Raw genomic sequence first — 115,343 nt, 5'->3', positions numbered from 1 at the left:
GTCGATCGTGATTGCGGACGAACAGACATCCGGCAGAGGAAGGCTTGGAAGAGCCTGGCATTCTCCGAAAGGCAGCGGGGTATGGATGAGTGTGATCCTGCGGCCGAACATTCCTCCGCAAAAAGCACCACAGCTCACGTTACTGGCTGCGGTCAGCCTCGTGCAAGGGATTGAAGAAGTCACTGGTGTCGATGCACAAATCAAGTGGCCGAATGATATTTTGATTGATGGCAAAAAGGTAGTCGGAATCCTTACAGAGCTTCAAGCAGAAGCAGACCGGGTCAATTCAGTCATCATCGGTATCGGGATCAACGTCAATACACCTCTAGAAGCTTTTCCAGATGATATTTCTACTATCGCTACATCTCTGAAGATCGCAAGTGGAAAAGAAGTTGAAAGGGCATATTTGGTCCGTGCAATATTAGAAAAGATGGAGAGGCTGTATCACTTGTATTTGGACCATGGTTTTGCCCCTATCAAACTGTTATGGGAAGGTTCGGCAGCAAGCCTTGGGAAGCGAGTACGTGTACGGACGATCACAGGTGAATTATACGGAAACGCCAAGGGAATTACGGAGGAGGGGGTCCTTTTAGTCGAAGATGACGAGGGAACGATCCATCATGTGTACTCTGCAGATATTGATATCCCCCGAGAATCCTGAGAAGTTTCGATTCTTTTTACTGTGATTGGCACCGGGATGCTTGTATTTAGTGGACATCTGTTCAGGTGTCCTCTTTTTTTGTGAAAGCATTAGTTCACTTTAATCCATCGATTGTGTGGGTGCACCTCACCTGACTATAAGAAGTATTCTTTTAACACAGGAGTGAATTATCTGCTATAATGATCATGTAGGCGGTATCGTATCAACGAACTGCACTTATCCACATGTGTATACGTTTTGATTTCGTGATTGTTATGGTTCTGCCTTGATCCGAACATAGGACATGGACAGAGGGATGAAAGTTTGTAAGCGTTTTAATTCCCTTCTTTCTCATTGTCTGAAAGAAGGTTTTTTTAATGCATTGGCTTCGTTGGTGTCTACGGTTTATACCGAATTCACTCCCCTGGAGTGTCGCAACTTCCGTTGGAATCAACAAGGGAAATGCATATTGATTGAGTATCGCTTTCATCTGCCTCTGATTTTTAAAAAGGAGGAAAAGTATGAAACTGATTGGTGAATTTAAGAAAATGAAAGAAGAGAATGAAAAAATCGTGATGCTGACAAGCTATGATTTTCCTTCTGCAAAAATTGCTGAAGAAGCAGCAGTCGACATGATTTTGGTAGGCGATTCTCTGGGTATGGTCGTACTTGGTTATGATTCGACCTTACCAGTAACAATGGAGGATATGGTCCATCATACGAAAGCGGTGAAGAGAGGGGCATCAAAAACGTTCGTGGTGACGGATATGCCTTTCATGAGTTATCATACATCTACATCTGATGCTTTGAAAAATGCTGCCCGCCTCATACAAGAAGCAAATGCTGATGCAGTAAAGGTTGAAGGGGCTGGAGACGTAGTCCATGTCATTAACCGGCTGACGGATGCAGGAGTTCCCGTTGTAGGTCATTTGGGGTTGACGCCGCAATCTGTTGCCGTTTTAGGTGGTTACAAAGTGCAGGGAAAAGATGCTGCTGCAGCGGAAAAATTGCTCAAGGACGCACAGGCTATTGAAGATGCAGGTGCATTTGCATTAGTGCTGGAATGCGTACCCCGCCAGCTTGCAGAAGTAGTGAGCAAACGTCTGTCAATACCGACGATCGGTATCGGGGCAGGAATAGGAACAGATGGTCAGGTGTTGGTTTTTCATGATCTTATCGGTTACGGGGCACATCGCGTACCGAAATTTGTAAAGCAATATACGAATGTATCCGAACAAATCGGATTATCGATAAATGATTACGTCGAGGATGTAAAAGAAAGACGCTTTCCTGAAGAGAAACATACTTTCACTATGAAAGAAGAACAATTGGCATCTCTTTACGGAGGAAAAGTATGATCATCATTGAAACAAAGGAAAGAATGCAGGAATACATGAGGGAGAATAAACAAAATGGATTGACGGTAGGGTTTGTACCGACGATGGGATTTTTACATGAGGGGCACGTTTCATTGATGCGTCGCGCCTCTCAGGAATGTGATATCGTCGTCACAAGTATCTTCGTCAATCCGCTTCAATTTGGTCCAAGTGAAGACCTGGACCGTTACCCCCGTGATTTTGAAAGGGATCAGAGGATAGCATGCGAGAATGGGACTGATGTTCTCTTCTATCCTTCCAATGAAGAAATGTATCCAAACGATGTTGGGACTAAACTCATTGTAACAAAAAGGACGGAAGTACTCTGCGGAGAAAAGAGGCCAGGTCATTTTGATGGTGTCGTGACTGTCTTGACGAAATTGTTCCATATCATCCAGCCTGACCGGACTTATTTTGGCCAGAAAGATGCCCAGCAGGTTGCAGTGGTGGATGATCTGATTCGTTCGTATTTTTTTCCGATTGACTTGATAACATGTCCGACGGTCCGAGATGAAGATGGTCTGGCAATGAGCTCAAGAAATGTCAACTTGAACGAAAAGGAGAGGGCAATCGCTCCAAAACTTTATGAAGCCCTGACAATTGCAAGTGATAAAGCAAAACAAGGGGCAGCGGTTTCTGAAGTCCGCCAAGACATGATGGATCAATTAAATGGACTGGAATATGGAAAGATCGACTATGTTGAATTATTATCTTATCCAGAATTAGAGACTGTCGACTCGTTCAGGCAAAAGACCATCATCGCAGTCGCATACCGTTTTGAAAACGCACGATTAATCGACAATATCATCGTAGATGCTGTTCGATAGCAAATGAAAGGGGAAGACAGGAAATGTTCCGTACAATGTTGAAAGGTAAAATCCATAGAGCCAGAGTGACAGAAGCCAATCTCAATTATGTTGGTAGTATAACAATCGATGAAGATATTTTGGATGCTGTCGATATGCTCCCGAACGAAAAGGTACAAATCGTAAATAATAATAATGGCGCTCGTTTCGAAACGTACATCATAGCCGGTGGAAGGGGAAGCGGCACGATTTGTTTGAATGGAGCCGCAGCACGTCTTGTCCAAACCGGAGATGTCATCATCATTTTGAATTACGTGATGGTTACCGAGGAAGAAGCACGCAGCCATAAACCGGCTGTTGCGATCATGGATGAGAACAATAAGATCATCGAACAGATTTCATATGAACCAGAAGCAACGATCCTCTAGGAGCTCTCCGCGTGAGAGCTTTTTTATTAGGTTGTTTTCGAAAATTTGGTGTTCTTGCACTTAAAGAAAGTATAAAATACTTTCTTCAGTATAAGGGCAACTAAGGCTCGACCTACAAAAGGCTTGGTCTCGCCAAGTTTTCTTTAAAAGGCGTTGATTTCCGCTCAAGGATGCTCGTTTTCCGTTAGGAGTCTCGCACCTTGCTCTCCAATCAACTTGCACAAGGTGTTTTTTTAATGACCCCAAAGCAACAATCTTTTAGAAAAGAGCTTTTAATTATGTATAGTTGTTCTTCTTTCATTGCGCGAACAAAGGTTAAAGCGTAAAATATAACAAGAGATAAGGTGAATGAAGCGGAGTGCGATCTTTGCATGTGCACCCGCTTTTAAATTGCAATTTACGAAGTTGACACACTAGAAATTTAGTTTTTCAGGAGATGAATGGACCAACTTTAAAAAGCGAAAAATCCGCGACACTTCTGCGGAATAAGCGCGCAAAACCAAAGGCTTGGCTTTGCCAAGTTTTCCTTTATATCCTTGAGGTGAAACCATGAACAATAAATACGTTGTCCTTGATCTTGAAACGACGGGACATTCTCCAAAAAATAAAGATAAAATCATCCAAATCGGCTTGGTGGTCGTCCAAAACGGTGCCATCATCAATCGATTTTCGACTTATATAAACCCTGAGGTGACGATTCCTTCGTTCATTACTTCTTTGACTGGAATCGATCAAGCTACAGTTGACGAAGCGCCGACTTTCGATGAAGTGGCACCTGAGCTGTTAAAGCTTTTGGATGGTGCTTGGCTCGTTGCTCATAACATCAAGTTTGATTTGACCTTTTTGAATGCAGAGCTGGATCATGCAGGTTATTTGGAATGGACAGGGATGTTGATCGATACGGTAGAGTTATCACGTATTCTCATGCCTAATTTGGATTCGTATAAACTCAGCCAGTTGTCAGAATCCCTTGCATTGGATCATTCGCAACCTCATCAAGCCGATTCTGATGCAGAGGCGACAGGACTGTTGTTTGTACAATTATTGACGCTCCTGGATCAGCTGCCGTTATTGACACTACAGCGTCTACATCCATTACTTAAAGGATTGCATAGTGATGTAGCGGATCTCGTCCAAGAATGTGTCAATCGTAAATTAGGGCAATTGGAGGAAGAAGTACCAGACATCGATGTGTACCGACAGCTAGTGTTGAGGCAGATGAAAGAGATGGAGCTTGATGAGGAAAATATGGATGACTCACTGACTCATCAGGATGTTCAAGAACGTTTTGCTGAAACATTGCCGAATTACGAAAAAAGGTACGGTCAACTTGAAATGATGGACGTCGTCGGCGAATCCCTTAGTGACGGACGGCACGCAATGATAGAAGCGGGAACGGGAATCGGAAAGTCGCTGGGCTACTTGATACCAGGGTTGCTTCATGCGAAAAAGGCAGGTCGTCCGCTTGTCATAAGCACTCATACAGTTCAGCTCCAAGAACAATTGCTTGACCGGGACATTCCCTTGTTGCAGCAAATGATTCCATTCAATTTCAATGCAAGTGTATTGAAAGGTCGTAACCATTACCTTTGTCTACGTAAATTTGAGCAACAACTTGATCAAATTTATGATAATAATTATGATGTTCTGCTTGCGAAAGCACAGTTACTGGTTTGGCTGACAACGACTGAAGAGGGAGATATTGAAGAGTTGAATCTTCCTTCCGGGGGTCAGTTGTTCTGGCATCAGGTGAAAAGCGATGCGAATTCGTGTTTAAATCATAGGTGCCCCTGGTTTTCGAGGTGTTTCTATCATCGTTCGAAAAGGGAAGCCTACGATGCGGATATCATCATAACCAATCATGCATTGCTTTTTACTGATCTTGTGAATGACCATTCGTTGATTCCTTCTTATAAAGAAGTCGTGATAGATGAGGCGCATCACCTGGATGAAGTTGCAAGTGATCACTTCGGTATGCAGACTGATTATTTTGCATTTCATCGGACACTTGAAAGGTTAGGGACTTCAGAAGAAACAACGGTCAACCTTTTATTGAAACTTACAGAAATATTGGATACTGTTGACATTGCCTATGATAAGAGTAAGATTACGGATGCCCTTAAAGATTTGAAGATGGAAATCGATCAGCTTTTCAGTATGATCAAAACCTATGTCCTTTCAAAAGGACGAAAAAAATCGGATGTTGGAAAGATCAATTTCCGTTTCACCAATTTGGATATTGACCAGGAGTGGTATGGCGAAATGAAGGAAGTATTCGCAAGGGTACAGCTCCAAATCAATGACTTCATCCGTGAATGCCGTAAAATCCTCAAAAAAGCACAGGATCATGAAGAACATTTTAATGTCTATCAAAAAGGAATCCTTGTTGATTACAGCGGTCTTCTCAATAAAATAGATGAGGAGCGAAACATGCTTGCACACATGCTTCTTGGTAGTGATGAAGATGAAGTCTGCTGGATTGAGACGGATCCTGCCGGGGCAAGGAATGCAGTATCGATTTATAATCAACCGATCGATATTTCCTCCAGGCTGTCGAAAGAGTTCTTCGAAAAGAAAAGAAGCGTTATTTTGACATCTGCGACATTGACGATACGAAACTGTTTTGATTTTGTTCGGAAAAGACTTGGAATGGATGATGAAACTGTATCTGTTCAGCTTCATTCTCCTTTCAATTATCGAGATCAGGCGAAAATCATGATTCCAACTGACCTGCCGATGATCAAGGATGTTTCAACGGAAAACTATGCAGCGACGATTGCGGCATCAATTTATCGGATCGCACATGTGACAGACGGCAGAATGCTTGTCTTATTCACAAGCTATGATATGTTGAAAAAGACATATCATCGATTTAAAGAGCTTGCAGAACCTGAAGATTTTTCACTGATCGGACAGGGGATCGATAGCGGAAGCCGTGCAAGGTTGACGAAGCATTTCAAGCAATTGGATCGTGCCATACTTTTCGGCACCAGCAGTTTTTGGGAGGGTGTTGATATTCCAGGTAACGATCTGTCCTGCCTTGTTATCGTACGCCTGCCATTCAACCCACCTGATAACCCAGTGATTGAAGCTCGTAGCGAACAGCTTCGCAAAAAAGGAAAGAGCCCTTTCATGGAGCTTTCCCTTCCACAGGCAATCATAAGGTTTAAGCAAGGGTTCGGACGATTGGTACGGTCCTCATCCGATCAAGGCGCGGTGTTTGTGTTCGATCGACGAATCGTTACAACAAAATATGGAAAGATATTTCTCAGTTCCCTCCCTGATGTACCGGTACAGGAAGGGACGTTGGATGAACTGTTGGATGACCTCGAACACTTTTTAGGTTAAGTTCTAAAGGTCAGCATACACTATAAATAAACACTACCGTTTTTGCGGAGGGATTTATTGTGTATAAAAGGCCAATGATGATTTTCAGCTTATTCTTGGTCATGCTCCTGATCACCAACATTCCGGTTAAAGATGAGCCGGTCTTTTTTATGGATGAGGATTTGCCAGGAAATGCGATTAGAGAACTGGATCTCCATCTGAGCCAGGAGGATCTAGCCATATCTTTTTTAGAGCTTGAAAGTGGGGAGGCAACCCTCATTCAAGACAGTCAAGGGGAAAATGTCCTGATCAATACAGGAAGTGAACTTTCTGCGGCACAATTCAAACGCCAGATGAAAATTTTCCAGGTAGATCGTATCGATACGCTGATTCAGACGAACATTGGAAAACAATTCACCGGAAACCTGCCCTGGCTATTAGAAAATATAGAAATTGGCAGGATAATGGTGGCTGGAATCGTGGCAGAGGATTTCATTGAGCGTTACCGTATACCAGAAGGCGTCGTCAAACCCCTCGAAGCTGGGGAAGGGGATGAGTTGCTTAATAAGATTTCCCTTAGTGTCAAATATATTGAGGAACGACAAGGGAAAGGAAAAGGTGATATGGCATTGAACCTTCAGTATGGTGTGCATCATTTCCTTTATATGGGGGTAGCCAATGGTGCTGCAGATAAGGCAATCATCGTTGATGGTTCATTAGATACAGAACTGATCAAAGTCGCTGGCTTCGGTCATTACTTTGGAACAAGTGACGCTCTGTTGGATCATGTGAAACCTGAAGTAGCGGTCATTTTCAAGAAAGAGGGCTACCGTGCCAGCGAAGAAGTGCTCTCTAGACTAGAGGAAAGATGGACGGAAATATTAAAGCCGAATGAACAGGGAATCGTAATGGTGAAAACAAACAAGAATCAATATGAAATCACCCAGATCCCTTTGATCAAGCCGAAAGTCGTTTACAAATGATACTAACAAGGAGCAATGTATATTTTCGTAATAACCCATCATTGATGAACAAACGAAATGGCCTTTTAAAAAATACATTGAGCAATGTAATAAAACGTATAAAAATGTTTCTGAAAAGTATTGAAAAAGGCGATGGAATCGTTGAAAATAAACAAGTAGGTAAGAAAAAGGGCTGACTTCAAGAAGTCAGCCTAAAAGGTGTAGGGAAGGAAATATATAATGCAGTTTTTTAAGAACTGCTTGGTTGATACTTTTATTTTGTCCCTAAACAAATGAGTTATTGAAGGATAAAACAGGAAAACAAAATACCGAATAGCATCGATCGACTTATAAGGCAACAGGGTGAGGTGGGATGACAAATGGAGAGTAAGATCGAAATACTTTCTACTGTGAAGGTCCAATCTTCCAGTGATCTTTACAAAATAGTGGATGCGTTGAACAGGACGCTTAAACATCAGGATTTGATGTTCGGGTTAGCACTGGATAAAGACGATGAAGAGAAGATGGTCTTCACCATCTATCGAACATAGGGGTACAGATGAAGAAAACGTTATATATTTTGGCAGCATTTCTATTTGTGACGTCAGTGATCGGTGTATCGTATTATTACTATGTTTGGAATGGTTATGGCAAGGGACAACAGGAAAGTGTTGCAATAGCAAAGGCTGAATATGATGTCACTCAAGTTGAAGGCATCGAACATTATAATGGTTCACATGGCGCTTTCGATGTAATCCGTGCTATGGTAGACGATGAAGAGAGCTATGTTTTCGTTCCACTATCTGATGAAAATGACTTTCATGTACTGCAAACTGAAGAGGGTTGGAATATCGAGAAGGTGAAACAATATATACAACAAGAATTGAATGCCGATAAAGTGGTTTCGATACGGCTGGGGTTGGAAAAATACCGTGAAACTTCTGCATTCACACCTGTATGGGAAATCGTATATAAACAAGGCGGAAGCAGATATACATTCCATTACATACGATTCAAAGACGGAACTTTTTTCAAAGCTTACACAATGAACCAACAGTTATAGTTTAACCGAGTAATTTAATGGAGGGTCTGTAATGAAATTAGCAAAGCGTGTAAAAGCATTGACACCATCAAGTACATTAGCGATTACAGCAAAAGCAAATGCGTTGAAAGCGGAAGGGCACGATGTCATCGGTCTTGGTGCAGGTGAACCGGATTTCAACACACCTGATCATATCCTTGAAAGTGCGCAAAATGCAATGAATGAAGGGTATACAAGATATACACCCGCTGGAGGACTGCCAAAACTGAAAGAAAGCATCATCCAAAAGCTTGAACAAGATCAGGAGCTATCTTATGTACCAGGTGAAGTAATCGTAACGACGGGTGCAAAGCATGCTTTATATACGTTATTCCAGGTTTTGTTGGATGAAGGAGACGAAGTGATTGTACCGACACCATATTGGGTTAGTTATCCTGAACAAGTGAAACTTGCTGGCGGGACTCCGGTACACGTAGAAGGTAAAGAAGAGAATGGATTTAAACTTGCTCCTGAACAATTGCAAGATGTCATCAGCGATAAAACGAAAATCCTGATCTTGAATTCTCCATCAAATCCTACTGGAGCGATCTATTCATCTGACGAATTGAAAGCGATTGGTGACGTGTGTCTCAAACACGACATTATGATCGTTTCGGATGAAATTTATGAAAAACTGACTTATTTTGGAGAGCGTCATATTTCGATTGCACAGTTATCTCCTGAATTAAAAGAGAAGACGATCATCATCAATGGTGTCTCGAAATCACATGCTATGACAGGATGGCGAATCGGGTATGCTGTTGGTAACCGTGATGTGATCCAGGCAATGACGAATCTTGCAAGTCACAGTACGTCAAACCCTACTTCGATTGCACAACATGCAGCGATTGCGGCATATGACGGTACTCAGGAACCAGTTGAAGAAATGAAGAAGGCCTTTGAAGATCGCCTCAACAAAGTCTATGAGCAATTGATCCAGATTCCAGGATTCAAATGCGTCAAGCCAAAGGGTGCATTCTATTTGTTCCCTAACGTTACAGAAGCGATTGAGCTCACAGGATTCGAAACTGTTGATGAGTGGGTGGAAGCAGTACTTGAATATGAAAAGGTTGCCCTGGTACCAGGAAGCGGTTTCGGTGCTCCAGATAATGTGCGATTATCGTATGCAACATCACTTCCAGTTTTGGAAGAAGCGCTGGAACGTATTAAGAATTTCATGGAAATTCACCAAAAGTAAGGGCCGGTTGTTTATCGGCTCTTGTTTATGTAAAATAAGAAAAGCAAATCAAAAAGTAAATTGTAGAGTTAACATGGGTGGAGGGAATATTGTGAAAACCACAATTCAGTTATTACGTGATCATATTGGTGAAAGAGTGACAATCGGTGCTTGGCTCGCCAATAAACGTTCAAGTGGAAAAATTGCATTTTTACAATTGCGTGATGGCACTGGATTTGTCCAAGGTGTCGTCGTAAAAAAAGAAGTCGAGGAAGATGTATGGACGACAGCAAAATCAATCACTCAAGAGTCCAGCCTGTATGTGACAGGAACCGTCCAAAAAGATGACCGTTCTCCAACAGGTGTTGAGCTTGTCGTTTCTGGAGTGGAAGTGATCAATGAATCTGTCGACTATCCGATCACACCGAAAGAACACGGTACCGAATTCTTGATGGACAACCGTCATTTATGGTTACGTTCAAGAAAGCAACATTCGATCATGCGTATCAGAAACGAAATTATTCGCGCTACATATGAGTTTTTCAATAAGGAAGGCTTCGTGAAAATCGATCCTCCCATTTTGACTGGAAGCTCTGCAGAAGGGACAACAACGTTATTCCATACGAAATACTTTGATGAGGATGCTTATCTTTCACAAAGTGGACAGCTTTACATGGAAGCTGCAGCAATGGCTTTTGGTCGTGTTTTCTCTTTCGGCCCGACTTTCCGGGCTGAAAAATCAAAGACACGCCGCCATCTAATCGAATTTTGGATGATCGAGCCGGAAATGGCATTCGTGGAACATGAAGAGAGCCTTCAAATCCAGGAACAATACGTCGCTTTCTTAGCAAAATCTGTACTTGAAAATTGTCGGATAGAGCTCGAAACCTTAGGACGTAATATTGAGAACCTTGAAAAAATCAAAGCTCCTTTCCCCCGAATCTCGTATGATGATGCAATCGAACTACTTAAAGAAAAAGGCTTTGATGATATCGAGTGGGGAGAAGATTTTGGAGCCCCTCATGAAACGGCGATTGCAGAAAGCTTTGATCAACCAGTGTTCATTACGAATTATCCAAAGGACATCAAAGCATTTTATATGAAGCCGCATCCTGAACGCGATGATATTGTATTATGTGCAGACTTGATCGCACCTGAAGGTTATGGTGAAATCATCGGTGGGAGCCAGAGAATTGATGACCTCGAGCTGATGAGTAAACGTTATGAAGAACATGACTTGTCAGATGATGCATATAAATGGTATTTAGAATTACGGAAGTATGGCAGTGTACCTCATTCTGGTTTTGGACTTGGTCTAGAGCGTACAGTTGCCTGGTTGTCGGGCATCGAACATATCCGTGAGTCCATTCCGTTCCCGCGTCTGCTCAATCGTTTATATCCTTAATAAAATCATCGAATAAGCGCTTTATTTTGAAAAGCACTAGTGTAGAGATCGTCATGCTTGCATGTAAGACTCGATTACACCAAGTGCTTTCTTTTTTGGGGACGGTTCTCATGCTTCCTGAGCATGAGAACTGTTTTTCTTGGATCTTTTATAAATAAAAACTGATTTTGAGGAAAACAATCATCGATTCGGGTTGATTTGTTATAATGAAAAGGAGGTGGGTATGATGAGAAAAGAGAGCTTTTTTAGTTGGATCGGGATGGGGACGATATCCATACCCAATGTCCTTTTGGTGAATTATTGCCGACTTGGACTTGATGAAGAAGAATTGATGGTTCTGATACATATGCATTCGTTCCTTGAAGGAGGAAACCATTTTCCTACACCAGAACAATTATCAGCAAGAATGACGATTACTCCTCATAAATGTATGCAAATTTTACGGACTTGCATTCAAAAAGGGATGTTGAAAATAGAAGAACAAGAAGACTCTGTACAAAAAATTTATTCTGAAACATATACACTCGAGCCACTATGGGAGAAGCTGATCAGAGTCTTAGAAGAGGATCAGATTGATCATGATCGTGATAAACATCAGGAACAAGAGCAGCAGATCTACACAATCATGGAAAAAGAGTTCGGCAGACCTTTATCACCGATCGAATGTGAAACCCTATCGATGTGGCTTGATCAGGATCAACACGATTCTTCGATCATCATTGCTGCTTTGAAGGAAGCTGTACTATCTGGAAAACTTAACTTTCGGTACATCGATCGAATTTTATTCGAGTGGAAGAAGAACGGAATACGTACCGTCGAGGAAGCAAAGCAATACGGTGAAAAGTTTCGACAACAGCGCTATAAGAAATCAAGCTCACAACAGAGCACATCAAACGGAAAAACTGATTTTCCGTACTATAACTGGCTCGAACAATCGTAATAAAGGACGCGATCATCCATGTTGACAAAGAAACAAATCCATGAAGTATTAGATGAAATAGGAAATATGTTCCCTGATGCCCATTGTGAATTGCACCATACCAACCCTTTTGAACTGACGATTGCTGTTCTATTGTCCGCCCAATGTACAGATGCACTTGTCAATAAAGTGACACCAGGTTTATTCGACAAATATAAAAGTCCGGAAGACTACTTAGCTGTTCCATTGGAAGAATTACAAGAAGATATCCGTTCAATCGGACTGTTCCGAAACAAAGCTAAGAACATACGAAAACTTTCGGAAATCCTTATTCATGAACATGGCGGTGTGGTTCCGCAAAATCGGGATGAACTGGTGAAGCTGCCTGGTGTGGGACGGAAGACAGCAAATGTCATTGTTTCTGTGGCATTCGGTGAACCTGCAATTGCAGTTGATACACATGTAGAGCGGGTATCCAAACGACTCGGAATCTGTAAATGGAAAGATAGTGTGCTGGAAGTCGAGAAAACATTGATGCGTAAGATTCCTAATGAAAAGTGGTCAGAGACGCATCATCGTCTTATTTTTTTCGGGCGGTATCACTGTAAGTCACAAAATCCCCAGTGTACGACGTGCCCGCTTCTTCACTTATGTCGTGAAGGACAAAAAAGGATGAAGAAAGTGAAAGAGAATGTCTAAGAGGACAATTCAGCTTCCGGAGGAATTCGAACATCCACTATTCGATGACAGGGTCACTTATGATGAGAGGGTGAATACGGAAGAATTGGTACAAGTCCCTTTTATAATGGATATACTTGATGAAACGATCGATCGTTCAACATTGTGTACCTATTTGTTTGGATGTTGGAGAGAAGGAAAAGACGAAATTTCTAATCTGTTTTCCCAGCGTAACCGACAGGCAGCACGTCCAAAAATGATTGCTGGAATCGGGTGGTTCATTACTTTGATCTATTGGACCAATAAGAAGAAAGTGAAACGTTTGACTCATTTGAAGGAAGAATTATCTTTAATGAAAATACAACCTTCAAATCTTTATGAACGGCTTTCCTTCCTTATGGGAAACCCTGATCATTACCAGTCTTTCATCCAATTGTGTCAGCTCTATGATGAGATGGAGAAGAAGTGGATGATGGAAGAACGAAAAAAACAGCATATGGACAACAATTGACAACATAGGATAATAGCATGATTATGTCGGGCAGGAGGGACTATATCCATGCAAATCCATGTTGTAAGAAGAGGACAATCCCTTTGGGGAATCTCTCAACAGTATGGTATACCTTGGCAGCAAATTGTCGATCTGAATGGTTTGGAAGCTCCGGATCAGCTTGCAATCGGTCAGACACTGCTGATTCCAACGCAAAATAGGTATACTGTACAGCCGGGAGATTCTTTTTTCAGTATAGCGAATAAAACGGGTGTCTCGAGTGAACTGCTTAAGAATGCGAATCCACAAATTCAGGGAAATATTTTATATCCAGGTCAAGTGCTCCGTGTGCCTCAGAGGCCGAAAACGACCACACTGGTGAACGCATATGCCGAACCATATGAAAAATCGGTGGAGAATGCAAAGACTGCAGGTAATGCATTAAGCTGGTTGTCCGTATTCAGTTACCACATTGATGAACAAGGCAACATCAGGCCTTTGGATAACGATGATGCATTGATTGAAGTAGCAAAGGCGAACAATGTGAAACCGATCATGACCGTGACGAATATTAAAGAGGGAGTAGAGTTCGATACTGAATTAGCAACAGCCGTTCTTAAGAATGACCAGATCCAGAATACACTGATCACCAATATTGAAACAGTGATGAAAAATAAAGGTTTCCAGGGTGTCAACATCGACTTCGAGTTTTTAGGAAGTCAGAATAAAGAACCCTATAACGAATTCTTGCGCAAGCTTGTAGCAAAAATGCGGCCTCAAGGTTATGTTGTATCTACTGCTCTCGCACCGAAGATAAGTGCTGATCAAAAAGGGGTCCTTTATGAAGGGCACGATTTTAAAGCACATGGAGAAATCGTTGATTATGTCATCATCATGACATATGAGTGGGGATGGAGCGGAGGACCGCCGCTACCCGTAAGTCCACTTCCAGAGGTGGAAAAGGTCCTGAGATATGCATTGACGGAAATTCCAAAAGAAAAACTGGTAATGGGTATCAACTTATATGGGTATGACTGGACGTTACCGTATGTGGAGGGAGGCCCTTTCGCAAAAGCTTTAAGTGTACCTCAGGCGACACGATTAGCATATACAAGAAAAACTGAGATTCAGTATGATGAGGAAGACCAGGCTCCTTACTACACCTATTATGATGAAAACGGTAAGGAACATATCGTTTGGTTTGAGGACTTGAGAAGTATGTCAGCCAAATTTGATTTGATCAAAAAGCTGGATATAGCAGGCATGTCATTCTGGAATCTTGCTTTCCCATACACACCTCTTTGGACACTGATCAAAGATCGGTTCAATATCAAGAGATGATAAAACCCTGAGCGGAATATTCCGCTCAGGGTTTTTAAAATCTATTATGAAGCTTGTTCATTATAATGAGATGGAGGGACGAATCCACCTATGCCGAATGGCAAGCCAGAATCGCCGCCGTCTTCATTCGGATTTCCGCCACCCTCATCAGGATTACCATTTCCATCTCCACCGTTTCCATCTTCATCCTCTGGTGGAGGTGGTGGGCCTTCTCCTTGATCAGGTCCTCCACCGTTACCGTTACCATTTCCATCTCCCTCACCATCATCACCGAAAGGAGGGAAGCCGGAGTCGTCTTCTTTCTTTTCTTCTTGCGTTGTTACTTGTACAGTTGCAGGTTCACTTTCTTTTTTGTTTTCCTCATCGACCGCTACGACTGCAAAAGTATAATTCGCACCTGGAGACATGTTCTGAACGACCAGCTCCATTTCTTTTTGAGTCGTGAGCTCCTGGAATCCGCCATCATCAATCGAATAAAGAATCTTGAATGTGATCCCTTTTTCCATGAACTTCTTAGGATATTTCCACTTTAATTTCGCTTCTTTTTTCTTCTCATCATAATCAGCTTTCAAACCTTGCGGTACTTCAAGCTTATTATACTCTTCTGAGACATCCGGAAGGTCGGTACCTTTGACAGCAAGTTCCTTGATGATTTCATCCTTCGGAGTGAATTCACTTGCTCGCTTTTCAGTACCTTTTTCAATAGGCACCTCGATGACAGAGTCTGGACGTTTCCAATCCGTATTATCTAGATCGGCACTTGCTTTTGCCATGATGTCATTGAAAAGCAGTTTAGAATAATCGTCCGTTTCTTTCGTCAAATATTGCGGATTTCCATCATCATCTTTACTGTGGTTGTAACCGGTCCAGACTGCTGCAGATAGGTTTGAAGAATAACCTGCGAACCATGCGTCTCTTGTTTTACCTTTGAATTCTTCTCCATATTCTGCAGGATAGTTTGTCGTACCTGTTTTACCGGCAACAGGGAAATCCAGGTTTACATAGCCTTTTGCAGTTCCTTTCGTGATGACGTCTTTCAACATGTCTGTCACCATGTAGGCTGTATACTCTTCCATTGCGGCTTTCGGTTCGGCTTTATGCTCGATGACACGGCCGTCAGGGAATTTGATTTTCGTAACAGTGAACGGCTTATTATAAACCCCTTTGTTTCCGAAAGCAGCATATGCAGCAGCCATTTCCATTGGTGAAGGACTCTTATTGAATCCACCGATTGCATAAGCTGGGCTGTAATGTTTATCGTCGACTTCTATTCCGAGTTTAGAGGCGAAATCTTTCGCTTTATCAGGACCGACTTCCTGCCATGTACGAATCGCTGGAAGGTTATAAGAATCATACAATGCTCTGCGCATTGTCACATCACCATGATGCTTCCTGTCCCAGTTGTGAAATTCGTGTCCATTTACAACAAGTTTTTCATCACTCAACTTTTTATAAGTCGGCCATTTCAGATGTTCAATCGCAGGACCGTAATCAAGTATCGGCTTGATTGATGAACCTGGTTGACGTGAATCCATCTGTGTTGCATAGAAGGAACTTGCCGTGTTTTTCCGGCCGCTTCCGATTGCTCTCACCGCACCGGTTTTCGTATCAGTGAGGACAATACCACCCTGGATATTTTCGTCCTTGATGATCTTGTCACTGTAAAGAGCTTCTTCAACGGCGTTCTGTGCATTAGGATCAAGGGTGGTATGAATTTCAAGACCAGCCGTGTAAACTTCTCCTGGATCCTCGAATCCAGCCATTTTGGCAGCTTCTTTAATCACTTGCGCCTTGAAGGTTGCATACGATTTCTGTTTTTCTTCAGATTCATTTTCTTTTACGTAATCTGTGACCGGAATCGAAGCAGCTTCATTCTTTTGCTTTTCTGTTATGAAGCCGTATTTTGCCATCTGTGAAAGTACTACGTTACGACGCTTCTCTGCAGCTTCAGGGTTTTTTAAAGGATTATAATAAGATGGTGCTTTAGGTAAACCAGCTAACAATGCTGCTTCATGAAGTTCTAAATCTTTTATGTCTTTATCGAAATAAACTTTAGCAGCTGTTGCTACACCATATGCTTCTTGACCATAAAAAATTTTATTTAAATACATTTCAAAAATTTGGTCTTTGGAATAACGTTGTTCAAGCTTAACTGCTAGGTATGCTTCTTTAATCTTTCTTGTCAAGTTTTTATCTCTTGTCAGTAATGCGTTCTTAATGACCTGTTGGGTGATCGTACTTCCCCCCTGAGAGCCGAAACCTCCTGTTATGTTAGCGATTGCCGCACCCCCGATTCGGCGTACATCGATACCGAAATGATCATAGAAACGGACATCCTCTGTGGCGATGACGGCATCCTTTAAGACTTGAGGGATATCATCAATAGGAGCTTTAATACGCTTTTCATGGTTGTTCATCATACCGAATTCGTTACCATCTTTATCGAAAAGTTTGGATGATGCTGGTGTATCGAGAGCTTTGGGGTCAAGCTCAGGCGATTGGCTAATGACCGCAAATACGGCGATAGCACCTGCTGTCACACCTATTAGACCGAATATAAGAAGAAGAGCAGTGATCTTTTTCATCATACTTTTCTTCTTAGTATTGGATGGTTTCTTTTTCTCTGTAGACGCGCCCTGGCGTCGTTGTTGTCGTGAGTTATATCTATTGTCACTCATCATTGTTCCTACCTTTCTAAACGTAACCTGACGTAATAATCATTCGAATCGAACCTAATGTTTCTTACCCCTTACGGCTTAGAAAAAAACAATTCATCAATAATTCTCAAATAATCAATACGCGGGTTGTAACCTAATTGAATCAAATGAGCCTTTTCTTCAAAATAGGTTTTTGGAATGGATTTTCTGCCTCCCGTGTCTTGTTGATTCCAAAAATTAAATAAGTGCTGAACTTCCAACAAAAAATCTTCTTGGGGATTTTTGAACCTTACCAGAATGAAACAGATTCCATCCTGTTCAATGACTAGTTTCATATGATCGATTTGATGTTGATGGAAATTCGTTAATGGAAATGATGTTTTATTGCGTGTTTCTTTCGCTTCGAAATCAATATATCTTCCTCGATAGACCCCATTGTAATCAGTTGTAGAAGGTTGCTTGAAATAGGCTTCTTTGATAACTGCAGCGCTCCGTTTTGGGTAATCTACTGAAACGATCTGGACGGGGGTCGGTTTTTTGTGGATTACCGCCTTGCCGATTTTCAGGTAGTAGTCATTCGTATGGTTGATATCCTCTTCGAATGTCATTCCGCGATTAGCATACGATCTATTCACATCAACCTTATTGAAGGTTTGTGTTCGTTGCTGTACGGGTCCACTTTTACGATTCGGATAGCGAAAGTTCAATCCGGTTCACCTTCCTTTTTGATCCCTGAAGAGTCATCAACATCCTAGACGAATGAAACTCGATTTAGTTTCAAAAATAACATCATCAGGTGCAGGGCATCATTAAGAATATACCATATTATTGGAGATTGTCGAGTGTAATTATGGCATATTGAGAACAAACGTTTGTAGATCGGGTGGTTGTATGGAACTTCTATTTAATAAGGAAGCGTTTACATCAAAAGTGTCTGAATTTCTACTCATTGAAGAGATCAAGCAGAAAACTGCAAAGATGAATGCAGATAATATATCCAGGACCAAGGCTTACCAAAATTATCATATTCGTAATAAAGAATATTTTTGGCCATTTCTTGCTAGTATGGTTTCACGGAACGCTGGATGGAATATGGATGATCTTCAATTGACAGAATACCGGATGCTTATGCCCTGCAGTAGCCGCCGTTGGATTTTCTATACCTATGAAAGAGCCAATTGGTTGATCTTTGCAGACGCGTATCCACAGCTACTATTGTATGAGAAATCGAAACAAGTAGGATCGCCTTTATTTCACTTGTTGAAGGAATTTGGGGTGTCAAGCTTCATGGCCGAGGAATGGGAGCGGTTTTGGCAAACTCGAAATCGGAAAAGACTAGATACCGCATTGATCATTAATGAGCAGCATGTGATCCAAGAACCCGTATTGGATCAGGAAGAGTACAAAAGGAAAGTGTTTTCAACCTTCCCTTACTGGCTTCAAGATCATTTGCACTTCAGTACCGTGTTATTTCCAACGCTTGAAGGTGATCTTTTTGGAATATCCGTACATGGATTCCACAAAGTATCAAACCGGATAAAACTTGGAAAAGGGCTTCTGGAAATTTTAACGAAGCCAGGGTTATATGAACGATTTATTCAATTTGCGCGAATGACAGAGCACACTGGAAGCAGAGCAGACTTTGAACGCTATTTGTTCCAAAAATCGAGAAAAGGGCATCATCTACCACTTCGCTTGCTTTATCCGATCATCGAACATCAACGTATAGAATACAAGGATTGGTCAAAAAATACACGAAACGTAGAAAAGCACTTTAAAAAAGCTGAATTGCCCGGACAGGTCAAATTGAATGATTGGTATGAACATAAACGAATTGAGCTTCATGTTTTGGCAAGATGGAAATCAATCTTTAAAACAAAGCTGAACAAGTAGAAAGTGTCAGCCTCTATCCATCCGAAAAAATGGGTTAAAACGATAGCTGACACTTCGACTTTCAGTTTTATGTTGATGGACGGTTCGGGCCTTCTAGTTTTTTATCACCATAACCTGTTCTTTTGTTCGACTGTCCTGCGACTTTTTCCTCTTTTGTTGTTTCTTTTCGTTTACTCACCCAAGTCACCTCCTAGGATTAGTATGGTTCAAGGAATGTCAACTATACAGCGCATCAACTGCTGTCGAATTCTTGATGTTAAGAGGAAAATCCATTTTCTTTGCCGAAAGGAAACTAGTTTTGTCAAGAGTGGAGGGGAAGGAGAATTGCCCGACGAATAGTACAGGTACCATTATTCCCGGGAGGTCCGTAAAAATGGAAAGCTTGGTGAAAACGAAAACTGTATCCAGGAAACTCAATGTCAATCCGACTACCATTCAACGATGGGTAAAGTACTTCGACATTCCATGTCCTAAGAATGATCACGGTCACTACTTGTTCCGTTCAAAAGACATCGAACAATTGGAAGAAATCCAGAAACAATTGAAACAGGGGTTGCAAATGAGTGACATCAAACTGCAGAACAGAAGTTCCAGTGAAACAAAGGCAGTAAAAAGCGGGGACGGACTAAAAGAACTTGATGTTTATTTTAAACAGCTCCAAGATCAATTGAACGTTTTGGAATCGAAAGTTTCACAAAAAGCTGATGAAGTCTTATCATATCAGGTCATGCAGCATAGAAAAGATATGGATCAGATGGCCACGAAATTGACAGAACTCGAGGAAAAAATGCTCGATCTCGAAGAACAATTACTGTTGCAGGTGACGGCTACAAATGAGATAAGGACGGAGTACAGCCCAGTTAAACCCAAGAAACGAAACTGGCTTGTAAGTCTCTTTTAAGGTTTTTTAAAATGGCATTTCTGACCTTCCTTTGATAGGATAAGTTCAGAAGAGGTGAAGCAATGAGTACGGACAATCAGCAGTTGATGGAGTTGACGCAAAAGCTGCGCTCACTAAATGCCAGGGCATACAGACAATTTGATGAAAATACAATGAGGGAAGGATATGAGGTGGACTTTTATGGTGAAGTCAAACCATTCGTCGATGAAGTACAGCAACTTGCCGATGAATGGAAGCCTCTGGCCGTGAAATGGGCGATTGAAGAAAAGCCGAAGTATGTCTATCCGATCCAGATCAATGACACCTATGAAAACATGACGATTTCGGCGGTTCAAGCGTTTCATAAGGATACAAAACGCAAACGGTTTACGTCTATGACTAAATCCATTGAATACATTCTCGAATCCATAGAAGATCAACTATAAGATGGAGCTAACCAAAAAGGGTCTGACGTTTTTCAAGTCAGTCCCTCTTTTTGTTCACTTAATTGTAAACGCCAGGATTCCAAGATAAAGTGAGCATCTGTTATAATAGGATTGAGAAGGAAGGGATGTTTTGCTTATGATGGAATTCTTGTATTTTCCAGAAGATAAAACTGAATACATACCATCCGTTATCATGTTGATTATCTTTATGACTGGAGCGATCGTAGCGACGATTTTCATCCGAAGGCATTCTGCCAAAGAGCTTAATAAATGGGAGAATGAAGAGCCGAACTTGAGAAGAACGGAAGAAAAAGTGAATGATTCAGGTAGTGATAATAATTAGAGGGGAGTCCGACACATCAATTGTGATGTAAAGGCCCCCTCTTTTATATTGAATCTGTTATATTTGATGATTCGAATTCACGCCTTTCCTCAGTGAGACCATTCAATGTCTCAAGGCGACGAGTGGACTTACCGCCAGTGGGAAGCGAGCATCCTGGAGCAGAAATCAACAACTTTTAAAGAAAACTTGGCGAGACCAAGCCTTTTGTAGGTCGAGCCTTAGCTGCCCTTATACTTTCTTTAAATGCAAGAGCAACAAAAGTAAAATTTCATGTACCGTACTGATAATAAAGGAATTTTTCAATCCAAAAAAGAACTTCATATAATAGGGAGGGAGAAGGGAGGCTACAAATTGGAAGAGTTCTTATACAAATTAATACCCGATCAAAACGGTTACAAAGGTAGAAGAGGAAATCCTTTAACGAGCATTTTACATATTTAAAAGAGTTATTGGAAAATGGAGGGCTGATTGTAGCAGGACTATGTCTTGATGGAAGCGACATTGCATCCTTATCGGGTCTCCCTGATGGAGAGCAAATAATAGGAGAGGATCAATTTGAAAAAAGAATTTGTAAGTTTCGAGGAGTTTTGGCCGTCTTATCTTCAACAGCATTCGAAACCTGCTACTAGAGCCTGGCATTTTGTAGGTACCAGTTTTGTCTTTGTATGTATTTGTGTATCACTTCTATTCATGAATTTCTGGTATCTGTTAGCTGCTCCTGTCATTGCATATTCATTTGCTTGGATCAGTCATTTCTTCATAGAAGGGAACAAACCAGCCACATTCGAGCATCCGTTCTGGTCTTTAAGGGCTGATTTCAAGATGTTCGGTTACACCTTGACAGGAAGTCTTGATAAAGAGTTGGAAAAGCATCAGATCAAAAGAACCGCGTAACGATTCATTTTGAAAGTAATAAATCAATATTCCATGATATCACTTTTGACAAGCTGATGAATTTCTTCTACCAATTGGGATGCAGGGATATTCAAATGTTCAGCTAATACAAACATGGTCTTGAGTGTCGGCATGCGACGTCCTCTTTCAAGTAAACTGATAAAAGAACGATCATAGCCAGTCAGTTCAGCAAGTTTGAACTGAGATATTTTCTCGACTGTCCGGTGTTTACGGATCACGAGTCCAACAGCTTGTTCAAGTTTCATATAAAAATCCCCCAATAACCCCATAAAATGACAGCGGACTATAGTCAACGTATCTCTATTTTAGTATAGGTCTGTCGTATGGACAATAAGATTGTTAGAAATAACAAAACCAAATTTTCAACTTTGCGCGTATCAACACTTTTTGGGGCTGGATAGGAGGTGCGGCTAAGGCTTGAACCATCTGGGTTTTGTAAAAAGGGGCAACATCTCTCGCTGCGATTTCGACGATTTTCAATGGTACTGGACTCAACTGGACCCTCATCATATGAGCAAGTGCCATGGCTTTCCGTACGGCATCTTCATAGGCTTTTGCCAACCCATTGAGATAATAGCGGGAAGGATTTGTGACTTCAAATGAAAGATCTCTCGTGATATTCGCTCCATTCTTGATAGCAGTATCATATACAATTCCTGCAAGTTTTACATCGTTAAGTTTCACCTTATATAAATGTTCTACTCGAAATCCTCTGAAGACAGACTGTCCGTTTTGAAAATCATAGACAGGTTGGACATTATATACGATTGTCTCTATTTGAGTTGAGGGAATGCCGGCATTCATCAAAGCAGTCAGGACTTGATTCGATCTTCTAGCATTGTCTTCGGATGCACTTACAACATCCAGGTCTTCTGTGACGACACCGATTATAAGTGAAATCTCGTCTGCATCGACAATCATTTCTCCATCACCTTCAACCACCAAAACATTCGTTTCACCTTTGACATTTCCCCGGTCAGAAGGATACATGTCGATCATACCTTCACCTCCGAATCCTGATTTATTCACTATATTCATTTTATTGGTTTGAAATGAGTAATTGATCTGTTTATAAATCGAACATATTTTCGAGCGTTGTATTGACATTATGTTATATATGGATTATGATATGAATAACGCCGACAAAGTTAGTTATATAAATGGTGGATAGATTGAAGTCGTAGCTGCAATTGTGTAGACGAATTTAATTGTCACACAGTCATGCGGGTACGGTTTTTTTATACAGTCAGAATGATAAATATAACGGTAAACTTTTGGTGAATTTTGTAAGATGTTCAGGAGGTACAGTATATGAATACTGGTACAGTAAAATGGTTTAACGCAGAAAAAGGTTTTGGTTTCATCGAAATTTCAGAAGGTAACGATGTATTCGTTCACTTTTCTGCAATCGAAGGTGAAGGATTCAAAACACTAGAAGAAGGTCAAAACGTTTCTTTCGAAATCGTCGAAGGTAACCGTGGACCACAAGCTTCTAACGTACAAAAAGTCTAAGTATAAATACTTGAGTCTTAATGGGTGACGTACGTTAGTACGTCGCCCTTTTTACATTTAAAGGAAGTATGAAATGCTTTCTTCAATACAAGTGTAACTAAGTCTCGACTTTATTTGGTCCTCAATTGGCAATTGACCTTTCATAGAAAAATGGATTTAAGCTTCCTTTATGATCAGCTTGTAAAGGGTCTCATGTGCTCCTTGCCAAAGTGCGCACTGTAAAAACGTTTAATCCACATTTTCAACCCCACTTTTAAATCTCCAATTTATCTATTATTTCAGAAACGGAAACAATTCGTGTAGAAGGGAGTTAAGAGTAAGTACGGTAACTGATTCACACTGGCACGACCGAGGAGTCGTAAGGACGGAAGAGAGGCAGGGCTTTCGTTGTTTGAGTTATTTTCAACAATCATAAGGGTTGTATAGTGGATGCACAATATGCATAGATACATCGCTATCCACCAGTTTAAGGAGCATGGATCATCGCTGTTGTGAGTTGTTTGATCTCACGGAATGACTTTTTCAGCGTTACATAACTCATAGTATGGCAAGTGATTAATTCATACTATACCTATAGGGATTTATGGCTAAATTTCAATTTATGATTGACAGTCACTTTTATCATGCTGTAAAATTCAAAAAAATAAGTTGATCCACTTATCACGAGTGGCTGAGGGACTGGCCCTGAGAAGCCCGGCAACCTGCTATTGCAAGGTGCTAATTCCAGCAAAATGGATACCCATTTTGAGAGATAAGGTACATACACATTCGATGTACTTTAAATCAGGTCTCTCATTCTGAGGGGCTTTTTTACATTATTTATGGCTGTTTCCGCAAAACTTTGTTGCTTACAAAAGAGAGGAGAATGAGTGTGGCAAATGAATTGGAATCTATAACACCAAAATTGAATGAAATGCTTAAAAATATGAAATTCGGGTCTGTCACTTTGGTTATTCAGGATGGAAAGGTCATTCAAATTGAAAAGAATGAAAAAGTGAGAGTGAAGTAGCAAGAATTTCACTGAAATATTTTCCGAATCACATATGACCATTTGCTAATTCTGCTAAAGGTTTACTGGTTTAAATTTGTCCTCAAGGTTCTAATAATTTAAACTAGGGAGAGAAGTTAAAATAACGCCCATTTAAATGAATTGCGGAGGTCATTATAACGTGCAGAGAAATAAGGAATTACATGATTTTCTTCTCAATAAAGCACCACAACTTACAGATGATTGGTATAACTCACTGAGTAAAAGCGACCCGACAGGTGTTTATTCATCTACAGATCCTGAAGTCATTCAAAAGTTGAAACAGCAAAATTATGAGTTTCATCTGAATCTGATTGGAATTTTTATAAAAGAAGAATCAGAATTCTTCAAGGATTTCGAGGAATGGGTGATTGCTACTGCGAGGGATAAGGAACATATTGAAACACCGACTCATTTTGTCATGAGGGAATTCATACGTGTCCGGAAACAGTATTTGAACCTGATCAACGAATTTGTAAAAGCTTCACCAGGTAAATATACGAATGAACAAATTGATTTATGGAAAGAGTCGATCATAAAAGAATTTGATATTGCGATGGTGCGATTTACAGAAGAAAAGAACAACTATCTGAATGATCAATTGATAGCTCAAAAAGCGATGATCAATGAGCTTAGTTCTCCTGTAATTGATTTATCACATAATGTAGGTCTGCTCCCGATCGTCGGTGACATCGATACGCATAGGGCTAAGACTATTCTTGAAAGTACCTTGAAGCAATGTGAAGAACGGAATATTGAACGGTTGTACATTGATTTATCAGGTGTTTTCATGGTGGATACGATGGTCGCTCACGAAATATTCCAATTGATTTATTCTTTACGGTTGTTGGGTGTTTCTACCACATTATCGGGAATACGCCCTGAAATCGCACAAACAGCAGTGCAATTGGGCATCGATTTTGAGGATGTGGAAATGACCTCTAAATTGTCGATTGCATTAACAGAAGATGACTGATTTACAACTTATTTCAATAAAAGGCGCTCACTAAGCGTCTTTTTATTTTGCATTTAAAGAACGTTTAAAATACTTTCTTAAATATAATAGCACAAGCTGCTGGCTTGGGAAGCAATACACTGCAAGAAGGAAAAGCAGTTGCTTTTTCTAGGAACTGAGGCCCGGTCTGCGTCAAAGGCTTGTCTTTGCCAATTTTTCTTTAATTTCTCTTAACTCATAAAAAGTCAATCAATGAGACCGTTGCAGGAAGATTGAAGTGATCCAAGTGACTCTGAGCTAGGCATCAACTATCCTGCATCTAAATAACCCTCATTAAAAGGAAGTAACTGGAAGGGTGTTTACCTTCAATTGTGAATGGGAAAGGTTCAAAAAAGGAGGAGGAATCATGGCTTTAACTGATAAACAAATACAAGTCTTCAAATCACAATTGCAAGGAATGAAAGAGGAAGTTTTTCGACGAAATCAAAATAGAGAAGAAAACGTTGATTCTGAACAATTGAAGGGTAATGATAACCATATGGGTAATGCTGGTACTGCAGAGTACGAACATGCAAGAGAAATGGCACTGAACCAAAATGATGAACAATTGATAAATGAAATCGATGAAGCCTTACAACGGATTGAAGAAGGCACTTACGGTGTATGTATCGACACCGGTGAGGAGATCTCCATTGAGCGCTTGGAAGCAGTACCTTATGCGAAGAGGACAATTGAAGCGCAAAAAGTATATGATGAACAGAAAAATCCAGGTGATGAAAGACTCAATACGAAACATGAAGACACCTCAGAAATGATCAGTCAAATTGAAAATGAACATGAATAATGATGACGAAAAAACGGGAGGGTTCAACGACTCTCCCGAATAAGTTAGTTTCTTCAATTTTCAACATCATATTTCTTCAATTTGTTCCTTCCACCTTTTTTAGCGATCTGTTCTGCCTGATTTACATTTTGACCCCTTTCAGCCTCCTTGGTCAGCATTTTAATATATGCTAGATTGATAGATTTTGGATGTGATTTTGACTACGCCCTGTTGAATTCTTACCATCGACTCTTTTTCCGGTCCAGAAGAAGTCCTTCTGAAAGTTGATTTTCTCCAATTACAAAGTCCTTCATATAATGTTTTAAATAGTTTCCATAATGAGAATTTGTTTGAAGCAGCAACTCGTCAACAAAATAGATCCCCTTATCAAGATGGTCTAACAATAAAGTGCAAGTACCTGAATAAATACCACACGCAACTTGAAAATAAGTAGCGTTAGTCCGAAATTGATCATAAATCTTCACGTTGTCCATCACATTATACATATAAACTTCTTTTGTCTCATATACCAAAAGGACTCCGACCAGATTTTCTCCATCAAGTGGTGATTTGGAGTGATCAAGTACTTCCATTTCAAAATCCCAAATTCGATCAACGTCTGAAAGATTATTCTTGATCAAGGTTGTCGTATGATCATTCACTTTATAAATGAATCCTGTTTCGATATTGAAGTGTTTACCTAAAGAATACACTTCTTCATGAGGCATCAAGCAGCCTTCAAATTGTTTTTCACCTAATGTTATATTGAAGCCGAGCTCATAAGGCTGGTGGTATAAGTAAAGGGGAGTCTTGTCTTTCATGAACATAGGATAGCTCATGATCGCTTCATCAAGAAAGCATTCAGGGGACCAAGACGTATAGATAACATCTTTCTTCACCTCAGCTTGTCCGGTATAAAATGAAGTGTCCTCTTCCACGATATAACAGCCAAGAAGTTTTTCCCCGAGACGGGTGGATTTCATCAACTCAAGTGCCATCCATTGAACAACTCCAGGATTCATTCCTGACCCGATGATTGCAGTCGTACTTTTGAAGTGATCTTTTACAGCTTCAAAATGGATCAGCCGTTCTGCTAATGGAAATCCCCTGTAAAGTTCTTCATTATCATCTATCATCGTATTTTCCAATGCAGAATTGAGGTAATAGACACCCTGCCGATTACAGCATGTAAGCATTTCGTTCGTATCAGCTCATGAGAGATCGACAACAGCGCATAATACATTGCCGGTAGATCTGCAGCATTTATTCACTTTTACGGAAGAAGTATTAAAGAAACAACAAGGCGCACTAAGCAATTCAATGAAGTCACTGACTTTGCATGACCTGTACAAAAAATCGTTAAGTGATTATGAGCGTGCGAATTAGTAGTGAAAAGTTCCTGTTTGGGAGCTTTTTTACATTGTTAAGATCAATTGATAAGTAGACAAAAAATATGATGATTAAGAGTGATAAGAGAATTCTTTAAGTAAGAAGGACTTGAATCTTTTACTTTTCGGTTATGCGAAAACAGAACGGACCCCTTTTCTTGCGAACGTTTATTCGCTAAAATAGAAGTACTAGAATGGAGTGAACGGAATGAAAATTCGTAAGAGCTTACCTGAAATCCTAAAAGTCATGAATAAAGATGAAACGATTGCTTCGAATATCGCCCATTGGAAAACGATTCCTGAAAAAGAAGGACGATCTGTCGATTTTCCTGAACAGATCCATCCGAAGATTCGTAATGCATTAGAAAACAGAGGGATTTCTTCATTATATACGCACCAATATTCTGCATTTGAAGCAGCACGTTCGCATAAAAGCTTCGTTGCTGTTACCCCGACCGCTTCTGGTAAAACGCTCTGCTATAACCTTCCTGTCCTTCAGGAGGTTGTGGAGAATGATAACAGCCGCGCTTTATATTTGTTTCCGACAAAGGCTTTGGCCCAGGATCAAAAGAGTGAAATCAACGAATTGATTGAAGAAATCGGTATGGACATCAATAGTTATACATACGACGGAGATACACCTTCGAATATCCGTCAGGTGATTCGTAAAGCCGGACATGTCGTGATGACGAATCCGGATATGCTGCATTCAGCGATTCTACCGCATCATACGAAGTGGGTATCCTTGTTTGAAAACCTGAAATATATTGTCATTGATGAACTTCATACATATAGAGGTGTGTTCGGGAGCCATTTTGCCAATGTATTGAGACGTCTGAAAAGAATATGTGCTTACTACGGAAGTAATCCGACCTTCATCTGCACGTCAGCCACGATTGCGAATCCGCAAGAGCTTGCTGAAAAATTGACAGGGGATGAAGTGCAGTTGATTGACAACAACGGCGCCCCGGTTGGGAAGAAGCATTTCGTTTTCTACAACCCGCCTATTGTCAATAAACCGTTGAACATAAGAAGGAGTGCAACGCTTGAATCGAAAAGGATTGCTTCTTTGTTTTTGGAAAATGAAATCCAGACGATCGTTTTTGCGAGAAGCCGGGTCAGAGTTGAAATTTTGCTAACCTATCTGCAAGAATTGATTCAACGAAAGATAGGAAACAAGACGATTCGTGGCTATCGCGGTGGATATCTTCCGAAGCAGCGCCGTGAAATCGAACAAGGACTTCGGAGTGGGGAGATCATGGGTGTTGTGAGTACGAACGCTCTCGAATTAGGTGTGGATATCGGACAACTTCAAGTCTGTGTCATGAATGGCTACCCTGGAACGATTGCAAGTACGTGGCAGCAGGGAGGACGAGCTGGCCGGAGACAGGATGAATCGGTCGTCGTTCTCGTCGCTAGTTCTACACCACTTGATCAATATATTATCCAGAATCCCGACTACTTTTTCAATCGCAATCCAGAAACCGCTCGGATCAACCCCGACAACTTGATCATCTTAGTGGATCATTTGAAATGTGCAGCGTATGAACTACCATTTAAAAATGGTGAGAGTTTTGAAGGAGTAGAAATCGATGACATCATGCATTTCTTGACTGAAGAAGGCGTCCTGCATGAACAAGGGGAACGTTGGTATTGGATGAACGATTCGTTTCCTGCACATAACATCAGCTTACGTTCCGCTTCACAGGAAAACGTCGTCATCGTCGATCAGACGAATGTAGCGAATGTAAGAGTAATCGGTGAAATGGACCGGTTCAGTTCGATGACATTGCTTCACGAAGAAGCGATCTACTTGCATCAAGGTATTCAATATCAAGTTGAGAAACTTGATTACGAAGAGAAAAAGGCATACGTCCGTGAAGTCGATGTTGATTACTACACGGATGCAAATTTAGCGGTTTCGTTGAAAGTGCTTGAAGAAGATAAACAGAAGACCTTTATTGATTCTCAGGTCGCGTTTGGAGATGTAACTGTAAATGCGATGGCGACGATTTTCAAAAAAATCAAGTTCGGGACCCATGAAAACATCGGTTCCGGGCCGATCTCGCTGCCTGAAGAAGAGCTCCATACTTCCGCTTCATGGATCAGTTTCTCTGAGGAAATGGTTGAGGGACTTTCTGAACAAGAACTTGAAGAAGGTCTTGTAGGAATTTCGAATGTCATGCGTCATGTCGCTCCATTATTCGTCATGTGTGATGTGAGCGATCTTCATGTCGTTCCCCAAGTGAAAGCTTCTCATTCACAGTTGCCGACGATTTTCTTCTACGATCGCTATCCGGGTGGCATCGGTCTCAGTGAATATGTTTATGACCATATATCTGAAATCATCAGCGAGGCGGAACAAGTGATAGAACGCTGCCCATGTGGTAAAGGTTGTCCATCGTGTGTAGGGAATGAAGTGCAGTATACAGATGCCAAAAGCCTAGCGTTGAAATTTTTGAAAGAGGGAAGGAACGATTCGAACTATGTCACTTCAAAATAAATTGAATCGTTTTAAAAAACAACTGACACATGTCGGTACAGAATCAACTCCGGAAAAGAAACAAAAACGAGTGGAAGAGAAGACTGAGGAATATGGTTCAGGCTGGGCTCCTTACGAAGCAAAAGCAGTAGCATTTGAAGATCAGCATTGCATCATCCGGGAAAAAAACTATTCAAAAGACTATAAAATCGGACATTACACCGTACAAGATCTTCATGATGCCATCAAGCGCTGGAACAAAAGGGAGAAGAGCCATCCACTTTCAGCTGACGGCCGAGCTGCTTCAGACCTCCTCTTTTTTGATACAGAAACGACTGGGCTAGGTAGCGGAGCAGGGAATACGATCTTTTTGCTTGGAGTCGCAAGAATACTTGAAGGTTGCATTCAGGTCCGACAGTATTTCCTGCCAGGACCAGGAAACGAAGTGGCCCTATATCACCATTTTTTAACAGATATGCAGGACATGTCCAATTTAGTGACGTATAACGGAAAAGCATTTGATTGGCCGCAGGTGAAAACCCGTCACACATTCGTCCGTGATATGGTTCCGAAGCTGCCGCCTTTCGGTCATTTCGATTTACTTCATGGTTCGCGAAGGGTTTGGAAGAAGTCATTCGAGTCACTGCGCCTCTCAATTGTGGAAAAAGAACTTCTTAGTATCGAAAGGACAGAGGATACACCAGGATATCTTGCGCCGATGTTATACTTTGAATATTTGCGGGAAAAGAACCCTTCGATCTTAGAAGGGGTATTCAAACATAATGAGCTTGATGTCCTTACCCTCATATCGTTGTATACCCATCTCTCCAATGTTTTGTTAGATAAGAACCATACTTCGCTTTCCAACATAGAGCGGTTCGAGATTGCAAAATGGTATGAGGCGCTGGGAGATAGGCTGGAAGCGAAACATCGTTATGAAGAACTAATTGATACGACAAATGATTTAAAGGCAAAAAAAGCGTTGGCGAGCCTCTATAAGAAAGAAAAAGATCTCGATCAAGCAGCTTGTTATTTGAAGTCTGTCATTGAGTCGCAAGATGATGTAGAAGCCTATGTTGAGCTTTCGAAAATCCATGAACATCACTACAAGGACTTTGAGAAAGCGTTGTTTTATGCTCGGAAAGGATATCAATCATGGAAGTCGGCAAAGCGGATTATAAGACGCGATGAAGATAAAGAACGAATTCAATTCAAAAAGCGGATCGACCGTCTCGAAAGAAAATTCGGGTAGGGCAATAGTAGGGAATTGAAAACGTGAGAAATGGTCGATATTCCCCGGGCAAGCGCAAAAAACGATGTTTTTCGTGCTTGCCCGGGGGTTTTTAAAATTATTTAGTCTTTTGTAATAGAAATATTGAAAAAAATGTCGAATCACCATAAAATAGGGGATGGAGCATTTACATATTTAGGGGGATTCCGACAGTGCGCAACATTATTGTAGTTTTATTTTTTCTTATGATCGGCTTGACTGTGTATATCATGAACTTAGGTGCTTGACCATTTTCATCGGATATCGGTGAAAGAAGGCGAATGTCTTAGACAAGTCTCATAGATCTCTCATACATTATTACAAAGAATCAAACTAAACCATAAAGGAGAATCTATGGGATGCATTGTAAAAAACCTCAAATGATGTGTCCGGTGGTCCATCCACCGAAGAAGTGTGTCAAGCATTTTTGCCATTACAAAGTCGTGCCTCATATCCATCCAGTGATCGAGGAGCACGTACACCACAACATCATACAGCATAAGCATATGCAGAAGCATTGTACAAAATCGTGCTGTACGACTCAACACAAACATTGCATGGTCCCACCAAAGCCGAAATGCGGCTGCCACCACGGCGGCTACGGTGGAGGATATGGCGACAGCTACGGTGGAGGACACCACCACGACGGAGGCCCTTGGGGCTGGTAAGATCAGTATAAGCGAACCGAGCTCATTCGGTTCGCTTTTTCTTTCGATTTCCCAGGGTACCCCTATACCAAACCATTTATCAAACAGGTACAAAGATCCTTGAAAACCGGACAGAATTCCATATGAAAAAACATATATTTTTCGATAAATCGATGCTTTTTCAACAAAATATGTATGTATAATATGGTACACTTAAAGGGAGTCCAAATATTGGCATAGACACGGATTTTCACTTTTAGTAGGATTTAAAGACATCCTGGAATCAGCATGGATTTTCAAAAGGAGTCATTGGATGATCAAGGTTTTAGCAGTGACAGGTTACAAAGGACATGAACTTGGTATTTTTTCGAACAAACATGAAGCTATACCATACATAAAAGGTGTACTTAAAAATCGTATTACACAGCTCGTGGAAGAAGGCCTGGAATGGGTCGTCATCAGTGGACAGCTCGGAGTTGAGTTGTGGGCAGGCGAGACAGTCATCGAATTGAAGGAAACTTATCCTGATCTGCAGCTTGCTGTTTTGACTCCATTTCAAGAACAGGAGCAGAGATGGAAAGAGAACACCCAGCAATATTACCATCAGGTTGTATCGCAAGCAGATTTCGTGGACAGCATTTCGAAAAGACCATATGAAAATCCAGGCCAATTGCAAGCAGGAAATCAATTCATCATCGAAAAGACAGATGCGTTATTAGTGCTCTATGACGCTGATCAGCCAGGGTCGCCGGAATTTTATTTAAGAACGGCGCACAAATATGTAGAACTTGGTAACGAATATCCTATATTGTCAATTTCCTTTTTTGACGTAAATGATTATATTGAGGAATCACAGAAATCAAATGGTGAGGATTGGGTAACCTAATAACAGATGAATATTATGTGAAACTTGGTATAATGTTGGATAAAGACCAACTATAAATGAAATGAATGATAGAAATCATAAACGGGGTGACGCATTTATTATGGATAATAAACGAGTACAACTGACATCGAAAGAGATACTGGAGAAGGATTTCAAATCAGGTTTCAGAGGCTATGATCAAGATGAAGTCGATCAGTTTTTGGACATTGTGATCAAAGACTATGAACAGTTTCACAAAGAAATTGACCGTTTGAATGAAGAAAATGTGAAATTGAGAAAAGAACTGCAGCGTTCAGGGGAACAGACCAAAACGCAAAGCAATGGTGCTGGAATCACGAACTACGATATCTTGAAACGCCTATCCAACCTTGAAAAGCATGTTTTCGGAAGTAAACTTTACGATTGATTTGGGTATAATTGACATTGAAAAGCGATCAAACGTACGATATAATATAATTCGACTCTAAAAAGGTCATATCGTTTGGGTAATCGCTGTACTTCACTTTTGAAGTATAGAGGAAAGTCCATGCTCGCACAGTCTGCGATGGCTGTAGTGTTCGTGCCTGATCAATAAATAAGTCAGGGTAGTCTGGTTCCGACTGGACTAACGGCAGGGAAAACACCTACGTCTTCGGATATGGTGTGACTACCTTGAAAGTGCCACAGTGACGAAGTCCTGCAGGAAACTGCAGGAGTGGAACGAGGTAAACCCCACGAGCGAGAAACCCAAATTATGGTAGGGGAGTCTTCTCGGAGGAAATGAACGAAGAGAAGGGCAGATGTTGGAGAACATCTGGAGATAGATGATTACCGCCTGCGTACGAGGAGCTTAAGCTCTGCTTGAGTACGAGGAACAGAACATGGCTTACAAAACGAGATGACCAAAAGCCCGCATTTAAGAGGGCTTTTTTATTTTGCCTTGACAATGTTAAAGGGCTTTATTGATTTTTATGATTGAAGGCAGGCGAATACCCGGCACAAAGGGAGCAGTTTTTTTCGAAAATTAGAAATGTCCGATTCCATTCAGTATAATGAGGGAAGCATACATAAAGATTGGAGTATTCAAAAATGAGACCGATTACGTTGATCGCTACTGCAGCGATGGGATTAGAATCGATTGTCGCCAATGAAGTACGACAATTGGGTTATGAAAAAGTACAGGTTGAAAACGGAAGGATCATTGTCGAAGCCGATGAACGTGCGATTCCACGTTTAAACCTATGGCTTCGTACAGCCGATCGCATCAAGCTAAAGATCGGATCCTTCAAGACGTTATCCTTTGAAGAATTGTTTGAACAGACCAAAGCTTTACCATGGGGAGATTTTCTGCCGGAGGACGCTGAATTTCCGGTCATTGGCCGTTCTGTAAAATCAAAGTTATTCAGCGTTTCGGATTGTCAGGCGATCGTCAAGAAAGCGATCGTTGAAAAGATGAAGGAAACGTATGGTGTCGAAGGGTGGTTGCCTGAAAATGGCGCATTTTACAGGGTAGAGGTTGCCTTGCATAAAGACATAGCGACATTGACGATCGACACGAGCGGGGAAGGATTGCACAAACGAGGATACCGTTATTTACACAACGAAGCACCTTTGAAAGAAACGTTGGCGGCTGCTTTGATTCAATTGACAAACTGGAGGCCGGAAAGACCGTTTCTCGATCCATTCTGCGGTTCTGGAACGATTCCGATCGAAGCGGCGATGATCGCGAAAAATATCGCTCCAGGATTGAACAGGGAGTTTGCGTCTGAAAACTGGTCATGGCTTGATAAGAAACTATGGTACCAGGCTGTGGAAGAAGCACACGACGTTGCAAACTTCGAACTGCCAATCGATATAATGGGCTCGGATATCGACCACAAAATGATAGAACTCTCGGAGAACAATGCCAATGAAGCTGGTTTTGAAGGTGATATCCGGTTCAAACAAATGCAGGTGAAGGATTTCTATACAAAAGCTGAGTATGGTTATGTAGTCGGAAACCCTCCATATGGAGAGCGGTTGAATGAAAGAGACTACGTAGAGGCGTTATATGCCGATTTAGGAGAGGTTTTCAGGAAGCTCGATACCTGGTCGCTCTATATTCTTACATCACATGATGGCTTTGAGCTGTTATACGGAGAAAAGGCGTCTAAAAAGCGCAAGCTCTATAACGGTGATTTGAAATGCCATTACTATCAATTTTTCGGTAAAAAGCCGCCACGTAGACATGTCGACGTTTAACAACTGAGAAATCCACCCATACTAGGAGTAATCAAATTAGGTGGGTGGATTTCTTATGTATGATCGGTATAGCGACATCGAACGGGTGACGCAGGCAATGAAGGCTTTAAAAAGCTTGGATGAACCATGTTATGAGGATGCATGTAAGAACATAAGTGATGAACTTCATGACGCCATCGCTTTTGAAACTGGAAACCATCGGGATATGAGCAGATACTCGTCAACATTATGGATACAGGAAAACTGAACGAACTGCTAAGTTCAGTTTTTTTATGTGCTTGTACAAGTCATTTGATGTTCGCTTAATCATTACAAAATTTCACGTACCGTACTTGGAAGCAAAATTTTAATACAGGATTATTTTATAAACATTAAAGGATTTTCTTAATATGATGTCAAATTAGTAGGATGGGCTTGAAACATTTTACATAATAGGGGGATGAAATAGATGACAAGCATAACGGCAAATAAAATGGAGCAAAAGTTCCAGGAGCTTACCCAACGGATCACAAGCTATAATGAAGCGATCGGTTTAATGATCTGGGATTTAAGAACTGGTGCACCGAAACGAGGTGTGGAGCAGCGTTCTGAAGTGATCGGTATGTTATCTTCTGAAGTATTCAAATTATCCACTTCCAAAGAGATGAAAGAATGCTTGGATTCGTTAAACGATTCCTCACTTCATCCAAATTTGAGTGTTATTACGAAAAGAGCTGTACAAGAAGCAAAAGAGGAATATGAAAGGAACGAGAAAATTCCAGAAGCAGAATATAAAGAATATGTCATCACCCAATCAAAAGCTGAAAATGTTTGGGAAGATGCAAAAGCTGCATCAGACTTTTCAATCTTACAGCCGTACTTGGAGAAACTTGTCCAATTTAAAAAGAACTTCGTAAGTTATTGGGGACATGATGGACATCCATATAACACCTTGCTCGATTTATATGAGCCTGGAGTCAATGTCGAAACGATCGACCGTGTATTCAATCAACTGAGAGAAGCGATCGTACCGCTTGTGCAGGATGTGGTCAGCTCAAAGCATCAGCCTGAAACTTCATTTTTGTTCGAGCATTTTCCAGCGGATAAACAAAGAGACTATAGCATGCATGTACTGAAACAGATGGGTTATGATTTCCAGGCTGGACGTCTTGATCAGACGAATCATCCATTCGCCATTGGACTGAATCCGGGAGATGTCCGTGTCACGACGAAATATGATGAAGCGGATTTCAGAACAGCCGTTTTCGGTACGATCCACGAAGGTGGTCATGCGTTGTATGAACAGAATATAAGTGACGATCTTATTGGTACCCTCTTATGTACTGGTACTTCAATGGGAATCCATGAGTCCCAATCCTTGTTCTGGGAAAACTTTGTAGGACGTAATCAAGCATTTTGGGAAAACAACTATGAAACATTCAAGACGTATACGAATGGGCAATTCGATAAGGTATCCATGGATGATTTTTATCGTGCGATCAATGTCGCTGGGCCATCCTTGATCCGTATTGAAGCAGATGAAATGACTTATCCACTTCATATCATTATTCGATATGAAATCGAAAAAGGCTTGTTCAGCGATCAGATTCAAGTCAAGGATCTTCCTGGTATCTGGAACGAAAAAATGCAAGAATACCTCGGAATTCAACCAAATCATGATGGAGAAGGCGTTTTACAAGATATCCACTGGTCCGGTGGAGACTTTGGTTACTTCCCTTCGTATGCACTCGGTTATATCTATGCAGCACAACTGAAGCAAGCGATGCTGAATGATCTTCCTGATTTCGATCAGAGGCTTAAAGATGGGGACCTTTTACCAATCAAAGAATGGTTGACGAAGAATGTCCATCAATATGGGAAAATGAAAAAGCCGATCGAAATCATCAAGGATGTAACTGGGGAAGGATTGAATGCGCAACATCTGATCAACTATTTGACAGATAAATATCGTAACGTCTATAAAATCAAATAATCAAAAAAAACCCCGCTTCCGATCATGTTTAGGAGTGGGGATTTCTTTGCATAAGCTTTTGTAGAATTTCATCTCGTTCCTGATCATCGATTAGAGAAAAGAAGTTCAAGATCATCGTATAACAGGAAATCTTCTTTTTAATATTCGTAGGCATTAGTCGTCCTCCTTTTTCTTCAAGGCAACTTTTTTTCTCATTAACAATATATGTTGTTGAATGAAATGTGAGACAATGAAAAGAAGGTTTTGAAGAATTTTAAGCGAAGTTTATAAAGTGGAAGGTTTGAAATGACGAGTTTCGTGAAAGGTTATTAAATAACACTGAAGGATAAAGGAGAGGATCTGAAATGGGTTTCCAAAATCCAGATCAAGATGCCATCAATGAAATTTTACAAACGAAAAAACGTATAGCTATTGTAGGTCTTTCCAATAAACCTCACAGAACGTCTTACCAGGTTTCGAAATACATGCAAGATAACGGCTATGAGATCATCCCGGTGAATCCAACAATCGAGGAGGCTATGGGGCTTAAAGCTTATCCTTCACTTAAAGATGTAGAAGGTCCGATTGATATCGTCAATGTTTTCAGACGTAGTGAAGAACTCCCAGCGGTTGCAGAGGAAGTGAAAGGAATTGATGCTGATGTGTTTTGGGCCCAACTCGGACTACTTAATGAAGAGGTTGTCGATATTCTTGAAGGTACAGGTATGACAATCATCATGGATCGTTGTATTAAAGTGGAACACGCAACAATGTGAAGGGAATGAACCACTCAGCCAGGGTGGTTCATTTTATTCACATTTAAAGAATAGTATGATTACTTTCTTCAATATAAGTGATAAGTGTACAAGCTGGTGTCTTTTGGAAGCAATACACCGCACGAAGAAAAGCAATCGCCTTTTCGGGAAACAAGGCTTAGCCTGCGCTAAGGCATGGCTTGGCCAAGTTTTCTTTATCTCATAGACTTCTGAATGAAAAAGATGAATTTCGGGAAAAACGAATGATAAGTTGTGAAATGGGACAAGTTGAACGGTATGATATAATGATTCATTGGGAGAAGAAAACTTCATAAACGTACAGTTCATACCGATATTTTTCATGAATATAAACATAAATAGAGATTGTATGTGAACAAATGTTCTGATAACATTACTATAAAAAATGATTGTCTGAGTATTGAAAGGGGCACGAGGGTTTTGGCTACGAGAGAACAGCTTTCATATAATGATGATGCAATCCAGGTATTGGAGGGTCTAGAGGCTGTCCGAAAACGACCTGGTATGTATATCGGCAGTACTGACAGTCGTGGTTTGCACCATCTTGTATATGAAATCGTAGATAACGCAGTTGATGAAGCATTAGCAGGGTATGGGAATGCCATCACTGTAACCATACATAAAGATAACAGCATCAGCGTAAAGGATGAAGGGCGAGGTATGCCTACAGGTATGCATAAGACGGGGAAGCCGACTCCCGAAGTCATCTTGACGGTTCTTCATGCCGGAGGTAAATTCGGTCAAGGCGGATACAAAACGAGTGGAGGGCTGCATGGTGTAGGGGCCTCTGTCGTCAATGCGCTCTCCGAATGGCTAGAGGTAACCATCCATCGTGACGGTGTCATCTATAATCAACGTTTCATCAAAGGTGGAAAGCCAGCAACCACACTTGAAAAAATAGGATCAACGAGAAAATCAGGGACGATCATCCATTTCAAGCCGGATCCGTCCATGTTTTCAACGACGATATTTAACTATGAAACCTTGAGTGAACGTCTGAGAGAAGCGGCATTCCTTTTAAAAGGAATGAAAATCGAATTGGTCGATCAGCGTGATAACGAAAATGAAAATGTCGTGTTCCAGTTCGATACAGGAATCCAGGCATTCGTCGATTATCTGAATGAGGAAAAGGACACCCTGCATCCTGTCGTATCTTTTCAGGGATTTCAGAATGCGATCGATGTTGAATTCGCGTTCCAATTCAATGACGGCTATTCAGAAAACATGCTATCCTTCGTCAATAACGTCCGGACGAAAGACGGGGGCACACATGAATCGGGTTCAAAAACGGCAATGACACGTGTATTCAATGAATATGCACGTAAGACCGGTCTGTTAAAAGAAAAGGATAAGAACTTAGATGGTTCGGATATTCGTGAAGGACTGACAGCCATCGTTTCTGTCAGAATCCCCGAAGAGAAGCTTCAGTTCGAAGGCCAGACGAAAAGTAAGCTCGGTACGAGTGACGCTCGTTCTTCTGTGGATGCGGTCGTATCCGAACAGTTGAATTATTTCTTAGAAGAGAATCCGAAAATCAGCGAAATGCTCATCCGTAAATCTGTGAAAGCAGCTCAAGCACGTGAAGCAGCCCGAAAAGCCCGTGAGGACGCACGGAACGGGAAGAAGAATAAACGAAAAGACTCGATGCTCAGCGGTAAGTTGACACCTGCTTCATCACGTAATGCAAATAAAAATGAATTGTATCTTGTAGAAGGTGATTCTGCGGGAGGTTCCGCTAAACAAGGGCGTGACCGCAGATTCCAGGCGATCCTTCCGCTTAGAGGAAAAGTCATCAACACTGAAAAAGCGAAATTACAGGATATTTTCAAAAACGAAGAAATCAACACGATCATCAACGCAATTGGTGCTGGAGTCGGGGCAGACTTCACGATCAAGGACTCCAACTATGACAAAGTCGTCATCATGACAGATGCGGATACAGACGGTTCTCATATCCAGGTGCTGTTGCTGACATTCTTCTACCGATATATGAAACCGATGATCGAAGCAGGAAAAGTCTATATTGCACTACCTCCTCTTTACAAAGTGAGTAAGGGTAAAGGCAAGAAAGAAATCATCGAATATGCCTGGGACGAAGATGGCTTGAAACAGGCGATCAAGAAAGTCGGTAAGGGCTATACGATCCAACGCTACAAAGGTCTTGGTGAAATGAACGCGGATCAATTATGGGAGACGACAATGAATCCGGAAACGCGTACATTGATCCGAGTGAAAATCGAAGACATCGCACGTGCAGAACGACGTGTATCTGTCTTGATGGGTGACAAGGTCGAACCTAGACGGAAATGGATCGAATCGAACGTGGCCTTTGGATTGGATGAAGAGACGAACATCTTAGAAAATGAGAACCTTGAAGTTGTTGAGGGGGAGTAAGTTTTGACGAATGCAGAGAAATATTTAGATTTACCATTGGAAGACATCATCGGCGATCGTTTCGGTCGATATAGTAAATACATCATCCAAGAACGTGCTTTACCTGATGCCCGCGATGGTTTGAAGCCTGTACAAAGGCGTATCCTGTATGCGATGTATCAGGATGGGAACGTGTCCGACAAACCGTTTCGTAAATCAGCGAAAACAGTCGGTAATGTGATCGGTAATTACCATCCGCATGGTGACACCTCCGTTTATGACGCAATGGTGCGTCTAAGTCAAGATTGGAAAGTGCGGAATGTACTTGTAGAAATGCACGGTAACAACGGAAGCATCGATGGGGATCCTCCAGCTGCAATGCGGTATACAGAGGCAAGGCTTTCCCCGATCGCTTCAGAATTGCTCCGTGATATTGATAAAAAAACCGTCGACTTTACACCGAACTTCGATGATACGCAGGAAGAACCAGTAGTTCTTCCAGCATTGTTCCCGAGTTTGCTTGTCAACGGTTCGACCGGGATCTCCTCAGGGTATGCCACGGAAATCCCGCCGCATCATTTAGGAGAAGTGATCGATGCCGTTACAATGCAAATCGATAAACCGGAAAGTACAGTCGATGAGCTGATGACCGTCATCAAAGGACCGGACTTCCCGACTGGTGGTATCATCCAGGGTGTCGAGGGCATCAAGCAGGCATATGAAAACGGTAAAGGGAAAATCGTCATCCGTGCGAAGACTGAAATCGAAGATCAACGCGGCGGTCGTCAACAAATCGTCATCACAGAGATTCCTTATGAAGTGAATAAAGCGAATCTCGTGAAACGGATGGATGAACTTCGCATCGATAAGAAAGTCGATGGCATTTCAGAAGTACGAGATGAAACGGACCGGACTGGGCTGCGAATCGTAATCGAATTGAAAAAAGAAGCAGATTCACATGGTGTTTTGAATTACCTGTTCAAAAACACCGACCTGCAGATTTCCTATAACTTCAATATGGTCGCAATCCATAACCGTACACCGCAGTTGTTGGGCCTCAAAAAGCTGATCGATGCCTATATCCAACATCAGCGTGAGGTGGTGACGAACCGCTCTAAATATGAATTGAAAAAAGCGCAGGATCGTCAACATGTGGTTGAAGGTTTGATCAAGGCAATATCGATTTTAGATGAAGTGATTGCGACAATCCGAGCATCTAAAGATAAAAAAGACGCAAAGAAGAATTTGATTGAGCAATACGCATTTACGGAAGCTCAAGCTGAAGCGATCGTCACCTTACAGCTTTACCGATTGACAAATACAGATATCCAGACACTGGAAAAAGAAGCGGGAGAACTTGAGAAGCAAATCAAAGAACTGCTTGCAATTCTGAACAGCGAACGGAAATTGCTATCTGTCATCAAAAAAGAATTGGCGCGGGTGAAGAAGATCTACCCAGATAACCGTCGTTCAGTCATTGAAGCAGAGATTCAGGAAATCAAAATCAATCTGGAAGTGATGATTCCTTCTGAAGATGTTGTCATCTCAGTGACGAAGGAAGGCTATGTGAAGCGTACAAGCCCTCGTTCCTATTCCGCATCGAATGGGGAACCACCTGGTATGAAGGATACGGATCGCGTCTTGAAAATTTTCAATGGAAATACAACCAATACGATGCTCGTTTTCACGAATAAAGGAAACTATCTTCACATACCTGTCCATGAATTGCCGGATATCCGCTGGAAGGATGCTGGTCAACACGTCACGAACATCGTCTCGATCGATCGTGATGAAACGGTGGTGGACGCGATGGTTGTGGAGGAATTCAAGGCTGAGGAGTATCTGTTGTTCTTTACGAAAAATGGAATGGTCAAGCGGACAGAACTTTCGAATTATAAGGCACAACGTTATTCGAAACCACTGATGGCCTTGAAATTGAAAAAAGAAGATGAACTTGTTGATGTTTTTGTCACGGATGGTAAAAAAGAAATTTTCATTGCGACACACAAAGGATATGGCCTCTGGTATGAGGAAGAAGAAGTGAGTGTGGTCGGCCAGCGTGCTGCCGGTGTCAAAGCGATCAATCTGAAGGATGATGATCATGTTGTCAGCGGATTCGTTAAAGATAAAGATGAACGCACAGAAGTCGTAGTCGTCACGAATCGCGGTGCTGTGAAGAAAATGCGTTTGGAAAATGAATTTGAACGGACATCCAGAGCGAAACGTGGCGTTGTCATGCTACGTGAACTTAAGTCGAATCCGCATCGAATCGTGAAAGCAATACCTGTAAATGAAGAGTACTTCGTCTGGATAGAGGCCGAAAAAGGAAAAGAAGAAGTCATCGATCCAATGCGACTCCGCCCAGCAGACCGATATAATAATGGGTCCTTCATCATAGACGTAACAACAGAAGGGCAAATTGTAGACGCCTGGAAAAGGAAAAAAGCAGAAGAATGATCCAAAACAAAGGGACTGTCCCAAAAGTTTATGATACTTTACTTTTAGGACAGTCTCTTTTTTTATCATGCAGGCGAGAAGACCTCATCCTCAAGGAATGGAAAGGACATAGCCCATTGAGTAGGGTGGGGATGAATCGCCTGCGGACAAGGGATGGATCTTACCATCTCAATTGTCCGACTCATGATTTGTCTCATTTTTTTGGAATCGTTCCTTTGCCACCATCAGACGAAATCCAAGTGGCAACTATTATGTGTCCATTTTGGTGGAAACAGAAGTATACGATTGGTCTAAAACCAACTCATCAGTGGGGATTGATGTCGGACTAAAGGACTTTGCCATATTGTCAGACGGAACGGTGTATGGGAATCCTATGTTTTTTCGAACTTTGGAAATGAAACTGGTGAAAGCCCAACGAGTCCTATCCAGACGTCAAAAAGGCTCTTCGAATTGGCATAAGCAACGGATTAAAGTGGCCCGAATGCACAAGAAAATTGCAAATGCACGAAACGATTACTTGCATAAAATCTCTACCCATATTGTCAAAAACCACGACCTTATTGGTATGGAAGATTTGCAGGTATCCCATATGCTTAAGAACCACAACCTCTCCAAAGCCATCAGCGAAGTAAGTTGGTCAACATTCCGTTTCATGCTTGAATACAAAGCAAAGTGGTATGGCAAACAGATCGTGGTGGTATCCAGGACGTTTCCTTCCAGTCAACTTTGTTCCCATTGTGACTACCGTCATAAAGACGTTAAGAATCTGGCATTACGTGAGTGGGACTGCCCAAAATGCACGATGCATCATGATCGGGATCTTAACGCAAGTAGGAATCTTCGTAAGGAAGCCTTACGATTAACCGCAGGAACTGCGGGGATCGCCTAATCCATAACCGGCGGTTACGCTGGTGTTCTTAGGAATCCCCCACTTCAAGCCACTCGCAAGAGTGATAAGTGGAGGGTAGTTCAAGGGCTGTTAAATGGTGCGTTATAATGGAAGTAAGTGAAGGTAAAGATTGGAAGGGAGAAAGCTATGAGTATTCATTTCAATAAACTGATTGAACCTACCTTGTCCCTTGTGGATACGCTAAACCGATGGGAAAACGATTCTGCTTTGATCCCATTGACTCGACCAAACAAAAACGAGGCAGAGTTGGCGTATAGAAGGAATATGACAATGAAAGATATGACAGATCGATTGGAACACCATCATATCTATCTGATTTATTATGATGATAAGCTGATTGGTGAAATGAACTACATGATCGATCCTGGCCATCTCTTCAAAAGAGTACCGGGAACTGCCTGGATCGGGATAACGATTGGTGATCCAAAAGGCCGTGGCAAGGGAGTCGGGTCTCAAGCGATAACGTATTTAGAAGAAAGAATCAGGCAGCAAGACCTTGAACGTATTGAATTAGGCGTGTTCGAATTTAATAAACAGGCTCAAAAACTGTATCAAAAGTTAGGTTATAAAGAAATCGGCCGGATCCAAGATTTTACCTACTGGAAGGATAGAATGTGGGCAGATATCCGTATGGAGAAGATATTAAGGTGATATTGTTAGTGTCTACGGCTAAATTTAAATGTCTTAGCATCACATAATGGATAGTGCTGAAAAATAGAATAGCAGCAGGAGGTTAAGATGCTTAAATTGGTATGTTTTGGAGATAGCATTAGTGCTAGAAATGAAGGATATGTTAATCCAATTCTCACTACGAAGCTTTCTTCAAAATTGAAAGATTTTGAAATCATTAATTCTGGTGTTGCAGGTGATAACACTTTTGATGCTTTAAAAAGAATTGAGAAAGATGTTGTTAATCATAACCCTGATATAGTAACTATTCTTTTTGGAGCTAACGATGCCGCATTTCATAAAATGATTGATTTGAAGAGCTATGAAAATAACTTGATTAAAATAATACATAGTACTAGTCCTAAAAAAACTATTCTGATTTCTCCTTCTCCAGTAGATGAAGAGAAGCAATTTGCACGGAATAATAGAATTTTAAGTAAATATGCATTAATTGTAAGAAAAGTTGATGAAACGAATGGTAGTTATTTTATCGATTTTTTCACTGAAATGCTTGTCCAGGATCATTTTCAAGAAATACTGGAAGGGTTAGAAAATGATGGATTGCATTTTGGCGATAAAGGTTATGATATTTTGGCTGATTTAATAATCAATAAGATTGAAGAAATAAAGTTAGAGGAGGGATAATCTTTGAAAAAAGGTCTGATTTCATTATTAGGTGGAATAATCCTTGGTGTACTGGTTTCTTTCTTAGCCCTTGATTATAAGGGTTCAACACTTAATGTTATGGGAAAAGATAATGTATCTGGTGAACCTTTGCAGAAGGTTCAAGAAATAGATATAGACGTATTAATGAATGGACTTTTGATAGTAGCAGGAATCTCTATTTTCATCTACCTGATTTGGGCCTATTTAGAAAAACGTACTTAAATAAAGGCTGTATTCGCAAACTTTATTACTCTTGCACTTAAAAAGAGTATAAAATACTTTCTTCAGTATAAGGGCAACTAAGGCTCGACCTACAAAAGGCTTAGTCTCGCCAAGTTTTCTTTAAAAGTCGTTGATTAACGCTCCAGGATACCCGCTTTCCGCGGGGCGTACGGTGAGCCCACTCGTCACCTTGTGACCTCAGGAGTCTCCTTTACAAGGAAGCATTTATGCTCCTGCGTCTTCAAGAAAGTCCTGTCGAAGCGGGCTTCCTCGTCGCATGCCTTGCGAGGAGATTATTCATGTAGTAGGCACGTTGATTCCGCAGGACAAGGATAGTTTCGGCTGCGTTACATCGTACGAAGAAAATGAGATTTTCATTTTCAAGGAGTCTCGCACGTCAAGGTGAGTTTTAAAAAAACTCAAAGGCAACAATCTTTTAGAAAAGAGCCTAAATAAATGAAGATACAACTCCAGCGTACACTGTTTCCAGGGCACGCCTTATTTATATCTGGCTACTTAAAAACGATCTATGTGTTTGTTACTTCGCAAAACCGTAATGAAACCGTCCAAAATGTCATGGCTGATGGAAAATCCTTTGCGTTTATAGAATTCAAGGGCGTCAGCATTGCCATTAGAGACAAATATGAAATAATCCTGGACATCCTCGAATTGTTTCAACCAGTCTATAGACATATTGAATAGAGTGGACCCGACCCCAGACTTCCTGTACTCTTGCTTAATATAAAATTGGGATAAACACCCGACATTAGGTGTGCCGACTGAAGAAAGGTCAAAAAATGTTGCAAAATCATTTGCATAGGCTTCTTTCGGAGAAATGTTAGAATAGACATACCCTACGATTTTATCCTCATCTTTGACGATTACCGTATAATTGTGTATCGCGTTTTTTACAGACGGGATCAACCTGGTTTCAAAACTCATGTTATCAAACAATTCTGGTGTTATGTATGCTTTCGATTTTTGAAAGGACATGAGTTCATTACAAATATCACGGCAGTATTCTATTTTTTCATCGGGTAAGGTTTCATATTTTAATTCCATTTTCTCACTCCTTTACTTGTTCAATCTACGATATAATTTTAATACATTGTAAAATTAAAACAAGTATGCAGTATTTCTAACTAAGCCGGAAATCAACACTTTTACTTAACAAAGCCTGATAAAAAGGAGAGATGGCAACGAGACCATCCCTCTATTTTTCATTTAAAGAAGTATGAATTTTTCTTCAATCATGGACAACTAAGGTTCAGCATACGCTAAGGCGTGGCTTTGCCTAGTTTTCTTTATCAATTCATTATTATTGAGACAATTCCATTTTACCTGATCGGGAAGTTCTCTTTTGAACTTTTGTTCTATGATTCACCACGTTTATTTCTGCTCCTACCATCAAAATCAATCCTGTTAAAAAGAACCAGATCATCATTACGATGATTCCACCTAAACTTCCATATGTCGCTGAATAGGATCCAAAATTACTGACATAAAATGAAAATGCGAGTGAAATCAACAACCACAGAATGGATGCGAGACAAGCACCAGGTATAATTTCTTTTAAAGGTAATTTCTTAGCTGGTGCGAATCGATAAAGGACCATCAGGATTCCTGTGATGACAACGATACTGATGACCCATCGTAAAATGTTCAATAACAACTTGATGTGTCCGGGCATTGAGACGAAGGAATTCACCGTTTTTATAATGACCTGTCCGAATACAGGGAGGACTAAAGCGACTACGAATGCAATGATCATTCCGAAAGTCAGTGCGATCGAGAGCAACCTTACCTTGATGAAAGATCTGCTTTCCTCTACATCATACGCTTTGTTCGAAGCTTTTATAAATGCATTGATACCGTTGGAGGCAGACCAGATTGTACCTAAGATACCAATAGTAAGCAATCCTCCGTTCGGGGTTTCGACGACACTGACGATATTCTCTTTAAAAATGGAAGTTGTTTCATCTGGTAGTATTTCACTCATGTAATTCATTACTTCTTCTCCACTTATATTTAAATACGGTACGATTGATAGGAGCAAAATAAGCATCGGCACAATCGATAACAAGTAATGATAAGCCTGGGCTGCTGCTAATAGTGGTACATCATCTTTTTGAAACTCTCCACTAATCTCTTTTGCATAGTATTTGATATTCATAATACACCTCTCTTGATTTGAGATTTTCCCGTTTCTATCTCCTTCCCCCCAGAAGAGGGAGTTAATCTTGTTATTAACAACGTTTTTCTAATATAAGAATCGGGTAAAGAGGTTCAAGGAGGTGTGGTGATAGGTGTTTGTTTATATCGGGATTTTGTTGATCGCTGTGTCATTTGCTGTGATTGTATTTTATTTGGTACGAATACTTAACAGTGTCACCAGTGCTGTTAATAGCTTAGAGCATTCAGTAGATCAATTGGAAGGACAAATGGAAAAAATAACAGGAGGTTCAAAACATCTTGTTAAGGAAACAGGTCATATCGTCGAGGACATTCATCACAAGCTTCATTCAACATCTGGATTAATACAAACATTACAGCATGTAGGTGGACTCCTTGATTATACGAACCGAACGATAAATCGCTCTGCTGACCATTTTTCTTCTCATGCGAATGGACAATCCAAACAAATTGTCAAACTTGTCAAATGGGGTAATGCAGCGTTTCGAATTTATAAAGAAAAAAATAAAAGAAAAGAGGGATGATATGGATTTAGTAGGAATTGGCGTTTTGATCATTGGCCTGGCATTTGTAGTATTGACCATTTTTCTTGCACGTGTACTAAATAATCTAGCGGCTGTTATAAAAGGTGTAGATCAAACTGTCGAACAATTACCTTCTCATTTGAACATGATCACGAAACAAACAGGAGATCTTATCTATAAAAGCAATGACACGCTAGCGGATGTAAATGAAAAACTGAAAGCATTAAGTCCTTTGTTTTATATAGTCGGCGATATTGGAGAAACATCTAGAAAGTTATCATCATCACTTGTGGATGCCACCAGTACAGTAAAGAAAAACACCTCCGAAGGAAAGGATATTGTCCATAAACGTGACTTGGGCGGAATATATGGTGCGCTTGCACTGGGATATTATTGGAATCAGAAACGTAAGGCGAAAAAATCTTTAAAAGAGGAGCAAATCTAATGGAAAATATTAAAAACAAGTCAGGTAACAAAAAGTTATTGGGAATCATCGGTTCTTGTTTCGTTACAGGTTTTGTCGGTGGAATCAGTTACGCCATAAATAAAGAGAGCAAGCGTAAAGGAATTTCCATACCAACACTTTCTAAAGAAAAGTATGATCATAAGAAAGAGAACTTATATACCCATGGAAGAAACCAATATATCAGTATTAAAAAGGCGGCGGATGATGTCAGCAAAGATGCATCAATGAATGCCAAAAAGGAAGTCGCAGCTACAAAATAAGGACTAAATTAGGACTGTAAACAGCAGTCCTATTTTTTATGCTTCCTAAGTGATTACTGTTGAACAATAGACGTGGTAATGGGTATTAATGGTAGGAGGTAGGAATTAATAATCAGAGGTAAGGGTCTATTTCTAGAGTGTCAGACACTTAGAAATAGACCCTTACGATCTGGGCTACAGTGAATGCATATCATCAAAAACGATTGAAAGTCCTATCGGTTATTGTTTTTGGTTTACTAAATGTATGTTTATCATTTATTATTTGTCCACAAATAAAAATCAGCAGGGTATAAGTAGTAGTATGAAAACATGAATAAAACCTCGCTATACCTAAGACGTTTTCAAAGATAGAAGGCGTCTTTTATTTTTATTCAAATAGTATCAAAAGATAACAAATTCTATTTTTTTATTTGTTTTTTAAGAGGAACTTTGTCTCGATATCTCGAAATAAGTTAAGACATTACATATTCTGTCTGAGCATACAAGGAGGTCCAAATTGAGAAAAATATTGCCAGCATCCATTCTTTCTTATACCCAGTATGGTTATTTAAAGGTTGCCAAGTCACTTAAAAGCCATTGTCCGAAGTGTGGGAAAACCGGGAATTTTACTTTGAAGGCAAATTATTATCAGGTAAAGAAAACTGGATTGTTCGCAGAAGGGCTTTGTGCCGAATGTAAGAAACCATCCGTGTTTGTCATCATGCTGGATGAACGTTCAGACCAAACCATCCAAGAAGCTGAAATTTATATCTATGATCCAATGGCTTCACAAGGTCGTCTGGATCAAATCCAGGGAAACAAGAACATTCCTAAAGATCTTATCAGATCCTATACTTCTGCCCTGAATGTCAGTCAATCGAAAGACAATTCTGCAACTGCAGTCATGTCGAAGCGAGTGATTGAAAGTGTTCTCAAAAACTATCTGGGGGAGAAAACGAAAGAACAATCCCTTTCCCAGCAATTCGAGCAATTACCGAAGCATGTCGATTTATCTAAACCAATCCAATCACTGAGCCATTTGGTTCATCCAGATCGTCCTTTTTACGAAATGCTTGAACTAGAAAGGGAAATCGATGATGAGACAGCAGTCTTGTTGATGGAACTACTGGAAGGACTTATCGAATATCTCTTTGTCCTTCCTGAGAAGATCGAATCTGTACATACTGAAATCGAGCAAAAGCTTAAATAAGAATTGACGTGAAAGGTCCCGTTTATCAATTGGGGACCTTTTTTTACACTTAAAGAAAGTATGGAAACTTTCTTCAGTATAAGCGCAACTAAAGCTCAGCCTGCGCCAATGGCTTGGCTTTGCCAAGTTTTCTTTAATGGTCAAGAGCTGTTAATGATCTGCTTTTCGATTGCCCGAAGCGGGAGTAAATTTTGTAAACAACAAAATGGATGTTGGTTATAGTTGATTTACATTTGAATTTAGGCTAGAGTATAGGAATTAATCATCATTATTGAAGGAGTCGCATAATGAAAGTCGCCTATTTAGGACCTAAAGGAACCTTTTCAGAGGAAGCTGCTGTTCGATATTTTTCATCTAACCAAATGGATGGGCTGATGTGTGAATCCATTTTAGATGTCTTAGATGCTATTCGGAATAAGGAAGTTGAAAAAGGAATCGTCCCAATTGAAAATTCAATTGAAGGAACCATCAATATTACAATAGATGGCTTGTTGATGAATAACCTCTTCATCGAAGGGGAAGTCATCCTGCCTGTTGCTTTACATTTGCTTGGAGTGAAAGGGACGGATCTCAATAAGATTCAAGAGGTCTGGTCGATTCCCCCTGCTTTAGCGCAATGTCGTGATTATATTCAGTCTTTAGGGGCATCCAGCCGGCATTTCAACAGTACCGCTGCTGCAGCAAAAGCTGTCCGCGATGAAGCGAAGGTGGAGTTCGGAGCCATTGCCTCAGAATGGTCAGCAACAGCTTTCGGGTTGGAGTTAGTGAAAGAGAACATTCAAGATTTCACTGAAAATCATACCCGTTTTGTCGTTGTTTCGAACCCTCCTGAGGAGATTGCCCACTCAGAAAAAGCGATGCTGGTCATCACTCCATTCGAAGAACGACCAGGGGTGTTGGTCACGATATTGAATGTTTTTGCATCGTTATCGATCAATCTCTCTTGGATTGAATCACGCCCAACCAAAAAGAAGTTAGGTACTTATCGCTTTTTTGTCGAAACACAAAAGGGAATAGATGATCAGGATATGGACAAAGCGATGACGATCCTGGAAACCTACGGACACCATGTTCAAATCCTTGGAAGTTATAATACGACAAAACTTTAGAGGGGACTTTTATGGGAGGATTATTCCTTTCTGGAGGCGGAAATGCCGAACAGACACGTGAGATAAATGAATATTTCATCCAAAAGATTGATTCTGGGAAACCGCTTCTTTATATCCCCCTTGCAGGTGATCCCGAGTTCAGAACTTATGATCGTTGTCTGGATTATGTGAAAAGTATGTTCAATCCACTAGGAGCGAGTGAAATAAAGATGTGGACTGATCTCAGAGAGAAAACCTTTGATGATGTCATGCAATTTTCAGCTGTATATATAAGTGGTGGAGACCCTATGCGTATATTGAAAAAGTTCAAAGAAACAGCATTTGATGAGGTATTGACCCATTATCATGAAGCTGGAGGAACTATATACGGTCAAAGTGCAGGTGCCAACATTCTAGGGAAAAAAATCACAGTCATGGATGATATGGAAAACGGTAACCTTCATGCTTTGAATCTTATTAATGGGCATTCGGTATGGTGTCACTATCAAGAAAAAAGTGATCTGAAACTCTACGAATATGTGGATGGCTTTGACACTCACATCATTGCAATACCAGAAGGCACCGCCGTTTATGCAACCCCTCAAAAATTATCGGTGCTCGGTTCAAATGAAGCTTATTTTTTTGAAAACGAAAATAAAGCGCTTTTGGAAAAGATATAGGAAGATAATTTATTTTTGCATAAAAGCATGTATTCAAATATATCGTCTTAAACAGCTTCTCCTATGTAGCAGTAGGTTTAATCCCTATAGTAAAAGGGAAGGGTTAACCTTTAGGAGGAGCCTATGAAAAAAATATTAATATATACCATTAGCATTATATTATTCCTATCAGCAATCGCAGGAATTATTGCTATGAATCAGAAGCAAGAAGCCAAAACAAAGAAAAGCACAAATTTGGTAGCATTAGGGGATTCCCTTACCTATGGTGTTGGTGATGATATGGGTAGCGGATATGTCGATGATCTTCAAACACTGCTTTCAGACCATCATGATGGTGCAGTTACTGTCCAGAATTATGGAATACCCAACCAACAAACTGATGGGCTGCTTTATCAGCTTCAGCATACAGATGTTAAAGACAATTTAGACGACGCGGACTATTTCATCGTTTTTATTGGTACGAATGATGTCATCAAAAGTAACGGCAACAATCTCCTGCCTATTTATGAAGAACGGTTGAAAGCAGGAAAAGCCGATTATGAAAAAAATGTAATAGATATCATGACGATTATTCGGGAGGAAAATCCGGACGCACCTATTTTATTTCTCGGCCTTTATAATCCATATCCTTCATCTGCAAAAATAGAGCAAGTGATTGAAGAATGGAATGTTACAAGCCAGGAGCTCGTCAGTCATTATCCTCGTGTGAAATTCATATCGACGAACGAGCTATTCCAGGAAAAGTCCACCGAGTATTTCAGTGATTCCCTGCATCCCAATAAAAAAGGGTATAAATTGATCACGAAGAAAATCGTCGAAGAATATGATTTCTAAAAGGGTTGTCCAAAAGGGCAGCCTCTTGTTTTGTAAATTCTTTTTATGACGTTCAAACACCTGAAATCTAATCAAGACCACTGTTTTTAGTTCTAGAATACTATGTAGTTGATGTTCAGCACTATAAAAGAGCATTTTTTATAAAGATACAGAACATCTTCTCCAACGAATTTCCCATTTTGAAAAAAAGCTTGTTTCATTGTCGTGTTTCTGATAGAATAACAAACAATTAAATTTAAAGGCCACACTTCATGCAAGTTTGAAGTGATGGTAGAGGCGCGAAGACCATTAGTATTTTGCATGAAGAGGTTGGGCTCTAAGGAGTGCAAAAGGAAAGGGGAATTCGCCGAAGCTGGATTGTCATCTCAACGAACATCCGGCTGGACCTGTATTGAATAAGTACAGGGCTGTCATACGACCATGCTCCCTGCTGGCGTATGGAGGACTATCTCACGTAAAGGGAATAAGTGTGGCAGACGTTTGAGGATCGACTCTCAAGTCTGACGATTTGTTTTATTTCAACCATTTAAACAATGGTTGCGGATGAACGTCCGTCACACTTCTATTGAGTCGATCTTTTTATTTCACAACATGAAAGGAATGGAATCATGGCATTAATCGTACAAAAATATGGTGGAACATCTGTAGGATCGATCGAACGAATTCAAAATGTGGCTGGTCGTGTCATTGATACTTACAATCAGGGAAAAGACGTAGTCGTAGTTGTTTCAGCAATGGGAAAAAGTACGGATCATCTTATTCAAATGGCAAATGACATTTCTGATAATCCCTCAAAAAGAGAGCTTGATATGCTCGTATCGACAGGAGAACAAGTTTCAATGTCGTTGTTGGCAATGGCTTTACAACAGAAAGGGTATCAATCTGTCTCACTTACTGGGTGGCAAGCTGGTATCAAAACGGAAGCTGCACATGGGAATGCAAGGATTTTAGACATCAACAATAAGCGAATCAATGGACACCTGGCAGAAGGAAACATTGTCATCGTCGCTGGATTCCAGGGTTTGACTGATGAAGAGGAAATCGCGACGCTCGGCCGTGGTGGATCTGATACGACAGCTGTAGCACTAGCCGCTTCTTTAAAAGCGGAAAAGTGCGAGATCTATACGGATGTCACAGGGGTATATACGACCGATCCAAGAGTTGTTAAAGGAGCCAGGAAGTTGGAATCGATCTCCTATGATGAAATGCTTGAAATGGCTAACCTTGGCGCAGGAGTATTACACCCACGGTCTGTCGAATTCGCTAAAAATTACAACGTTAAGCTAGAGGTCCGTTCAAGTATTGAAAAAGAAACCGGCACCATGATAGAGGAGGAAGTTTCAATGGAAGGCAATCTTACAGTGCGAGGAATTGCGTTTGAGAGTAATGTAACAAAAGTGACCGTTCATGGGTTACAAGACGATATCCATACTTTAGCAAAATTGTTCACGATTCTTTCAGATCAAAAAATCAATGTAGACATCATCATCCAGAACACCAACGGCAAAGAAGCGACGGATATCTCTTTTTCATTGGATTCAGAGGTGCTCAATCAGGCGTTGGAAGTATTGAGTGAATATCAGCCAGAGTTGAATTATGACCATATTACGTATGAAGGTGACCTTGCGAAAGTTTCAATCGTAGGTTCAGGGATGATTTCCAATCCAGGCGTTGCTGCAAAAATGTTTAACGTAATATCTTCTGATGGGATCAAAATCAAGATGGTCAGTACATCCGAGATCAAGGTCTCTACGATCGTGTCTAGCACCGCAATGATTTCTGCAGTGGAATGCTTGCATGAAGCATTTGAACTTGAAGAAAGAAAAACAGTCGAAGTCTCATAACCGTTCTGTCCAGTACTTTACAGGGATTTAGAGCTCTAACAGCAAAAATAATCAAAACATTTAAAAAAGGTTGTTGACTTTCCTTATTGGAATAGTTAGAATAATAATCAAATTAAATCTTATCCAGAGTGACGGAGGGACCTGGCCCAATGATGTCCGGCAACCTGCATGATGCAAGGTGCTAAATCCAGCAAAATGGATTCCCATTTTGGTAGATAAGGTGAAACGTTATTAGCCTGAAAGTCTTCCAATTTGGAAGGCTTTTTTACATGTAAAGATTTGAAGAAACGAAAAGGCTGCTGACTAGACAAACTAGAGGCGACTTTAACCTTTGACCAGGTTAGAGTTGCCTCTTTCTTTTTCACAGAAGAGATAGGAGGGATTGAAATTGGCACAATTATTATCGTATGAAACATGGTCTGACAACAACCTGGAGATCTCAATCGATAATGAAACCAAAGGGGCTTTAAACGTTCTAGAGTGGGCTTATGACTTGTATGAAGAGGATATCATCTATGCGTGCAGTTTTGGTGCTGAAGGTATCGTATTGATTGATTTGATTTCGAAGGTGAATCCTGAGGCGAAAATCGTTTTCCTTGATACACGACTTCACTTCACAGAAACCTATGATTTGATTGATAGGGTGAAAGCTCGTTATCCCAAATTACAAATTGATCTGAAAAAACCTGAACTGACAGTGGAAGAACAAGCTGAAGAATATGGAGACAGCCTCTGGGAACGAGATCCGAACCGATGCTGCCATATTCGCAAGATTGTTCCACTTACACAAGCATTGTCCGGCCACAAGGCCTGGATATCGGGGCTTAGAAGAGAGCAATCACCTACGAGAAGAAAGACGGAATTCATCAATAAAGATGAAAAGTTCCAAGCTATCAAAGTTTGTCCATTGATTCACTGGTCCTGGAAAGATGTCTGGCGATACATTCATACCTATGACCTCCCTTACAACGTCCTGCATGACCAGGGTTATCCAAGCATCGGCTGTGAGAAATGCACCTTGCCGACGGAGGATGGAGCAGATTTACGGGCGGGGCGATGGACGAATTTGAAAAAGACTGAATGTGGTCTTCATCCATCCGGATGAGGAGGAATCTTAGATGATAGTGATCGCGTTTATCGTCGCCTTCTTTTTCGCCATGAATATGGGAGCAAGTGGGGCTGCTGCCTCCATGGGTGTTTCTTACGGGTCAGGTGCGATCAATAGGAAAATCATTGCATTGGCCTTATGTGGTACAGGTGTTTTTCTAGGAGCGGTCATTGGTGGAGGTGAGGTCGTAAAAACGATCGGTTCAGGAATTGTACCTTCTGAGCTTATCACGATTCAAACGGCCGTCATCATTCTTGGGGCAGCAACCATATCACTGGCAATTGCAAATCTTATCGGGATTCCGTTATCAACAAGTGAAGTAACTGTCGGATCAGTTGTCGGAGTAGGCTTAGCTTACCAATCGCTGTATGTGGAATCCCTAATGACCGTGGTGATGTTCTGGATCCTGATTCCAATCATCGCTTTCCTGTTTGCGTTGGTGATGGGGAAGTTGATCCAAATCATTCAAGAAAGATATGGTGCTTTCCTTGAGGGGAGATGGAAGAAGTGTTTAACCGTATTGTTGATCCTCATGGGTTTTCTTGAAGCCTTTTCAGCAGGGATGAACAATGTTGCCAATGCGATTGGCCCATTGGTCGGAGCTGGATTGCTCTCAATCTCACATGGAACATTGCTAGGAGGTGCATTCATCGCATTAGGAGCCATCTTCTTTGGAGGGAAGGTGTTGGAGACCAATGGGAAACGTATTACCAAATTCTCACTTCTAGAAGGAAGTGCGATATCAGGTACAGGTGCCGGATTGGTCATCATAGCATCCGTTTTCGGCATTCCCGTCCCGCTGACCCAAATCACAACTTCTGCCATCATCGGGATCGGAACTGGACAGAATGGATTTTCGTTCCTGCAAAAGAACATCATTTTGCAAATGGTCAAAGTTTGGGTCGTCTCCCCAGTCTTTTCACTTGTGATTGCCTACGGGATGGTCAAGGTCCTATTAGATAGTGATTTTTACACAATCAGTGTGATCGGAAGTGTTTTCATCGCAACAGTCGGTTCACTGAGTCTGATCAAAACGATCAAAGCAGAAAAACGTACCATACATGAACAAGGAGGAGGAATTTAGTATGAGCACAAGCATTCCACATGGAGGGAAATTGATCAATCAAATCGATCTCGCCTTTGATTACGAGTCTCTGGAAAAAGAAATTGAATTGGATGGTACAGCCTTGAGCGATCTTGAACTGATCGCAATCGGGGCGTATAGTCCACTCGAAGGTTTTCTTGGAGAAAAAGACTATGAAAGTGTCGTCAATAATTTGAGACTTGAAAATGGTCTGCCTTGGAGTATTCCGATTACACTACCTGTCAGTGAGGAAAAAGCAGCAGAATTACAAGTCGGAGAGCGGATCAAGCTCGTGAAAGATGGAACTGTATATGGGGTGATCGAAGTCAATGAAAAGTACGTTCCCGATAAGCTACGGGAGGCTGTACACGTATACAAGACGGCAGAAACTGCTCATCCTGGTGTTAAAAAACTACTTGAGCGGCCCAATGTATACATAGGTGGCCCGATCCATCTCGTCAGACGCCCAGTCAAAGATCGATTCTCCAATTATTATCTTGACCCGAAACAAACGCGGGAACAGTTTGAAAACCTAGGATGGGAAACTGTCGTCGGTTTCCAAACAAGGAATCCTGTGCATCGTGCACATGAATATATTCAAAAATCCGCTCTTGAAACGGTAGATGGTCTGTTTCTGAACCCGCTTGTCGGGGAAACAAAAGCGGACGATATTCCAGCGGATGTGAGATTGGAAAGTTACGAGGTCCTGCTTGAAAATTACTATCCAGGTGATCGAGTGTTTTTAGCAGTATTCCCTGCAGCCATGCGGTATGCCGGTCCGAGAGAAGCAATTTTCCATGCACTGGTCCGCAAGAATTTCGGCTGTACACATTTCATCGTCGGCAGGGACCATGCGGGTGTCGGTGACTATTACGGCACCTATGATGCCCAAAAGATATTCAGTCATTTCACAAAATCAGAATTAGGAATTGAAACATTGTTTTTCGAGCACAGCTTTTACTGTGAAAAATGCGAAAACATGGCTTCGACGAAAACTTGCCCGCACGACAAAGAACATCATGTCGTGTTGTCAGGGACGAAGGTGAGGGAGCTTCTAAGAAATGGATCGACCCCACCGAGTACATTCAGCCGCCCAGAAGTGGCTGAAGTCTTGATCAAAGGGTTACAACGAGAACCGATAACAACATGATCAACAGAAGGAGTGAAATATATGGCAATTCAAGACATTACATGGCATGAAACGGCTGTTTCAAAACATGATCGCCGGCGGTTGAATAAACAAACTAGCAGTATTATCTGGTTTACAGGATTATCAGGGTCAGGCAAGTCGACGCTTGCAAACGCGGTAGATTGGAAACTTCATGGAAAAGGCTTACGAAGTTACGTGTTGGACGGAGACAACATCCGCCACGGCTTGAACAGTGGACTCGGATTTTCAGTAGAAGATAGGCAGGAGAATATCCGTCGGATTGGAGAAGTTGCAAAACTGTTTGTCGATAGTGGGCAATTTGCTATCACAGCCTTCATATCACCTTTCCAGGCTGATCGAGATCGAGTTCGGGAAATGGTCGAAGCTGATGAATTCATAGAAGTCTATGTGAAATGTCCATTGGACGAATGTGAAACCAGGGATCCAAAAGGACTTTATGAGAAGGCAAGGAAAGGGGAGATACCTGAGTTCACAGGTGTAAGTTCACCATATGAGGAACCAGAAGCTCCTGAACTGGTCATTGAAACAAACCGCTATTCTGTGGAAGAATGTGCCGATCAGGTAATCGGCTATTTGAAAGAAAAGAACTTATTTTAAAGAGGAGGATGCTCGAATGGCATACGAAAAGTTCTGGGCAGACAATGAAAAGCTGAATAAGACAGAATTGAAGAAGCTTGAGAAAGACGGTCTGGAAATTTTTGAAGATATTCCGTATTACGCCGAAAATGGTTTCGAATCGATCCCGAAGGAGGAGTGGGATTCATTCAAATGGGCAGGATTGTACTTGCAACGCCCTAAACAAGACGGCTATTTCATGATGCGGATCAATGTTCCGTCTGGAGTCTTGAATTATGAACAAGCAGAAACGCTGGCATCAATCTGTAAGGATTACGGTCGAGGGGTCTTCGATGTAACGACGCGGCAGGCAATCCAGTTCCACTGGCTCCAAATCGAGAACATTCCGGATATTTTCAACCGGCTTACAAAGGTAGGTTTATCATCTGCAGGTGCTTGCGGTGATATCACACGTAATATTGTCGGGAATCCTCTCGCCGGCATTGATCCGAATGAGTTGTTCGATACAGAACCGATTGTGAGAGAGGTTTATGAGTATTTTCAGCACAACAAGGACTTTTCGAACCTTCCGCGTAAATACAAAGTCTCGATCAGTACGAATGTCCACAATGCCTCGAATGCTGAAATCAATTGCTTGTCATTTACCCCGGCTGTAAAAGACATCGATGGGGAAGAAGTGAAAGGGTTTCATGTGAAAGTCGGCGGTGGTCTGGCAGCAAGACCATACCTCGCAGAAACGTTGGATGTCTTCATTCGACCTGAAAACGTGAAAGAGACTGCAATTGCGATTACGAAGATCTTCAGAGATTACGGGTACAGGGAAAAGCGTCATCGTGCTCGATTGAAGTTCCTCGTAGCTGACTGGGGACCTGAAGAATTCAAGGAAAAATTAATAGAATTAACGGGCCATTTGCCTTCAAAAGGTGAAGATGTCCAAAAAGATTGGAATGCCGGCTACTTCTACGGTGTGCATAAACAAATACAGGACGGGCTGAATTATATCGGTTTCAACGTTCCGGTCGGCCGGTTGGACGCAGATGAAGTATTGGAGATCGCAAAAATTTCTAAACAATACGGCAATGGGGAGATCCGGACTTGCAACTCTCAAAATATCATCATTCCGAACATTCCGGATGAGAAAGTAGATGCGCTTTTACAAGAAAAGATATTTGAAAGGATCACGATCGAGCCGAAGCGTTTCATCGCGTATTCTGTATCATGCACAGGTATTGAATTTTGCAACCTGGCATTAGTGGAAACAAAAGAGCGGATGCGCCGGATTGCAGAATATTTGGATGAACAGATCAGGGTAGATGTCCCTTTGAGGCTTCATATGGTCGGGTGCCCGAATTCATGCGGGCAACGTCAGATTGCTGATATCGGATTACAAGGCATCAAAATGAAATCGAAGGAAAAAGGAATGATTGAAGCGTTTGAAATCTATGTCGGCGGCACTTTGAATCATGGCGGAAAGTTCAATGAGAAACTGAAAGGTAAGATTGACGGCGAACACCTTCCTGCGGTCCTTAATGAATTTATCACCTATTTTAAGAAGGAGAAATTACCAGGTGAATCCTTCTATGATTTTGTAGGGCGTCAAGGTATCGAGCCGCTTCAAGAAGAATTGGACCAGATTCTAGGAAATGTGACAGCGAATGTTTCATGATAGGAGCGATGTAGAATGGACTTATATAGATTCGAAGTGACGACGGATACAGATGTCATTCCAGTAATCATTGCAGCGGAGAATGACGAGGCGGCTTTCCGTCTTGTAGAAGTAGAGCTTGAAAAGTATTTTTTGAGATTACCAGAAGTGGATGATATTTCACTATATGAGAAGAAGAAAATACGAAAGGGAAACGGATTTGTCCTGCATGAGCAAGAAACGATTTTGAGAGGCAGTTGACCATGTGAAGGAGAGGATGAAATGGGTAAAGTCTATCTAGTAGGAGCCGGGCCGGGGGATCCAGGATTGATCACGGTCAAAGGTATGAAGTGCATAGAAGAAGCAGATGTCATTCTTTATGATCGGCTTATCAATAAAGAATTGTTGAACTATGCAAAAGAGGATGCTGAACTGATTTATTGCGGAAAACTGCCAGACTATCATTTAATGAAACAGGAAACAATCAATCATTTTCTCGTAAAGAATGGATTGAAAGGAAAAACCGTCACGAGATTGAAAGGCGGTGATCCGTTCGTATACGGCAGGGGCGGGGAAGAAGCGGAAGCGTTGGCAAAGCACGGATTGGAGTTTGAAATCGTCCCAGGAATCACTTCAGGCATTGCCGCTCCTGCTTATGCGGGTATACCGGTTACACATCGCGAACATAGTTCAACGTTCGCTTTTGTGACAGGCCACCGCCGTAAGGATAAAGAAGAGGATGATTTGCGCTGGGAAAGTCTTGCAAAAGGAATTGATACACTCGCGATCTATATGGGAGTCAAAAACCTGCCTTATATTTGTGCACAACTTACTAAACACGGACGTCCCAGCGAGACACCGGTCGCCTTAGTGCATTGGGGAACCATTGGAGAACAGCAGACCGTAACTGGAACATTAGAGACGATCGTCGATGTCGTCGAACAAAATGAAATCAAAAACCCCAGTATGATCATCGTCGGTGAGGTTGTCCGTCTTCGCGATAAGCTCAATTGGTTCGAACGTTTGATTGAACCAGAAAGTGAATTGCAGAAGAAAGTCGCTTTTTAAGATGGAGGAAAGAGATGCAAGCTATCTTATACGTCGGTCATGGGAGCAGAGTTGAAGAAGCAAGGAACCAGGCTGCGCAGTTCATGAAACAAAGTATGGAACATCAGTCCATCCCGATTCAGGAAATCAGCTTTCTCGAATTGGCACACCCGTCCATCGAAGTAGGGTTCAAACGTTGTGTTGAACGTGGTGCAACGAGTATTGCAATAATACCGATTTTGTTGCTTACAGCAGGACATGCGAAAAAGGACATCCCTATGGAACTGGTACGGTTGCAAAGTCTGTATCCAGCTATCTCAATCACCTATGGGCGTCCGTTCGGTGTACATGAGAAAATCATTGATATTTTAATCGAACGGATCTATGACAAGGTAAAACCGATTGACGATGCAATGGTCCTTCTAGTCGGAAGAGGAAGCAGTGATCCGGATGTGACAAGGGATTTACGAGAGATTGCAGATCGATTATATGAAAAGCATCGGTTCAAAAGAGTTGAAACATCCTTTTTAGCTGCAGCTGAACCAAGTTTTGAAGAAGGACTTGAACAAACAATGCGATATGGTCATAAACAAGTGTTGGTCGTACCCTATCTCTTGTTTACAGGGATTTTGATGAAAAGTATGGAAAAGACGATCCGAAAATTGACAACAGAAAATCAGGATTTCATTTTATGTGACTACCTCGGTTATCATCCTAACCTTCAGGAAGTAGTTTCCGAACGGGTCCAGGAATTGATTGGTGTTGGCGTATGAGCCATTACCCGATCATGCTGGATCTCGAAGGTAAAGACGCAGTCGTCATTGGAGGCGGAAAGGTAGCAAATCGTAAAATCAAGTCACTCGTGGAAGCCGGGGCGAAGGTAACGGTTGTAAGTCCTCGTGTAAATGAAAATGTAAAAAAGCTGGTGCAGCGAGAGCAGATAAACTGGATAAAAAAACAAGCGGAAGCTGAAGACTATCAGGACGCGTTTGTTGTAATCGCTGCAACAAATGATCCTGATGTGAATCAGTGTATTGCTGCACAAACTCGAAAAAATCAACTAGTCAATGTGGTCGATGATCCAGGAACTGGAAACTTCTCTGTTCCTGCAAAACTATCAAGAGGCAGACTAACAATCGCCGTATCGACAGGCGGTGCTAGTCCAATAATAGCAAAAAGAATAAGAGATGAACTGGCACAGACCTATGATTCAACATATGAGGAATACATGGATTATCTTTTCGACTGCCGGCAAAAAATCAAGCGGATGACGATAAATGAACCAGAAAAACAAAAACTGCTCGAAGAATGCACGAGTTTCTGGGAAAAGAAAAGTTGAAGAGGTGAGTACCATTGAGTGGAGAGAAACGTACATTAAGACAACGTCTGGACGACGGACCTGTGATTTGTGGAGAAGGCTATTTATTCGAACTAGAACGACGTGGTTACCTTCAGGCAGGTTCATTTGTTCCAGAGGTTGCAATAGAAAACACACAAGCACTGGAGCAGGCATATCGTGATTTCATGAACGCTGGATCTGATGTCATCGTCGCTTTCACATATAATGCTCACCGTGAAAAAATGCGGATCATCGGGAAAGAGGATCTAGTTGAAAACTTAAGCAGGCAAGCCATCCGTTCCGCAAAAAAAATTGCGGAAGAGCACCCTGAAGAACCTGCACTGGTAGCAGGGAACATATCCAATACGAATGTTTTCGATCCCGAGGATGATTCGTCCAAGGATGAGGTCAGATCAATGTTTGCAGAAATGGTGGAATGGTGTGTCGATGAAGATGTAGATTTCATCTTAGGTGAAACGTTCTACTATCATGAGGAAGCGTTGATCGCCCTTGAAGAAATAAAAAAGAGCGGACTTGATGCCGTAATTTCTTTAGGATTGATGGGTGAAGGTGTCCTTCGGGATGATTACACAGTGGAAGATTCATGCAAAATTCTCGAACAAAACGGTGCACTGGTAGTAGGGATGAACTGCTTCAGAGGACCTGAAACGATGCAGCCACATCTTGAAAAGATTCGAGAAAAGACAGATGGTTACCTTGCAGCACTTCCGCTCCCGTATAGGACGACAGAAGAGCACCCTACCTTTTTCAACTTGCCTGATGGTGGATGCAGCTGCTCGATACCGACTGAAACGACATTTCCTACTTCTCTGGACCCGCTGTATCACAACCGTTATGAACTTGCTGAATGGGCGAAGAAAGCTCATTATGAAACGGGTATCGGTTTTATCGGGTTATGTTGTGGAGCTTCTCCAGCTATGATTCGCGCGGTGGCTGAAGCAGTCGGCCGTATTGCTCCGAATTCAAAATACTCACCCAACATGGATAAGCACTTCTTGTTTGGTCAAGATGAAACGTTGAAGAAGCATAATGTAGAGTACAGGACGAAAGCATGAAGACGTGGAGGACTGATCCAAAATTATTGGACAGTCCTCTTTCTTACATTTAGAGAAAATAATATACGTTCACCTAAGTCTCAACCACCTATGACTTCTCTTTACCAAGTTTTCTTTACGCGAAATTTAATCCAATAGAAAGGAAAATTATGTTAAAGTTTAAAAAGGGGATATTGTTTTACTTGTTTATTTATAGTAGATGGCGAATTCAATGCTGATGTGGTCTTATCAGTTAAAGAGAAATTGTAAAAATAAGATAATCGGATACACTACTCGAACTATATGGGGGACTACATGGACAATATTGATAAAAGAAATCGTTTAGATGAACAACCTTTCAGTTATCGGCTCACTAAAAATGATATTGTTTTTATAGAGTATTATGGCAAACAAGTGAAAACCTTGAAAGGGAAAGATGGAGAGAAGTTTTTAAAAAAAATGAATGCTGCGGAAAACGAAAAACCTCCCAATTAATCATGGCAAAGATAACGGGTAATTTTAAAAGGGGCAATGAACGCTGACAGGATCTTTCTTTTCACCCTTATAATAAATCGATTTCTAAGTAGAAGTTCAATAGATCAATTGTGAGGCAGGTGTGATATTGAAAAAATCGATTAATGTCATGATTGTAATAGTAGTGGTATTCCTGCTCTTGCACTCAACACCAACTATGGCATTGAGAACTAAAGTTTTTCTGATGGGTTATCCAAAGGCTGCGATAACTTCAGGTATTATTGAAGATGATTTTCATAATGAAATAGATAAAAATAGATTTTATCAGCTGAATGCGAAAGCTTATACCTTGACGACCCCTCCCATTGAAAAAGCTACCCAGGGTGAATTACGAAACTATCTTGTTAAAAAGACTGGATTTCTACATTTCGCAGAATATTATGGTGAAGGGTGATGGTCAGCTTTATTTTACATTTAAAGAAAGGATGAATTTTCTTCTATAGAAGGGCGCAAGCTGGTGGCTCCAGAAGCAATACACCGTACGAAGGGAAACAATTGCTTTTTCGAGGTACTAAGGCTCATCCTGCGCTTGGGCTTGGTTTTGCCAAGTTTTCTTTATTTGACCATACAACGATTTCACCAATCAAATGAAGGGGGGACTTATGGGGAAAAGTGTTTTAAAAAACCGTGGATTTATCTCATTATGGTTAGGAACTGCAATATCCGGTTTAGCAGGAGCCTTCGGAACATTTTGCAACGCTATATTGATTTATGATATGACAGGATCGAAGCTTGCTCTTGGCAGTATGTGGCTACTCTATTTTCTTCCTTCCATCATTCTTCAGCTTGTCAGTGGACCTTTCATTGATAGATGGAGTAGAAAATGGATTATGATTCTATCACAGTGGACAAGGGCAGCTATCTTTTTAGTTCCTTTATTATCTTTAACAATTGGAATGCTGAGCCCATCGCATATTTATGCTGTTCAAATTGTCATTGGATTACTAGCCCCTTTATATGTACCAGCCAGTCAGGCAATAACTCCTACAGTGGTTTCGAAAACACAATTAAGTACAGCAAACGCATATATTGATGGTACTTCTCGCCTTATGATGTTTTTAGCACCTGTTTCTGGTGGGATTGTAATTGAATACATTGGGATAAAGTTAACTTTGCTATTCGTAATAATTTCTTTATCCATCAGTGGTTGTTCATTATTATGGGTTAAAGAACACCGGCAGACAATAGAGGTTCGATCGACCTGGTTGAAACAATTTACTGAAGGGATCACCTATTTCTTTCAAGAACGGCGAATTGTGTGGCTAGGTATATTTCTTGGTTTTGTTCAATTCGGTGTTGGCGTTACAATGGTGATTAATTTACCTTATATTATCGATGTACTTAATGGAAACTACGATGATTATGGGGTATTTATGGCAGGCTTTCCCTTAGGATATGTGATCGGGTCACTGCTTGTAGGAAAGTTCAAATACAAGAGCAGAAGAACCTTAATGTTGGGGTCACTTGTGGTAGGTGGACTGACATACGTGTCATTAGGGATTATCAATAGCATTTATATTGCGGTCTTTGTTGAAGTTGTTGCAGGGGTCGCCATGGCATTTTTCAATGTACATAATACAACCATCAACCAACAAACCGTCCCTGATCGTTTGATGGGAAAAGTTTTATCTGTCAGATTAGTGATCATCCGGGGAGTAATGCCTTTGGGTGTTTTAGTTGGAGCGGCGGTTAGTGAAATATGGGGGATAAGACCATTGTTTATAATAATCGGTACTATTATCTCTACTGCCGCTATTATTGGGATCGTATTTCCTTATTTTAAATTTATCGATGTTCCGGTTTCAGAAAGTAAAGACATAGCTTCATAGGTGGTAATAAGGAGGAAATAGATTGTATCTGACAATATTTGATGAAGTTGTACATATTCTACATAATGATTATTCTGGATGCATGGATAAAGAGGGATGGGACAACCCCGCCTTTTATCGGGATCAGATCATGAAATTGAACGTTGAAGAAAATAGTGATGAAACGTTTGTGCAAATTGTACAAGACTACTTGCTTGATTTTAATGACTTACATATGAGTTTTAAATATACTGATGAAAATAAAAATACCCATTATGAGGTGGGGTTTACGGTTAGAAGATACAATGATTTGCTCTATGTAGTAGCCACGGGAAAGGAGAATAGAGTAAAACCTGGGGACGTTATTACAGCGTTAGATGGGATTGCAATTTCTGATTTGGTTGGGATCCATAAAAGAAGATTGATGGAAAAAGAAGCAGAAAGAGAGAACTGGAATGATATCCTTTCAAAGTACAAGAGTGCTTCTATAACGAATGAAACTGGGAACAGATTCGATATTGAGCTTGGAAAGTATGAAAAAGAACCATTCCAACCTGAGTATTCACTAGAAGAGATAACAAAGGATACAATATTACTAAAACTCACAGACTTTATGAATCATGATGCACTATTAAAATTAGTAAATGATAACAAGTCCCTTTTAGCAAATCGCAAAAATCTCATTATCGATGTAAGGGTGAACAAAGGTGGAAGTGATCTAGCCTACTTTGAATTGCTTCCTTATCTTTTTGATGGAGATGTCATTGATATAAAAAGCTTTGATGATGGTGTAATGTTGACGAATTGTACAAACCGTAATGTTGAACTACGAACGAAATTCCTTAAGAATGCTTTTTCTACAATTGAAGATGCGACCACAAGATATCAAATTGATATGATGATCAATACTTTAGATGAGAATAAAGGTAAAGGGTTTGTTGAATTGGATTTCAGTGATGTGGAAGAAAGTTTATTTTTGAAAACAAAACCCGGTCCTGAAAAAATTATTTTACTAACAGATGTGTATTGTGGTAGTTCGGGCGATTCATTTGTAGAGTTATGTAAAAACTCAAGAAAAGTTACTGTACTTGGACGTCCGACATTAGGTTTGAATGACTATTCCAACCTTGCTGTGATGAGATGGGATAATAAATTCGAGCTTTGGTATCCAACTACGAAATTATCAAAAGTCGATGAAGGAAAAGGGATGAGCGGGGTTGGTATTCAGCCTGATATTTATATTCCCTGGAGTCCTGATCATATAAAGCAAGATATTGATTTACAAAAAGCATTAGAGCACCTTCGATAGTTAAGAGAGATTTCATGTTAGTCAATAGAGAGAGTGAAAGAAATGGTGATAGAAGTTCCGATAATAGAAACGAATAGATTGATATTAAGACAAGTAATTCCAGAAGATGCTGAAGATATGTTCCGTTATCTATCTGATGGAGAAGTTGTGAAACACATGGGGTTGCCACCTTCTCAGACAGTTGCAGACGTGTTAGATGAAATCAAGTGGTATACCTCTATCCTTGAGGAAGGCAGCGGGATCAGATGGGGGATTACGCTTAAAGATGTTGGAAAGGTCATCGGGAGTTGTGGATTTCTTAATATGGTGCCCAAACATTATCGAGCAGAAGTCGGATTCGAATTAAGCAAAGAATTTTGGGGCAGAGGAATTGCTGGTGAAGCATTACGTGCTGTGGTGAAATATGGGTATGATTACTATCGATTGGAAAGAATTGAGGCTTTGATCGAACCTGACAATCTCCCCTCACAAAAACTGGTGGAAAAGCATGGTTTCATAAGAGAAGGCTTGCTTCGGCATTACGAATATACATGTGGAAAATTTGATGATTTATATATGTTTTCAATTTTGAAAAATGACTTCATTTAATGCGTTTTTTGAAAAAGGGTTGTCCTATGTTTGAGACAACCCTAATCTTACACTTAAAGAAAGTATATAATTCTTTCTTCAGTATAAGGGCAACTAAGGCTCGACCTACAAAAGGCTTGGCCTCGCCAAGTTTTCTTTATGTTTTATTATTCTCTTTGCAGAGGAAGCGTACAGCATCGAAATGATCCACCTGATTTAATGATTTCGGAAAAATCAACTGGGATGATTTTAAACCCTTTAGATTCCATCAACTGGTTCAATCTTTCATTCTGTGGGAGGCTGATGATTTTTCTATTCCCTATGGAAAGTACGTTCGGTCCCATGTGAAACTGCTCTTCTTTCGTTACAGGTATGATCTCAAACCTGGATTTGATTTTTCTTAAATCCTTCGTTGCAAAAGCTTCAGGGTAAACAAGTGCTGTATGATCACTGATGATGTTGAACACACAATCAAGATGAAGAATATCACTCCTGAGCTTTAACAGTTCGATACGGTAAGAAGGGAGACGCTTATAAAGGTGCTCAAGTGCCTCAAGTGATGTGCGTCCACTTTTTCCCACCCAAATGGTAGAACCATCGATCACCACATCACCGCCCTCAATATATCCAGGAAAAGTATTATGAAAAGGGAGTGAATTCTCTTGAAGCCAGTCTTTCAATATTGTCGTTTCCTCCTGGCGGACTCTTTCCCGCATTGAACACAGGAATAGCTGATCGTGAATTGTAAATCCAATGTCCCTTGAGAAAACCTGTTCATGTAAATGCGGTTCAGCAGGAAGTAAGGTGACCTCGACTCCATGCTGATTCAGTTCATGTACGAATGTATCATGCTGTTGTATAGCGAGTGAGGTGTCAATGTTGGTTTCTTGGTAATGTTTTTGAGTTTCATTGATGGCATCATTAATTTCCATAAAAGATGGCTTTACCATCAGTACCTTTATGAGCCTTGAATATTCTGTGCTGCAATGAATACTGCTTCCTATTGCTATTCCCTTCATATCCATAACCTCCATCTCGACGATATTGTACATTTCCCTTTGTCCAATATCGCAAAACCCAAATAATGATTCCATTCCATGTTATTTTATTGTTCGAAATTCATTGCGATTAACTGTCTTTATGATGGAAAGGGCATTTTCCTTTTATAGGCTCAATATCATCTCCAATGAACGATTGTTTCCATTCATTATGTTCAGGATCTCCGTAATGGCTGATATCAGGATGTTTTGGAAGGCCGTCCCATTTTTCCACTCGTGCTCTCACTTTTTCACGTGACATGATCCCACCTTTTTCTGTTCCTTCGAGTCCCTGGAAAATTTGACGAGGTTGAAAGCCTAGAATCAAACTGTTTCCTAAATTCCTCGTTTTCCTTTGTTTATAGGCCGGAGCATTGCCAAAGGTAAAGATCGGTTCACCTGCGAAATGGAAGTCCCACAAAAAGTGATCTGGGTCTTTTGGTGCTCCATGCGGCCATGTGAAACGATCGTTATGATGCAAATACTGCAAGATGTCCCAGAAGTATGACCGGTAGTATTCAAGTGACTTTTCTGTACTTTCTGGTTCCACAAAAATGAAGAGTCCATGTCTTTTTGGATCAGGTTCCTCGAACAAGCTTAGGAAACTCTCGACAGCTCCTGGCAAGTAAGCCCAATTGTTATGTTCAATGTAAGAATAGCGTAGTTCCCCATTGTGTTGGGCCGTCCTCCCGAAATAACAAGGGAACGTCGGATCGTTTACAATCTGGCTGAATGTTTTATATTCTTTTAATAACCATCCAGGGAGATCGGTCCCCTCTTCAATAGCTTCTTTCGTTAATAGATATCTGCTCTCTGTTTTCAGCATAGTCAATCTCCTTTAATGCCAAGTAGTTTTGATATTTAGATTTTTGGGGGAATCTTGAAGTATCTATTACCTTAGTATGGTTCATTAAAACATTTTGTTGGATAAAGATTTCTCTATGCCATATTCGTGACACTCCTACAAGAAAAACAATCCAGGCTAGACCTCAGTGGGAAGACTTAAGAGCCTTGCAGAAAGTGCATTTTGTAGAAATTATAATAAAAACGAACACAACCAATTTAAAAAATCTGGATTGTCTGGTTGTACGGTTCAAAGGTTGATTCCTTCCACCTCAAGTACGTATTCAACCAACCTAGACCATCCGCGTTATATAATCCAATAATCCGTTGATAAGCCAGCAGATCGTAAACACCAATTCCTTGAAAATCGACTGGATATAACCCGCCAAGGGCATTGACAGAACCCTCAACAGGATTTTTGAGCTTTCCATCTTCATCATATAATTGGTCTAAATATTCCTTACCTTTGTACTGGATATCTATTATGAATGAATTTCCTGTTTCAATCCCTGTCACTTTCACCTTAAAGCCGTCTAGATAGTCCACTTTATAATGATACAAGTCATTGAAAACCTCATAATCAAAGAGGATTTTCGGGTCGTTTTGTACGAACGAATAAACATAATTATATGTGAGTCCACCGGATCCACCTGAAAACATATTGATAAAGATATCGTCAATCCTATTTCCAGTAAAATCACCTAAGAAGAGAGACGGCTGATAACCCATGGATGTTTTTAACGGTAATTGATATATTCTTCTGGTCTTTCCATCCTGAATCCATAATGTGATATTCTCTCGAAAAGGACTATCAGGAAAAGGCCGTGTCCCTGTCAGGTAAACGAGATCAGGTACTCCATCACCGTTTACATCGCCAATTTTACGTGCCAATAACTCCATACTCATCACAGTACCTCCATCTAGGTCTCAACATGTGAAACCCTAATTCGATTCATTCGTATATAATGTTAAGTTACGGAAGGAGATTACAAAACGTGTTTATGATTAAACCGAAATGCTCGAATGTGAAAAAGAAATAAAATCGAATGAAGAAGTGTTTGTGAAATTACGGTATCCCAAAGTCAGGGGTATGACAGAAACCAAAGCTTAATCGACAGTATAAATCACAGCTCATCCTGCAGGCATTTGTTTCCGCGTGCATGTTCTTCCAATCTTACTTTATGCGTAATGCTGAAGGATCCGCTATACAAACGGACTGGCGTTTCATAACAGGGTTTGTAATTATCCTGTTTCTTTTTGTAAATGCAGAAAAATGGTTTCAACATAGAAAAATTGATCATGCAGTCACTTCAGAAGCTTTTAAAGGATATACGAGGAAATCAATCATCGGTGGGACCATTATTGGACTGTTGCTGGCATTCGTGGCGATAACTGTGATAATCATTTTTAATATATAAGTTCAACAACCATCACATTAAGCAGTGGTGGTTTTGTTATGAGCATTGACGACTGTTTCGAGAATATTATTCTGAATCTCGAAAACAATAGGAAATATAAGGAGGTTTTGGTAATGGGTAAAGAACATTTTACTGGTGTACGTAAAGATGAAAATGGTAAGATCCAGATGTTCCAAACAAGCTCTGGCCGAGAATTATCATATGAAGATGCAATCAAAGAAGTCGATAATGAGATGATTGAGGGTGTGAGTGTAGTAAGGGAAGAGGACGGAGAAACATATATCCGCTCTAACCCTGATAACCGAAGGGATAATAACTTGGATGGTCTGCCTATATTCTAGAGAGCTGGGAGTACCAGCTTTTTCTTTTTGTACTGATATTCTTCATTCAATAAAAAACGATGAGCAAACTATTTTGTTTTATTCAGCTGGCATGGTACTATCACTATGTAAAAAGGAGCTACTTATTAAAAGTAACCCAATAAACTACAGGAGGAAATACAAATGGCAGAAGTATTGTACATCACAGCAAACCCAAAAACTGCAGAAGAATCATTTGGACTAGCGGCAGGAGAAGAATTCATCAATGCTTACCGCGAGGCGAACCCTGATGATGAAGTGATTCGTCTGGATCTATATGAATATGACCTTCCTTATATTGATACTGATGTTTTCAGTGGATGGGGAAAGCTTCAACAAGGACATGCTTATGATCAATTAAGCGCTGATGAACAGGATAAAGTGAGACGGATCAACGTGCTTACCGAACAGTTCAAGAAGGCAGATAAGTATGTGTTCGTCACACCACTGTGGAATTTCAGTGTCCCTCCAAAAATGAAAGCGTATATAGACTGTGTTGCAATCGCAGGATCTACGTTCAAATATACAGAAGATGGTCCAGTAGGGCTGTTGGATGATAAAAAAGCTCTCCATATCCAGGCGCGCGGAGGAATCTATTCAGAGGGTCCGGCTGCCGAACTCGAGATGGGCGATCGTTATATCCGCAATGTCATGGGATTCCTGGGCGTAAAAGACATGAATTCGATCATTATCGAAGGCCATGCAGCAATGCCAGAAAAAGCCGAAGAGATCAAATCGAAAGCGATCGAAGAAGCAAAACAAATCGCAACCCAATTTTAATTTCACGAAAAAGGATGACCGATAAGGTCATCTTTTTCATTCATCATGCGGTTTGTAAGGAACCTGATCTAAAGGAATGGACATGGAGTAGTCATAGGAGAATGCCTCTGATTGCACTGATCCATTTTGATAATCAAGTACAGAATCATTCAACTTATTATCATTCTTTACATCTTCAAAAACCGGTACCTGATCAAATGGTATGTCTTTACGGTGATTATACATCTAACAACCCCCATTGTTAGTTAATACTAGTTAATTCGACGGAGTACGTTCGTCATCCTTTAGCGTATGGTAATTATTTTAGAATATTCATATGAACATCTGAATCAAGCATATTTCATCAGTCTAGCCTTCATACATGATAAGATGAATAGAAGATTCGTTGGGAAGGATGGTCCGGATGCCGCAATTTTTATTCAAGGTTGTGGAGGTAGAAACACTGGAGAAGGATTCGGGGGATCAACAATTCGTAAATAAAGTAGCGAATGTCGATGCGGAAGTGTTGGACAAACAATCGGGAAAAACCATTTATAGAGGGAACTTTGATGTCATGTTCAACAAAGATGGTGTCTACCCTTCCGTTAAATCAATCAATGCAATCGATGTTCCCAAATACATAAAAACCGAGTTGCTCTTTCAATCAAAACGATATATCAAACGTTTAAGAAAATGGCTTTAATAAGAATGGATTATTAGGGCTGTCCAAAAAGTGTCTGAGTTTCTCCGAATTTAACAATGTTGATGTTGGAGGCTTTGACCCTTTTTAGGACAGCTCTTTTTTCTTAATGAATAAAATGAAACTATTTTCTAAGTCAGTCGTCTAAGTTGCGATTTCGTAGAAGTAAATGACAGAAATATCAATGAAAGGATGTGATTTCGAGGTGCTAGAGGTGAACAGAATGCAAAAAGAGAGCAATAAGTCCCAGGATGAGACCATTATTTTACTCATGGACCGATATGGGGACATGGTTAAGAAGTTAGCTTTTACATACGTCAAGGACATGAGCACAGCAGAAGATGTTGCTCAAGATGTTTTCATAAGCTGCTATCATAACATTCACAGATTTCAAAGACGATCAAGTTATAAAACATGGATCTACCGGATTACGATCAACCGGTCAAAGGATGTACTAAAGAGCAGTCGATTTAAGAATTGGCTGCCCTTCAAAAGTGATCAATCTCATGTATCGCTAGAACAGTCTCCTGAATTGAGACTGCTTAAAAAAGACGACAAATCAATAGTGACCAAATCGTTATTGGCTGTACATGAGAAGTACCGAGGTATTCTATACATGTATTTTTATGATGAATTGAAAATTAAAGAAATCAGTGAAATCACTAATCTGAAAGAAAGTACTGTCAAGACAAGAATAAGCCGTGGAAAGGAATTATTGAAAAAAGAGTTTGAAAGGAGAGGTTTAGAACGATGAGAGACGATCAGTTTGACAACCTCAAAGAAACGCTGGACAAGGAAGTTTATAGCCGTATGAAATTTTCCGATAGCGAGAAGGAAGTGGTGCTTGACCGGATGAAAGAAACAAAAAAACAGAAAAAGCCACTGTTTAACCGGTTAGCTGTAAGTTTAGCAACGATTACCGTATTGCTCGTTTTTGGTTCAGTACTTTTAAGCCAAGGAATAGGAACGAAGGAGTCCGTATCAAAGGAAAAATCAGAAAAACCTGAAACAGAACAGCTCGTACAACACGATGAATCGGATAATGAAGACGATATTGAAAATGAAGAAGATACAGCGGTTTCTGCTGATAGTGGATTGCATAAAGAATGGAAGGATGTCACCAATCCTGAAGATGTCCCACCTACACATCCGACGAATGCAAAGGATTTGATCGCCGATGCTAATAAAGTAATAAAAGCAGGAGTACCTGGACAGTATACGGATGATCCAATGTATTATAGAGCAATGAGTCCAGGTACTGTAAGAACTTCCTTACGTGGGATCACCGTGAAAGGGGAAGCGATTGAAAGGGATTTCAAAAACCTGAAAAACCTTTGTATATTGATTCATATGGAAGAATTGAAAAGATACGAGCATTTGGAATTACCAAAAGGTGAATGGCCACAAGCACATGTAGATCAGTGGAAAGAACCAAGTGAAAAGATGAAAAAGGCAATGATATATTATGAAGGTCTTCTGAGTGATCTTGATATTGCAATCAATTACCATGGGGAAGGCGAAGTATCCGGTTATGCGCATATGTTGGATGGTGCGAAAGTAGATGAACTTGAAGATTTCATCCCGCCAGAAGATGAACTTGTCGATGTTGAATGGAGAGAAGATTAAATACATGAAAATCGCCTATCGCTGTCGTTACGGTAGGCTTTTTGATTTTGAGTGTAAGTTTATTCCGATGTGAAAATTCGAAATCTTGACAACTTTAAGATATTAAAATACTCTATCTTCATACGTTCATGAATCCAAGGAGGTAATTCAATGATCAATGTTGCTTTACTTAGCAGGTGGCACGTCCATGCAGATGATTATGCAAAACTTGCGCTTGAAAATGAAAACGTTTCAATCAAACTTGTTTGGGATGAAAATCCAGAGCGGGGTAAGAGATGGGCTGAGGAACTTGGGGTCACGTTCACAAGCCATCTCGAGTCGGTGCTGGCTGATCCAGAAATCGATGCAGTGATTGTTGATACACCTACCAATCGCCATAAAGAAATCATTCTGGCAGCTGCAAGACATGGAAAGCACATTTTTACGGAGAAAGTGCTCGCCTTTACTGTGAGGGACTGTGAAGAAATCTATGAAAAGGTAAAGGAAAACAATGTCCAACTTATGGTTTCTTTACCACGCCTTACAGAAAATTATTATCTTTATGCACAAGATGTCGTTGATCAAGGTCTCTTAGGAAAACTGACCACGATCCGATGCAGATTGGCACATAACGGCGCAGTACCACTTGGAGGGAAATCAACGGGGTGGCTGCCAGAGCACTTTTTCAATATGGAGGAATGTGGAGGTGGCGCATTGATTGACCTTGGTGCCCATCCGATCTATTTGACAAACCGGCTTGCTGGCAATGCTGTTTCATTATCAGCTCGCCTTCAACAAACTGAAGGCTATGATGTCGATGATAATGCAGTCGTATTGGTCGAATACGAATCAGGTGCGCTTGGCGTACTCGAAACCGGGTTTTTATCCACTGGCAGTCCATTTCAATTAGAGCTTTATGGAACAGAAGGTACCCTTTTAATTGAAGACCAACAAATCCGTCTGAAAAGCAGTAAGCTGAATGGAGAATGGGTCACTCCAGAACCTCTTCCGGACCCGCATCATTCGCCTTTTGATCAATGGGTACTTGCAATCGCAAATAACGAACCGACTACAATTTCAGAATCGGATGTCTTGGGGCTGACATTGATCAATGAAGCATCGAGAATATCCGATGAACAGGGACGCAGGGTCACAATACAAGAAATTCTGAACGAAACAGAACAAATCAAGTAGGAGGAGAAGAATATGGCTGAAAAATTGAAGGTAGGAATCATCGGTGCGGGTGGGATTGCTAAGGAAGTACATATTCCTAGCTATTTGAAATGTGGAGACAAAGTCGAGCTCGTTGCCGTTTGTGATGTCGTCCAGGAAAAAGCGGAGGAGTTAGCAGCTGAGATCAATGCACCATATGCTTTTTCTACATATGACGAAATGTTCGAAAACGTGGAGATCGATGCCGTTAGTATATGTACACCGAATAAATTCCATCACCCTGCAACAATTGCTGCGCTGAAGGCGGGGTGCCACGTTTTATGTGAGAAACCACCGGCAATGACTGTGGATGAGGCAGTTGAAATGGCTGAAACTGCCGAGAAAGAAGGAAAGATTTTAACCTATGGCTTCCACTTCCGACATGCTCCAGAGGTCGAAGCATTGAAACGTTTCATCGACAATGATGACTTAGGGGACATTTATGCAGCAAGAGTTACAGCAATGCGACGTAGAGGTATTCCTGGCTGGGGTGTCTTCACAAACAAAGAACTCCAAGGAGGCGGTCCTCTGATTGATATTGGTGTCCATATGCTCGATACCGCTCTTTATTTGATGGGCTACCCAGAACCGGATACTGTTTTCGGGGTCACTTATCAGAAACTCGGAAAGCGGAAGGGTGTCGGAATGATGGGTGATTGGGATTGGGAAAACTTCACAATAGAAGATATGGCCCGAGGTATGATCACCTTTAAGAATGGGGCTTCGATTCTTTTAGATTCAGCATTCGCAGCGAATGTGGAAAAACATGATGAAATGAATGTTTCCTTGATGGGTGATCAAGGCGGTGCCGATGTTTTCCCTCTAAAGATCTATCAGGAGAAACATGATGTACTCATTGACACCACTCCATCCTTTCTACCACGTAAAGGGTATCACGAGTTGGAAATCGAACGATTCGTCGAGTCATGTCTATCAGGGCTTCCACCGATCAGCACGCCTAAAGAAGGGGTTTATCTACAACAGATCATCAATGGATTATACGAGTCTGCGGAAAAAGGTGAAGCCGTCAAGTTGGAGCGAACCATATCCGTTTGATAGTCAAGCTATAGGAGGTATCCATGAGTAAAATCGGTTTACAGTTGTATTCGATTCACGAGAAAACAGCAAAGGATTTTCTCGGGACTGTTCAGAAAGTTGCAGAGATAGGCTATGAAGGTGTTCAATTCGCAGGTTTTTTCGAAACGGCAGCGCGAGATGTCAAGATGGTATTGGACGAAAATGGTCTGGTTAGCGCTGGTGCTCACATCGCTTTGGACCAACTAAAGGATGAGGAACTCAAAAGGACCCTCGAATATCAACACGTGATTGGAAACAAATTGATCATTTGTCCTGGAATCCCTGCGGAAAAACGTCAATCAGTTGATGATTACAAAGCAATCGCTGAGACGTTCAATCAGATTGGTGAGATATGTAAGAAAGATGGCTTCACCTTTGGTTATCATAACCACGATTTCGAGTTTGATAGATTTGGAGAGCGAACAGGGTTTGACTTGTTATTTGAAAATACGGACCCATCACTCGTAAAAATGGAGCTTGATTGTTATTGGGCTGCTTTTGCTGACCATGACCCATACAATATCATCGATAAATACCGGGATCGAATCGTTTCACTTCACATTAAAGATATGAAATTGATCAATGGAGATAAAATAGGCACAGAAGTCGGTAATGGACAGTTGAATTTTGGTTCTATCGTTAAAGCCGCTGAAGAATATGGTATTGAATGGCTCACCGTTGAACAAGAGGAATTTGAGAGGGACCCATACGAAAGTCTGACTATCAATCTCAAAAACCTTCAATCGATCAGGTCAAAAGTTCCCGAAGGAGGGAGCTCATGAAAAAGATCAAAGCTGGAATCATAGGGACAGGTTTTTCAGCAATGTCTCATTTGGAAGCCTTGAAACGACTTCCGAACGTTGAGGTAGTTGGAATCGCTTCGAGCGAACTCTCTAAAGCAGAAAAAGTAGCCAATCAATACCATATCGATCATGCGTATGATGATGTAGACCATTTGATCAATGATTCAGAAGTGCAAGTCGTTCACAATTGCTCCTCGAATTTTTTACATTATCCTTTTAATAGAGATATCCTACTGGCTGGAAAACATCTGCTGTCTGAAAAGCCGTTAGCGATGAACAGTGAAGAGTCGAAAGAATTGAAGGAACTTGCGAATAAACATAATCTTATAGCTGGTGTATGCTTCAACTACCGACACTTCCCGCTCGTCAAGCAGATGAAAGAAGACATCACTTCAGGTCTGCAGGGAAGAGTAAATCTTGTATACGGAGGATATGTACAGGACTGGTGTTTACATGAGACAGATTACAGCTGGCGTATGGATGCGGAAAAGAACGGTCCTTCACGGGCAATAGCCGATATCGGTTCACATTGGTGTGATACTGTCCAATATATCCTCGGTAAGAAAATCGTAGAAGTATTCTCCGATTTGAAGACAGTTCATCCTACCCGTCAAAAACCGAAAGCGGAAGTACAGACGTTCGGCAAAAGTGATTCCGGCGATACAGAGGAAGTCCAGATCGACACAGAGGATTACGGGAGTGTCCTCGTTCATTTCGAAGACGGCATCCACGGGGTTTTCACTGTTTCCCAGGTTAGCCCTGGACGTAAAAATAAGTTCTATTTTGATATCGCAACAGCTCATGCCACATACTCCTGGGACCAGGAACAGCCGAACCGGCTATGGATCGGGCAACGGAATGAACCGAACAAGGAACTGGTGAAAGATCCAGCTCTCCTTACTCCAGAAGCGGCAAGCCTAGCCCATTATCCAGGTGGACATCAGGAGGGGTGGCCGGATGGACTGAAGAACTTGATGCTGGATTTTTACGGAGCAATCAATCAAAAGGAAGACAATGTTGAATTGGAAAATGAAACATCCTTCGCTTCTCTTGCTGAAGGTCATCGGATCATGCAGTTGGTCGAGGCGATCCTTGAGAGCCATGAGACAAAAAGATGGGTCCAAATTTCTGAAGAGTAGAGGTGTCATACATTGAAACTAGGCGTATTCACAGTCTTATTTGCTGAAAAATCATTCGAAGAAATGCTTGATCATGTGAAAGAGAGCGGATTACATGCTGTAGAAATCGGGACTGGCTGTTACCCAGGGGGTGCGCATTGTCCTTTAGACGAACTGCTGGAAGATGAAGGCGCACGTAAACAATATCTCCAGAAGGTCCAGGAGCGGGATTTGACAATCAGTGCCTTCAGCTGCCATGGAAACCCGATCTCACCTGATGAAAATTTTGCGCAAGAATCTGATGAAACGTTGCGTAAAACGATCAGGTTAGCTGCATTGATGGATGTTCCTGTGGTTAACTGTTTTTCCGGAGTAGCAGGGGATCATGATGGTGCCATTCATCCGAATTGGCCAGTCACCCCATGGCCGGGTGATTATGGGGACGTATATGAATGGCAATGGGAGAATAAGCTTATCCCTTATTGGAAGGAAATCGGCCAATTGGCAGAAGAGCACGGGGTGAAAATAGGGCTCGAACTACATGGCGGTTTCCTGGTTCACACACCTTACACAATGTTGAAGCTCCGAGAAGCAACGAACGACTCGATTGGTGCAAACTTGGATCCGAGCCATTTATGGTGGCAGGGAATTGATCCAGTTGCTGCCATCAAAATACTGGGTGAAGCGGATGCAATCCATCATTTCCATGCAAAGGATACGTATATCGATCAAGACAACGTCAACATGTATGGACTGACTGACATGCAGTCTTACGGTGAAGTGAGGACAAGGGCATGGACTTTCCGTTCAGTAGGTTGCGGCCACAGTGTAGATGAATGGTCGAACATCATCAGCGCACTACGGATTTATGGCTATGACCATGTCGTGAGTATTGAGCATGAAGATCCGATCATGTCGATCGACGAAGGATTCAACCGTGCAGTAACCAACTTGAAAACAGTACTGATTAATGAAAAACCATCCGAAATGTGGTGGGCTTGATATCTCTTAAACCGTTCAGTTATAATCTGGACGGTTTTTTTGGTCAGTGGCATGAATATGTTTAAGAGGTTTTATTTTCGTGAAAATGGGTTTAATAAGAATGTCGTAACTCATGCCATCTAAATTTGAGATGAAAAGGAGCTGATCATTAATGTCCTCGAATGCAAAAGTCCCACATGATAAAACGATCGATAATAGTATCGCTTTGATGAAGGAAGGATATCGATTTATCGGAAACCGGATTGACGAATATCAATCAAACCTGTTCGAAACACGATTATTAGGTGAAAAAGTGATTTGCATGAGCGGGGAAGAAGCGGCAAGGGTTTTTTATGACACCGATCGCTTTCAACGAAAAGGTGCTGCACCAAAAAGAGTTCAAAAATCTTTATTTGGTGAAAACGCAGTACAATCAATGGATGGTGAAGAACATATACACCGGAAACTTCTTTTCATGTCATTGATGACACAACCCCATCAAAAAAGGTTGGCAGAGCTGATGAAGAATGAATGGGAAAATGCTGCACATAAATGGGCTTCGGAAGAAAAGATCGTACTGATCGAAGAGGCGAAGAATACTTTATGCAAGATTTCTTGTGAATGGGCAGGTGTACCATTAAAGGAATCAGAAGTTGAAGAACGAGCAGATGATTTCAGTGATATGGTTGATGCGTTCGGAGCAGTCGGTCCTCGTCACCGTAAAGGAAGAAAAGCGAGAAAGAGAGCTGAAAAATGGATTCAAACGGTCATTGAAGATGTTCGGAACGGCAATCTTGAAGCAGAGGAAGGCTCCGCTTTACATGAAATGGCATTCCACCGTCAGCTCAATGGCAAAAAGTTGGATGCGGAAATGGCGGCGATTGAACTGATCAATGTGCTGCGACCAATCGTCGCCATTGCAACTTTCATCACCTTTTCTGCATCAGGACTCTATCAAAACCCACAGTATAAGGAAAAACTTCAGCAGGGTGACGAGCAATTCCTTGAAATGTTCGCACAAGAGGTTCGACGATTCTATCCATTTGGCCCATTCGTAGGTGCAAGGGTGAAAAAGGGGTTTATATGGAACGATTGTGAATTTAAGAAAGGTACGCTTGTCCTCCTTGATATGTATGGAACGAATCACGATCCCAGGATTTGGGGGGATCCTCATGAATTTCGGCCAGAGCGTTTTGAAGACTGGGACGGAGATCTATTTGAATTCATCCCACAAGGTGGAGGAGATCCAGCAAAAGGACACCGATGTCCAGGAGAAGGGATAACCGTTGAAGTGATGAAAGCGAGTCTCGATTTTATTGTAAACAAAATCGACTATGAGGTTCCGGGACAGGATTTAAGCTACAGCCTTTCAAAAATGCCTACATTGCCAAATAGCGGCTTCATCATGAAAAAAATCAAATTAAAATGAGTGAATTTCAGGAACAACCTGTTTTTTTAAAAGCAGGTTGTTTTTTATATTTTATGATGATATCTATTGTCCAAAGTGGTTAAAAGGAACGGTTCAGAACAAAATCGACAACCAAATTGGAAATATAGATTCCTATATGGATGAGGCTGATGAGGTCGTTGTCTTGATCCGGAAGATCTGTTTAATAAAGTGGATGCAGTTCATCTTTATGGGGTCATAAATGCTCACGGAGAGCAAAGCGGCGTCATCCAGACGAAGTTACGCACTAAAAAAGGCGTAGTGAGTTCCAGTAAAGAAAACGATGATCAGGAATTTTTTGCAGAAGATAATGATCAGAATGTCATTGCAAATATGAATTATTTACAACTTTAAGTGACTAGTTCAAATAGTATTGAAAATTCGATTATGTCTCACTATCATAAGTATACTATGGTAATGAGACGGAATTTTGGATTTTTTCTATTGGTAGTTATAAGATATATTATGTTAACAAATAAAAAGTAAGTGAAAAAAGAGAGTCTTATAAAACTCTCCCTTTTCATAGTTAATTTATTATTTTGTTAAACTTCTCTTTGAACTCTCGATCGTTCTTTAACCAGTTTTTATGTGTAATTGTATTTATTGCTACTGATTTACATGCACTTTCTATGCATTTTGTTTTTGTTAGTTGTTCGAGAAAATTTCGCTTTCTTTTATTAACCGCATTTTTGGTAGCTTTAAATTCACGATCAGTTAATAAATCCAAAGGTATTTTCTCCTTTTTAAATTCATCATACTTTCTTTTTAAATATAAATTCTTGTCTTTATAGATCCATTCTGCAAACATTTGAATTGACTTCCTTCCGCTAATAAACAATCTAAAGTGTTTATTTTGAGTTACTAAATTAGTCTTAAATCCTTTAGCAATCAGAATTTCTTGTAACGCTTTCATAAATTCACCTGAACCACCTACAAAAATAATCGTATAACCTTTATAGTTAATGCTTCCATCACCATCAAAATACCCTCTAATAAAGTGATGCAGAAATTCCTCCGGTACGTAAGGGAACAATACATCATTTGACTTACAAGGGTTAAGATCATGGATATTGATGAGATCTTCTTTCATAATTTTACTATGCAAATTTAGAGTATACACACCATTCCTTTTAACTCGATATAATGGTTGCTCGGTCCTTAATTCTTGTTTTATCTCGTCAAGGATATATGGTTCTTTTTGGGTTATGGATACAAGTTGCGCATGTTGAGAAACTAATCCATCTGCAGTGAACAACCCTAAGATATACGCCATCGTTCCAGACCAGGTTTTAAAATAATCTTCGTTAAAATGGTATTTTCGTTTCCAATGCCCTCTTGGTCTCCTTTCTACATTAGCCTTTTTGAGTAATTTATTTATGTATCTTGATGAGACATTTGCAAGTTCAGCTATTCTTGTGGTGCTCTCTCCTTTTTTATAAAGAGAGATGATTTCTTCAACTTCTAAAGTCCTTTTCTTCTTTGGACCTCTGGACATGAAATCACACCTTTCCAAAATATACCTTCATTTCCATTATACGAACAAACGTTCGTTTACTCAAGTGTTTTGTTTAATCTTAATTGATATAGGGTATTTCGGCTTTTAAGGAGGCGATTCATTTGAAACCTAACTATAAGATTTTCCATAATGACGAACATTTGAGTGAATCCATCGATAAACTACGTAAAGATGGTGTCAGAGATGACGACATTTATATGCTTGCGCACGATAATGATCATGACAGACGTGCAAGAAAGAAAAACGATGCAAATAAGATCGGGGTCAAAGTGACCGGAATCGGCACCGCCACTAAAAACGTATTTAGAGGCAAACCAGATAAATTAATTTCAAAAATGAAAGAAATAGGGTTTGATCAATCAAAAGCACAAAAGCTTGAAGAAGAATTGGACAAAGGAAAAACACTCTTAGTCGTTACAAATCAGGATGAAGTGAAACTTTAAGAGACTGAAAAAGCCTTAGTCCACTAGACTAAGGCTTTTTGTTGAGGCTCGATCAGCTTTCTTCTACTTCGGTTATTTCCCATTCATGTTCAAACTCGACACAGCCTTTTAACGTCTGGGCAACAGGACAACTTTTTTCAAATACGCCTAATGCTCGTTCAGCACTCTCTCTTTTCCCTTTTGGAATCTCCAACTTGTAAAGACAGTGGATCTTGGTGATTTTCAATACTCCGTCTGGAGCTTCGATCACACCTTCAAATTGGCCTTGTAGTTTATTTGGAAATGTCGGTATTTTACGCGCCTCCAGCGCGCCTGAAAGTGTTCCTGTCAGTCAGCCTCCTGCTGCTGATACAATGTGATCCAATGTAGAGGGTTGTTCTTCTTCGGGCACAGCCTTATAGAATTCTTTCACACCTCCGTGTACCCCATAACGGACAGGCTCTTCAAAATCAGCAATGTAGGCTCGGCGACTCGGTCTTTCATCTTGAATAACTTTAATTTTTGAAATTTCTATTGGTTTACTCATAGTGCCTCACTCCTTAAGAATGGAAGATTTGTTTTCTGGTAACCCTAAATCGACTATATTCATATAATTAACCTTTGTTCCTATTACTCAAACATTCCGTTTAAATGGAAGATCCAATCGCAACAGATCTTCATATGTTTCCCGTCTAATCACCAATTGTGCTTCTCCATTCTCCACAAAGACGACTGCTGGCTTCGGGAGCCGGTTATAATTGTTTGCCATGCAGTAGCCGTATGCCCCTGTGCAAAAGACAGCGAGAAAATCGCCGGGATGTGTCTCTGGTAACAAGACCTCCCAGATTAGCATATCCCCGCTCTCACAACATTTTCCGGAGACAGTGACCTTACGATCATGTTTTGTTGTCATTTTGTTTGCCAAAGCCGCTTCATACTTTGCCTGATAAAGGGCTGGTCTTAAATTGTCGCTCATCCCTCCATCTATTGATAAATATGTTCGTATTTCAGGAACTTCTTTTTGCGAACCAGTTCTATATAATGTTGTTCCGGCTTCACCGACGAGAGACCGTCCAGGCTCGATCCAGACTTCAGGCATATTCATATTTAATTCGTAGACATTGCGTTTAACTGCTTCAATTATTTTGTCGACAAACACGTGTGGGGAAAGTGTAGGATCATCCTCTGTATATCGAATGCCGAATCCACCGCCTAAATTGACTACATCGGGGACAAAGGCGATTTGGTCATTCCAATGCTTGATGCGTTCGAAAATCGCATCAACAGTAACGACATAACTATCAGTCTCGATGACTTGCGATCCTATGTGACAATGAACCCCCATAAGATTAAAAGAATTTGAATTTAACACGAGTTTGATTGCTTCATCAGCCTGGCCGTTATGAAGATCGAAGCCGAACTTGGAATCTGCTTGCCCTGTTGAAATGTAATCATGTGTACAGGTCTTTATACCGGGAGTAAGCCGTATGAGGATGTTCGCTTTAATATCGAGTTCTCTGCAGAACAGTTCCAGTAGTGCAATTTCATGAAAATTATCGACTACAAAACATCCGATACCTAATTCAAGTGCCATTCTTAATTCTTCAGCGCTTTTATTGTTGCCATGGAAGTGGATCTTTTCAATTGGAAAACCTGCGGCAACCGCAGTATGAAGTTCACCACCAGAGGCTACATCCAAAGATAAACCTTCTTCATGAACCACTTGGATCAATGCGATTGAAGAAAAGGCTTTACTTGCATAAGAGATCTTCCCTTTCACATCCGCTTTTTGGAATGCAAATTTGAACTCTCTTGCGCGTTTTCGGATCAACCCCACATCATAGACAAATAACGGCGTTCCATATTGAGCTGCTAACTCTACAGAATCGACACCGCCGATTTCGAGATGGCCATTGTGATTGATTGTGCTGGTCCCATGTAAATACAATCCCAACCCTCTTTTCCACTCTGTGTTAAGTACTTATATTTTATGAAATACAAAGGTGCGAGTACATAAACATAGTAAAGGAATTTACATCATATTGTTTAAAAACGATTGTAATTATATGGAGAAACTTATGTTTTTAAAGGTTGGTGACTTTTTTGGACGAAATCGATCGCAACATCCTCGTCATTCTACAAGAGTATGGGCGGATATCAATGACGGATCTCGGGAAAAAAGTGGGACTTTCCACTCCGGCAACAAATGAAAGAGTGAAGAAGCTTGAAGAAAAAGAGGTCATAACCGGGTATCGGGCTGTCATCGATCCCGAAAAACTCGAAAAGTCCGTGACCGCATTCATTCTGTTCGATACCAGGCAAGGTAAACAGTTCAGAGGCTTTTGTGAGAAACACCCAATCGTATTGGAATGCCATCGTTTAGCTGGTCAATATAGTTATCTGGTGAAAGTCGTAACCGAATCGGTTGCAAATCTCGAGGAATTCATCGATGCTGCGCTCGTTTATGGGGAGCCGTCCACCCTTCTGAAGCTCACGACAGTCGTGGAACACAAAGCATTTTCCTGATATTCTCCTCTATAAAAATTCAAGTTTAATTATAAAAGTATTCCAAATAACTCTAAAACAATGAAAAAGGAAGGAACCTGTCCTCCCTCCCTTTTGTCATTGCGCTTTTCTTTCGAGTTCTTGTATTTGCTCTGGATGTCCCATTTCACGTTGCGATTCTGCACGATCCTTCCTAAGCGATCGATAAAGCGATAGTGTAATCATTATCAAGATCACGGTGAATGGTAGTGCTGAGACAAGTGATGCAGCTTGCAAACCAGTCAGTCCGCTGCTGATGATGAGAACAATTGTGATTCCGGCCATCAATATGCCCCAGATCATTTTTACTGTATTCGACGGGTTCAAACTTCCACCTGACGTCATCATACCGAGTACAAATACGGCTGAGTCGGCTGATGTGACGAGAAAGATCAAAATCAAAGCCATAATGATGATCGAAAAGAAAAAGTATAAAGGGAACTCTTGCAGCAAAACAAAGACCGCTGTCGTTACATCCTTCGAAACTGCTTCAGCAATGGCTGTATTTTGGAATAGGTCCATATAGAGTCCTGTTCCCCCGAAAATGGCCATCCACATGAAGGCTATGCCTGGTGGGACGACCAACACACCAACGACGAACTCCCTGATCGTCCTTCCACGTGAGATCCGGGCGACAAACGATCCGACGAAAGGCGACCAGGCGATCACCCAAGCCCAATAGAAGACAGTCCAATCTTGAACCCAAGTATCTCCACTATAAGGAGTCATGAAAAAGCTCATTTCAGCAAAGTTCTGAAGGTAGTCTCCAATCCCTAGCACAAGACTATCCATGATGAAGACAGTCGGACCTTTGAACAGGAAAAATGTCATCAGTACCATGACAAGGATCATATTCGTATTACTTAAGAATTTGATTCCCTTATGTAGACCGGTAGTAGCCGATGCAAGGTAAAGCACGAGCAGAATCAAGACGATCACTGTTTGCATCCAAGCGTTGTTCGGGACTGAAAAGACATAGTTCAAACCGCCGTTTATTTGTAAAATGCCCATGCCCAATGAGGTTGAAACCCCTATGACGGTAGCAATGACTGCAAGAATATTGACCGATTTCTTGAGTGATTCTTTTCCTCTTTTTATATGAATACCCTCAAGTGTTTCACTTACAAGAGATTTACTCTTCTTCCGGAACTGGAAGTATGCAAGCGCCAAGCCGACGATCGTGAAGACGGACCACTGATGGATTCCCCAGTTGAAAAAGGAATACCGCATAGCTAGTCGTGCGGATTCTTCAGATTGCGGCTGAACACCCTCAAGCGGCGGATTGGTGAAATGGGTCAATGGTTCGGCGACACCCCAGAAAACGATTCCTACGCCAAAACCTGCACTGAACAACATGCTGATCCATGTAAAAAGAGAAAATTCCGGTTTTTCATCATCTTTACCGAGTTTGATCTTTCCGTACTTACTGACGGCAAGAAAAATGCAGAATGCCACAAAACCTGCAACTGAAACCAGATAAAACCAACCGAAGGAGTAGCTTGTAAAATCGAGGACGGATTGGGCATTTTTTGCGAGACTGTTTGGTGAAAGTGCTCCCCAAATTGTAAAAAATGCAATGACGACGGCAGATACTTTAAAAACAGGATTGTTATATGAAGCTTTTTCTTTTCGATTCTTCTTCAAATAAATCACCCTTTTATTTGGTTGTTTGTAATCATGTTTTCTTTTCATAAATCTGCAGGAACAAGTAGGAGCGGCATAGATGGTGAGCGAGATGAATTTAGAAAGGGGTTGACGTTCAGCCTTCCCCTTCCTTAACTGCGACTCTTTACAATTTGTAGCAAACGACTTTCGGTTCCGTCATTTCCTTGATCGAGAATTTGATCCCTTCACGGCCCAATCCCGAATTTTTAACACCTCCGAAAGGCATTGCATCGATTCTGTAGTCACTGCTGTCATTGATCATGATTCCCCCGACATCCAATTTTTCGATTGCTATGTGAGCTTTTCTTACGTCATTTGTGAAAATCCCTGCCTGTAATCCGTAGTTTACCTCATTCGCTTTTTCAATAGCGCACTCGAGATCAGCGACTGGGTATAAGAGAACGACTGGCCCAAATATTTCTTCTTTCGCAATCGTACAATCCTCAGGAATATTCGTTAAAACCGTTGGCGAATAGAAGGCTCCCTCGCGGATTCCGCCTTGCAACAACTCAGCTCCCTTTTCGATCGCTTCCTCAACAAGTCGTTCAACCCGGATCGCTTCTTTTACATTAATTAGCGGTCCCATGTCTGTCAGTTCAGATTGCTTATCACCAACAGAGTATTGTTTTGTCCTTTCTACAAAACCCTCTTGGAAGGAGGTGACCAAATTCTCATGGATATAGATCCGCTGTACACTCAGACAGTTTTGACCCGCTGCTGAAAAAGCTCCAGAAACCGAAGCTTCGATGGCTTCCTGTAAATCAGCATCTTCCAATACGATGACCGGTGAATTCGATCCTAGTTCCATGCTGATCTTTTTCAAACCAGCTTTACGGGTGATCTCTTCCCCTGCTTCCAACCCTCCTGTAAAAGAGATCATCCGGATTGCTGGGTGAGTGACAAGTGCCTCTCCAATTTTATTCCCATGACCTGTGATGACCGACAGGACCTTGGCAGGGAGCCCTGCTTCGGCAAATGCTTCTGCAAGCTGCAGTGCGCTAAGTGGTGTGGCGGATGCTGGTTTTACAATGATGGCATTACCTGAAGCAATAGCCGGACCGACTTTATGTGCGACAAGGTTCAATGGATCATTGAATGGTGTGATGGCTCCAACGATACCGATCGGCACGTGGTAATAATACCCTACCCGATTCTCACTGCCTGGTCTTTGATCAAAAGGGATCGTCTCCCCGTGTATCCTTCTTGCTTCTTCGGCACTGATCCGCAGGGTTTCGATACACCTGGCAACTTCCCCTCTTGCCTCACGAATCGTTTTAGAGCTTTCACGCGAAATGGTGTACGCGTATTTTTCGTTGTTCGTTTCAATATGATCAGCAGCTTTATTGATGACGTCTATCCGTTCGTGAACAGGCATTGAAGCGGCTATTCTCGCTCCTTCTTTTGCTTCTTCTATGCATTGGAGCATGTCGTCGACTGAAGCAGCAGGTACTGTATCTATCAAACTGTCGTCCTGTGGATCTCGTACTTCGATGACGCGTTCACGATCCATCCATTGTCCTGCTACGAGCATTTTTCGACCTGCAAATTGAATTTTCATAGAAATGACCGCCTCTCTTTTATTTGATCGTGATAAATTTCTTTTCCCGATGGATATGAATCAAGTCAATCAACAGTGAAAAGCCTGTTTCGACCTTGCCCGCACCTGCACCGCTCAATGTTACCGGGCCAAGAAGATCACATTCATACGTCAACGCGTTGGTAGCCCCATTAATTGAGGCAAGCGGATCTGTGAGATCGACCTTTTCCGGTGAAACAGAGGCAACCGTCCTGCCCTTTTCATTCCGAAGTGTCGCCAGCAGTTTCCAGCGTTTGCCTTCCCTTTTTGCACTTTCAATATCCTCTTGTGTGATACCGGTTATCCCACTGCATGATACATCTTCAACTTTCAAAGGGATTTTCATCACATGATTTGCTAAAATGACGACTTTATATCTGGCATCAAAGCCTTCTACATCACTTGTAGGATCAGCTTCTGCATACCCAAGTTCCTGCGCCTCTTTAAGTGCCTCTTGATAGGAGACGCCTTCTTTTTCCATTTTCGTAAGGATGTAATTGGTGGTTCCGTTCAAAATCCCTCGTATTTGCGTTATTGTATTTCCGGCTAATGTTTCGAGGGGCATCCTTAAGGCTGGCGTCCCGCTCATGACCGTTCCTTCAAATCCCCAATGGACTGTACAATCTTCAGCTATTCGTGAAAGTTCATTGTAAGCAAGCGCCACAGGTCCTTTGTTCGTCATGACGACATTTTTACCACTCATAAATGCTGCCTTGCAATGATCGATTGCTGGCTGACCTGTTTGGACATCTGTGTATGAAACTTCGATGATCGTATCTGCATTCGAGTCTTGGATCATTTTAAAACTATTCCAGCCAGTGACAAGACCTGGAGTATCTGGATAATTTTCGAGGCTGCCTGTGTTGCTCAAGACTTCCAGAACCGAATCGATATCAAGACCCTCTGGGTGGTAGATTGAACCTTTCATCAAATCAGATATGCCGACAATGACAGGCTCCATTTCCTCTTCTTGTATTAATGTTTCTTTTTTATCCTGTAATATTTCAGCGAGTCCCTGGCCGACTACACCAAAACCGATAAATGCCATTTTATGCTTCATATGTTCGTACCTCCACGTTTCGATTAATTAATGTTTCACGATTTAGAACTTTTACTGCTGTTTGTACGAGAATACCCGTTCCTATCGGTAAACATGATTCATCAATATCAAAGATTGGAGTGTGAAGATCCCTTTGAATCCCATTTGAAGGAGCTGCACCTAGAAAAAACATTGCGCCTGGAATCTTTTGGGTCACGTAACCGAAGTCTTCTCCACCTAATCCGAATGGACGTTCCTCAATCCTGATTTGTGGATAGATTTCATCAATGACTTCCTTTATCCCTTGATTCACGAGCGGATCATTGTATAAGGCAGGTTCCCCTTTTTCAATTGATAAGGAGAACTCTCCACCAAGTGGCTCAACTATCGACAATGCCCTCTTAAGTTCAATCCCTAGTTGATCACGTACCTCAGGAGTATAACTGCGCAATGTACCTGTAATGGTTACCTCGGTTGGAATGATATTATTTGCTGTACCAGCATGTATTTGCCCGATGCTCACGACTGCAGCATCTAATGTCGATATTTTTCGCGAGGGGATGCTGTATACTGCTTGCAGGACAGGTCCAAGCATCCATATCGGATCTGTACCACGTTCAGGATAAGCACCATGACCTCCTGTACCGGAAATCTTCGCTTCAAACACATCCACGTTCGCCATACTATAGCCATCATTCATTTGGATACTACCAGCTGGGAGCCATGGGCAGACATGAAGGGAGATTGCTGCATCAACCTTTTCATAGACTCCCGCATTCACTAGATAGGGAGAGCCGGATAGCCCCTTTTCATCGGTACTTTCTTCAGCTGGTTGAAAAATGAACTTCACTGTGCCTGCCAGACTTCCATTTTGGAAAAGTTCCGACAGGACAGCGGCTGCTCCAAGTAACATGGCAGTGTGGGCATCATGGCCACACGCATGCATGACGCCTTCCTTTCTAGAGATATAACTCGTATTGTTCCTTTCCTTAATCGGTAGTGCGTCGATATCCGCACGTAATGCGATGGTCGGGCCTTCTCCTGAAGTCAAAGTTCCGAGAACGCTCGTTTCAACTCCGATTCCTTTCTCGACCCTGATTCCGGGGAGTTGAGAAAGGGTGTCCGCAACAAATCGAGAGGTCCAAAACTCTTGAAAACTGAGTTCTGGATGTTGATGAAGCATGCGGCGCCAGTCGATCAGCTGGCTTAACATCCTGTCAGCTTGCTGCACGATCGGATGTTTATTGGACATGTGTATGTTCACCTCCTGCCTTGACATTATATCGATCAAACTTTGAGGGCACTTCCAATATGATTGAAAGCTTGCTCAAAATCGGCGATGATATCTTCAATTTCCTCGATGCCGCATGAAACCCGGACAAGGCCTTCTGGGATGCCCATTGCTGCTCGTTCTTCTGGGGTACATTCGACGTGGCTCGTCGTTCGGGCTGGACCGACAGTCGTTTCAACTGCACCTAGATTAGCAGCACGATTGGCAAACTGTAATTTCGGGAGAAGATGACGGACTGTATCCACACCACCTTTTACTGCAAAACTGAGCATTCCTCCATAATCTTTCATTTGCTTTGTTGCAACATCATGTAACGGATGTGTTTTAAGCCCTGGATAATAAACGCCCTCAACTAATTCTTTTGTCTGAAGATAGTTTGCCAGTTCCATCGCATTTTTACATTGCTGGCGTACCCGGAGATGGAGCGTTTTCATTCCGCGTAACATCAAGTATGCAGCCATCGGATCCATTGTAGCTCCATTGATTTCACGGTAATGATAGATTTGTTCAATATGCTCTTCCCGGCCGCAAACAACTCCCCCCAGGGCATCAGCATGACCCCCTAAGAATTTCGTTGCACTATGGATGACGAGATCTGCTCCTAAAGAAAGAGGATTCTGGTTGATCGGTGTCGCGAAAGTGTTATCAACCACGACCAATGCTCCAGCAGCGCGACCGGCTCTCGCTAACCGTTCGATGTCTGAAACTTTTACCGTAGGATTAGTCGGTGTTTCCAAATATAATATCTTGCATCCTTTTGCGACTTCCGTCACGATCTGTTCATGGTTCCCTGTCTCACAGAGACCGACTTCGATCTGTTGTCTTGGCAAGAATTCTGTAAAGATTTTATTCGTTCCTCCGTAAGTATCTTTTATCGAAACAATGCGATCACCTGGAACCAGGAAGGTCGACAGGGTATTGCTGATCGCCGCCATTCCTGTTGAAAAACTAGTAGCAGCTTCTGCTCCCTCAAGAATTTTAACCTTATCCTCAAAAGATTGGACAGTCGGATTTGTGTTGCGTCCATAGATATGACCTTTCTTTTTTCCAATCGCTACATCGTACCATTCATCCATGTCGTCATATCCGTAAGCGACACTTAGGACGACAGGTACCTGGGTTGCCCCATGTACCAAATAGTCTTTTTCTCCAGCCCAAACTGCTTTTGTTCCTGCTTTGATATTTTTATTTTCCATAAGATCACACTCCTATCGATTTTTCTTTACGCGAATGTCTTGTTATCAACCTTCAAGCCTTTGTTTTGATTAACAGATTCGTTGTATGCGAACAGAGCAATCGCTGTGTCTTGTACTCCCGTACCTGTCAGATCACACACCGTAATTTGATTATCATCTTCCCTGCCTATGATTTGCTGTGTTGTCAGTTGCCCGATTTCAATCACGGCAGAATCGTCTATCACAGCACCACTCTCCAATGCATGATGCAACTCACCGAACCTTGCACATTGTGCTTTCGTATCACATACTAAACGATCGGCTCGGGCTAATACCTCTGCCTCTATTTCCTGTTTATGTTCAGCGTCTGATCCCATTGCGGTAATGTGGAGCCCAGGGTGAAGCCATGCCGCTTTGATAACGGGCTCGTTTGCAGGTGTTGTCGTGATGACAACATCACTTTGTCGGACAACGGTTTCTGCGATATTAACCGCCTGGACTTCTAATCCAAGCTCAACAGACATTTCCTTTGCATATTCGGCAGCACGATCAAGTGAACGGGAATATACCAGCACTTTCTTAAAATTACGCACAAGCTTCAAGGCATGGACTTGATATCTTGCCTGATCTCCTGCACCTATGACACCGACCGTCTCAATGTTTTCTCTTGAAAGGTACTTAGCTGCGATCGCTCCGGCCGCTGCCGTCCGGATGTGTGTCAGATAACCATTGTCGAGTAAAAGGGCTTGAGGAATTCCAGTTTGAGTACTGATCAGCATCATCAGTCCATTTCCACTCGGAAGACCTAGCTTGTGGTTATTGAAAAATCCTGAAGAAACTTTGATTGCAAACATTTCTTTTCCTTTAACGTAGGCTGATTTTACATCCACTTCACCATTTTGGTCATGAAGGTCGATTCGCATGATCGGCGGCATCTTGACTTCACCATTAGCCAATTTTACGAATCCTTCTTCAACGATCGAGATCGCTTCAAGATTCAATTGGACATGATTTCTAAGCTCCTGTTCAGTAAGGATAAGCATGAGCTCTTAACTCCTTTACATGTATTAGTAGTTTGTTAGCAATCCATCTTTGATGATCAGTTGACGTGGAAGCGAGGCGAATGTCTCACATCCATCCTCCGTCACCCGTAAGGCTTCACTAGCTTCAAACCCGTAATGGTCCAACCAGATTCCTGGGATGAGATGGAAGGTCATGTTAGGCTGAAGCACAGTTCTATCCCCTTTACGGATACTCGCTGTATGCTCACCCCAATCTGGCGGATAGTTGAGTCCGACAGAATAACCGAGGCGAGACTCTTTGATGATTCCACTTTTCACGATGGTCCTTCTCCATGTTTCTTCGATTTCCTCACAGTAAATGCCGGGTTTGATCATGTCCAGGCAGGCATTCAATCCTTCAACCACTACTTCTGAAAGTCCCCTGACTTTTACTGTAGGCGGGCCGATATTCAATGTTCTGGCAAGAGGAGAATGATACCGTTTATAACACCCTGCAAGTTCTAAAATGACAGCATCACCTCTCTTGTAACGGTCATCTGTCCATGTCATATGCGGAGTCGATGTTTTCTCTCCGGAAGGCAACAAGGGGACGATTGCCGGATAATCACCACCAAATTCAGAGGTACCGGAAATCTGAGAGTGAAAGATCTTTGCTGCAACGTCACACTCCCTTACACCTTCATCAATCATCTCAATCCCAGCCATCATGGCACTTTCCACGATTTTTGCAGCTCGCTTCATATACTCGATCTCAGTATCGGACTTTATGATTCGAACCCAATTGACAAGCAACGTAGCATCTTGAAAAGATGCATTAGGCAATCCTTTCTTCAGATGCTCGTAACATTTGGCAGTAAAATAATAATTCTCCATCTCGACTCCGATCGAGCGACGTTCCTGCCCAATCTGTTTCAAAATTTCAGCTACAAAATCCATGGGATGTTTTGAATCTGACTGGACATGATCGTCGGGATACGGAATGATGTTTTCATGGTAAATCCAGGTGGTCAGCTTAGCGCCATTTGCATCCTGTCCTCGACCGATCCAAATCGGTTGATCCTCATCATCGATGATCACCAGCATTTGATGAACGTAGAAAGACCATCCGTTATAACCAGATAAGTAATACATGTTTGCAGGATCAGTGATGAGCAAAACTTCAATACCTTTGGAAGCCATTTTTTCTTTGGTTTTCCGGATCCTATCTTTATATTCTTCTGTTCCGAATGACATGAGGGCATCCCCCTTTTACAAATTAGTTGTTTTAATTTTTGGAATATTATGATTTTGTATCATTATAGTGAATAAGAGGTGAAAATTTCATCTGTAAAAATGTATGAAATTTTCGAAGTTGTCTTAGTCAATTTTGTAGCAAAATAGAAAAAACCTGGATGGAGTCAGAACTCCATCCAGGTTTTAATTCATATTTAAAAGTCTTTCGATATGCCGATTTTCCAGGTCTTGATACTTAAATCCAGTAAGAATAAATCATCCGGATCGATCAAAGAAAGCCCGGTCAGTGTTTCAATTTTTCGGAGACGATATAATAGCGATTGCCTGTGTAAATTCAATGCCCTTGACGTTTTACTTACATTTCCTTGATACTGGTTATACGTACTGAACGTCCCTATCAAATCCATGTTTCTTTTCTCGTCATACTTTACTAAAGGGTCGATCGTTGACATGATGATCTGCTTCATTTCACTATTTTTGGCAATACTTAGAAGTACACGGTCAACTCGTGTATCCTCATACATCATCCGTTGACCAATTCCCTTCTTGCTTCTGCCGATTTGTAATGCAGTTTGTGCATGATGATAGCTTTCTTTGAACCCATTCAAATCATGTTGATAGTCGCCGCTCCCCCATGAAATGACTACACCTGGAAGCAGGTTGCGCAAACGTCGATCAACGAGATCCAAGAAATCCGCAGGGTTCTCACTTATCTCCTCTCCAGTTGATTCAATATAAATGATCAAATGTTCACCTTGATAGGTCATCATTACTTCCCGAGCCAGTGACTGTCCGGCATAGACGATTTCCTCTTCTATATAACGTATCATGCTTTTGAACCAATGTTCATAGGAATGATACTCTTTTTTCCATTTTTCAAAGAGGGTTTTCAGATTTTCGGGGAGTCCGACGATACAAATATAAGGAACTTTGAGGTTGTAACCTAGTAATTGGGCCCTGGAATTCGCTTGGTCTAATGAATGGAACTCACCTTTTGCCAGCTCTTGGACAAAATCACTCCGGAGACGCATTTTAGTATCTTCTACAGCATTTTTACGAGCAAGCCAAAGGGCAATCGTTGTTGCTGCATGATCCAAAACATGAACCCTGAATTCCGTCAATGAAGATTCAATAGAGGCATCAGGAGGAATTGAAACATATAAGTATCCTTGTGGGCTTCCTGACACTTTCAGAATCGGTAATCTCAATACCGATTGGCCATCGATTTCAAACTCCTGGAACTTTTGGAACATCGGGTCGTGTGTGATTAATTGTTCTTCTGGATTAGCTGACATCCCATCAGGTAAGAAATATCCTCTTCCTCTTCTTTCACTCAACCCAACAAAAGTGCCACTTTTCCCCTGTATGGCTCCTGCTTCATCCGTCAACAGGATGGGGTATCCTATATGTCTTTGAATTGAGCTCAAAATATATGGAAGTTCTTTCTCTTGTAAAATCAAATTCAAAAGTTCTTGCTGGACTTTCTCTGATTGTTGACGTTCTTCGCGGTTGATACCATTCAGTATCACCATTACTTCCTCAACTATATTGGCAAAACGCACTTCCCAGGGGATTTCGACTATGACGAAATCCCTCTTTTCTGCTAACTCGATCACTTCTTGAGGAATATCGAAAATGTGTCGTCCTAATGCTATGACGAGAGTAGATGCTTTCGAATCAATGATGTCTTGTACAAATTGTTTTAAGGAATCAAGATCCTGCCCGCAGCCAATGGCAGTACTCAGGACAACTTCATTTTTACGGACAAAATTCTCGACAGGCATTTCAATAGCTGAAATCCATTGAACATGGCGTTCACTAAGGATTCCTTTTCCTGATCTTACCCTTGCACTTTCCATGATATCCAGTTCTATGAAGTCCTTTACTGTCAAGCTCACATTTTACCTCCTCAGTTTATTTTTTTCAGAGGTGTTTTGAATCGCCCTTCTTGCTATAATCTTGGATGATATTGTGAAGCACAGATAGATCCACATTATTACCACTGATAATGACAGCAATCGCACCATTCTGCTGAACAACATGATCACCTACAAGGGCCGCTATACCTGTTGCCGCTGCTCCTTCCATGATCAAGCGGTGTTTATCCATCATGAAGGCCATGCTGTAAGCGATCTCATCTTCAGGTATTAGGATGAGGTCATCCAAATATTGCTGTACCATTGGGAATGTATATTGGTTGTCAAGGCCTATCCCGCCTAGCAGACTATCGGCAAGTGTATTTTGTTCTTCCAACTGGACAGGCTTCAGTGCTTTCAAACTTTCATACATGACCGCAGCATGTTCCATCGAAACGCCAGTGATTTTGATACCGGGGTCGTTTGATTTCAGTGTCAAGCTGATTCCAGAAAGCAAGCCACCTCCTGATAGTGGGATGATGACATTTGACAGCCCTGGGATTTCTTCTAATAGTTCCAGACCGATGGTTCCTTGTCCGGCAATGACATAAGGATCGTCAAATGGAGGGATCACCGTCATTCCTTTTTCTCTTTCTAATTCATAGCAACGCTCTCCTGCCATATCTTGACTATCCCCATGAATCTCAATTTTTGCCCCTAGTCTTTTCAATGAATCTACTTTTGCTTTGGGTACACGTTTAGAGATACATATAACAGCTTCAATACCTAATTTTTTTGCGACATAAGCTACAGCCATTCCGTGGTTTCCTGTTGAAAACGTGACAACTCCTCTTTTTCTCTCGTTTTCATTTAAACTTAATATCTTGTTAGCTGCTCCTCTTACTTTGAAAGATCCTGTATTATGTACATTTTCAAGTTTTAAATAAACAGGGCATCCTGACTTTTCTGTCAGTATTTGTGATTCAAGTAACGGTGTCTTATGAATGAGAGAGGAAATTCTTTTCTTTGCGGCCCATACATCAATGATGGTTACTTCGCCTTTTTCCTTTCTTGAATTCGTTAAATGGTTCATTCTTTATCCTCCTTTTCACAATAAGTTTTCACCCTGTTTGATAATGGAATTATTTTCACTATTATAACTTTTACCCATATGAACTTGTCTAGATAAATTTTGAAAATTACAAAATTTAATATTTATCTAATGTTATAAAAAATAGAGGCTGGAACAAATGAACATTGTTCAATAGAAAACCCGAACAATTTGTCCGGGTTTTCTTCAGTGGTAATAAATGAAGGTTCCGCTTCGTCAACATCCTTTGCTTTCTTGCGGGGTCTTCGACTCGTGCTGTTCCCGCAGGAGTCTACGGATGTTGTCTACGCTTTTCGTCTTTCATTTTCTCCGATCTATTTTATTGTTCGTCTTTTTGTTGGCAGTTATAGTTTTGTCCCAGCCTCCTTTGGTCAGTTTATCCTTCATCAACACTTTGTTGTAATTCTTTTAAACTGTCTATGGATGATTGAGTGAGTTCTTTCACTTTTTCAACATCGGGTTTATCCTTTTGTGATTCATTAATAAGGGGATACAAGCTTTCTTCGACCTTTTCATAATGTTCTGGATGCTTTTCTTCAACTGTCTTTTCGATCAGATCCCATTCTTCCTCAATTGTCTTTCCGTTTTCATTTATTTTTTTGATATCATCAGAGGATTGATCAAGTGTAGATTCCATGGATTCTACAGTACCGATGAAGTTTTCAACCTCAGAGCTCAACTTCTTATCAGGTTCTCTGTCTTCGCTTTTTTTCTCTTCTTTTTCGCCACTTTCATTTTGGCTTTGCTCCGAGTCATTGTTGTTTTCAGGGTTCTCTTCTGATCCACAAGCTCCAAGGAATAGGCCAAGGACTAGAATGAAACTGAATAATTGAAGTCGTTTCATGATCTCCACCTTTCTTATTGACTAGAGGTTTTGCAAGAATTTGTACCACGTATTTTGATACATTAAACAAATATAGATGGAATTCGCTAATTCGAACTAGGTAACCCCTGGCTTTACTCCTATTTTCAACACCTAAAGAGTTGTGTCGAAAAAACTCAAATGTTGATAAAAAGCAAAATATGTACATATATTATGGGATATGTGTTTAATGAATGCTGGGAAATGTACATAAAACGAAGATGTATCTAAATCATTTGCAAACATTCTTTAACATGAAGTCGAGTTTAAAATGGGGTTTCTGCAAAATTTACTCTCATTTTAGTGACTTAGCACTTTAAATAAATACAGTTATTGCGTACAATGTAACATAATCTATCCACTTCCCAACAAAAAGACAAAGGAGTTTTTCATGATGAATCAAGAACTAACCATTGTAAAAAGCACACATAAGCAGCAAAAGCCGAGAGCCGATGAAATACGATTCGGCAGAAACTTTACTGACCACCTTTTCATCATGGATTATGAAGTGGGAAAAGGCTGGTTTGAGCCGCGCATCGTTCCTTATGAGCCCTTAACATTGGATCCTGCGGCAATGATTTTCCATTATGGGCAGACCGTATTTGAAGGGTTGAAAGCTTACCGGGCAGACGATCGTATATTACTTTTCCGTCCAGAGAAAAATTTCGAGCGGCTGAATCGTTCCAGTGATCGTTTAAGCATTCCATCGATTGATGAAGAACAAGTAATGGAATACTTGAAAGAATTGATCAGATTAGAAAAAGACTGGGTACCCTCAACGCCAGGTACCTCACTATATGTCCGTCCGTTCATCATTGCAACGGAACCTAATCTTTCTGTCGCTCCTTCTAAAACGTATAAATTCATGATCCTCCTTTCTCCAGTCGGACCTTATTTTTCAGGTGGATTAACCCCGGTAAAAATCCTTGTCGAGGATAAGTTCACCCGTGCTGTAAAAGGTGGTACCGGAATGGCAAAGACTGCCGGAAATTATTCTTCTGCCTATCAGGCTCAAGCGAAAGCGTACACTGAGGGCAATGCGGATGTCCTCTGGCTCGATGGAATCGAAAAGCGGTACATTGAAGAAGTCGGGAGCATGAATATCTTCTTTAAAATAAATGGTGAAGTTGTCACTCCAGCATTGAACGGTAGCATTCTGCAAGGAATCACCAGGATGTCCGTCATTGAGTTGTTGAAAGAATGGGGTGTTCCGATTACGGAAAGAAGGATATCCATTGAAGAATTATACCAGCATCATGAAGATGGTGAACTAGAAGAAGCATTCGGGACCGGAACCGCTGCTGTCATTTCACCCGTCGGAGAATTGAACTGGCTTGGAAAGAAAATGGTGATCAACAATCACGAAATAGGTGAGTTATCTCAGAAGTTGTATGATACAATCACAGGTATCCAAACTGGAAAGCTTGAAGACCGCAACGAATGGACAGTCGAAGTAAAATGATAGTTTTGAACATGGCACTTTCCAAATTGGAAGGTGCCACATCTTTCTAGATAAGTAGTGCTTAACCTATCTACTTGATTAGAAATAAAACATAAATGAGCAGAATTCAGGAATAACAGCTGAAAATTGAAAAGAACTATCCATTTTTTCTCTTGGATAGTTCTTTCTTTGAATGTATAACACATCTTAGGGTATTACCTCATGTTCATTTCACTTGGTTTTGGACCTTTTCGTTTGTTGCGATCCAATGAATTGATATTATCTATTTCTTCCCGGTTAAGTTCAAAATCAAATACATCGAAGTTCTCTTCAATACGGGATGGTGTCACGGATTTTGGAATGACGATCGTATCGTTTTGCAAATGCCAGCGAATGATCACCTGGGCTGGAGTCTTGTCATACTTCTTTGCTAACTCCCCTATCATTTCGTTTTTCAATACTTCTCCACCCTGCATGAGCGGGCTCCAAGCTTCTACATAAATGCCATTTTCACGTCCAAATTCCTTTAGTTCGTATTGGGCTAAGAACGGATGACATTCTATCTGGTTAAGGACTGGTGTAACTTCACATTCATCTAGCAAACGTTGTAAATGATCCTGATCGAAATTACAGACGCCAATCGCTTTTACACGGCCATCATGGTACAACTTTTCCAGTGCTTTATAGGTTTCCACATATTCATCAAATTCGGGAGTCGGCCAGTGAATCAAATATAAATCGACGTAATCAAGTCCAAGTTTATCAAGACTGTCATCAAATGCACGCAGCGTATTTTCATACCCCTGGTCCGAGTTCCACACTTTTGTTGTGATGAACAGCTCTTCCCGAGGGATGCCGCTTTGTTTAAGTGCCTCTCCTACTCCTCGTTCATTTCCATAGATGGCAGCTGTGTCAATAGAACGATAGCCAACCTCAAGTGCTTTTTTCACTGCTGGAACTGCTGCTTCATCTTCAACCTGCCACACCCCAAAGCCTAACTGTGGCATCTTTACTCCATTATTCAGTGTCACATATTGCAAGGTGAACCGCTCCTTTTCAATTGGGAATAAAACAAGTTTATCAATTAACGTTCTGAACTTCATTTCTAACGACTTCGAATATAAAAAAACTTCCACTGAATATAGAAGTTCTTTTACAATATCTTATGATTTAATCATCCTTTAAAGAGTTGAGCATTTATTGCAACGACAACTGTACTAAGCGACATCAATACTGCTCCCACTGCTGGGCTTAATACAATTCCAATCGGATATAATATTCCTGCTGCAAGTGGGAGGGCAATAATGTTATATCCAGCTGCCCACCAAAGGTTTTGGATCATTTTACGATATGTCCCTTTTGATAGTTCGATGATAGAAACAACATCTTCTGGGTTACTTTTCACTAAGATGACATCTGCCGTTTCCATTGCAACGTCAGTACCCGCACCTATAGCAATACCGAGATCTGCATTAGCAAGAGCGGGAGCGTCATTTACACCGTCCCCTGTCATTGCAACTTTTAAATCCTTCCCTCTTATTTCTTTTATTTTGTCAGCTTTTTGATCTGGCAGTACCTCCGCATATATTTCATCTAAACTTATCTGTTCTGCTACCCATTGCGCAACTTTTTGATTATCACCTGTCAACATGATTGATTTGATGTCCATTTCTTTCAATTTTTCAATTGCAAGTTTGGCACTGTCTCTTATCTGATCTGCCAAAGCAATCATCGCGGCTAATTCATTTTCAATCAGTACAAAAATCACTGTTTTACCTTCTCTAGACATCTTTTCAAATTTTGAATTATTATAGGTGATATTGTGCTCTTTAATATAGCCTGGGCTTACTCCGCTCACTTCTTTACCTTCTACCTTTCCGACTAGACCTTTACCAGTCAAATACTCGAATTCTTCTGGAGGTTTTATCGAAATCTCTCTTTTTTTAGCTTCCTCCACAATCCCTCTTGCAATTAGATGCTCTGACTGATTTTCAAGGGAAGCAATCAACTGAAGAACCTCATTTTCGGTATAATCATTTTCTATAATAATATCTGTGACACCGAATTTCCCTTCAGTCAATGTCCCGGTTTTGTCAAAAACGATCGCTTCTAAGTTCCTTGCTCCTTCAAAGCTTGCTCTATTCCTTATAAGCAGTCCTTTTTTAGCTGAAAGGGCTGTTGATCTAGCGACAACGAGCGGAGCTGCAAGTCCAAGAGCGTGCGGACATGCAATTACCATGACAGTCACCATTCTTTCTAGAGCGTATGAAAATTCATAACCGATCAACAGCCAGATGGTAATCGTAGAAAAACCTGCGGCCAGAGCAACATAAAACAACCATTTGGCAGCCCTATTGGATAAATCTTGTGTCCTTGATTTCGATTCTTGAGCTTCTTTCACCATATTTACTACCTGAGACAGATAACTTTCATCTCCAGTTTTCTCAACCTTAACGGTGATGGATCCTTCTCCATTGATTGAACCTCCAATCACACTTTCTTCTTGGTTCTTTTCAACTGGAACGGATTCACCGGTCAGCATGGATTCATCTATGGAGGATTGCCCTTTTACGATGACTCCATCGACTGGCACCTTTTCACCTGGTTTTATAAGTACATGATTTCCTTGTTCAAGCTCAGATACAGGTACATCTTTCGTGTCCCCATTCTCTTCAACCAAGTGAGCTTCTGAAGGCATCATTTTCACTAACTCTTCTAAAGCTCTGGATGCTCCCATGACAGACTTCATCTCTATCCAATGTCCGAGAAGCATAATATCAATTAACGTGGCCAGTTCCCAAAAGAAGTTCTTTTGAGCTAGTCCAAATACAGCAAGGGAACTGAATCCATATGCAACTATAATTGCTAAGGCGATTAAAGTCATCATTCCTGGATTCTTGTCTTGAAATTCATCTACCATTCCGGTTAAAAATGGCCATCCTCCATAAAAGAATACAAATGTGGAAAGGAGGAAAAGCAAAATCATATCACCACTGAAATCGATTTGAAAATTCAAAAACTCCTGGATCATCGGGGATAGGATCAAAATCGGAATTGTTACCCCTAATGAGATATAAAACCTTTTTTTGAAATCATCAACCATTTGGGCGTGATGATCCTGGTGATCATGACCGTTGCTCTGCCCATCATGGTTGTCATTATGAAGATGAGCATGCCCGGAGTTATCTGCTTCTTTAGTATTTGACTGATCAGAATGATGTTGTAGATGATTCATTGTTCCACTCCTTTTTGTCACATTGTTCTTTCAGATCATAAGGATAACAGCCACAATGCTTTTCTTGATTCTAGTTTGGATTAAAAAATGAACTGTATCCCTACTTGAGGATACAGTTCACTCACTATTGTTACACAATCTTAGCTTACCGCACATCGGTTTGGTCCGACTTCCATTTCCTGTTCCTCTTTTTGATCTGGATGTTTCTTCCCCATATTGGTTTTCCGTATTTCCTCGTGACTGTTTGGTTGAGGAGGGAGATTATCTGTGACCATATGATTGAATTTTTCAGCGTCCTTTATATTCAAGCGATTATTCTTTTTATAAAGGCTGCCCAAATTTTCTTGGACACTTCCATCTTCCTTCATTTCATCCATTTGGCTGAAGTGTGCAGGCAATACTGTTAAATCCATTGAAAGTTTCTGATAACGTTCGTATAGCGTACTTCTTAGATCATCCACCCATGCATCAGCTTTTCCTGCTAAATCCGGTCGTCCAATTGATTCGACAAATAGGATATCCCCAGTCAGAAGGTACTGTTCATCAACAATTAAGCTTGTACTGCCAATGGTGTGTCCGGGTGAATATACGGGATCGATCGTTACGTCACCGACTTTGATCGGGTGATCATTTTCTAACGGTTCATACTGAAACAGGACACCCTCATCATCCTTAGGCGGGAACCAATAAGTTGCATCATTCTGTTCAGCTAACTTAGGACCGCCGGAGATATGATCGGCATGAAGATGGGTATCGATGACAGCTTTGATCTTCCACCCTTTATGATCTGTAAAATTCTGATATACATCACTCATCCGATTGGAATCCACAATCGCTACTTCTTCATTCGATTCAATAAGGTAGGATAAACATCCTTTTCCGATTCTGACAAATTGATAGATGGTACCTCTGTTTTTCGTCTTACCAATTTCTACCGGTTCAAGATGCTCGCTCCATGCTGTCATTCCGCCTTTTACATAGGTGATTTTATCAACACCGGATTCTTCCAGTTTTTCAACAGCATCCTGTGACGAAATTCCTTTTGCACAAATAACGTAAATATTTTGGTGTTCGGGAAGTTTATTTTTTACATCCTCTACACCATTTTTCAACTGATTATAAGGGATGTTCATGCTTCGTACAGTTTCACCCTCGATCGACCAATCTTCATAATCCTCTTCCTTACGGATATCAAGGAGAAAGACTTCTTCCTTATCCAATATTTTTGCTACGAGTTCTATTACTGACAACGGCTGTAATGCCATGTTATCGCCTCCTTCCAAACAATAGTTTTCCCATACTTCATGGTTAATAAGGCATCCTTATACTAGTGTACCCCGGTACGTATTTTCTCTAACATTAAGGCTCTTTTCTAAAATATTGCTTTTGATTTTTAAAAACTCACCTTGTGCAAGTTGATTGGAGAGTAAGGTGCGAGACTCCTCGAAAATGAAAATCGTATTTTCTTCGTGCGATGGAACGCTGCTGAAGCTTTCCTTGTCCTGCGGGATTGAGCGCCCTACTACCTGAATAATCTCCTCGCAAGGCATGCGACGAGGAAGCTCGCTTCGACAGGACTTTCTTGTAGACGCAGGAGCACTAATGCTTCCTTGAAAAGGAGACTCCTGAGGTCGCAAGGCGACGAATGGGCTCACCGCACGCCCGTGGTGGAAAGCGAGCATCCTGTAGCGGATCAACGACTTTTAAAGAAAACTTGGCGAGACCAAGCCTTTTGTAGGTCAAGCCTTAGTTGCCCTTATACTTTCTTTAAGTGCAAGACACAATAAAGTTTGCGAAAACAGCCAACATTAAAAAAAACAGTTTGCAGGTTGAAAGCTAACGGGAATACAAGAAATATAATATGAATTCGAGGGTGATTAATAATGAAACATGTGGTGTTTTATGATGCAGCGTGTCCTCTATGTTCAAATGCTAGACGGGTAATTGAAAGGATGGATTGGTTCAAAAGGATTTATTGGATTCCACTCCAGGAGATTGAAAAAACCGAATATAGATCGTTCATCAATCAAAATCGCAACGTGTATGATGAAATTCATATGATCACATCAAAAGGAAAAGTTCTAAAAGGTTTTGACACGGTCAGACGAGTATTGACGCTTATGCCGATTTCATTTCCAATAAGTCTACTACTATACTTACCTTTCATGGATAAAATCTTCAGTCCTCTCTATAAATGGATTTCAAAAAATCGGTACGATTGGTTCGGGCGTTATGACTCTCCTCAAACGTAATAGGAAACCTGGGAAGTTGTCACTAAAGTGGCAACTTCTATTTAGTTGATGGAATTCTATTAACTGTTTGGGCTCCGTCCTTTCATTTGTGTTGTTTATAGGTTTACAATCACCTGTTCGTCGTATTATAATATATTGTATTTAAATCCGACAAAACTTATATGAAATGGAGGTAATATTATGGCGATGCAACAACCAGCCATAAATGATAATAGAGAGCCATTTGATTCTACTGGTCTCCCTTCTCCCCAAGCTCTACTTATTACAGGTGGTCTTATCACGGCATTAGCCCTAAGTATTGCAATCTTTTCTTCTGCAGGGCTTCAGCAAAGCATGACGATGTGGATTGGACTTTTATTGGGTTATACATTATTCCATGCACGTTTCGGCTTTACTTCAGCGTTCAGGCGTCTGCTTGCGGTCGGAAATGGAGAAGCATTACGTGCTCATATGATCATGATGGCTGTCGCATGCACGTTGTTTGCCCCGATTTTAAGTATGGGAGTTGGCATGTTCGGTAATACACCTGCAGGCTATGTGTCTCCTGTAGGTACGAGTGTCGTAGTTGGTGCATTCATCTTTGGTATTGGCATGCAGCTAGGAGGCGGTTGTGCGTCTGGTACGTTGTATGCAGTAGGTGGTGGACGCTCTGCGATGTTCATTACTTTGATTGCGTTTATCGTTGGTTCTGTCCTTGGTGCTTGGCACTGGGATTTTTGGGTGAATCAGACGCCTTCTTTCGAAGCCATTTCTCTAGCAACTAGCACAGGTCTTGGTTATACCGGAGCATGGGTCGTTCAACTTCTTATTTTTGCTGCCATTTTTGGAGCTACGATCATCATCGGTAAAAAACGACGTCCTCCTTCTATGAAACCATTACCTAGTGGAAAAGGCTTTGCACGAATCCTTCGTGGTTCTTGGCCGTTATGGGTTGCAGCGGTTTTATTGGCTGTACTTAACGCAATTACTTTGATTGTGAGAGGTAACCCTTGGGGCGTAACATCAGCATTTGCTTTATGGGGTTCGAAGGCAGCGATGGCACTTGGAATCGACGTCACTCAGTGGGCATACTGGTCTGGAGAGAAAGGTGCTGCATTGAATCAATCCGTACTTGCTGATTCAACAAGTGTTTTGAACTTCGGTGTCATCCTCGGAGCATTTCTCGCTTCAGCTGCTGGTGGTGCGTTTGCTCTTAAAAAAATCGGAGCGAAACGTGCAGCAGCGGCAATAATTGGAGGCGTGATGATGGGATATGGTGCCAGAATTGCGTTCGGTTGCAACATTGGAGCTTATTTCGGAGGGATCGCTTCGTTCAGTCTCCACGGATGGGTCTGGATGGTGATGGCACTCGCTGGAACATTTATAGCCCTCTACCTCCGTCCGCTGTTCGGAATGTCCGTACCAAAACCAAAAGATACTTTTTGTTAAAATGACTAACATGATCCCGAAGTGACTCTCACTTTGGGATCATTTTTTAAATTTAATGAAAAATTCTTTCTTCAGTAAAAGCACAACAAAAGCTCAGCCTGCGCCAGGACTTGGTTTTGCCAGGTTTTCCTTAAATGTTTAAATCCTTGTGTATCGGTTATAGAGAATTACATAATCGAATAGTACAGTCACCAATACCAATTTAAAAAGGAGGAATCAACAATGGCTGTTCTTCAACAGTTCATGACGAAGGACGTCAAGACATGTAATCCTACCGATGACATTCGCCAAGTTGCAAGTATCATGGCGGAAGAAGATGTGGGTATGGTTCCAGTTGAAAAAGATGGGAATTTGATAGGTTGTGTGACTGACAGGGATATTGTGGTCAAAGGTCTGGCCAGGGACTTAGGTAATAATGTTTGTGCAGAGGATATCATGACAGAAAAAGTGATCTCTGGAAAAACAGATATGCCAGTGGAGGATGCATCTTTACTAATGCAAGATCACCAGATCAGACGTTTGATGATTGTAGAGAGCGGTAAACTCAAAGGGATTGTTTCGATTGGAGACCTAGCTGCTTCTAAACAAGCAGATCAAGCAGCTGGAAACGCATTGAGTGAGATTTCGAGATAAACATTTCTATTAATTTTCTACGAAAGTATTAATTGAAGAGGTTTTTTGAAGTCCGACGTTTAAATTCTATGTATAGCTGGGTAAACAATTTTAATAGAAAGGCACAAAAGCTTTTCTAAAATATATTTGGAGGTGTTAATGATGGCAACAACTTACAAAACTGGAGAAAAAGCTCCTGAATCAGGGACGTACAAGGTAGACAAGTTAGTCAATGGGAACAGTTCAAATGAGGATAGTACTGAAGTGAAACTTGAAGCAGGTGAACAATTTCCACCATCACCTTCAAGTAATGAAGCAGCAGAATGGGTAAAATCCTCTTAGATTCAAATTGAATTGGAAATCAAATTAAGTTAAAAAGTAAAGCCAACAGGTATTTTAACAAAACTCCCTGTTGGCTTTACTTTTGCGTAAATAATTTCCTATGTTCTTATTATTCCATCACATTCCCTTCAGCAGGGATCGGGTTTTCATTTAGCATATTTGCAAAGTGAATCAAATTATAAGCCATCATCGTTGCATTTTTTTGCGTAAATTCATTCTTATAGCCTTCAGCCTCGATATAGGATGGTCCTGGACCTGCATCCCCGACCCAATAGGTTTCCACATTGGGTGGTACTGTAAAACCAATATGGGACATTGCATAAAGGATGGATCGACAAGCGGTCTTTGCCCCATCTTCATTACCGGTGACCACCACTCCGCCTACTTTGTTGTAGTAAATCCCTTGACCTTTTTCATTCGTAAGGCTGCTCCCACCATATAATCTTTCGATGGCAAGAGAAGCGATACTGCTTTTTTCTCCTAACCATAACGGTGTTCCAATTAATAAGATGTCTGCTTCTTTGATTTTTTTGAAAATGGAAGGCCACTCGTCACCATCGCCCATGTCTTCCGATATTCCGAAGTGAATATCATAATCGGCCAGACGGAAAATTTCAGTATGAACGTCATTTTTATTGAAAATCTGGATGACTTCTTCTAACAAAGCCTGTGTATTGGATACTTCTTCATTTGATTTTAAGGAACAATTTAACACAACAGCTTTTAATGGCATTTGAACCTCTCCTTCCCTTCTGCCTGAAATTTTTAGAATGTATCATCCCATTCCCTGAAGTCATTTTTTCTAATCTTCTCAAAAGGTACTAAAAAAGTGCCGACCATTATGATCAGCACTTTATCCTTATTTAAGTAGCTTTGTTTTGATAGATTTTCGGTAAAGCAATTTTGTCAAAATGATTGATAAGATACCTCAGTTCATTTTCTAGCTTGTTCCCTGACATCGGGATCCCATGCCCTGTAATAGCTATAGAAGGCTTCAGTTCTTCTAGGTTTTTTACAGAATCCTTGGCTTTTTCCCAATCCATTGTAAAATACGCAGGTGGACCGTTGATTTCTTGTTTTTGTGTATAAACATTATAAAGGGACTCCTGATCAACCGTGACAAAAGCATCACCAACAATCAACGCTCGATCGGATTCACGGAATAATGAAATATGCCCAGGAGTATGTCCTGGCGTATGAATCCATTTCCAATCTGTCAAAAAAGGTACTGAACCATCATTCGGTAGTTGTTTCAAATGTTCCTCAATGTTGATCGAGTGATTTGGAAAAAGTGGTGACATTTCGCTGACCATCCCTCCGTCAACCTTCGGATCCCCTTTCGGATAATCCTCTTCTCCAGTCAAATAAGGGAATTCGAGGGGATGAGCATAAATAGGTATTCCCCAGTATTCTGCCAATTCTTCAACACTTCCAACATGATCGAAGTGTCCGTGAGTTAAGATGATCGCTTTTGGGGGTCTGTCTTCACCAAATTGTTTCCGAACAGCTTCCAGGATTTTGGTTTTCGATTTTGGCATCCCAGCATCAACTAAAACCCAATCATCCCTATCATTCATAACAAAACACAAATTGACGATTTGATTTGTATAACAGTAAACATCAGGTATGACAAGATGTCCCTTTCCACTAGCAACGGATGTCATCGGTAGAAACGCATCCCGTACTCTTTCGTTCATTATGCCACCTCCAGAGTAATTATGTCATCCCTCATTATTCACGACCGCGTTGTATTATATTCTTTTTCATAGGCTCTATTCTAAAAGATTATTGCTAGGAAGTCATTTTTAAAAAACAGCGGGACAGTGAGACCATACCATGTTGCAAGGTGACGAGTGGGTTTACTGCACGCCCTGCGGAAAGCGAGCATCCTGGAGTGGACATCAACGACTTTTAAAGAAAACTTGGTGAGACCAAGCCTTTTGTAGGTCGAGAGTTGCCCTTATACTTTCTCTAAGTGCAAGAGCAACAATGTTTGCGATAACAGTCTTATCATAGAACCTTTTTTAGAATCTTTACAATATCAGTCCACAAAAAAAGACCCAAAGGGCAAACTGCCTTCTGGGTCTTGTAACAATTTCATCCTTCCAACAACAAGGATTCTGGATCTTCTAATAGTTCTTTTACTTTTACAAGGAAGCGGACTGCTTCACTGCCATCGACGATTCTATGATCATAGGAAAGGGCGATATACATCATCGGTCTGTTTTCCATACGTTCTTCATCAATTGCGACAGGACGCCATTGGATTTTATGCATTCCTAGAATACCTACTTGTGGAGTATTCAAAATTGGAGATGACATAAGCGATCCGAATACACCGCCGTTCGTAATTGTAAATGTACCGCCTTGAAGCTCGTCGATCGTCAGCTTTTTATCTTGAGCTTTCTTAGACAATGACTTGATTTCCTTTTCAATTTGCGCAAAGCTCAATTTATCTGCATCTCTCACAACAGGAACCACTAGGCCTTCTTCAGCACCTACCGCGATACCGATGTCGTAGAACTTCTTGAGAAGCATTTCGTCCCCTTGGATCTCTGCGTTGATTCTAGGGAACTTCTTCAATGCTGCAACAACTGCTTTTGTAAAGAAGGACATATATCCTAGCTTTACATCGTTTTGCTGTAAAAATTGTTCCTTACGACGCTTACGAAGATCATTGATTGCTGTCAAATCAACCTCGTTATAAGTAGTCAGCATTGCTGCAGTCTGCTGAGCCTCTACAAGTCTTTTCGCGATTGTTTGACGTCTTCTGGACATTTTGACACGTTCAACCGGCTTCTCAGACTTCTCTTCTGTCACCTGTTTTGGTTGGCTGCTTTGTTTTTCAGGCTTAGATTGTTTCGGTTCAGCTTTTTCTTTCTTAGGAGATTCTGCATGATTTTTCACATCTTCAGATCTTACACGACCAATCGGATCCGTCGACTTCACTTCCTTCAAATCAACTCCGAGCTCTCTAGCAAGCTTACGAGCAGCAGGTGAAGCGACTGGACGATCTGTTCCTTTTGGTTCTTCTTTCGTTTGACTTTCTTCTTTTTCAGGTTGTTCTTCTTTCTTATCTACTTCTTCTTGTTTCTCTTCAGGCTCTTCTTTTTCTTTCTCGGCGGGTTCCTCATCACTTGGTGCTTCATCACCTTCACCAAGTTTCGCAATCACTTCGCCAACTTCTACTGTATCGCCAGCTTCTTTCAACAAGTCAGTGATCACGCCATCTTCTTCAGCACTGACCTGGACATTGACTTTATCAGTTTCCAATTCGACGAGGTAATCGCCTTTTGTGACTTTATCGCCCACCTCGACTAACCACTCTGAGATTGTCCCTTCTGTGATGGATTCTGCTAGCTCTGGTACTTTGATTTCGCTCACGATACATTTCCTCCTTCAGTGGTGACTGTGTCTGTCTTTTTCAATTTCAACGCTTCATTTACGATACGTTCCTGTTCCCTTTTATGGACATCAGGTTCTCCAGCAGCTGGACTGGAACGTTCTGGACGTCCTATATAAGTCACTTTCATGTCATCAGATACTGAAGCTCTGATCTTCGGTTCGATATAGGACCATGCCCCCATATTCTTCGGTTCTTCCTGGACCCAAACGACCTCTTCTAGATTTTTATATTGATCAAGTAATTCTACCATCTCTTTTTCCGGGTACGGATAAAGCTGTTCAATTCGAAGGATGTCGACCCAGTCCCAATCTTGCTCATTGGCTTCGACCGCAGCATCGATGTCGATAGCCATTTTTCCACTGCATAGAATCAAGCGTTTGACATCTTTTTTCTTCGCTCCAACATTGGATGGATTATATACTGCTTCGAAATTTCCTTCACTGAAGTCAGCAGGAGTTGAAGCCACACGCGGGTTACGGAGCAGGCTTTTCGGTGTCATGATGATCAACGGCCTTACTTCATCTTTTGTTGTCAACGCTGCTTGTCTTCTTAAAATATGGAAGTATTGAGCAGCTGTCGTCAAATTGGTCACTGTCCAGTTGTTTTCTGCAGATAATTGTAAGAACCGTTCAAGACGTCCACTGGAGTGTTCGGGTCCTTGTCCTTCATAACCATGTGGCAGTAATAGGACAAGCCCTGATTTTTGTCCCCATTTCGCACGACCGGCAGAGATGAACTGATCGTAAATGACTTGAGCGGCATTTGCGAAGTCTCCATATTGTGCTTCCCATAGCACAAGCGTTTCAGGCGCAAAGACATTATAACCATATTCAAATCCAACTACTGACGCTTCAGATAATGGACTGTTATGGATGGCATAAGATGCTTTTGCCTGAGACAGCATGTGTAATGGCGAGAAGGTCTCACCGGTCTTCGGGTCATGCAATACCAGGTGACGATGAGCAAAGGTACCACGTTCTGTATCTTGTCCTGTCAATCGGATTGGTGTTCCATCTTTCAGGATCGTCGAAAAGGCGAGCGTTTCAGCTAATGCCCAATCAACCTTACCGCCTTCTTCAGCAAGGGATTTTTCACGACGTTTCAGGATTTTTTCGAGTTTCGGATATACAGTGAATCCTTCTGGCCACTTCAGAAGATCAGAATTGATTTCTTGAAGTTCATTCAACGGTACCGAAGTTTGAATGTCAGGCAGCCTGTTGACAATCTGTTCCGGAGCTTGGATCTCCTCGATTTCATCATCTTTATTTTTCGAAACTTTTCCATACTTATCATCAAGTTTGTCTTGAACTTCCTTCTCCATCTGTTTGGATTGATCTTCAGTCAAGACCCCTTCAGTTTGTAAAACTTCTGCGTATAAATGACGCACCGTAGGGTGATCATTCACTTTATTGTAAAGTTGCGGGTTTGTCGCAAAAGGATCGTCCATTTCGTTGTGCCCAAAGCGTCGATAACCGATCAAATCAATAAGGAAGTCTTTTTGGAACTTTTTACGATATTCGTATGCAAAAATGATTGCAGCAAGACATGCTTCTGGATCATCAGCATTGACATGGACGATCGGGATTTCGAAACCTTTCGCAAGGTCACTAGCATACTTTGTTGAGCGGGAGTCACTGCTTTTCGTCGTGAATCCTAAAAGATTGTTTGCAATGATATGGACCGTCCCGCCCGTTTTGTATCCCGGAAGCTGACTTAAATTCAATGTTTCAGCAACGATACCTTCACCAGGGAAAGCAGCATCACCATGAATCAAGATCGAAAACGATTTAGAAACATCCTGCTTAGGATAACCGGTTGAACTCCGATCTTCCTGGGCAGCACGAGCATAGCCTTCGACTACTGGATCCACAAATTCAAGATGACTTGGGTTGTTTGCTAATGTGATACAAGCTGGTTCATGATTTTCTTCTTCAATCTCACGGTCTGCACCTAAGTGGTATTTCACGTCACCAGTCCATCCGTAATTGATTCCCATTGAACCTTCCGAAGGAACAAGATCTTTATTCGGTGCATGATGGAATTCAGCAAAGATTTTTTCATACGGCTTACCTAATACATGTGCCAATACATTCAAACGTCCACGGTGAGCCATACCGATCATGACATTGCGTGCTCCATCATGAACACCTGCGTGAACGATTTCATCCAACATCGGCACCATTGTATCAAGACCCTCAATCGAAAATCGTTTTTGACCGACGAACGTCCGGTGTAGAAATTTTTCAAAACCTTCTACTTCGGTCAACCGATGTAAGAGCTCAATTCGATCTTGAGGTGAAAGTGATGGGTAAATTGCGTCAGACTCCACCATTTCATCGAGCCATTTCCGTTCCTTATCATCATGGACATGGCTGAATTCAAATGCCATCGATTTTGTATAGATTTGCTTAAGCTTTTCGATTGCTTCAAAACCATCTTGTATATTTTCAGGGGCATCTTCCCAAACGACTTTTGCAGGAATCGCTTTCAAATCTTCAGTACTGAGTTGATAATGACCTGGGTCGAGGAATGATGCATCCGTTTGTGGTTCATCTAGTGGATTGATTTTTGCGGCTAAATGCCCATACGTCCGTATATTGTCCGCAAGCTTGACAGCAGCGACCACTTTCTTCATGGTCGTGGCATCACTCATGGATTGTGATGGATCAGATGGATAGCCTGTTATACTTTCTGCAGACGCCGGCGGTGCACCCCAGGTCTCGAAAAGTTCCTTGACTTCTGGATCAACAGACTCGGGATCGTCTAAATATTGATCATAAAGCTCGATCGCATAGCCAAGATTGGGTCCATCAAACCCCTCCCAAGGTTGTCCCTTATTTGATCGGTTAGTACTCATTTGTTAATACCTCCAAAATGCTAATGATGAATTTTGTAATCTCGTTGGGTATTTTAAAGAAATTTGCTGCTATTAGTGTATCGTTTTCATGCCTCTAGTACAAATAAAGTGTACATGAGATACAAAGTTTTTTCGGAGTAACATAAATTGAGGAAACGATGCCTAAAATATCCTGTATTATGGTATACCCCAAATTCGATGAGATGAGTCTTCTAAATAGTAAAAACCCGTATTCTAAATTAGCATAAAATCCGATAGAAAACTATGCAAAATGAAAGGAAATTCTACTTCTTGATATATTTTTTAATTCTGTGAATCAATCTATGGATTTTTTCTATTAATTTATCCACACTCCGTCAAAAACAACAAAAAGAGAATGTCCTATTAGGTTAGGGACATTCTCTTTATTTAGGTCTACGATCATTATTTTCAACCATTACGAATCACTGAAAAAATGTTAAGCTCCAAGTTACGGGAAATTCTTTGGAGAAGTGCACCTCCCGCGGTACTGTTCCCTTTTTCATTGATGGCCGGACCAATGATGCCGATTCCGCATCGACCAGGAACTGAACCGATGATACATCCACTGACACCGCTTTTTATTGGGAATCCGACCTCAACTGCATATTTGCCTGCTTCATTATACATTCCTGACGTCATCATGATCGCCTCAATCGTATTGATGTGTTCCATTGGAATCATCTGTTCCTCTGTTTTAGGTGACCTGCCGCCATTTGCAAAAAAAGCGCCGAGTTTGGCAAGATCGGTTGTGTGGACGTCAATTGAATTGATACGGAAATATAAATCCAATGTTTCATCTATGTCATGAGCAATCGCTCCAGTACTTTTCATAAAATAAGCGAGTGAACGATTACGATCACCTTTCAATTTTTCAGATTCATAGACCTCTTGATTCATTTTTATGGAATTATTATTTGTAATCTGCCTTAATCTTTTAAGGACTCGACCGAATTTATCTTCAAGATCTTTTCCTTTGATCATAGCAGCAACGGCGATTGCACCAGCATTCACCATCGGATTGAAGGGCTTCGTTACATCGTGTGATTCAAGATGACTGATTGAATTGTAGAAATCACCCATCGGTTCCATCCCGACATTTTGAAATACTTCATCTTTTCCGAAGTCATCCAGCGCCATCATCAGACTGACAATTTTAGAAGCGCTTTGGAGTGTGAACTTCATATCTGTATCCCCTGCTGAGAAAACTTCATTGTCCATATTGATGATACAGACACCTAATTTATTTTGATCGATCGTACCTTGTCCCGGTATATCTTTTACGACTGTACCATCTCGGGAATATGGTCTACATTCCGTTACGAGTTCTTCCAACAGTTGGTTCGTTAATTTTTTCATAGTGAGACACCTCGAAGTCAATAGTCTTCCCCTTTCGCCTATTCATTCCACTCTGAAGAACATTTCAAACCGGGTTACCAATACATAACCGTGACTTTACGCCCTGTTCTTTTGATTTTTGGAGTAGTTTTTCAGGTTATATAGGCAATTGTATATTTCATATAAAACTTTTAACCCCTGCCTTTCAGCTTATTTATACGAAAATTGCTGATTTTTCAGAAAACATGTGCTATTTTGTTGGAAACCATTTGAATTGGAGGAATTATATTGAATAAGAAAGTAGTCCTACATACGGCACTAGCCGGGATCATGAGTTTTTCATTATTAGCACCAGCTGTTTCAGCACACGATACCCTGGACGACATCTCCATTGAAAAAGGATCTC

114 protein-coding genes, 1 other RNA gene, 2 pseudogenes and 3 riboswitches (2 of these 120 cut by a window edge) are annotated in these 115,343 nt (G+C 41.1%); of the genes and pseudogenes, 82 read left to right on the top strand and 35 right to left on the bottom strand.

The window, feature by feature from the left end; all coding sequences use genetic code 11:
• From N8M93_RS00870 to N8M93_RS00805, 14 genes are all read left to right on the top strand, one after another.
• On the top strand, positions 1–661 hold the 3' portion of the coding sequence (locus N8M93_RS00870) for a biotin--[acetyl-CoA-carboxylase] ligase (RefSeq protein ID WP_261129097.1). 326 nt of this gene lie to the left of the window's left edge; the window shows 661 of its 987 coding nt (coding positions 327–987); its start codon lies off the left edge, out of view; it ends in the stop codon at positions 659–661.
• 500 nt (positions 662–1,161) lie between these two features.
• Positions 1,162–1,998 (top strand): 3-methyl-2-oxobutanoate hydroxymethyltransferase, encoded by an 837-nt coding sequence (gene panB / locus N8M93_RS00865; RefSeq protein WP_261129096.1) that lies wholly within the window; start codon positions 1,162–1,164, stop codon positions 1,996–1,998.
• Positions 1,995–2,843, top strand: a complete 849-nt coding sequence (panC, locus tag N8M93_RS00860; protein WP_261129095.1) for a pantoate--beta-alanine ligase — start codon at positions 1,995–1,997, stop codon at positions 2,841–2,843. Before panB ends, panC begins: the two co-directional genes overlap by 4 nt.
• A gap of 23 nt (positions 2,844–2,866) precedes the next feature.
• Positions 2,867–3,250, top strand: coding sequence for an aspartate 1-decarboxylase (gene panD, locus N8M93_RS00855; protein ID WP_261129094.1), 384 nt, complete (start codon positions 2,867–2,869; stop codon positions 3,248–3,250).
• A gap of 549 nt (positions 3,251–3,799) precedes the next feature.
• The gene (dinG, locus tag N8M93_RS00850) at positions 3,800–6,598 is read left to right on the top strand and encodes an ATP-dependent DNA helicase DinG (protein ID WP_261129092.1); all 2,799 of its coding nucleotides are present in this window, start codon (positions 3,800–3,802) and stop codon (positions 6,596–6,598) included.
• A gap of 59 nt (positions 6,599–6,657) precedes the next feature.
• Positions 6,658–7,560 (top strand): ComEC/Rec2 family competence protein, encoded by a 903-nt coding sequence (locus tag N8M93_RS00845; protein WP_261129090.1) that lies wholly within the window; start codon positions 6,658–6,660, stop codon positions 7,558–7,560.
• Between the two features lie 359 nt (positions 7,561–7,919).
• Positions 7,920–8,090, top strand: coding sequence for a YpmA family protein (locus N8M93_RS00840; RefSeq protein WP_261129089.1), 171 nt, complete (start codon positions 7,920–7,922; stop codon positions 8,088–8,090).
• Between the two features lie 8 nt (positions 8,091–8,098).
• On the top strand, positions 8,099–8,602 hold the full coding sequence (locus N8M93_RS00835; RefSeq protein ID WP_261129087.1) for a hypothetical protein: 504 nt from the start codon (positions 8,099–8,101) through the stop codon (positions 8,600–8,602).
• Between the two features lie 31 nt (positions 8,603–8,633).
• On the top strand, positions 8,634–9,818 hold the full coding sequence (locus N8M93_RS00830) for a pyridoxal phosphate-dependent aminotransferase (RefSeq protein ID WP_261129086.1): 1,185 nt from the start codon (positions 8,634–8,636) through the stop codon (positions 9,816–9,818).
• A 91-nt stretch (positions 9,819–9,909) separates the two neighbouring features.
• Complete coding sequence (gene asnS / locus N8M93_RS00825) at positions 9,910–11,202, top strand: asparagine--tRNA ligase (RefSeq protein ID WP_261129084.1); 1,293 nt, start codon at positions 9,910–9,912, stop codon at positions 11,200–11,202.
• 226 nt (positions 11,203–11,428) lie between these two features.
• Positions 11,429–12,142, top strand: coding sequence for a DnaD domain-containing protein (locus N8M93_RS00820; protein WP_261129663.1), 714 nt, complete (start codon positions 11,429–11,431; stop codon positions 12,140–12,142).
• A gap of 18 nt (positions 12,143–12,160) precedes the next feature.
• Positions 12,161–12,820, top strand: a complete 660-nt coding sequence (gene nth / locus N8M93_RS00815; RefSeq protein ID WP_261129083.1) for an endonuclease III — start codon at positions 12,161–12,163, stop codon at positions 12,818–12,820.
• Entirely contained in the window at positions 12,813–13,310 is a 498-nt protein-coding gene (locus N8M93_RS00810; RefSeq protein WP_261129081.1) for a YpoC family protein, read from the top strand. The genes nth and N8M93_RS00810 overlap by 8 nt, the downstream gene beginning before the upstream one ends.
• A gap of 48 nt (positions 13,311–13,358) precedes the next feature.
• Positions 13,359–14,630 carry a glycosyl hydrolase family 18 protein gene (locus N8M93_RS00805; protein WP_261129079.1) on the top strand — a complete coding sequence of 424 codons (1,272 nt, stop codon included), beginning with the start codon at positions 13,359–13,361 and terminating at the stop codon, positions 14,628–14,630.
• 44 nt (positions 14,631–14,674) lie between these two features.
• On the opposite strand, the gene N8M93_RS00800 is transcribed toward N8M93_RS00805, so the two are convergent.
• Both N8M93_RS00800 and recU read right to left on the bottom strand, forming a co-directional pair.
• Complete coding sequence (locus N8M93_RS00800; RefSeq protein ID WP_261129077.1) at positions 14,675–17,308, bottom strand: transglycosylase domain-containing protein; 2,634 nt, start codon at positions 17,306–17,308, stop codon at positions 14,675–14,677.
• A 71-nt stretch (positions 17,309–17,379) separates the two neighbouring features.
• Positions 17,380–17,994 carry a Holliday junction resolvase RecU gene (recU, locus tag N8M93_RS00795; RefSeq protein ID WP_261129076.1) on the bottom strand — a complete coding sequence of 205 codons (615 nt, stop codon included), beginning with the start codon at positions 17,992–17,994 and terminating at the stop codon, positions 17,380–17,382.
• Positions 17,995–18,178: 184 nt separating this feature from the next.
• Between recU and N8M93_RS00790 the strand changes: the two genes are divergently transcribed.
• On the top strand, positions 18,179–19,180 hold the full coding sequence (locus N8M93_RS00790; RefSeq protein ID WP_261129071.1) for a DUF2515 domain-containing protein: 1,002 nt from the start codon (positions 18,179–18,181) through the stop codon (positions 19,178–19,180).
• Between the two features lie 67 nt (positions 19,181–19,247).
• Here N8M93_RS00790 and N8M93_RS00785 read toward each other — a convergent pair whose 3' ends face one another.
• A complete protein-coding gene (locus N8M93_RS00785; protein WP_261129070.1) occupies positions 19,248–19,358 on the bottom strand; it encodes a spore protein in 111 nt (36 codons plus the stop codon).
• 195 nt (positions 19,359–19,553) lie between these two features.
• Here N8M93_RS00785 and N8M93_RS00780 point away from each other — a divergent pair, with 195 nt between their 5' ends.
• The 4 genes from N8M93_RS00780 (at position 19,554) to N8M93_RS00765 (ending at position 21,743) form a co-directional block, all read left to right on the top strand.
• Positions 19,554–20,081, top strand: coding sequence for a MerR family transcriptional regulator (locus N8M93_RS00780; RefSeq protein WP_261129069.1), 528 nt, complete (start codon positions 19,554–19,556; stop codon positions 20,079–20,081).
• Positions 20,082–20,143: 62 nt separating this feature from the next.
• Positions 20,144–20,506 carry a YppE family protein gene (locus tag N8M93_RS00775; RefSeq protein ID WP_261129068.1) on the top strand — a complete coding sequence of 121 codons (363 nt, stop codon included), beginning with the start codon at positions 20,144–20,146 and terminating at the stop codon, positions 20,504–20,506.
• A 136-nt stretch (positions 20,507–20,642) separates the two neighbouring features.
• Positions 20,643–20,849 (top strand): hypothetical protein, encoded by a 207-nt coding sequence (locus N8M93_RS00770; RefSeq protein WP_261129067.1) that lies wholly within the window; start codon positions 20,643–20,645, stop codon positions 20,847–20,849.
• Positions 20,850–21,404: 555 nt separating this feature from the next.
• A complete protein-coding gene (locus N8M93_RS00765) occupies positions 21,405–21,743 on the top strand; it encodes a DUF962 domain-containing protein (RefSeq protein WP_261129066.1) in 339 nt (112 codons plus the stop codon).
• Positions 21,744–21,766: 23 nt separating this feature from the next.
• Here N8M93_RS00765 and N8M93_RS00760 read toward each other — a convergent pair whose 3' ends face one another.
• Positions 21,767–22,009, bottom strand: a complete 243-nt coding sequence (locus tag N8M93_RS00760) for a helix-turn-helix domain-containing protein (RefSeq protein WP_221565135.1) — start codon at positions 22,007–22,009, stop codon at positions 21,767–21,769.
• 94 nt (positions 22,010–22,103) lie between these two features.
• Positions 22,104–22,763, bottom strand: coding sequence for an SIMPL domain-containing protein (locus N8M93_RS00755; RefSeq protein ID WP_261129064.1), 660 nt, complete (start codon positions 22,761–22,763; stop codon positions 22,104–22,106).
• A 312-nt stretch (positions 22,764–23,075) separates the two neighbouring features.
• Here N8M93_RS00755 and N8M93_RS00750 point away from each other — a divergent pair, with 312 nt between their 5' ends.
• The 4 genes from N8M93_RS00750 to N8M93_RS00735 all read left to right on the top strand — a co-directional run bounded on the left by N8M93_RS00750 (position 23,076) and on the right by N8M93_RS00735 (position 26,102).
• Positions 23,076–23,276, top strand: a complete 201-nt coding sequence (locus N8M93_RS00750) for a cold-shock protein (protein ID WP_261129060.1) — start codon at positions 23,076–23,078, stop codon at positions 23,274–23,276.
• A 654-nt stretch (positions 23,277–23,930) separates the two neighbouring features.
• Positions 23,931–24,034: riboswitch (SAM riboswitch) on the top strand.
• Positions 24,035–24,141: 107 nt separating this feature from the next.
• Positions 24,142–24,285 (top strand): YezD family protein, encoded by a 144-nt coding sequence (locus tag N8M93_RS00745; protein ID WP_261129059.1) that lies wholly within the window; start codon positions 24,142–24,144, stop codon positions 24,283–24,285.
• Between the two features lie 160 nt (positions 24,286–24,445).
• Positions 24,446–25,279: an STAS domain-containing protein gene (locus N8M93_RS00740; protein ID WP_261129058.1), complete on the top strand. Its 834-nt coding sequence runs from the start codon at positions 24,446–24,448 to the stop codon at positions 25,277–25,279.
• A gap of 385 nt (positions 25,280–25,664) precedes the next feature.
• Positions 25,665–26,102 carry a TraR/DksA C4-type zinc finger protein gene (locus tag N8M93_RS00735; protein ID WP_261129057.1) on the top strand — a complete coding sequence of 146 codons (438 nt, stop codon included), beginning with the start codon at positions 25,665–25,667 and terminating at the stop codon, positions 26,100–26,102.
• Between the two features lie 218 nt (positions 26,103–26,320).
• Here N8M93_RS00735 and N8M93_RS00730 read toward each other — a convergent pair whose 3' ends face one another.
• Complete coding sequence (locus tag N8M93_RS00730; RefSeq protein ID WP_261129056.1) at positions 26,321–27,217, bottom strand: hypothetical protein; 897 nt, start codon at positions 27,215–27,217, stop codon at positions 26,321–26,323.
• A 460-nt stretch (positions 27,218–27,677) separates the two neighbouring features.
• On the opposite strand from N8M93_RS00730, the gene N8M93_RS00725 reads away from it, so the two are divergent.
• From N8M93_RS00725 to N8M93_RS00685, 9 genes are all read left to right on the top strand, one after another.
• Positions 27,678–29,972 (top strand): DEAD/DEAH box helicase, encoded by a 2,295-nt coding sequence (locus tag N8M93_RS00725; RefSeq protein ID WP_261129054.1) that lies wholly within the window; start codon positions 27,678–27,680, stop codon positions 29,970–29,972.
• The gene (locus N8M93_RS00720; protein ID WP_261129053.1) at positions 29,956–31,203 is read left to right on the top strand and encodes a ribonuclease H-like domain-containing protein; all 1,248 of its coding nucleotides are present in this window, start codon (positions 29,956–29,958) and stop codon (positions 31,201–31,203) included. The genes N8M93_RS00725 and N8M93_RS00720 overlap by 17 nt, the downstream gene beginning before the upstream one ends.
• Before the next feature lie 377 nt (positions 31,204–31,580).
• Positions 31,581–31,889 carry a spore coat protein gene (locus tag N8M93_RS00715; RefSeq protein WP_261129052.1) on the top strand — a complete coding sequence of 103 codons (309 nt, stop codon included), beginning with the start codon at positions 31,581–31,583 and terminating at the stop codon, positions 31,887–31,889.
• A 295-nt stretch (positions 31,890–32,184) separates the two neighbouring features.
• Entirely contained in the window at positions 32,185–32,754 is a 570-nt protein-coding gene (locus N8M93_RS00710; RefSeq protein WP_261129662.1) for a DUF1273 domain-containing protein, read from the top strand.
• 100 nt (positions 32,755–32,854) lie between these two features.
• On the top strand, positions 32,855–33,160 hold the full coding sequence (gene gpsB / locus N8M93_RS00705; protein WP_261129051.1) for a cell division regulator GpsB: 306 nt from the start codon (positions 32,855–32,857) through the stop codon (positions 33,158–33,160).
• A gap of 71 nt (positions 33,161–33,231) precedes the next feature.
• Positions 33,232–33,627, top strand: an RNA gene (rnpB, locus tag N8M93_RS00700) — RNase P RNA component class B.
• A 195-nt stretch (positions 33,628–33,822) separates the two neighbouring features.
• Positions 33,823–34,974 (top strand): class I SAM-dependent RNA methyltransferase, encoded by a 1,152-nt coding sequence (locus N8M93_RS00695; protein ID WP_261129049.1) that lies wholly within the window; start codon positions 33,823–33,825, stop codon positions 34,972–34,974.
• A gap of 55 nt (positions 34,975–35,029) precedes the next feature.
• Entirely contained in the window at positions 35,030–35,221 is a 192-nt protein-coding gene (locus N8M93_RS00690) for a hypothetical protein (protein ID WP_261129047.1), read from the top strand.
• Positions 35,222–35,422: 201 nt separating this feature from the next.
• Positions 35,423–36,946 carry a carboxypeptidase M32 gene (locus tag N8M93_RS00685; RefSeq protein WP_261129046.1) on the top strand — a complete coding sequence of 508 codons (1,524 nt, stop codon included), beginning with the start codon at positions 35,423–35,425 and terminating at the stop codon, positions 36,944–36,946.
• Between the two features lie 28 nt (positions 36,947–36,974).
• On the opposite strand, the gene N8M93_RS00680 is transcribed toward N8M93_RS00685, so the two are convergent.
• Positions 36,975–37,100, bottom strand: coding sequence for a hypothetical protein (locus tag N8M93_RS00680; protein ID WP_261129045.1), 126 nt, complete (start codon positions 37,098–37,100; stop codon positions 36,975–36,977).
• 190 nt (positions 37,101–37,290) lie between these two features.
• On the opposite strand from N8M93_RS00680, the gene N8M93_RS00675 reads away from it, so the two are divergent.
• The 7 genes and pseudogenes from N8M93_RS00675 (at position 37,291) to N8M93_RS00645 (ending at position 45,016) form a co-directional block, all read left to right on the top strand.
• Complete coding sequence (locus tag N8M93_RS00675; protein WP_261129044.1) at positions 37,291–37,701, top strand: CoA-binding protein; 411 nt, start codon at positions 37,291–37,293, stop codon at positions 37,699–37,701.
• 438 nt (positions 37,702–38,139) lie between these two features.
• A complete protein-coding gene (parE, locus tag N8M93_RS00670; protein ID WP_261129043.1) occupies positions 38,140–40,113 on the top strand; it encodes a DNA topoisomerase IV subunit B in 1,974 nt (657 codons plus the stop codon).
• A gap of 3 nt (positions 40,114–40,116) precedes the next feature.
• Positions 40,117–42,549, top strand: a complete 2,433-nt coding sequence (parC, locus tag N8M93_RS00665) for a DNA topoisomerase IV subunit A (RefSeq protein WP_261129042.1) — start codon at positions 40,117–40,119, stop codon at positions 42,547–42,549.
• Between the two features lie 217 nt (positions 42,550–42,766).
• Positions 42,767–43,438 (top strand): annotated as a pseudogene (locus N8M93_RS00660) (RNA-guided endonuclease TnpB family protein); the annotation flags it as partial.
• A gap of 147 nt (positions 43,439–43,585) precedes the next feature.
• Positions 43,586–44,110, top strand: coding sequence for a GNAT family N-acetyltransferase (locus N8M93_RS00655; protein ID WP_261129041.1), 525 nt, complete (start codon positions 43,586–43,588; stop codon positions 44,108–44,110).
• Between the two features lie 87 nt (positions 44,111–44,197).
• Positions 44,198–44,773 (top strand): GDSL-type esterase/lipase family protein, encoded by a 576-nt coding sequence (locus N8M93_RS00650; protein WP_261129040.1) that lies wholly within the window; start codon positions 44,198–44,200, stop codon positions 44,771–44,773.
• 3 nt (positions 44,774–44,776) lie between these two features.
• The gene (locus N8M93_RS00645) at positions 44,777–45,016 is read left to right on the top strand and encodes a hypothetical protein (RefSeq protein WP_261129039.1); all 240 of its coding nucleotides are present in this window, start codon (positions 44,777–44,779) and stop codon (positions 45,014–45,016) included.
• A 516-nt stretch (positions 45,017–45,532) separates the two neighbouring features.
• Here the strand turns inward: N8M93_RS00645 and N8M93_RS00640 are convergent.
• Positions 45,533–46,078 (bottom strand): GNAT family N-acetyltransferase, encoded by a 546-nt coding sequence (locus N8M93_RS00640; protein ID WP_261129037.1) that lies wholly within the window; start codon positions 46,076–46,078, stop codon positions 45,533–45,535.
• Positions 46,079–46,334: 256 nt separating this feature from the next.
• Entirely contained in the window at positions 46,335–47,189 is an 855-nt protein-coding gene (locus N8M93_RS00635) for a YihY/virulence factor BrkB family protein (protein ID WP_261129036.1), read from the bottom strand.
• A gap of 133 nt (positions 47,190–47,322) precedes the next feature.
• Here N8M93_RS00635 and N8M93_RS00630 point away from each other — a divergent pair, with 133 nt between their 5' ends.
• From N8M93_RS00630 to N8M93_RS00520, 23 genes and pseudogenes are all read left to right on the top strand, one after another.
• On the top strand, positions 47,323–47,733 hold the full coding sequence (locus tag N8M93_RS00630; protein ID WP_261129035.1) for a DUF948 domain-containing protein: 411 nt from the start codon (positions 47,323–47,325) through the stop codon (positions 47,731–47,733).
• Between the two features lies 1 nt (position 47,734).
• Positions 47,735–48,178 carry a DUF948 domain-containing protein gene (locus N8M93_RS00625; protein WP_261129034.1) on the top strand — a complete coding sequence of 148 codons (444 nt, stop codon included), beginning with the start codon at positions 47,735–47,737 and terminating at the stop codon, positions 48,176–48,178.
• Positions 48,178–48,459, top strand: coding sequence for a hypothetical protein (locus tag N8M93_RS00620; protein ID WP_261129033.1), 282 nt, complete (start codon positions 48,178–48,180; stop codon positions 48,457–48,459). The genes N8M93_RS00625 and N8M93_RS00620 overlap by 1 nt, the downstream gene beginning before the upstream one ends.
• A gap of 496 nt (positions 48,460–48,955) precedes the next feature.
• A complete protein-coding gene (locus N8M93_RS00615) occupies positions 48,956–49,648 on the top strand; it encodes a hypothetical protein (RefSeq protein ID WP_261129032.1) in 693 nt (230 codons plus the stop codon).
• 287 nt (positions 49,649–49,935) lie between these two features.
• The gene (gene pheA / locus N8M93_RS00610) at positions 49,936–50,757 is read left to right on the top strand and encodes a prephenate dehydratase (RefSeq protein WP_261129031.1); all 822 of its coding nucleotides are present in this window, start codon (positions 49,936–49,938) and stop codon (positions 50,755–50,757) included.
• Between the two features lie 11 nt (positions 50,758–50,768).
• Positions 50,769–51,416, top strand: coding sequence for a Type 1 glutamine amidotransferase-like domain-containing protein (locus N8M93_RS00605; protein ID WP_261129030.1), 648 nt, complete (start codon positions 50,769–50,771; stop codon positions 51,414–51,416).
• Positions 51,417–51,539: 123 nt separating this feature from the next.
• Positions 51,540–52,250 (top strand): GDSL-type esterase/lipase family protein, encoded by a 711-nt coding sequence (locus N8M93_RS00600; protein ID WP_261129028.1) that lies wholly within the window; start codon positions 51,540–51,542, stop codon positions 52,248–52,250.
• Positions 52,251–52,513: 263 nt separating this feature from the next.
• Positions 52,514–52,706, top strand: a riboswitch (Lysine riboswitch).
• Between the two features lie 152 nt (positions 52,707–52,858).
• Entirely contained in the window at positions 52,859–54,094 is a 1,236-nt protein-coding gene (locus N8M93_RS00595) for an aspartate kinase (protein WP_261129027.1), read from the top strand.
• A 116-nt stretch (positions 54,095–54,210) separates the two neighbouring features.
• A riboswitch (SAM riboswitch) is annotated at positions 54,211–54,316 on the top strand.
• A gap of 166 nt (positions 54,317–54,482) precedes the next feature.
• Positions 54,483–55,199 (top strand): phosphoadenylyl-sulfate reductase, encoded by a 717-nt coding sequence (locus N8M93_RS00590; RefSeq protein WP_261129026.1) that lies wholly within the window; start codon positions 54,483–54,485, stop codon positions 55,197–55,199.
• 13 nt (positions 55,200–55,212) lie between these two features.
• Positions 55,213–56,286, top strand: coding sequence for an inorganic phosphate transporter (locus N8M93_RS00585; protein WP_261129024.1), 1,074 nt, complete (start codon positions 55,213–55,215; stop codon positions 56,284–56,286).
• Between the two features lies 1 nt (position 56,287).
• Positions 56,288–57,436, top strand: coding sequence for a sulfate adenylyltransferase (sat, locus tag N8M93_RS00580; protein WP_261129022.1), 1,149 nt, complete (start codon positions 56,288–56,290; stop codon positions 57,434–57,436).
• A gap of 21 nt (positions 57,437–57,457) precedes the next feature.
• Entirely contained in the window at positions 57,458–58,054 is a 597-nt protein-coding gene (cysC, locus tag N8M93_RS00575) for an adenylyl-sulfate kinase (RefSeq protein ID WP_261129020.1), read from the top strand.
• 16 nt (positions 58,055–58,070) lie between these two features.
• Positions 58,071–59,699 (top strand): nitrite/sulfite reductase, encoded by a 1,629-nt coding sequence (locus N8M93_RS00570; protein ID WP_261129019.1) that lies wholly within the window; start codon positions 58,071–58,073, stop codon positions 59,697–59,699.
• A gap of 15 nt (positions 59,700–59,714) precedes the next feature.
• Positions 59,715–59,939 carry a DUF3906 family protein gene (locus N8M93_RS00565; protein WP_261129018.1) on the top strand — a complete coding sequence of 75 codons (225 nt, stop codon included), beginning with the start codon at positions 59,715–59,717 and terminating at the stop codon, positions 59,937–59,939.
• Positions 59,940–59,960: 21 nt separating this feature from the next.
• On the top strand, positions 59,961–60,746 hold the full coding sequence (gene cobA, locus N8M93_RS00560) for a uroporphyrinogen-III C-methyltransferase (RefSeq protein ID WP_261129017.1): 786 nt from the start codon (positions 59,961–59,963) through the stop codon (positions 60,744–60,746).
• A gap of 14 nt (positions 60,747–60,760) precedes the next feature.
• A complete protein-coding gene (locus N8M93_RS00555; RefSeq protein ID WP_261129016.1) occupies positions 60,761–61,498 on the top strand; it encodes a sirohydrochlorin chelatase in 738 nt (245 codons plus the stop codon).
• Positions 61,495–62,064 carry an NAD(P)-binding protein gene (locus N8M93_RS00550; RefSeq protein ID WP_261129015.1) on the top strand — a complete coding sequence of 190 codons (570 nt, stop codon included), beginning with the start codon at positions 61,495–61,497 and terminating at the stop codon, positions 62,062–62,064. The genes N8M93_RS00555 and N8M93_RS00550 overlap by 4 nt, the downstream gene beginning before the upstream one ends.
• A gap of 14 nt (positions 62,065–62,078) precedes the next feature.
• Entirely contained in the window at positions 62,079–63,140 is a 1,062-nt protein-coding gene (locus N8M93_RS00545; protein ID WP_261129014.1) for a homocysteine S-methyltransferase family protein, read from the top strand.
• Positions 63,141–63,434: 294 nt separating this feature from the next.
• Positions 63,435–63,661, top strand: a pseudogene (locus N8M93_RS00540) (hypothetical protein).
• An 80-nt stretch (positions 63,662–63,741) separates the two neighbouring features.
• Positions 63,742–64,047, top strand: coding sequence for a hypothetical protein (locus N8M93_RS00535; protein WP_261129013.1), 306 nt, complete (start codon positions 63,742–63,744; stop codon positions 64,045–64,047).
• A 208-nt stretch (positions 64,048–64,255) separates the two neighbouring features.
• Positions 64,256–65,482 carry an MFS transporter gene (locus tag N8M93_RS00530; RefSeq protein WP_261129012.1) on the top strand — a complete coding sequence of 409 codons (1,227 nt, stop codon included), beginning with the start codon at positions 64,256–64,258 and terminating at the stop codon, positions 65,480–65,482.
• A 22-nt stretch (positions 65,483–65,504) separates the two neighbouring features.
• Positions 65,505–66,770 carry a S41 family peptidase gene (locus tag N8M93_RS00525; RefSeq protein ID WP_261129011.1) on the top strand — a complete coding sequence of 422 codons (1,266 nt, stop codon included), beginning with the start codon at positions 65,505–65,507 and terminating at the stop codon, positions 66,768–66,770.
• 45 nt (positions 66,771–66,815) lie between these two features.
• Entirely contained in the window at positions 66,816–67,358 is a 543-nt protein-coding gene (locus N8M93_RS00520) for a GNAT family N-acetyltransferase (protein WP_261129661.1), read from the top strand.
• Positions 67,359–67,504: 146 nt separating this feature from the next.
• Here the strand turns inward: N8M93_RS00520 and N8M93_RS00515 are convergent, their stop codons facing one another.
• The 3 genes from N8M93_RS00515 to N8M93_RS00505 form a co-directional block, all read right to left on the bottom strand.
• A complete protein-coding gene (locus tag N8M93_RS00515; RefSeq protein WP_261129010.1) occupies positions 67,505–68,356 on the bottom strand; it encodes a dimethylarginine dimethylaminohydrolase family protein in 852 nt (283 codons plus the stop codon).
• 109 nt (positions 68,357–68,465) lie between these two features.
• Positions 68,466–69,200 carry a YqcI/YcgG family protein gene (locus N8M93_RS00510; RefSeq protein ID WP_261129009.1) on the bottom strand — a complete coding sequence of 245 codons (735 nt, stop codon included), beginning with the start codon at positions 69,198–69,200 and terminating at the stop codon, positions 68,466–68,468.
• A 236-nt stretch (positions 69,201–69,436) separates the two neighbouring features.
• Positions 69,437–70,123, bottom strand: coding sequence for an FG-GAP-like repeat-containing protein (locus tag N8M93_RS00505; protein WP_261129008.1), 687 nt, complete (start codon positions 70,121–70,123; stop codon positions 69,437–69,439).
• 625 nt (positions 70,124–70,748) lie between these two features.
• Here N8M93_RS00505 and N8M93_RS00500 point away from each other — a divergent pair.
• Both N8M93_RS00500 and N8M93_RS00495 read left to right on the top strand, forming a co-directional pair.
• Positions 70,749–70,976 (top strand): DUF3892 domain-containing protein, encoded by a 228-nt coding sequence (locus N8M93_RS00500; RefSeq protein ID WP_261129006.1) that lies wholly within the window; start codon positions 70,749–70,751, stop codon positions 70,974–70,976.
• 162 nt (positions 70,977–71,138) lie between these two features.
• A complete protein-coding gene (locus tag N8M93_RS00495) occupies positions 71,139–71,774 on the top strand; it encodes an FMN-dependent NADH-azoreductase (protein WP_261129001.1) in 636 nt (211 codons plus the stop codon).
• A 36-nt stretch (positions 71,775–71,810) separates the two neighbouring features.
• On the opposite strand, the gene N8M93_RS00490 is transcribed toward N8M93_RS00495, so the two are convergent.
• Entirely contained in the window at positions 71,811–71,999 is a 189-nt protein-coding gene (locus N8M93_RS00490) for a hypothetical protein (RefSeq protein ID WP_261128996.1), read from the bottom strand.
• Between the two features lie 178 nt (positions 72,000–72,177).
• Here N8M93_RS00490 and N8M93_RS00485 point away from each other — a divergent pair, with 178 nt between their 5' ends.
• The 10 genes from N8M93_RS00485 (at position 72,178) to N8M93_RS00440 (ending at position 81,050) form a co-directional block, all read left to right on the top strand.
• Positions 72,178–72,456 carry a hypothetical protein gene (locus N8M93_RS00485; RefSeq protein ID WP_261128995.1) on the top strand — a complete coding sequence of 93 codons (279 nt, stop codon included), beginning with the start codon at positions 72,178–72,180 and terminating at the stop codon, positions 72,454–72,456.
• 220 nt (positions 72,457–72,676) lie between these two features.
• Positions 72,677–73,207 carry a sigma-70 family RNA polymerase sigma factor gene (locus N8M93_RS00480; protein ID WP_261128994.1) on the top strand — a complete coding sequence of 177 codons (531 nt, stop codon included), beginning with the start codon at positions 72,677–72,679 and terminating at the stop codon, positions 73,205–73,207.
• Positions 73,204–74,079 (top strand): hypothetical protein, encoded by an 876-nt coding sequence (locus tag N8M93_RS00475; RefSeq protein WP_261128993.1) that lies wholly within the window; start codon positions 73,204–73,206, stop codon positions 74,077–74,079. Before N8M93_RS00480 ends, N8M93_RS00475 begins: the two co-directional genes overlap by 4 nt.
• 150 nt (positions 74,080–74,229) lie before the next feature.
• Positions 74,230–75,252, top strand: a complete 1,023-nt coding sequence (locus tag N8M93_RS00470; RefSeq protein ID WP_261128991.1) for a Gfo/Idh/MocA family protein — start codon at positions 74,230–74,232, stop codon at positions 75,250–75,252.
• A 12-nt stretch (positions 75,253–75,264) separates the two neighbouring features.
• Positions 75,265–76,326: a Gfo/Idh/MocA family protein gene (locus N8M93_RS00465; RefSeq protein WP_261128990.1), complete on the top strand. Its 1,062-nt coding sequence runs from the start codon at positions 75,265–75,267 to the stop codon at positions 76,324–76,326.
• Positions 76,327–76,349: 23 nt separating this feature from the next.
• Complete coding sequence (locus tag N8M93_RS00460; protein WP_261128988.1) at positions 76,350–77,129, top strand: sugar phosphate isomerase/epimerase; 780 nt, start codon at positions 76,350–76,352, stop codon at positions 77,127–77,129.
• A complete protein-coding gene (locus N8M93_RS00455) occupies positions 77,126–78,289 on the top strand; it encodes a Gfo/Idh/MocA family protein (RefSeq protein ID WP_261128986.1) in 1,164 nt (387 codons plus the stop codon). The genes N8M93_RS00460 and N8M93_RS00455 overlap by 4 nt, the downstream gene beginning before the upstream one ends.
• A 12-nt stretch (positions 78,290–78,301) precedes the next feature.
• On the top strand, positions 78,302–79,270 hold the full coding sequence (locus N8M93_RS00450) for a sugar phosphate isomerase/epimerase (protein WP_261128985.1): 969 nt from the start codon (positions 78,302–78,304) through the stop codon (positions 79,268–79,270).
• A 151-nt stretch (positions 79,271–79,421) separates the two neighbouring features.
• Positions 79,422–80,678, top strand: coding sequence for a cytochrome P450 (locus N8M93_RS00445; RefSeq protein ID WP_261128984.1), 1,257 nt, complete (start codon positions 79,422–79,424; stop codon positions 80,676–80,678).
• A gap of 189 nt (positions 80,679–80,867) precedes the next feature.
• Entirely contained in the window at positions 80,868–81,050 is a 183-nt protein-coding gene (locus N8M93_RS00440) for a hypothetical protein (protein WP_261128981.1), read from the top strand.
• A gap of 172 nt (positions 81,051–81,222) precedes the next feature.
• Here the strand turns inward: N8M93_RS00440 and N8M93_RS00435 are convergent, their stop codons facing one another.
• Positions 81,223–82,191 carry an LAGLIDADG family homing endonuclease gene (locus tag N8M93_RS00435; protein WP_261128980.1) on the bottom strand — a complete coding sequence of 323 codons (969 nt, stop codon included), beginning with the start codon at positions 82,189–82,191 and terminating at the stop codon, positions 81,223–81,225.
• 122 nt (positions 82,192–82,313) lie between these two features.
• Between N8M93_RS00435 and N8M93_RS00430 the strand changes: the two genes are divergently transcribed.
• Positions 82,314–82,655, top strand: a complete 342-nt coding sequence (locus N8M93_RS00430) for a general stress protein (protein ID WP_261128978.1) — start codon at positions 82,314–82,316, stop codon at positions 82,653–82,655.
• Between the two features lie 52 nt (positions 82,656–82,707).
• Here N8M93_RS00430 and N8M93_RS00425 read toward each other — a convergent pair whose 3' ends face one another.
• From N8M93_RS00425 to lysA, 3 genes are all read right to left on the bottom strand, one after another.
• Entirely contained in the window at positions 82,708–82,986 is a 279-nt protein-coding gene (locus tag N8M93_RS00425) for an OsmC family protein (protein WP_261129660.1), read from the bottom strand.
• Positions 82,987–83,181, bottom strand: a complete 195-nt coding sequence (locus N8M93_RS00420) for a hypothetical protein (protein ID WP_261128976.1) — start codon at positions 83,179–83,181, stop codon at positions 82,987–82,989.
• Between the two features lie 87 nt (positions 83,182–83,268).
• Positions 83,269–84,582 carry a diaminopimelate decarboxylase gene (gene lysA / locus N8M93_RS00415; protein WP_261128974.1) on the bottom strand — a complete coding sequence of 438 codons (1,314 nt, stop codon included), beginning with the start codon at positions 84,580–84,582 and terminating at the stop codon, positions 83,269–83,271.
• Positions 84,583–84,737: 155 nt separating this feature from the next.
• Here lysA and N8M93_RS00410 point away from each other — a divergent pair, with 155 nt between their 5' ends.
• Entirely contained in the window at positions 84,738–85,160 is a 423-nt protein-coding gene (locus tag N8M93_RS00410) for an Lrp/AsnC family transcriptional regulator (protein ID WP_261128972.1), read from the top strand.
• 96 nt (positions 85,161–85,256) lie between these two features.
• On the opposite strand, the gene N8M93_RS00405 is transcribed toward N8M93_RS00410, so the two are convergent.
• From N8M93_RS00405 to N8M93_RS00360, 10 genes are all read right to left on the bottom strand, one after another.
• Positions 85,257–86,822 (bottom strand): BCCT family transporter, encoded by a 1,566-nt coding sequence (locus tag N8M93_RS00405; RefSeq protein WP_261128971.1) that lies wholly within the window; start codon positions 86,820–86,822, stop codon positions 85,257–85,259.
• Positions 86,823–86,967: 145 nt separating this feature from the next.
• Positions 86,968–88,401: an aldehyde dehydrogenase family protein gene (locus N8M93_RS00400; protein WP_261128970.1), complete on the bottom strand. Its 1,434-nt coding sequence runs from the start codon at positions 88,399–88,401 to the stop codon at positions 86,968–86,970.
• A gap of 19 nt (positions 88,402–88,420) precedes the next feature.
• Entirely contained in the window at positions 88,421–89,479 is a 1,059-nt protein-coding gene (locus N8M93_RS00395) for a homoserine dehydrogenase (RefSeq protein WP_261128968.1), read from the bottom strand.
• Complete coding sequence (locus N8M93_RS00390; RefSeq protein ID WP_261128963.1) at positions 89,469–90,710, bottom strand: M20 family metallopeptidase; 1,242 nt, start codon at positions 90,708–90,710, stop codon at positions 89,469–89,471. The genes N8M93_RS00395 and N8M93_RS00390 overlap by 11 nt, the downstream gene beginning before the upstream one ends.
• A 35-nt stretch (positions 90,711–90,745) precedes the next feature.
• Entirely contained in the window at positions 90,746–91,945 is a 1,200-nt protein-coding gene (locus N8M93_RS00385) for a cystathionine gamma-synthase family protein (RefSeq protein ID WP_261128962.1), read from the bottom strand.
• A 26-nt stretch (positions 91,946–91,971) separates the two neighbouring features.
• A complete protein-coding gene (locus N8M93_RS00380; protein WP_261128961.1) occupies positions 91,972–92,967 on the bottom strand; it encodes a cyclodeaminase in 996 nt (331 codons plus the stop codon).
• Positions 92,968–92,991: 24 nt separating this feature from the next.
• Entirely contained in the window at positions 92,992–94,179 is a 1,188-nt protein-coding gene (locus N8M93_RS00375; RefSeq protein ID WP_261128960.1) for a M24 family metallopeptidase, read from the bottom strand.
• Positions 94,180–94,373: 194 nt separating this feature from the next.
• A complete protein-coding gene (locus N8M93_RS00370; RefSeq protein WP_261128954.1) occupies positions 94,374–96,077 on the bottom strand; it encodes a PucR family transcriptional regulator in 1,704 nt (567 codons plus the stop codon).
• A gap of 25 nt (positions 96,078–96,102) precedes the next feature.
• Complete coding sequence (eutB, locus tag N8M93_RS00365) at positions 96,103–97,128, bottom strand: hydroxyectoine utilization dehydratase EutB (RefSeq protein ID WP_261128953.1); 1,026 nt, start codon at positions 97,126–97,128, stop codon at positions 96,103–96,105.
• Between the two features lie 394 nt (positions 97,129–97,522).
• Positions 97,523–97,990 (bottom strand): hypothetical protein, encoded by a 468-nt coding sequence (locus tag N8M93_RS00360; protein WP_261128952.1) that lies wholly within the window; start codon positions 97,988–97,990, stop codon positions 97,523–97,525.
• A gap of 409 nt (positions 97,991–98,399) precedes the next feature.
• Here N8M93_RS00360 and N8M93_RS00355 point away from each other — a divergent pair, with 409 nt between their 5' ends.
• Positions 98,400–99,470 carry a branched-chain amino acid aminotransferase gene (locus N8M93_RS00355; RefSeq protein WP_261128950.1) on the top strand — a complete coding sequence of 357 codons (1,071 nt, stop codon included), beginning with the start codon at positions 98,400–98,402 and terminating at the stop codon, positions 99,468–99,470.
• Between the two features lie 194 nt (positions 99,471–99,664).
• Here N8M93_RS00355 and N8M93_RS00350 read toward each other — a convergent pair whose 3' ends face one another.
• The 3 genes from N8M93_RS00350 to N8M93_RS00340 form a co-directional block, all read right to left on the bottom strand.
• Entirely contained in the window at positions 99,665–100,489 is an 825-nt protein-coding gene (locus N8M93_RS00350) for an aldo/keto reductase (protein ID WP_314728249.1), read from the bottom strand.
• A gap of 134 nt (positions 100,490–100,623) precedes the next feature.
• Positions 100,624–102,684 carry a heavy metal translocating P-type ATPase gene (locus tag N8M93_RS00345; RefSeq protein ID WP_396125337.1) on the bottom strand — a complete coding sequence of 687 codons (2,061 nt, stop codon included), beginning with the start codon at positions 102,682–102,684 and terminating at the stop codon, positions 100,624–100,626.
• A 140-nt stretch (positions 102,685–102,824) separates the two neighbouring features.
• Positions 102,825–103,949, bottom strand: a complete 1,125-nt coding sequence (locus N8M93_RS00340; RefSeq protein WP_261128949.1) for an MBL fold metallo-hydrolase — start codon at positions 103,947–103,949, stop codon at positions 102,825–102,827.
• A 618-nt stretch (positions 103,950–104,567) separates the two neighbouring features.
• On the opposite strand from N8M93_RS00340, the gene N8M93_RS00335 reads away from it, so the two are divergent.
• The 4 genes from N8M93_RS00335 (at position 104,568) to N8M93_RS00320 (ending at position 107,318) form a co-directional block, all read left to right on the top strand.
• Positions 104,568–104,936, top strand: a complete 369-nt coding sequence (locus N8M93_RS00335) for a thiol-disulfide oxidoreductase DCC family protein (protein WP_261128947.1) — start codon at positions 104,568–104,570, stop codon at positions 104,934–104,936.
• A gap of 180 nt (positions 104,937–105,116) precedes the next feature.
• Entirely contained in the window at positions 105,117–106,364 is a 1,248-nt protein-coding gene (locus N8M93_RS00330; RefSeq protein WP_261128946.1) for a YeeE/YedE family protein, read from the top strand.
• Between the two features lie 222 nt (positions 106,365–106,586).
• Positions 106,587–106,997, top strand: a complete 411-nt coding sequence (locus tag N8M93_RS00325) for a CBS domain-containing protein (RefSeq protein ID WP_261128945.1) — start codon at positions 106,587–106,589, stop codon at positions 106,995–106,997.
• A gap of 141 nt (positions 106,998–107,138) precedes the next feature.
• Positions 107,139–107,318, top strand: a complete 180-nt coding sequence (locus N8M93_RS00320; RefSeq protein WP_314728242.1) for a YjzC family protein — start codon at positions 107,139–107,141, stop codon at positions 107,316–107,318.
• Positions 107,319–107,427: 109 nt separating this feature from the next.
• On the opposite strand, the gene N8M93_RS00315 is transcribed toward N8M93_RS00320, so the two are convergent.
• The 5 genes from N8M93_RS00315 to glsA form a co-directional block, all read right to left on the bottom strand.
• On the bottom strand, positions 107,428–108,051 hold the full coding sequence (locus N8M93_RS00315) for a flavodoxin family protein (protein ID WP_261128941.1): 624 nt from the start codon (positions 108,049–108,051) through the stop codon (positions 107,428–107,430).
• Between the two features lie 130 nt (positions 108,052–108,181).
• Positions 108,182–109,015 (bottom strand): MBL fold metallo-hydrolase, encoded by an 834-nt coding sequence (locus tag N8M93_RS00310; protein WP_261128940.1) that lies wholly within the window; start codon positions 109,013–109,015, stop codon positions 108,182–108,184.
• 400 nt (positions 109,016–109,415) lie between these two features.
• Positions 109,416–110,702, bottom strand: a complete 1,287-nt coding sequence (gene odhB / locus N8M93_RS00305) for a 2-oxoglutarate dehydrogenase complex dihydrolipoyllysine-residue succinyltransferase (RefSeq protein ID WP_261128939.1) — start codon at positions 110,700–110,702, stop codon at positions 109,416–109,418.
• Positions 110,699–113,581 carry a 2-oxoglutarate dehydrogenase E1 component gene (locus N8M93_RS00300; RefSeq protein ID WP_261128931.1) on the bottom strand — a complete coding sequence of 961 codons (2,883 nt, stop codon included), beginning with the start codon at positions 113,579–113,581 and terminating at the stop codon, positions 110,699–110,701. The genes odhB and N8M93_RS00300 overlap by 4 nt, the downstream gene beginning before the upstream one ends.
• 429 nt (positions 113,582–114,010) lie before the next feature.
• On the bottom strand, positions 114,011–114,958 hold the full coding sequence (glsA, locus tag N8M93_RS00295) for a glutaminase A (protein WP_261128930.1): 948 nt from the start codon (positions 114,956–114,958) through the stop codon (positions 114,011–114,013).
• Between the two features lie 267 nt (positions 114,959–115,225).
• On the opposite strand from glsA, the gene N8M93_RS00290 reads away from it, so the two are divergent.
• Positions 115,226–115,343 carry the 5' portion of an LVIVD repeat-containing protein gene (locus N8M93_RS00290; protein WP_261128929.1) on the top strand. The gene runs 1,250 nt beyond the window's last position, so the window shows 118 of its 1,368 coding nt (coding positions 1–118); it begins with the start codon at positions 115,226–115,228; its stop codon lies off the right edge, out of view.

Source organism: Bacillus sp. Marseille-Q3570 (genome assembly GCF_946151055.1).
In the GTDB taxonomy this organism is placed as follows: Bacteria; Bacillota; Bacilli; order Bacillales; family Fictibacillaceae; genus Pseudalkalibacillus.
This window is presented reverse-complemented; position numbering and strand designations above follow the sequence as displayed.

Coding starts and splice junctions, on each gene's coding strand:
- N8M93_RS00800 (WP_261129077.1), bottom strand. CDS start 17,308: ATGAGTGACAATAGATATAACTCACGACAACAACGACGCCAGGGCGCG.
- N8M93_RS00680 (WP_261129045.1), bottom strand. CDS start 37,100: ATGCCTACGAATATTAAAAAGAAGATTTCCTGTTATACGATGATCTTG.
- panB (WP_261129096.1), top strand. CDS start 1,162: ATGAAACTGATTGGTGAATTTAAGAAAATGAAAGAAGAGAATGAAAAA.
- cobA (WP_261129017.1), top strand. CDS start 59,961: ATGGGTAAAGTCTATCTAGTAGGAGCCGGGCCGGGGGATCCAGGATTG.
- N8M93_RS00385 (WP_261128962.1), bottom strand. CDS start 91,945: ATGGAAAATAAAAATATCAAAGCAGGAACAAAAGCAGTTTGGGCTGGA.
- N8M93_RS00565 (WP_261129018.1), top strand. CDS start 59,715: ATGGACTTATATAGATTCGAAGTGACGACGGATACAGATGTCATTCCA.
- N8M93_RS00730 (WP_261129056.1), bottom strand. CDS start 27,217: ATGATAGATGATAATGAAGAACTTTACAGGGGATTTCCATTAGCAGAA.
- N8M93_RS00570 (WP_261129019.1), top strand. CDS start 58,071: ATGGCATACGAAAAGTTCTGGGCAGACAATGAAAAGCTGAATAAGACA.
- N8M93_RS00470 (WP_261128991.1), top strand. CDS start 74,230: ATGATCAATGTTGCTTTACTTAGCAGGTGGCACGTCCATGCAGATGAT.
- N8M93_RS00555 (WP_261129016.1), top strand. CDS start 60,761: ATGCAAGCTATCTTATACGTCGGTCATGGGAGCAGAGTTGAAGAAGCA.
- N8M93_RS00585 (WP_261129024.1), top strand. CDS start 55,213: ATGATAGTGATCGCGTTTATCGTCGCCTTCTTTTTCGCCATGAATATG.
- N8M93_RS00495 (WP_261129001.1), top strand. CDS start 71,139: ATGGCAGAAGTATTGTACATCACAGCAAACCCAAAAACTGCAGAAGAA.
- N8M93_RS00635 (WP_261129036.1), bottom strand. CDS start 47,189: ATGAATATCAAATACTATGCAAAAGAGATTAGTGGAGAGTTTCAAAAA.
- N8M93_RS00395 (WP_261128968.1), bottom strand. CDS start 89,479: ATGAAGCATAAAATGGCATTTATCGGTTTTGGTGTAGTCGGCCAGGGA.
- N8M93_RS00315 (WP_261128941.1), bottom strand. CDS start 108,051: ATGCCATTAAAAGCTGTTGTGTTAAATTGTTCCTTAAAATCAAATGAA.
- sat (WP_261129022.1), top strand. CDS start 56,288: ATGAGCACAAGCATTCCACATGGAGGGAAATTGATCAATCAAATCGAT.
- N8M93_RS00810 (WP_261129081.1), top strand. CDS start 12,813: ATGTCTAAGAGGACAATTCAGCTTCCGGAGGAATTCGAACATCCACTA.
- N8M93_RS00510 (WP_261129009.1), bottom strand. CDS start 69,200: ATGCTGAAAACAGAGAGCAGATATCTATTAACGAAAGAAGCTATTGAA.
- N8M93_RS00750 (WP_261129060.1), top strand. CDS start 23,076: ATGAATACTGGTACAGTAAAATGGTTTAACGCAGAAAAAGGTTTTGGT.
- N8M93_RS00620 (WP_261129033.1), top strand. CDS start 48,178: ATGGAAAATATTAAAAACAAGTCAGGTAACAAAAAGTTATTGGGAATC.
- N8M93_RS00345 (WP_396125337.1), bottom strand. CDS start 102,684: ATGAATCATCTACAACATCATTCTGATCAGTCAAATACTAAAGAAGCA.
- N8M93_RS00655 (WP_261129041.1), top strand. CDS start 43,586: ATGAGTATTCATTTCAATAAACTGATTGAACCTACCTTGTCCCTTGTG.
- N8M93_RS00320 (WP_314728242.1), top strand. CDS start 107,139: ATGGCAACAACTTACAAAACTGGAGAAAAAGCTCCTGAATCAGGGACG.
- N8M93_RS00830 (WP_261129086.1), top strand. CDS start 8,634: ATGAAATTAGCAAAGCGTGTAAAAGCATTGACACCATCAAGTACATTA.
- N8M93_RS00420 (WP_261128976.1), bottom strand. CDS start 83,181: ATGAGTAAACCAATAGAAATTTCAAAAATTAAAGTTATTCAAGATGAA.
- N8M93_RS00330 (WP_261128946.1), top strand. CDS start 105,117: ATGGCGATGCAACAACCAGCCATAAATGATAATAGAGAGCCATTTGAT.
- N8M93_RS00505 (WP_261129008.1), bottom strand. CDS start 70,123: ATGAGTATGGAGTTATTGGCACGTAAAATTGGCGATGTAAACGGTGAT.
- N8M93_RS00780 (WP_261129069.1), top strand. CDS start 19,554: ATGGAAAGCTTGGTGAAAACGAAAACTGTATCCAGGAAACTCAATGTC.
- N8M93_RS00355 (WP_261128950.1), top strand. CDS start 98,400: ATGATGAATCAAGAACTAACCATTGTAAAAAGCACACATAAGCAGCAA.
- N8M93_RS00550 (WP_261129015.1), top strand. CDS start 61,495: ATGAGCCATTACCCGATCATGCTGGATCTCGAAGGTAAAGACGCAGTC.
- N8M93_RS00335 (WP_261128947.1), top strand. CDS start 104,568: ATGAAACATGTGGTGTTTTATGATGCAGCGTGTCCTCTATGTTCAAAT.
- N8M93_RS00805 (WP_261129079.1), top strand. CDS start 13,359: ATGCAAATCCATGTTGTAAGAAGAGGACAATCCCTTTGGGGAATCTCT.
- N8M93_RS00675 (WP_261129044.1), top strand. CDS start 37,291: ATGGGTTTCCAAAATCCAGATCAAGATGCCATCAATGAAATTTTACAA.
- N8M93_RS00455 (WP_261128986.1), top strand. CDS start 77,126: ATGAAAAAGATCAAAGCTGGAATCATAGGGACAGGTTTTTCAGCAATG.
- cysC (WP_261129020.1), top strand. CDS start 57,458: ATGGCAATTCAAGACATTACATGGCATGAAACGGCTGTTTCAAAACAT.
- N8M93_RS00500 (WP_261129006.1), top strand. CDS start 70,749: ATGGGTAAAGAACATTTTACTGGTGTACGTAAAGATGAAAATGGTAAG.
- dinG (WP_261129092.1), top strand. CDS start 3,800: ATGAACAATAAATACGTTGTCCTTGATCTTGAAACGACGGGACATTCT.
- N8M93_RS00460 (WP_261128988.1), top strand. CDS start 76,350: ATGAGTAAAATCGGTTTACAGTTGTATTCGATTCACGAGAAAACAGCA.
- N8M93_RS00390 (WP_261128963.1), bottom strand. CDS start 90,710: ATGTCCAATAAACATCCGATCGTGCAGCAAGCTGACAGGATGTTAAGC.
- N8M93_RS00755 (WP_261129064.1), bottom strand. CDS start 22,763: ATGATCGACATGTATCCTTCTGACCGGGGAAATGTCAAAGGTGAAACG.
- N8M93_RS00595 (WP_261129027.1), top strand. CDS start 52,859: ATGGCATTAATCGTACAAAAATATGGTGGAACATCTGTAGGATCGATC.
- N8M93_RS00840 (WP_261129089.1), top strand. CDS start 7,920: ATGGAGAGTAAGATCGAAATACTTTCTACTGTGAAGGTCCAATCTTCC.
- N8M93_RS00790 (WP_261129071.1), top strand. CDS start 18,179: ATGGAACTTCTATTTAATAAGGAAGCGTTTACATCAAAAGTGTCTGAA.
- N8M93_RS00605 (WP_261129030.1), top strand. CDS start 50,769: ATGGGAGGATTATTCCTTTCTGGAGGCGGAAATGCCGAACAGACACGT.
- N8M93_RS00775 (WP_261129068.1), top strand. CDS start 20,144: ATGAGTACGGACAATCAGCAGTTGATGGAGTTGACGCAAAAGCTGCGC.
- N8M93_RS00760 (WP_221565135.1), bottom strand. CDS start 22,009: ATGAAACTTGAACAAGCTGTTGGACTCGTGATCCGTAAACACCGGACA.
- N8M93_RS00835 (WP_261129087.1), top strand. CDS start 8,099: ATGAAGAAAACGTTATATATTTTGGCAGCATTTCTATTTGTGACGTCA.
- N8M93_RS00340 (WP_261128949.1), bottom strand. CDS start 103,949: ATGGCATTACAGCCGTTGTCAGTAATAGAACTCGTAGCAAAAATATTG.
- N8M93_RS00640 (WP_261129037.1), bottom strand. CDS start 46,078: ATGGAATTAAAATATGAAACCTTACCCGATGAAAAAATAGAATACTGC.
- N8M93_RS00325 (WP_261128945.1), top strand. CDS start 106,587: ATGGCTGTTCTTCAACAGTTCATGACGAAGGACGTCAAGACATGTAAT.
- pheA (WP_261129031.1), top strand. CDS start 49,936: ATGAAAGTCGCCTATTTAGGACCTAAAGGAACCTTTTCAGAGGAAGCT.
- N8M93_RS00445 (WP_261128984.1), top strand. CDS start 79,422: ATGTCCTCGAATGCAAAAGTCCCACATGATAAAACGATCGATAATAGT.
- N8M93_RS00485 (WP_261128995.1), top strand. CDS start 72,178: ATGCCGCAATTTTTATTCAAGGTTGTGGAGGTAGAAACACTGGAGAAG.
- gpsB (WP_261129051.1), top strand. CDS start 32,855: ATGGATAATAAACGAGTACAACTGACATCGAAAGAGATACTGGAGAAG.
- N8M93_RS00515 (WP_261129010.1), bottom strand. CDS start 68,356: ATGAAGGGAATAGCAATAGGAAGCAGTATTCATTGCAGCACAGAATAT.
- glsA (WP_261128930.1), bottom strand. CDS start 114,958: ATGAAAAAATTAACGAACCAACTGTTGGAAGAACTCGTAACGGAATGT.
- N8M93_RS00770 (WP_261129067.1), top strand. CDS start 20,643: ATGATGGAATTCTTGTATTTTCCAGAAGATAAAACTGAATACATACCA.
- N8M93_RS00435 (WP_261128980.1), bottom strand. CDS start 82,191: ATGTCCAGAGGTCCAAAGAAGAAAAGGACTTTAGAAGTTGAAGAAATC.
- N8M93_RS00685 (WP_261129046.1), top strand. CDS start 35,423: ATGACAAGCATAACGGCAAATAAAATGGAGCAAAAGTTCCAGGAGCTT.
- N8M93_RS00745 (WP_261129059.1), top strand. CDS start 24,142: ATGAGTGTGGCAAATGAATTGGAATCTATAACACCAAAATTGAATGAA.
- N8M93_RS00380 (WP_261128961.1), bottom strand. CDS start 92,967: ATGCTTATCCTTACTGAACAGGAGCTTAGAAATCATGTCCAATTGAAT.
- N8M93_RS00300 (WP_261128931.1), bottom strand. CDS start 113,581: ATGAGTACTAACCGATCAAATAAGGGACAACCTTGGGAGGGGTTTGAT.
- eutB (WP_261128953.1), bottom strand. CDS start 97,128: ATGAACCATTTAACGAATTCAAGAAAGGAAAAAGGCGAAGTAACCATC.
- N8M93_RS00400 (WP_261128970.1), bottom strand. CDS start 88,401: ATGAAAATTCAATTTGCAGGTCGAAAAATGCTCGTAGCAGGACAATGG.
- N8M93_RS00720 (WP_261129053.1), top strand. CDS start 29,956: ATGTCACTTCAAAATAAATTGAATCGTTTTAAAAAACAACTGACACAT.
- N8M93_RS00695 (WP_261129049.1), top strand. CDS start 33,823: ATGAGACCGATTACGTTGATCGCTACTGCAGCGATGGGATTAGAATCG.
- N8M93_RS00650 (WP_261129040.1), top strand. CDS start 44,198: ATGCTTAAATTGGTATGTTTTGGAGATAGCATTAGTGCTAGAAATGAA.
- N8M93_RS00735 (WP_261129057.1), top strand. CDS start 25,665: ATGGCTTTAACTGATAAACAAATACAAGTCTTCAAATCACAATTGCAA.
- N8M93_RS00310 (WP_261128940.1), bottom strand. CDS start 109,015: ATGAACGAAAGAGTACGGGATGCGTTTCTACCGATGACATCCGTTGCT.
- panD (WP_261129094.1), top strand. CDS start 2,867: ATGTTCCGTACAATGTTGAAAGGTAAAATCCATAGAGCCAGAGTGACA.
- N8M93_RS00690 (WP_261129047.1), top strand. CDS start 35,030: ATGTATGATCGGTATAGCGACATCGAACGGGTGACGCAGGCAATGAAG.
- N8M93_RS00725 (WP_261129054.1), top strand. CDS start 27,678: ATGAAAATTCGTAAGAGCTTACCTGAAATCCTAAAAGTCATGAATAAA.
- panC (WP_261129095.1), top strand. CDS start 1,995: ATGATCATCATTGAAACAAAGGAAAGAATGCAGGAATACATGAGGGAG.
- N8M93_RS00530 (WP_261129012.1), top strand. CDS start 64,256: ATGGGGAAAAGTGTTTTAAAAAACCGTGGATTTATCTCATTATGGTTA.
- N8M93_RS00360 (WP_261128952.1), bottom strand. CDS start 97,990: ATGAAACGACTTCAATTATTCAGTTTCATTCTAGTCCTTGGCCTATTC.
- N8M93_RS00715 (WP_261129052.1), top strand. CDS start 31,581: ATGCATTGTAAAAAACCTCAAATGATGTGTCCGGTGGTCCATCCACCG.
- N8M93_RS00480 (WP_261128994.1), top strand. CDS start 72,677: ATGCAAAAAGAGAGCAATAAGTCCCAGGATGAGACCATTATTTTACTC.
- nth (WP_261129083.1), top strand. CDS start 12,161: ATGTTGACAAAGAAACAAATCCATGAAGTATTAGATGAAATAGGAAAT.
- N8M93_RS00375 (WP_261128960.1), bottom strand. CDS start 94,179: ATGTCATTCGGAACAGAAGAATATAAAGATAGGATCCGGAAAACCAAA.
- N8M93_RS00475 (WP_261128993.1), top strand. CDS start 73,204: ATGAGAGACGATCAGTTTGACAACCTCAAAGAAACGCTGGACAAGGAA.
- N8M93_RS00820 (WP_261129663.1), top strand. CDS start 11,429: ATGAGAAAAGAGAGCTTTTTTAGTTGGATCGGGATGGGGACGATATCC.
- N8M93_RS00600 (WP_261129028.1), top strand. CDS start 51,540: ATGAAAAAAATATTAATATATACCATTAGCATTATATTATTCCTATCA.
- N8M93_RS00625 (WP_261129034.1), top strand. CDS start 47,735: ATGGATTTAGTAGGAATTGGCGTTTTGATCATTGGCCTGGCATTTGTA.
- N8M93_RS00465 (WP_261128990.1), top strand. CDS start 75,265: ATGGCTGAAAAATTGAAGGTAGGAATCATCGGTGCGGGTGGGATTGCT.
- N8M93_RS00490 (WP_261128996.1), bottom strand. CDS start 71,999: ATGTATAATCACCGTAAAGACATACCATTTGATCAGGTACCGGTTTTT.